This window comes from Pseudomonas sp. P105 (genome assembly GCF_032614175.1).
GTDB classification, from domain to species: domain Bacteria; phylum Pseudomonadota; class Gammaproteobacteria; order Pseudomonadales; family Pseudomonadaceae; genus Aquipseudomonas; species Aquipseudomonas rhizophila.
In genome coordinates, this window is sequence record NZ_CP126693.1 from 1,055,325 (window position 1) to 1,168,204 (window position 112,880).

General features: G+C 59.2%; 110 protein-coding genes, 1 tRNA gene and 1 pseudogene (2 of these 112 cut by a window edge). 68 read left to right on the forward strand and 44 right to left on the reverse strand.

The features are described from left to right. Positions 1–366: the start of a 2-hydroxyacid dehydrogenase gene (locus tag QOM08_RS04625; protein WP_316912621.1), read on the reverse strand. The gene continues 600 nt to the left of window position 1, outside the view; the window shows 366 of its 966 coding nt (coding positions 1–366); its start codon is at positions 364–366; the stop codon falls past the left edge of the window. Between the two features lie 140 nt (positions 367–506). Between QOM08_RS04625 and QOM08_RS04630 the strand changes: the two genes are divergently transcribed. From QOM08_RS04630 to QOM08_RS04655, 6 genes are all read left to right on the forward strand, one after another. Further along, complete coding sequence (locus tag QOM08_RS04630; protein WP_076386279.1) at positions 507–1,136, forward strand: LysE family translocator; 630 nt, start codon at positions 507–509, stop codon at positions 1,134–1,136. 153 nt (positions 1,137–1,289) lie between these two features. Continuing rightward, entirely contained in the window at positions 1,290–2,972 is a 1,683-nt protein-coding gene (locus tag QOM08_RS04635) for a fatty acid--CoA ligase (RefSeq protein ID WP_139051132.1), read from the forward strand. A 335-nt stretch (positions 2,973–3,307) separates the two neighbouring features. Then, positions 3,308–5,173 (forward strand): DUF1302 domain-containing protein, encoded by a 1,866-nt coding sequence (locus QOM08_RS04640; RefSeq protein ID WP_316912622.1) that lies wholly within the window; start codon positions 3,308–3,310, stop codon positions 5,171–5,173. Between the two features lie 25 nt (positions 5,174–5,198). Beyond that, a complete protein-coding gene (locus QOM08_RS04645) occupies positions 5,199–6,563 on the forward strand; it encodes a DUF1329 domain-containing protein (RefSeq protein WP_188252264.1) in 1,365 nt (454 codons plus the stop codon). Positions 6,564–6,889: 326 nt separating this feature from the next. Next, entirely contained in the window at positions 6,890–9,619 is a 2,730-nt protein-coding gene (locus QOM08_RS04650) for a LuxR C-terminal-related transcriptional regulator (RefSeq protein ID WP_316912623.1), read from the forward strand. A 47-nt stretch (positions 9,620–9,666) separates the two neighbouring features. Then, positions 9,667–10,167, forward strand: coding sequence for a methylated-DNA--[protein]-cysteine S-methyltransferase (locus tag QOM08_RS04655; protein WP_316912624.1), 501 nt, complete (start codon positions 9,667–9,669; stop codon positions 10,165–10,167). Between the two features lie 147 nt (positions 10,168–10,314). Here the strand turns inward: QOM08_RS04655 and QOM08_RS04660 are convergent, their stop codons facing one another. The 5 genes from QOM08_RS04660 to QOM08_RS04680 all read right to left on the reverse strand — a co-directional run bounded on the left by QOM08_RS04660 (position 10,315) and on the right by QOM08_RS04680 (position 16,448). After that, on the reverse strand, positions 10,315–12,222 hold the full coding sequence (locus QOM08_RS04660) for an alkaline phosphatase D family protein (RefSeq protein ID WP_316912625.1): 1,908 nt from the start codon (positions 12,220–12,222) through the stop codon (positions 10,315–10,317). A 147-nt stretch (positions 12,223–12,369) separates the two neighbouring features. Next, positions 12,370–13,365: a TRAP transporter substrate-binding protein gene (locus QOM08_RS04665; RefSeq protein WP_160893504.1), complete on the reverse strand. Its 996-nt coding sequence runs from the start codon at positions 13,363–13,365 to the stop codon at positions 12,370–12,372. A gap of 108 nt (positions 13,366–13,473) precedes the next feature. Further along, entirely contained in the window at positions 13,474–14,757 is a 1,284-nt protein-coding gene (gene dctM, locus QOM08_RS04670; RefSeq protein WP_288915407.1) for a C4-dicarboxylate TRAP transporter large permease protein DctM, read from the reverse strand. Next, positions 14,754–15,386, reverse strand: a complete 633-nt coding sequence (locus QOM08_RS04675) for a TRAP transporter small permease (RefSeq protein WP_288915409.1) — start codon at positions 15,384–15,386, stop codon at positions 14,754–14,756. The genes dctM and QOM08_RS04675 overlap by 4 nt, the downstream gene beginning before the upstream one ends. Before the next feature lie 66 nt (positions 15,387–15,452). After that, positions 15,453–16,448, reverse strand: coding sequence for a TRAP transporter substrate-binding protein (locus QOM08_RS04680; RefSeq protein ID WP_288915410.1), 996 nt, complete (start codon positions 16,446–16,448; stop codon positions 15,453–15,455). A gap of 446 nt (positions 16,449–16,894) precedes the next feature. Here QOM08_RS04680 and QOM08_RS04685 point away from each other — a divergent pair, with 446 nt between their 5' ends. Next, on the forward strand, positions 16,895–17,266 hold the full coding sequence (locus QOM08_RS04685; protein ID WP_047229441.1) for a PH domain-containing protein: 372 nt from the start codon (positions 16,895–16,897) through the stop codon (positions 17,264–17,266). A gap of 132 nt (positions 17,267–17,398) precedes the next feature. Here the strand turns inward: QOM08_RS04685 and QOM08_RS04690 are convergent, their stop codons facing one another. Beyond that, positions 17,399–17,710: a hypothetical protein gene (locus tag QOM08_RS04690; RefSeq protein WP_316912626.1), complete on the reverse strand. Its 312-nt coding sequence runs from the start codon at positions 17,708–17,710 to the stop codon at positions 17,399–17,401. 1,445 nt (positions 17,711–19,155) lie between these two features. Here QOM08_RS04690 and QOM08_RS04695 point away from each other — a divergent pair. The 7 genes from QOM08_RS04695 (at position 19,156) to QOM08_RS04725 (ending at position 26,475) form a co-directional block, all read left to right on the forward strand. Continuing rightward, on the forward strand, positions 19,156–20,310 hold the full coding sequence (locus QOM08_RS04695) for a mandelate racemase family protein (RefSeq protein ID WP_047230519.1): 1,155 nt from the start codon (positions 19,156–19,158) through the stop codon (positions 20,308–20,310). A gap of 71 nt (positions 20,311–20,381) precedes the next feature. Then, on the forward strand, positions 20,382–22,004 hold the full coding sequence (locus QOM08_RS04700) for an ABC transporter substrate-binding protein (protein WP_316912627.1): 1,623 nt from the start codon (positions 20,382–20,384) through the stop codon (positions 22,002–22,004). Positions 22,005–22,038: 34 nt separating this feature from the next. Continuing rightward, on the forward strand, positions 22,039–23,076 hold the full coding sequence (locus QOM08_RS04705; RefSeq protein WP_047230517.1) for an ABC transporter permease: 1,038 nt from the start codon (positions 22,039–22,041) through the stop codon (positions 23,074–23,076). Continuing rightward, positions 23,076–23,984 carry an ABC transporter permease gene (locus QOM08_RS04710; RefSeq protein WP_047230516.1) on the forward strand — a complete coding sequence of 303 codons (909 nt, stop codon included), beginning with the start codon at positions 23,076–23,078 and terminating at the stop codon, positions 23,982–23,984. The genes QOM08_RS04705 and QOM08_RS04710 overlap by 1 nt, the downstream gene beginning before the upstream one ends. Before the next feature lie 11 nt (positions 23,985–23,995). Then, positions 23,996–24,835 (forward strand): ABC transporter ATP-binding protein, encoded by an 840-nt coding sequence (locus QOM08_RS04715; RefSeq protein ID WP_076386261.1) that lies wholly within the window; start codon positions 23,996–23,998, stop codon positions 24,833–24,835. A gap of 10 nt (positions 24,836–24,845) precedes the next feature. Beyond that, on the forward strand, positions 24,846–25,613 hold the full coding sequence (locus QOM08_RS04720) for an ABC transporter ATP-binding protein (RefSeq protein ID WP_316912628.1): 768 nt from the start codon (positions 24,846–24,848) through the stop codon (positions 25,611–25,613). A gap of 139 nt (positions 25,614–25,752) precedes the next feature. Next, positions 25,753–26,475 carry an oligogalacturonate-specific porin KdgM family protein gene (locus tag QOM08_RS04725; protein WP_076386258.1) on the forward strand — a complete coding sequence of 241 codons (723 nt, stop codon included), beginning with the start codon at positions 25,753–25,755 and terminating at the stop codon, positions 26,473–26,475. Between the two features lie 153 nt (positions 26,476–26,628). Here QOM08_RS04725 and QOM08_RS04730 read toward each other — a convergent pair whose 3' ends face one another. Further along, positions 26,629–27,372 carry a FadR/GntR family transcriptional regulator gene (locus QOM08_RS04730; RefSeq protein ID WP_047230512.1) on the reverse strand — a complete coding sequence of 248 codons (744 nt, stop codon included), beginning with the start codon at positions 27,370–27,372 and terminating at the stop codon, positions 26,629–26,631. 97 nt (positions 27,373–27,469) lie between these two features. On the opposite strand from QOM08_RS04730, the gene QOM08_RS04735 reads away from it, so the two are divergent. Further along, the gene (locus QOM08_RS04735; RefSeq protein WP_047230511.1) at positions 27,470–28,183 is read left to right on the forward strand and encodes a FadR/GntR family transcriptional regulator; all 714 of its coding nucleotides are present in this window, start codon (positions 27,470–27,472) and stop codon (positions 28,181–28,183) included. A 778-nt stretch (positions 28,184–28,961) separates the two neighbouring features. On the opposite strand, the gene QOM08_RS04740 is transcribed toward QOM08_RS04735, so the two are convergent. The 5 genes from QOM08_RS04740 to QOM08_RS04760 form a co-directional block, all read right to left on the reverse strand. Continuing rightward, positions 28,962–29,378: a VOC family protein gene (locus QOM08_RS04740; RefSeq protein WP_047227439.1), complete on the reverse strand. Its 417-nt coding sequence runs from the start codon at positions 29,376–29,378 to the stop codon at positions 28,962–28,964. A gap of 125 nt (positions 29,379–29,503) precedes the next feature. After that, positions 29,504–30,235, reverse strand: a complete 732-nt coding sequence (locus QOM08_RS04745; RefSeq protein WP_188252259.1) for a transporter substrate-binding domain-containing protein — start codon at positions 30,233–30,235, stop codon at positions 29,504–29,506. A gap of 134 nt (positions 30,236–30,369) precedes the next feature. Beyond that, positions 30,370–31,131 carry a hypothetical protein gene (locus QOM08_RS04750; RefSeq protein ID WP_256454299.1) on the reverse strand — a complete coding sequence of 254 codons (762 nt, stop codon included), beginning with the start codon at positions 31,129–31,131 and terminating at the stop codon, positions 30,370–30,372. Continuing rightward, entirely contained in the window at positions 31,125–32,270 is a 1,146-nt protein-coding gene (locus tag QOM08_RS04755; RefSeq protein ID WP_316912629.1) for a hypothetical protein, read from the reverse strand. Before QOM08_RS04755 ends, QOM08_RS04750 begins: the two co-directional genes overlap by 7 nt. 157 nt (positions 32,271–32,427) lie before the next feature. Then, a complete protein-coding gene (locus tag QOM08_RS04760) occupies positions 32,428–32,949 on the reverse strand; it encodes a GNAT family N-acetyltransferase (protein ID WP_316912630.1) in 522 nt (173 codons plus the stop codon). An 80-nt stretch (positions 32,950–33,029) separates the two neighbouring features. Here QOM08_RS04760 and QOM08_RS04765 point away from each other — a divergent pair, with 80 nt between their 5' ends. From QOM08_RS04765 to QOM08_RS04775, 3 genes are all read left to right on the forward strand, one after another. Beyond that, a complete protein-coding gene (locus tag QOM08_RS04765) occupies positions 33,030–33,566 on the forward strand; it encodes a DUF4256 domain-containing protein (RefSeq protein WP_316912631.1) in 537 nt (178 codons plus the stop codon). A 319-nt stretch (positions 33,567–33,885) separates the two neighbouring features. After that, the gene (locus QOM08_RS04770) at positions 33,886–34,050 is read left to right on the forward strand and encodes a hypothetical protein (RefSeq protein WP_316912632.1); all 165 of its coding nucleotides are present in this window, start codon (positions 33,886–33,888) and stop codon (positions 34,048–34,050) included. A gap of 48 nt (positions 34,051–34,098) precedes the next feature. Beyond that, positions 34,099–34,485 (forward strand): hypothetical protein, encoded by a 387-nt coding sequence (locus tag QOM08_RS04775; RefSeq protein ID WP_316912633.1) that lies wholly within the window; start codon positions 34,099–34,101, stop codon positions 34,483–34,485. 60 nt (positions 34,486–34,545) lie between these two features. Here QOM08_RS04775 and QOM08_RS04780 read toward each other — a convergent pair whose 3' ends face one another. After that, positions 34,546–36,054 carry a hypothetical protein gene (locus QOM08_RS04780; RefSeq protein WP_316913215.1) on the reverse strand — a complete coding sequence of 503 codons (1,509 nt, stop codon included), beginning with the start codon at positions 36,052–36,054 and terminating at the stop codon, positions 34,546–34,548. A gap of 134 nt (positions 36,055–36,188) precedes the next feature. Further along, positions 36,189–36,587, reverse strand: a complete 399-nt coding sequence (locus QOM08_RS04785) for a DUF488 domain-containing protein (RefSeq protein ID WP_076386252.1) — start codon at positions 36,585–36,587, stop codon at positions 36,189–36,191. Between the two features lie 231 nt (positions 36,588–36,818). Between QOM08_RS04785 and QOM08_RS04790 the strand changes: the two genes are divergently transcribed. Then, the gene (locus tag QOM08_RS04790) at positions 36,819–37,526 is read left to right on the forward strand and encodes a class I SAM-dependent methyltransferase (protein ID WP_188252255.1); all 708 of its coding nucleotides are present in this window, start codon (positions 36,819–36,821) and stop codon (positions 37,524–37,526) included. 109 nt (positions 37,527–37,635) lie between these two features. Here QOM08_RS04790 and QOM08_RS04795 read toward each other — a convergent pair whose 3' ends face one another. From QOM08_RS04795 to argH, 8 genes are all read right to left on the reverse strand, one after another. Continuing rightward, positions 37,636–38,832 carry an MFS transporter gene (locus tag QOM08_RS04795; protein WP_188252254.1) on the reverse strand — a complete coding sequence of 399 codons (1,197 nt, stop codon included), beginning with the start codon at positions 38,830–38,832 and terminating at the stop codon, positions 37,636–37,638. Positions 38,833–38,979: 147 nt separating this feature from the next. Next, positions 38,980–40,329: an MmgE/PrpD family protein gene (locus tag QOM08_RS04800; protein WP_188252253.1), complete on the reverse strand. Its 1,350-nt coding sequence runs from the start codon at positions 40,327–40,329 to the stop codon at positions 38,980–38,982. Then, positions 40,326–41,213: a polysaccharide deacetylase family protein gene (locus QOM08_RS04805; protein WP_188252252.1), complete on the reverse strand. Its 888-nt coding sequence runs from the start codon at positions 41,211–41,213 to the stop codon at positions 40,326–40,328. Before QOM08_RS04805 ends, QOM08_RS04800 begins: the two co-directional genes overlap by 4 nt. Next, positions 41,206–42,054, reverse strand: a complete 849-nt coding sequence (locus QOM08_RS04810) for a polysaccharide deacetylase family protein (RefSeq protein ID WP_188252251.1) — start codon at positions 42,052–42,054, stop codon at positions 41,206–41,208. The genes QOM08_RS04805 and QOM08_RS04810 overlap by 8 nt, the downstream gene beginning before the upstream one ends. A gap of 148 nt (positions 42,055–42,202) precedes the next feature. Next, the gene (locus QOM08_RS04815) at positions 42,203–43,027 is read right to left on the reverse strand and encodes an ABC transporter substrate-binding protein (RefSeq protein WP_107321510.1); all 825 of its coding nucleotides are present in this window, start codon (positions 43,025–43,027) and stop codon (positions 42,203–42,205) included. Positions 43,028–43,066: 39 nt separating this feature from the next. Then, complete coding sequence (locus QOM08_RS04820; RefSeq protein WP_107321511.1) at positions 43,067–43,831, reverse strand: amino acid ABC transporter ATP-binding protein; 765 nt, start codon at positions 43,829–43,831, stop codon at positions 43,067–43,069. 10 nt (positions 43,832–43,841) lie between these two features. After that, the gene (locus QOM08_RS04825) at positions 43,842–44,720 is read right to left on the reverse strand and encodes an amino acid ABC transporter permease (protein WP_107321512.1); all 879 of its coding nucleotides are present in this window, start codon (positions 44,718–44,720) and stop codon (positions 43,842–43,844) included. A 90-nt stretch (positions 44,721–44,810) separates the two neighbouring features. Further along, positions 44,811–46,238 carry an argininosuccinate lyase gene (gene argH / locus QOM08_RS04830; protein WP_188252250.1) on the reverse strand — a complete coding sequence of 476 codons (1,428 nt, stop codon included), beginning with the start codon at positions 46,236–46,238 and terminating at the stop codon, positions 44,811–44,813. Between the two features lie 296 nt (positions 46,239–46,534). Here argH and QOM08_RS04835 point away from each other — a divergent pair, with 296 nt between their 5' ends. From QOM08_RS04835 to QOM08_RS04860, 7 genes and pseudogenes are all read left to right on the forward strand, one after another. Further along, positions 46,535–47,500, forward strand: coding sequence for a LysR family transcriptional regulator (locus tag QOM08_RS04835; RefSeq protein ID WP_188252249.1), 966 nt, complete (start codon positions 46,535–46,537; stop codon positions 47,498–47,500). Between the two features lie 34 nt (positions 47,501–47,534). Beyond that, positions 47,535–47,729 (forward strand): annotated as a pseudogene (locus QOM08_RS29030) (hypothetical protein); the annotation flags it as partial. Between the two features lie 143 nt (positions 47,730–47,872). After that, a complete protein-coding gene (locus tag QOM08_RS04840) occupies positions 47,873–48,544 on the forward strand; it encodes a hypothetical protein (RefSeq protein ID WP_223194574.1) in 672 nt (223 codons plus the stop codon). A 14-nt stretch (positions 48,545–48,558) separates the two neighbouring features. After that, positions 48,559–49,245, forward strand: coding sequence for a tetratricopeptide repeat protein (locus QOM08_RS04845; RefSeq protein WP_188252247.1), 687 nt, complete (start codon positions 48,559–48,561; stop codon positions 49,243–49,245). Between the two features lie 224 nt (positions 49,246–49,469). Next, entirely contained in the window at positions 49,470–50,165 is a 696-nt protein-coding gene (locus QOM08_RS04850; RefSeq protein ID WP_107321517.1) for a hypothetical protein, read from the forward strand. Positions 50,166–50,335: 170 nt separating this feature from the next. Next, complete coding sequence (locus QOM08_RS04855; protein ID WP_188252246.1) at positions 50,336–50,818, forward strand: hypothetical protein; 483 nt, start codon at positions 50,336–50,338, stop codon at positions 50,816–50,818. 4 nt (positions 50,819–50,822) lie between these two features. Further along, a complete protein-coding gene (locus QOM08_RS04860) occupies positions 50,823–51,056 on the forward strand; it encodes a hypothetical protein (protein WP_188252245.1) in 234 nt (77 codons plus the stop codon). A 37-nt stretch (positions 51,057–51,093) separates the two neighbouring features. On the opposite strand, the gene QOM08_RS04865 is transcribed toward QOM08_RS04860, so the two are convergent. Next, positions 51,094–51,348 carry a colicin E3-like toxin immunity protein gene (locus QOM08_RS04865; protein ID WP_188252244.1) on the reverse strand — a complete coding sequence of 85 codons (255 nt, stop codon included), beginning with the start codon at positions 51,346–51,348 and terminating at the stop codon, positions 51,094–51,096. A 7-nt stretch (positions 51,349–51,355) separates the two neighbouring features. After that, entirely contained in the window at positions 51,356–52,585 is a 1,230-nt protein-coding gene (locus QOM08_RS04870; protein ID WP_188252243.1) for a colicin E3/pyocin S6 family cytotoxin, read from the reverse strand. 496 nt (positions 52,586–53,081) lie between these two features. Here QOM08_RS04870 and QOM08_RS04875 point away from each other — a divergent pair, with 496 nt between their 5' ends. Then, the gene (locus tag QOM08_RS04875; RefSeq protein ID WP_188251299.1) at positions 53,082–53,441 is read left to right on the forward strand and encodes a DUF6124 family protein; all 360 of its coding nucleotides are present in this window, start codon (positions 53,082–53,084) and stop codon (positions 53,439–53,441) included. A 177-nt stretch (positions 53,442–53,618) separates the two neighbouring features. On the opposite strand, the gene QOM08_RS04880 is transcribed toward QOM08_RS04875, so the two are convergent. From QOM08_RS04880 to QOM08_RS04895, 4 genes are all read right to left on the reverse strand, one after another. After that, positions 53,619–54,803: a hypothetical protein gene (locus QOM08_RS04880; RefSeq protein ID WP_316912634.1), complete on the reverse strand. Its 1,185-nt coding sequence runs from the start codon at positions 54,801–54,803 to the stop codon at positions 53,619–53,621. Positions 54,804–55,401: 598 nt separating this feature from the next. Then, positions 55,402–55,863, reverse strand: coding sequence for a Mov34/MPN/PAD-1 family protein (locus tag QOM08_RS04885; protein ID WP_316912635.1), 462 nt, complete (start codon positions 55,861–55,863; stop codon positions 55,402–55,404). After that, positions 55,845–57,515: a ThiF family adenylyltransferase gene (locus QOM08_RS04890; RefSeq protein ID WP_316912636.1), complete on the reverse strand. Its 1,671-nt coding sequence runs from the start codon at positions 57,513–57,515 to the stop codon at positions 55,845–55,847. The genes QOM08_RS04885 and QOM08_RS04890 overlap by 19 nt, the downstream gene beginning before the upstream one ends. A 2-nt stretch (positions 57,516–57,517) precedes the next feature. Next, the gene (locus tag QOM08_RS04895) at positions 57,518–58,690 is read right to left on the reverse strand and encodes a CBASS cGAMP synthase (protein WP_316912637.1); all 1,173 of its coding nucleotides are present in this window, start codon (positions 58,688–58,690) and stop codon (positions 57,518–57,520) included. 81 nt (positions 58,691–58,771) lie between these two features. Between QOM08_RS04895 and QOM08_RS04900 the strand changes: the two genes are divergently transcribed. The 4 genes from QOM08_RS04900 to QOM08_RS04915 are packed head-to-tail and all read left to right on the forward strand — an operon-like array spanning position 58,772 to position 61,325. Further along, positions 58,772–59,476, forward strand: coding sequence for a hypothetical protein (locus tag QOM08_RS04900; RefSeq protein WP_316912638.1), 705 nt, complete (start codon positions 58,772–58,774; stop codon positions 59,474–59,476). A gap of 29 nt (positions 59,477–59,505) precedes the next feature. Beyond that, positions 59,506–60,156, forward strand: a complete 651-nt coding sequence (locus QOM08_RS04905) for a hypothetical protein (RefSeq protein ID WP_316912639.1) — start codon at positions 59,506–59,508, stop codon at positions 60,154–60,156. 57 nt (positions 60,157–60,213) lie between these two features. Then, positions 60,214–60,663: a hypothetical protein gene (locus QOM08_RS04910; RefSeq protein WP_316912640.1), complete on the forward strand. Its 450-nt coding sequence runs from the start codon at positions 60,214–60,216 to the stop codon at positions 60,661–60,663. Further along, positions 60,651–61,325: a hypothetical protein gene (locus tag QOM08_RS04915; protein ID WP_316912641.1), complete on the forward strand. Its 675-nt coding sequence runs from the start codon at positions 60,651–60,653 to the stop codon at positions 61,323–61,325. Before QOM08_RS04910 ends, QOM08_RS04915 begins: the two co-directional genes overlap by 13 nt. 144 nt (positions 61,326–61,469) lie before the next feature. Here the strand turns inward: QOM08_RS04915 and QOM08_RS04920 are convergent, their stop codons facing one another. The 3 genes from QOM08_RS04920 to QOM08_RS04930 form a co-directional block, all read right to left on the reverse strand. Further along, a complete protein-coding gene (locus tag QOM08_RS04920; RefSeq protein WP_316912642.1) occupies positions 61,470–61,796 on the reverse strand; it encodes a histone-like nucleoid-structuring protein, MvaT/MvaU family in 327 nt (108 codons plus the stop codon). A 310-nt stretch (positions 61,797–62,106) separates the two neighbouring features. Next, a complete protein-coding gene (locus tag QOM08_RS04925; protein ID WP_173407362.1) occupies positions 62,107–62,436 on the reverse strand; it encodes a hypothetical protein in 330 nt (109 codons plus the stop codon). 391 nt (positions 62,437–62,827) lie between these two features. Further along, positions 62,828–62,912: transfer RNA gene (locus QOM08_RS04930), tRNA-Leu, on the reverse strand. 108 nt (positions 62,913–63,020) lie between these two features. On the opposite strand from QOM08_RS04930, the gene queA reads away from it, so the two are divergent. The 6 genes from queA (at position 63,021) to QOM08_RS04960 (ending at position 69,100) form a co-directional block, all read left to right on the forward strand. After that, positions 63,021–64,070 carry a tRNA preQ1(34) S-adenosylmethionine ribosyltransferase-isomerase QueA gene (queA, locus tag QOM08_RS04935; RefSeq protein WP_025211994.1) on the forward strand — a complete coding sequence of 350 codons (1,050 nt, stop codon included), beginning with the start codon at positions 63,021–63,023 and terminating at the stop codon, positions 64,068–64,070. A gap of 14 nt (positions 64,071–64,084) precedes the next feature. Beyond that, positions 64,085–65,200, forward strand: coding sequence for a tRNA guanosine(34) transglycosylase Tgt (gene tgt, locus QOM08_RS04940; protein WP_160891620.1), 1,116 nt, complete (start codon positions 64,085–64,087; stop codon positions 65,198–65,200). Positions 65,201–65,243: 43 nt separating this feature from the next. Continuing rightward, positions 65,244–65,579: a preprotein translocase subunit YajC gene (gene yajC / locus QOM08_RS04945; protein WP_007956696.1), complete on the forward strand. Its 336-nt coding sequence runs from the start codon at positions 65,244–65,246 to the stop codon at positions 65,577–65,579. 63 nt (positions 65,580–65,642) lie between these two features. Next, on the forward strand, positions 65,643–67,511 hold the full coding sequence (gene secD, locus QOM08_RS04950; protein WP_188251295.1) for a protein translocase subunit SecD: 1,869 nt from the start codon (positions 65,643–65,645) through the stop codon (positions 67,509–67,511). A gap of 9 nt (positions 67,512–67,520) precedes the next feature. Continuing rightward, positions 67,521–68,435 (forward strand): protein translocase subunit SecF, encoded by a 915-nt coding sequence (gene secF, locus QOM08_RS04955; protein WP_188251294.1) that lies wholly within the window; start codon positions 67,521–67,523, stop codon positions 68,433–68,435. A 116-nt stretch (positions 68,436–68,551) separates the two neighbouring features. After that, complete coding sequence (locus QOM08_RS04960; RefSeq protein WP_047227466.1) at positions 68,552–69,100, forward strand: glycine zipper 2TM domain-containing protein; 549 nt, start codon at positions 68,552–68,554, stop codon at positions 69,098–69,100. Positions 69,101–69,519: 419 nt separating this feature from the next. On the opposite strand, the gene suhB is transcribed toward QOM08_RS04960, so the two are convergent. Next, entirely contained in the window at positions 69,520–70,338 is an 819-nt protein-coding gene (suhB, locus tag QOM08_RS04965) for an inositol-phosphate phosphatase (protein ID WP_003185165.1), read from the reverse strand. Between the two features lie 144 nt (positions 70,339–70,482). On the opposite strand from suhB, the gene trmJ reads away from it, so the two are divergent. The 22 genes from trmJ to QOM08_RS05075 all read left to right on the forward strand — a co-directional run bounded on the left by trmJ (position 70,483) and on the right by QOM08_RS05075 (position 89,921). After that, on the forward strand, positions 70,483–71,253 hold the full coding sequence (gene trmJ / locus QOM08_RS04970) for a tRNA (cytosine(32)/uridine(32)-2'-O)-methyltransferase TrmJ (RefSeq protein WP_047227467.1): 771 nt from the start codon (positions 70,483–70,485) through the stop codon (positions 71,251–71,253). A gap of 2 nt (positions 71,254–71,255) precedes the next feature. After that, complete coding sequence (gene cysE, locus QOM08_RS04975; protein ID WP_047227468.1) at positions 71,256–72,032, forward strand: serine O-acetyltransferase; 777 nt, start codon at positions 71,256–71,258, stop codon at positions 72,030–72,032. A gap of 267 nt (positions 72,033–72,299) precedes the next feature. Further along, on the forward strand, positions 72,300–72,791 hold the full coding sequence (gene iscR / locus QOM08_RS04980; protein WP_047227469.1) for a Fe-S cluster assembly transcriptional regulator IscR: 492 nt from the start codon (positions 72,300–72,302) through the stop codon (positions 72,789–72,791). 50 nt (positions 72,792–72,841) lie between these two features. Then, positions 72,842–74,056, forward strand: coding sequence for an IscS subfamily cysteine desulfurase (locus QOM08_RS04985; protein ID WP_305467486.1), 1,215 nt, complete (start codon positions 72,842–72,844; stop codon positions 74,054–74,056). A gap of 43 nt (positions 74,057–74,099) precedes the next feature. Next, the gene (iscU, locus tag QOM08_RS04990) at positions 74,100–74,486 is read left to right on the forward strand and encodes a Fe-S cluster assembly scaffold IscU (RefSeq protein WP_003185157.1); all 387 of its coding nucleotides are present in this window, start codon (positions 74,100–74,102) and stop codon (positions 74,484–74,486) included. Positions 74,487–74,510: 24 nt separating this feature from the next. After that, positions 74,511–74,834: an iron-sulfur cluster assembly protein IscA gene (gene iscA, locus QOM08_RS04995; protein WP_047227471.1), complete on the forward strand. Its 324-nt coding sequence runs from the start codon at positions 74,511–74,513 to the stop codon at positions 74,832–74,834. 8 nt (positions 74,835–74,842) lie between these two features. After that, positions 74,843–75,364, forward strand: a complete 522-nt coding sequence (hscB, locus tag QOM08_RS05000; protein WP_047227472.1) for a co-chaperone HscB — start codon at positions 74,843–74,845, stop codon at positions 75,362–75,364. Between the two features lie 50 nt (positions 75,365–75,414). Next, entirely contained in the window at positions 75,415–77,277 is a 1,863-nt protein-coding gene (hscA, locus tag QOM08_RS05005; RefSeq protein ID WP_047227473.1) for a Fe-S protein assembly chaperone HscA, read from the forward strand. Between the two features lie 3 nt (positions 77,278–77,280). Further along, positions 77,281–77,622 (forward strand): ISC system 2Fe-2S type ferredoxin, encoded by a 342-nt coding sequence (gene fdx / locus QOM08_RS05010; protein ID WP_076386240.1) that lies wholly within the window; start codon positions 77,281–77,283, stop codon positions 77,620–77,622. 14 nt (positions 77,623–77,636) lie between these two features. Further along, positions 77,637–77,837, forward strand: coding sequence for a Fe-S cluster assembly protein IscX (gene iscX / locus QOM08_RS05015; RefSeq protein WP_139051095.1), 201 nt, complete (start codon positions 77,637–77,639; stop codon positions 77,835–77,837). A 91-nt stretch (positions 77,838–77,928) separates the two neighbouring features. Beyond that, positions 77,929–78,354, forward strand: a complete 426-nt coding sequence (ndk, locus tag QOM08_RS05020) for a nucleoside-diphosphate kinase (protein ID WP_042727994.1) — start codon at positions 77,929–77,931, stop codon at positions 78,352–78,354. Positions 78,355–78,382: 28 nt separating this feature from the next. Next, positions 78,383–79,531 (forward strand): 23S rRNA (adenine(2503)-C(2))-methyltransferase RlmN, encoded by a 1,149-nt coding sequence (gene rlmN / locus QOM08_RS05025; RefSeq protein ID WP_047227475.1) that lies wholly within the window; start codon positions 78,383–78,385, stop codon positions 79,529–79,531. A 12-nt stretch (positions 79,532–79,543) separates the two neighbouring features. Then, the gene (pilW, locus tag QOM08_RS05030; RefSeq protein ID WP_047227476.1) at positions 79,544–80,302 is read left to right on the forward strand and encodes a type IV pilus biogenesis/stability protein PilW; all 759 of its coding nucleotides are present in this window, start codon (positions 79,544–79,546) and stop codon (positions 80,300–80,302) included. Continuing rightward, the gene (locus QOM08_RS05035; RefSeq protein ID WP_316912643.1) at positions 80,302–81,345 is read left to right on the forward strand and encodes a RodZ family helix-turn-helix domain-containing protein; all 1,044 of its coding nucleotides are present in this window, start codon (positions 80,302–80,304) and stop codon (positions 81,343–81,345) included. Before pilW ends, QOM08_RS05035 begins: the two co-directional genes overlap by 1 nt. A gap of 3 nt (positions 81,346–81,348) precedes the next feature. After that, positions 81,349–82,458 carry a flavodoxin-dependent (E)-4-hydroxy-3-methylbut-2-enyl-diphosphate synthase gene (gene ispG / locus QOM08_RS05040; protein ID WP_003185136.1) on the forward strand — a complete coding sequence of 370 codons (1,110 nt, stop codon included), beginning with the start codon at positions 81,349–81,351 and terminating at the stop codon, positions 82,456–82,458. A 24-nt stretch (positions 82,459–82,482) separates the two neighbouring features. Next, on the forward strand, positions 82,483–83,772 hold the full coding sequence (hisS, locus tag QOM08_RS05045; RefSeq protein WP_047227478.1) for a histidine--tRNA ligase: 1,290 nt from the start codon (positions 82,483–82,485) through the stop codon (positions 83,770–83,772). A gap of 40 nt (positions 83,773–83,812) precedes the next feature. Next, a complete protein-coding gene (locus tag QOM08_RS05050) occupies positions 83,813–84,454 on the forward strand; it encodes a YfgM family protein (protein ID WP_076386234.1) in 642 nt (213 codons plus the stop codon). After that, complete coding sequence (gene bamB / locus QOM08_RS05055; protein ID WP_047227480.1) at positions 84,447–85,598, forward strand: outer membrane protein assembly factor BamB; 1,152 nt, start codon at positions 84,447–84,449, stop codon at positions 85,596–85,598. The genes QOM08_RS05050 and bamB overlap by 8 nt, the downstream gene beginning before the upstream one ends. A 199-nt stretch (positions 85,599–85,797) precedes the next feature. After that, positions 85,798–87,270, forward strand: coding sequence for a ribosome biogenesis GTPase Der (gene der, locus QOM08_RS05060; RefSeq protein ID WP_047227481.1), 1,473 nt, complete (start codon positions 85,798–85,800; stop codon positions 87,268–87,270). Positions 87,271–87,507: 237 nt separating this feature from the next. Beyond that, positions 87,508–88,656 carry a pyridoxal phosphate-dependent aminotransferase gene (locus QOM08_RS05065; RefSeq protein WP_316912644.1) on the forward strand — a complete coding sequence of 383 codons (1,149 nt, stop codon included), beginning with the start codon at positions 87,508–87,510 and terminating at the stop codon, positions 88,654–88,656. Beyond that, the gene (locus tag QOM08_RS05070) at positions 88,644–89,438 is read left to right on the forward strand and encodes an amidohydrolase (protein ID WP_316912645.1); all 795 of its coding nucleotides are present in this window, start codon (positions 88,644–88,646) and stop codon (positions 89,436–89,438) included. The genes QOM08_RS05065 and QOM08_RS05070 overlap by 13 nt, the downstream gene beginning before the upstream one ends. A 63-nt stretch (positions 89,439–89,501) precedes the next feature. Continuing rightward, positions 89,502–89,921 carry a hypothetical protein gene (locus tag QOM08_RS05075; RefSeq protein WP_316912646.1) on the forward strand — a complete coding sequence of 140 codons (420 nt, stop codon included), beginning with the start codon at positions 89,502–89,504 and terminating at the stop codon, positions 89,919–89,921. 206 nt (positions 89,922–90,127) lie between these two features. Here the strand turns inward: QOM08_RS05075 and leuA are convergent, their stop codons facing one another. From leuA to xseA, 3 genes are all read right to left on the reverse strand, one after another. Further along, positions 90,128–91,807, reverse strand: a complete 1,680-nt coding sequence (gene leuA / locus QOM08_RS05080) for a 2-isopropylmalate synthase (protein WP_047227484.1) — start codon at positions 91,805–91,807, stop codon at positions 90,128–90,130. 468 nt (positions 91,808–92,275) lie between these two features. Beyond that, positions 92,276–93,097: a peptidoglycan DD-metalloendopeptidase family protein gene (locus QOM08_RS05085; RefSeq protein ID WP_316912647.1), complete on the reverse strand. Its 822-nt coding sequence runs from the start codon at positions 93,095–93,097 to the stop codon at positions 92,276–92,278. A gap of 3 nt (positions 93,098–93,100) precedes the next feature. Further along, positions 93,101–94,480, reverse strand: coding sequence for an exodeoxyribonuclease VII large subunit (gene xseA, locus QOM08_RS05090; protein ID WP_139051124.1), 1,380 nt, complete (start codon positions 94,478–94,480; stop codon positions 93,101–93,103). Between the two features lie 230 nt (positions 94,481–94,710). On the opposite strand from xseA, the gene QOM08_RS05095 reads away from it, so the two are divergent. From QOM08_RS05095 to tadA, 8 genes are all read left to right on the forward strand, one after another. Further along, a complete protein-coding gene (locus tag QOM08_RS05095; RefSeq protein WP_139051092.1) occupies positions 94,711–95,478 on the forward strand; it encodes a sulfite exporter TauE/SafE family protein in 768 nt (255 codons plus the stop codon). A 70-nt stretch (positions 95,479–95,548) separates the two neighbouring features. Then, the gene (locus tag QOM08_RS05100) at positions 95,549–96,097 is read left to right on the forward strand and encodes a sugar ABC transporter ATPase (RefSeq protein WP_139051091.1); all 549 of its coding nucleotides are present in this window, start codon (positions 95,549–95,551) and stop codon (positions 96,095–96,097) included. Between the two features lie 243 nt (positions 96,098–96,340). Then, on the forward strand, positions 96,341–97,810 hold the full coding sequence (guaB, locus tag QOM08_RS05105) for an IMP dehydrogenase (RefSeq protein WP_047227487.1): 1,470 nt from the start codon (positions 96,341–96,343) through the stop codon (positions 97,808–97,810). Between the two features lie 79 nt (positions 97,811–97,889). Continuing rightward, a complete protein-coding gene (gene guaA / locus QOM08_RS05110) occupies positions 97,890–99,467 on the forward strand; it encodes a glutamine-hydrolyzing GMP synthase (protein ID WP_316912648.1) in 1,578 nt (525 codons plus the stop codon). Between the two features lie 291 nt (positions 99,468–99,758). After that, positions 99,759–100,034 (forward strand): hypothetical protein, encoded by a 276-nt coding sequence (locus tag QOM08_RS05115; protein ID WP_316912649.1) that lies wholly within the window; start codon positions 99,759–99,761, stop codon positions 100,032–100,034. Between the two features lie 3 nt (positions 100,035–100,037). Next, the gene (locus tag QOM08_RS05120; protein ID WP_316912650.1) at positions 100,038–100,562 is read left to right on the forward strand and encodes a DNA-binding protein; all 525 of its coding nucleotides are present in this window, start codon (positions 100,038–100,040) and stop codon (positions 100,560–100,562) included. A 168-nt stretch (positions 100,563–100,730) separates the two neighbouring features. Beyond that, the gene (locus QOM08_RS05125; RefSeq protein WP_316912651.1) at positions 100,731–102,107 is read left to right on the forward strand and encodes a multicopper oxidase family protein; all 1,377 of its coding nucleotides are present in this window, start codon (positions 100,731–100,733) and stop codon (positions 102,105–102,107) included. Then, positions 102,107–102,604: a tRNA adenosine(34) deaminase TadA gene (gene tadA / locus QOM08_RS05130; protein ID WP_316912652.1), complete on the forward strand. Its 498-nt coding sequence runs from the start codon at positions 102,107–102,109 to the stop codon at positions 102,602–102,604. Before QOM08_RS05125 ends, tadA begins: the two co-directional genes overlap by 1 nt. A 260-nt stretch (positions 102,605–102,864) precedes the next feature. Here tadA and cmoB read toward each other — a convergent pair whose 3' ends face one another. The 8 genes from cmoB to QOM08_RS05170 form a co-directional block, all read right to left on the reverse strand. Beyond that, positions 102,865–103,821, reverse strand: a complete 957-nt coding sequence (cmoB, locus tag QOM08_RS05135; protein ID WP_316912653.1) for a tRNA 5-methoxyuridine(34)/uridine 5-oxyacetic acid(34) synthase CmoB — start codon at positions 103,819–103,821, stop codon at positions 102,865–102,867. After that, complete coding sequence (cmoA, locus tag QOM08_RS05140; protein ID WP_316912654.1) at positions 103,818–104,561, reverse strand: carboxy-S-adenosyl-L-methionine synthase CmoA; 744 nt, start codon at positions 104,559–104,561, stop codon at positions 103,818–103,820. The genes cmoB and cmoA overlap by 4 nt, the downstream gene beginning before the upstream one ends. 95 nt (positions 104,562–104,656) lie before the next feature. After that, complete coding sequence (locus tag QOM08_RS05145) at positions 104,657–105,292, reverse strand: lysoplasmalogenase (protein WP_316912655.1); 636 nt, start codon at positions 105,290–105,292, stop codon at positions 104,657–104,659. Between the two features lie 2 nt (positions 105,293–105,294). Next, a complete protein-coding gene (locus QOM08_RS05150; RefSeq protein ID WP_107321546.1) occupies positions 105,295–105,687 on the reverse strand; it encodes a protease inhibitor I42 family protein in 393 nt (130 codons plus the stop codon). 208 nt (positions 105,688–105,895) lie between these two features. Then, complete coding sequence (gene lon, locus QOM08_RS05155; protein WP_047227497.1) at positions 105,896–108,310, reverse strand: endopeptidase La; 2,415 nt, start codon at positions 108,308–108,310, stop codon at positions 105,896–105,898. A 150-nt stretch (positions 108,311–108,460) separates the two neighbouring features. Further along, a complete protein-coding gene (locus tag QOM08_RS05160; protein WP_316912656.1) occupies positions 108,461–109,774 on the reverse strand; it encodes an MFS transporter in 1,314 nt (437 codons plus the stop codon). Between the two features lie 172 nt (positions 109,775–109,946). Continuing rightward, positions 109,947–111,188, reverse strand: coding sequence for an HlyC/CorC family transporter (locus tag QOM08_RS05165; protein WP_316912657.1), 1,242 nt, complete (start codon positions 111,186–111,188; stop codon positions 109,947–109,949). Between the two features lie 12 nt (positions 111,189–111,200). Beyond that, positions 111,201–112,013 (reverse strand): inner membrane protein YpjD, encoded by an 813-nt coding sequence (locus QOM08_RS05170; protein ID WP_214915688.1) that lies wholly within the window; start codon positions 112,011–112,013, stop codon positions 111,201–111,203. Positions 112,014–112,220: 207 nt separating this feature from the next. Here QOM08_RS05170 and ffh point away from each other — a divergent pair, with 207 nt between their 5' ends. Then, positions 112,221–112,880 carry the start of a signal recognition particle protein gene (ffh, locus tag QOM08_RS05175; protein ID WP_047227501.1) on the forward strand. Its footprint extends 717 nt past the window's final position, so only the first 660 of its 1,377 coding nucleotides appear in the window; its start codon is at positions 112,221–112,223; its stop codon lies beyond the right edge, outside the window.

A 112,880-nucleotide genomic window follows, 5' to 3' on the forward strand; every position in this document is an offset into this window, starting at 1 on the left:
CAGGCGCGTCGCCAGATTCAAGAGCAGCATGATCGTGTGCTGGGCCACCGACGGCGTGCCGTAGCCCTGACAGTTGCACACTGTTATGCCGTGTTGGCGAGCGGCGTCCAGGTCGACGTTATTGGTGCCGGTGGCGCTGATCAGGATCAGCTTCAGCTCGGGGTTGGCGGCCATGGCGTTCGCATCGATCACGACCTTGTTGGTGATCGCCACCGTGGCGCCCTTGAGCCGCTCGCTCACTTCATCCCGGCTCGTGCGGGCGAACAGTTGCAGTTCACTGAAGCAGTTGCGCAGTGGTCCCAGGTCCAGATCGCCGAGGTCCAGGGAAGGGTGGTCGAGGAAAACTGCGCGGCCGTTGTTCGTCATCAGCTGTACCTTTTATCGCAGGAATCGAAGGCGTAATGTGGCGAGCCTATCAGATGTGTGTGGGAGCAAGCTTTGCTCCCACACAGCCCCTCACTCACAGTTGATGTTTGTCTTGAGATTGAGCTAGCCAAGGAGTCCCCATGTACCTCACCGAATTCCTCACCGTCGCCCTGATCCACCTGTTGGCCGTGGCCAGCCCCGGGCCGGATTTTGCCGTGGTGGTGCGCGAGAGCGTGACCCATGGTCGCCGCGCCGGAACCTGGACAGCGCTGGGCGTGGGCACGGCGATTTTCCTGCATGTGGGGTATTCGCTGCTGGGCATTGGCCTGATCGTGTCGCAATCGATCGTACTGTTCAACGCGCTGAAATGGGCCGCCGCCGCCTACCTGCTGTACATCGGCTTCAAGGCGTTGCGGGCGCAACCGGTCAAGCCGACGGCGGACAACCTGCACAAAGAGGCCGGCCAACGTACCGCCCGTGGCGCGTTCACCTCGGGCTTCGTCACCAACGGCCTGAATCCCAAGGCGACGCTGTTTTTCCTGTCGCTGTTCACCGTGGTCATCAACCCTCATACCCCCCTGGCAATCCAGGCCGGTTACGGCGTGTACCTGGCGGCGGCGACGGCAGTGTGGTTCTGTCTGGTGGCCATGCTGTTCAGCCAACAGCGAGTGCGCGCCGGGTTTGCCCGCATGGGCCACTGGTTCGACCGGACCATGGGCGCGGTACTCGTTGCCATTGGCGTCAAATTGGCGTTTACCGAGATGCGTTGATCGCCCCGACTCCTGACTGCAGGTGACGGTATATGGCTCAAGGCTAGTATTTGCGGGCGGATCAAATCATTCCTTTGGCTGATTTGATCCGCGTACCGGCGCTCTACAGTGCTTACTTCCAGCCAAGACCGTGCAGTCAGAAAAGGGACTCTTATGTTGCAGACTCGCGTTATTCCTCCAGCCGAAGGCGCTTATCAATACCCGCTGCTGATCAAGCGGCTGCTGATGTCCGGTGCGCGTTACGAGAAAACCCGCGAGATCATTTACCGCGACCAGTTTCGCTACAGCTATCCGACCCTGATCGAACGCGTCGCGCGGCTGGCCAATGTGCTGACCGAGGCCGGGGTCAAGGCCGGGGATACCGTGGCGGTGATGGACTGGGACAGCCATCGTTATCTGGAGTGCATGTTTGCGATCCCGATGATCGGCGCGGTGATCCACACCATCAACGTGCGCCTGTCACCGGAACAGATCCTCTACACCATGAATCACGCTGAAGACCGCTTCGTGCTGGTCAACAGCGAGTTCGTCGGTTTGTACCAGGCGATTGCCGGACACCTGACAACCGTAGAAAAAACCCTCCTGCTGACCGACCTGCCTGAAAAAACCGCCGACCTGCCGAACCTGGTGGGCGAATACGAACAACTGCTCGCCGCTGCCAGCCCCGCCTACGATTTCCAGGACTTCGACGAAAACTCGGTCGCCACCACGTTCTATACCACCGGCACCACCGGCAACCCCAAGGGCGTGTATTTCACCCATCGGCAACTGGTGCTGCACACCATGGGCGTGTCGACCATCATGGGCGCCATTGACAGTGTGCGGTTGCTGGGTACCAACGACGTGTACATGCCGATTACGCCGATGTTCCATGTCCATGCCTGGGGCCTGCCGTACGTGGCGACCATGCTCGGGCTCAAGCAGGTCTACCCCGGTCGTTATGACCCCGAATTCCTGGTCCAGTTGTGGCGCAAGGAGAAAGTCACCTTTTCCCACTGCGTGCCGACCATCCTGCAAATGGTCCTCAATGCCAAGGGCGCCCAGGACACCGATTTCGCTGGCTGGAAAATCGTCATCGGCGGCAGCGCGCTGAACCGCAGCCTGTATGAAGCGGCCAAGGCCAGGGGCATCCAGCTCACCGCCGCCTATGGCATGTCGGAAACCGGCCCGCTGGTGTCCTGCGCCCACCTCAACGACGAATTGATGGCCGGCAGCGAAGACGAACGCATCACCTACCGGATCAAGGCCGGCGTACCAGGGCCATTGGTGGAAGCGGCGATTGTCGACGCCGAGGGGCATTTCCTGCCCGCTGACGGCGAGACCCAGGGCGAGCTGGTGCTGCGCGCACCGTGGCTCACCGAGGGTTATTTCAACGAGCCGCAGAAGGGCGCCGAGCTCTGGGCCGGCGGCTGGCTGCACACCGGCGATGTCGCCACGCTGGACAGCATGGGCGTGATCGATATTCGCGACCGCATCAAGGACGTGATCAAGACTGGCGGTGAATGGATCTCGTCCCTGGACCTGGAAGACCTCATCAGCCGTCACGTCGCGGTACGCGAAGTAGCAGTGGTGGGTATTCCCGATCCGCAGTGGGGCGAGCGCCCATTTGCCTTGCTGGTCATCCGCGAAGGGCATCAGATCGGGGCTCGCGAGCTCAAGGAACATCTCAAGCCGTTCGTCGAATTGGGGCACCTGAGCAAGTGGGCGATCCCGAGCCAGATCGCCCTTGTTACGGAAATTCCCAAGACCAGCGTCGGCAAGCTCGACAAGAAGCGTATCCGCATCGACGTCACCGAATGGCAGAGCAATAACAGCACCTTCCTGTCGACGCTTTAAACGTTTTTGCCGTGTCCAAAAGGGCACGGCAGCCCCACCAAGCAAGCGCTTGCCTTGTCAAACCGAAAATTTCAGCCATCCTTGCCGTGCCGACATCTGTCGGCCTGGCGAAAGGACTGTTCCAGAGTGGTCGCGGGCTGCAAATCACACTTTAGAGGGATCAAGCCGTACTACCTGCTGGCTATAGTCCGTTTAAGGATTTTCAAGAACGGGGCGCACGCACTAAACGGGCGATGCGACTTTGAACGGGGTGGAACGTTGCCATTTCCAGCCGTTGAAAGTGTTCTTGGAAAATACTGACTGCCATAAAAATAAAAGCACATGGAGTAGCGTCGATGACCTCAGCAAACACGTTCTGGCGCCGGGCAAAACTGCCTCTGGCGGTCAGTCTCGCCTCTTCGCTCGCCGGGCCAGCATTCGGCGTCAGTTTCAACATCGGTGAAATCGAGGGCCAGTTCGACTCGTCCCTGTCGGTCGGCGCAAGCTGGTCCACGGCCAAGGCCAACAGGGACCTGATCGGCGTCAACAACGGCGGCAAGGGCCTGTCCCAGACCTCCGACGACGGTCACCTGAACTTCAAGCGTGGGGAAACCTTTTCGAAGATCTTCAAGGGTATCCACGACCTGGAACTCAAGTACGGCGATACCGGCGTGTTTGTGCGCGGCAAGTACTGGTACGACTTCGAACTCAAGGACGAACATCGCCTGTACAAGGACATCAGCGACAGCAACCGCAAGGAAGGCGCCAAGTCGTCCGGCGGGCAGATCCTCGATGCCTTCATCTACCACAACTACGCCATTGGCGATCAGCCTGGCTCGGTCCGCCTGGGTAAACAGGTGGTCAGCTGGGGTGAAAGCACCTTCATCCAGGGCGGGATCAACTCGATCAACCCGGTCGACGTGTCGGCGTTCCGTCGTCCTGGTGCCGAGATCAAGGAAGGCCTGATTCCGGTCAACATGTTCTATGTGTCCCAGAGCCTGACCGACAACCTGTCGGCCGAGGCGTTCTACCAGTTGGAGTGGGACCAGACCGTGGTGGACAACTGCGGTACGTTCTTCTCGCAGCCGGACGTGGTTGCCGATGGTTGCACCGACAACCTGCGAGTGCTGAACAAACGCTCTACGCTCCCGGCCGCCGCCCTGGGCCCAGCGGAGGCGCTTGGCGTCAACGTCAACGAAGAAGGCGTGCTGGTGCGTCGCGGTCCGGATCGTGATGCTCGCGACAGTGGCCAGTGGGGCGTATCGTTCAAGTACATGTTCGAGCCGCTGGACACCGAGTTTGGTGCCTACTTCATGAACTACCACAGCCGTGCGCCGATTTTCAGTGCCACCGGTGCTCCACAGTCCGTTTTTGACCTGGCAGCAGGACTGCCGCCTGCGTTCGCCGCGCTGTCGCCTCTGCTGGTGGCGGGTAACTCGAACTATTTCATCGAGTACCCTGAAGATATCCGTCTCTACGGTTTGAGTTTCTCCACCACCTTGCCTACCGGTACGGCGTGGAGCGGTGAACTGAGCTATCGTCCGAACGCCCCGGTGCAACTGAGCACCACGGACATTCTTTTCGCCGGTGTGACGCCACTTCCCGGTCTTGGCAATGCTTCGATCCTCCCTGGCTCGCCGGGTCAGGACCTGCATGGCTATAATCGTAAGGAAATCACTCAGTTCCAGACCACATTCACCCACTTCCTGGATCAGGTCATGGGCGCCAGCCGTCTGACCCTGGTGGGCGAAGTCGGCGTGACCTACGTGGGCGGCCTGGAAAGCAAATCCGACGCTCGTTATGGCCGTGACCCGGTGTTTGGCCCGGGAGAACTGCCCAACGGTTTCTGTAACGTGCTCAATGGCTCGACTGCGGCCGGTGGTGGCCAGACCAGTGCCGATGTGAACAGCAACTGCAACAACGACGGCTTCACCACCTCCACTTCCTGGGGCTACCGTGCCCGCGCCATCTGGGAGTATCCGGATGTGTTCGCCGGCGTGAACCTCAAGCCCAACGTGGCCTGGTCCCATGACGTCAAAGGCTACTCGCCAGGCCCGGGCGCCAACTTTGAAGAAGGCCGCAAAGCCGTCAGCCTCGGACTGGATGCCGAGTACCAGAACACCTACAACGCGAGCCTGGCCTACACCAACTTCTTTGGTGGCGACTTCAGCACCGTGGACGATCGCGATTTCCTGGCGCTCAGCGTCGGCGTGACCTTCTAAGCACAGTATTTCAGGACGACACACTATGAAAATAACAAAGAGTCTGTTGCAGGTCGGTGTTTTGGGGCTATCCCTGCTGGCCGCCAGCGTCATGGCGGCGGTGCCTGCCGCCGAAGCCGACAAACTGGGCAAAAGCCTGACGCCGATGGGCGCCGAAATGGCCGGCAATGCCGACGGTTCGATCCCGGCCTGGAAACCCATGGCCAAGAACGCCGGCAGCGTAGACAGCAAGGGTTTCCTTTCCGACCCGTACGCCAGTGAAAAGCCGCTGTTCACCATCACCGCGCAGAACGTCGACCAGTACAAGGACAAGCTCGCGCCGGGCCAGTACGCAATGTTCAAGCGTTACCCGGAATCTTTCAAGATGCCGGTCTACCCATCCCATCGCGGCGCCACCGTGCCGGATGATGTGTTTGCCTCCATCAAGAAAAACGCGGTGAATACCAAGCTGGTGTCCGGCGGTAACGGTCTGGAGAACTTCGAGACGGCTGTGCCGTTCCCGATTCCCCAGAGCGGTGTGGAAGTGATCTGGAACCACATCACCCGCTATCGCGGCGGCAGCGTGACCCGCCTGGTGACCCAGGCCACGCCGCAGCCCAACGGCTCCTACAGCCTGGTGTACTTCAGGGACCAGTTCGTGTTCCGCGACAAGATGAAGGATTTCGATCCGGCCAACCCTGGCAACATCCTGTTCTACTTCAAGCAGCAAGTCACCGCGCCGGCGCGTCTGGCCGGTGGTGTACTGCTGGTGCACGAAACCCTCGACCAGGTGAAGGAACCGCGCTCTGCGTGGGTCTACAACGCCGGCCAGCGCCGTGTGCGCCGTGCGCCACAGGTCTCCTATGACGGCCCGGGCACCGCTGCCGACGGCCTGCGTACCTCCGACAACCTGGACATGTACAACGGTGCGCCGGATCGCTACGACTGGAAGCTGGTGGGCAAGAAAGAACTGTACATTGCCTCCAACAGCTACAAGATCGATTCGCCTCAGCTCAAGTACGCCGACATCATCAAGGCCGGCCATATCAACCAGGACCTGGCTCGCTACGAGCTGCGTCGGGTCTGGCATGTGACCGCGACCCTGAAAGAAGGCCAACGCCACATCTACGCCAAGCGTGACTTCTACATCGACGAAGACACCTGGCAAGCCGCGGTGATCGACCATTACGACGGTCGTGGCCAACTGTGGCGCGTTGCCGAGGCCCATGCCGAGAACTACTACGACAAGCAAGTGCCGTGGTACGCCCTGGAAACCCTCTACGACCTGCAGTCCGGCCGCTATCTGGCGCTGGGCATGAAGAACGAAGAGAAATCGGCCTACGACTTCGGCTTCACCGCCAGCACCGCCGAGTTCACTCCCAACGCATTGCGCCAGGAGGGTATCCGCTAAACAGCTTCACCCGAGGCCGCATCCTCGAAAAAACGCCCCGACTGGTTCGGGGCGTTTTTTTGCCCAGCACAAAACCCCTGTGGCGAGGGGATTTATCCCCGCTGGGCTGCGAAGCCGCCCCAAAAAGCTCTAGCATTCCCTCGCTCCTGCGTGGGAATGATCAAAACTCCCTCGCCACAAGAGCGGTGGCTGCCTGAGTTTTTCGAATCGGTCGGCTTGTAGCCTTTTTGTAGCCATTTGTAGCAACTCCCTTCAATACCTCCTCGTTTACCGCTAGTCTGCGGACATCTGCAACGCCGCCACCCGCATTTCAACAAGAGCCGGCCATGACTGATCTGTCTTCACTCCCGGGTTCTGCCCGCACCGCCGTCGCGGTCCAGGACGGGCGCTTCTACCGCCCGCCCTTGCCTGACGGCCATGTCGTGCGGCCGCGGTTGTGCGAGCGCTTGAGTGCGGGGCTTGGAGGTCGGTTGCTGTTGGTGAGCGCCCCGGCGGGGTTCGGCAAAAGCTCACTGGCGGTGGAGTTCTGCCAGAGCTTGCCGGCCCACTGGCAAAGCCTCTGGCTGGGGCTCAGTGCCCGGGACAACGACCCGGGACGCTTTCTGGAGCGGCTGCTCGAAGGGCTCCAGGCGTTCTTCCCGCAGTTGGGAGGTCGGGCGTTGGGGCTGCTGAAAATGCGCCAGCGCCACCAACCTTTCGCCTTCGAAGAATGGCTCGACGGCCTGCTGGATGAACTGTCCGCGCATCTGTCGCCGGATACACCCTTGCTGCTGGTGCTCGACGACTACCACCTGGCCCAAAGCCCGGTGCTGGACCGTTGCCTGCAATTTTTCCTTAATCACCTGCCCGAAGGTTTGCTGGTGCTGGTCACCAGTCGGCAGCGCCCGGACTGGCATCTGGCGCGCCTGCGTCTGTCACGCCAATTGCTCGAACTGAACGAACAGGACTTGCGCCTGACCCATGAAGAAGCCCTGACCCTGCTGCAGCACCACAGCAGTTCGTTGCGCGGGGAAGCCCTGGAGAGCCTGATCCAGCGCAGCGAAGGCTGGGTGGCCGGGCTGCGTTTCTGGTTGCTGGCCGCTTCCGAGGCCGGGACTGAGGGCCGCATGCCCCAGGCTCTGCATGGCGGCGAAGGGCTGATTCGCGATTACCTGCTTGAGGAAGTCATCGACTGTCTGCCCGCCGAAGTGCAGGCGTTTCTCTACGACACCGCGTCCCAGGAACGTTTCTGCAGCGAACTGTGTGATGCCGTGCGCGAAGCCCATGACAGCGCCGAAATCCTGGAGTATCTGGCGGCGCACCAGGTGTTCCTGGTGCCGCTGGACGAGCATGGCCACTGGTACCGTTACCACCATCTGTTTTCCGATTTGCTGCGCAGCCGTCCCAGTGCGCCGGCCATGGTGCCGGCTGCGACCCTGCACCTGCGGGCCTGCCGCTGGTTCAATGCCCAGGGCTTGATCGACGAGGCCGTGGAGCAGGCGCTGCGGGCCGGGCACCTGGATGTGGCGGCGAACCTGGTGCAGAACCTCTCGGAGGAGCAATTGCTGGCCGAGCAGAACGTCGGCATGTTGCTGCGCTGGAAAATGGACTTGCCCGACAGCCTGCTCATCAGCACACCGCGCTTGATCGTGCTGTACAGCTGGGCGCTGGGGCTGGCCTGCCAGTTGGACGCCGCTGAAGAACTGGCCGCCCACCTGAGCCGGTTCCTGCCGGCGCCTTCGGCCACTGCGCAAAAATCCATGCTTGCCCAATGGCTGGCCCTGAGCGGGATCATTGCCCGTGGCCGTGGGGATCGCGAGGCCACTGTGCGTTACTGCACCGAAGCCCTGGAGAGCCTGCCGCAAAAGCGCTATGGCCAACGTCTGATGTGCCTGTCCACGCTGTCGAACCTGGCGATTGCCGACGGTGACCTGTGGCGCGCCCGGGCCTTGAACCGTGACTCCCTGGAGCTGGCGCAGCGCGTCGGTAACCCGTTGTTCGAGGCCCTGGCCCATTACGACCGCGCCCGGGTGTTGCAAGCGCGAGGGGAGATCCTGCGGGCGCTCGATGAAGTGCGCCAGGGCCTGCAACGCCTGCACGCACTCTCGCCGCAACGGCTGTATGCCGTGCGGGCGCGATTGATTCTGTACGAGGGGTTCCTGCTGACCTTGCGCATGCAGCCCCAGGCCGGCTTGGCGCGGTTGCAGGCCGGTCTTACCGAAGCGCGGGCGTGCCGCGACATCAGCGTGTTGATCGGCCACTGCGTGATCGCGCGGGTTGAAGGCCACGCTCGTGAATTCGCCCGGGCCTTTGCCGAACTGGCCGAAGCCGAGCGCCTGATGCATATCTGGGACGTTCCGCCGATTTATTACCTGGCGATGATCACCCTGGTCAAATGCGAACTCTGGCTGGCCCAGGGGCGTACGGACCTGGCCGAAGCCTGGCTGGCGCGGCTGGGGCAGACCTACACCGGTGAGCGGGCCGCCGCGCCGCCGGAATTCCACCCGCAACTGCCGCTGCACGTCGAACTGCAACAGGCGGTGCTGGAGTCCATCCGCGGCCAGCCCATGTTGGCCGAAGGACGGCTCAATGCCTTGCTTGAACACGGCCAGCAAACCGGCCGGCAGATGCTCAGTGTGATGGCGCTCAACCAGAAGGTCGCCTTGCTGCTGAGCGTCGGCCGCGAACCCGAAGCCCGCAGTACCCTGGCCCAAGCCCTCGAAGCCGCCGCTGGCGGTGTGCTGCAGCCGTTCGAATGGTTGCTGGGCGAACATCGGGAGTGGCTGCGCGAGCAATTGTTGCGCGCCCCCCCCAGCCCCTTGCGCCAGAACCTGCTTGAGCGCTTGCCGTCGACGGTGGCTGCTGATTCACCGGCCCCCGTCGAAACCCTCAGCAGCCGCGAGCGGGCGGTGCTGCAATTGATTGCCCAAGGCTGTTCGAACCAGGAAATCAGCGAGCAGTTGTTCATCTCACTGCACACGGTCAAGACCCACGCCAGCCACATCAACAGCAAACTCGGCGTGGAGCGCCGCACCCAGGCCGTGGCGCGGGCGAAGGTGCTGGGGTTGTTGGGCTAGGACTGGTTACTTGTGCCAAGCGGTTGGCCAGCGATAAGGAATGCTTGATGTTACCCCTGTACAAAACCATCCCATCCCCCGTGGGCCAACTGATCCTCGTCGCCCGGGATACAAAACTGGCGGCCATCCTCTGGGAAAACGAGCGTCTCAACCGCGTGCGCCTGGGGCCTTTGGAAGAGGACAGCCAGCATCCGGTCCTCAAGGAAACCGAGCGCCAGCTCATGGAGTATTTCGCCGGCCAGCGCCGCCGTTTCGACCTGGCGCTGGACTTTGCCGGCACCGACTTCCAAGTCCGGGTCTGGCAGGCGCTGCTGACCATTCCGTTCGGTGAAACCCGCAGCTACCGCGACATCGCCATCCAGATCGGCCAGCCCACGGCGGTGCGGGCGGTAGGCGCCGCCAACGGCCGCAACCCCATCTCCATCATCGCCCCCTGCCACCGCGTCATCGGCACCTCCGGCAGCCTTACCGGCTTTGCGGGCGGCCTTGCGGCCAAACAGTTCCTGCTGAGCCTGGAAGGTCAGCAGACGCTGCAGTTGGTGTTTTGAACTACTTCATTTGGCCGCAAACCCATAACACTGCAAATCCCTTGTGGGAGCGAGCCTGCTCGCGATAGCGGAAGGTCAGCTTGCAAGGATGTTGGATGGGCCTGCGCTATCGCGAGCAGGCTCGCTCCCACACAGGACTCACTCGGTTCAGGCCGAAGGCTCTTGCGGCGCCAGCATGCGCGTCGGCGGTTGGCCGTTGGCGTTGTGCTGGAATATCTGCGTCGGCTGCCCCTGTTCATTGAAGAACACCTGCCCGATCCCCGCCGAGTTCCACAACCGCTCTCCCGCCTCGGCGTGTTCGGGGGTGTGAGGAATGATGCGCATGCTGCGGCGCTTGGTGAACCAGTTCAGGGGCGAGCGGGGAGAGTAGAGCCAACGGTTCAGACGATCGAACCATTCCAGCAGCGCCGGCGGGAACTCATTCTTGATGCCGCTGCTGGTGATCTGCCAGATGCGCGGGCCGCCCTTACGGTGTGGGATCAGCACCTCATAGACGAAGGAATAATGCACATCCCCGGACAGCACCACGTAATTACCGGGCGTGCGCGAGTGCCGGAAAATGTTCAGGATCACTTGCGCCGCGCCGCGATGGGCCATCCAGTTTTCCGCGTCCACCAGCAGCGGATAACCGCACCAACTGAACACCCGTTGCACGGTTTCGATCAGCTTCACACCGAAGATCGGCGCCGGTGAAACGATGATCGCCGAGGGATGATCCAGCAGTTCCTGCTGAAGTTCGCTCAGGGCTTCCCAATCGAGCAGTCCTGAAGGCTGCTTGAGGTTGCGCTCGCTGCGCCAGCGGCGGGTGCGGGTGTCGAGCACCACCAGGGCCGGGGTGGTCGGCAACACGTAGTGCCATTGCTGGAAACCCAGCAGCGTGTCGATCAGTTTGTCCTGTGGGCCACTGTCCAGGTAGCGGTCCCGGGCGGTGTCGCTCAGGGCCAGGGTTTGCTGGATCACGTCATCAAACGCGTCGGGGTTGTTGCCCCAGCCCTGGCAGAGCATGTAGGCGATCAGTGCGTTGCCGATGATGCGCTTGGAGAACGGGTGGCCGTAGGCCGTTTCTTCCCACTGCGCGGATAGATTCCAGTCATCGGTGATGTCGTGATCGTCGAAAATCATCAGGCACGACAGGTGTGCAAACACCCGCGCCGCGCCCCCAAGACCGGTCTTGAAACCCTCGATGCGCTGCTGTTCCAGCGCATAGCGCTGGCGCCGCTCGGCGGTCAGTTCCGGCGGTTGCGGGTCGATCAGGGTCCACGGCACGGGTGACCACACCAGCAAATACATCGCCATCACTTCAGCGAAGGTCACCAGATGATTGTCGGCGCTGCTGCTGGTGAATATCGGCTTGCGGGCCCCGCCGAAAAAACGCTCGCGCAGGGTTTCATTGCTTTCCAGCGCCGGTAATAAATCGGCGCGGTGGTAGTAGCTGGCCGGGTGTTCATAGAGCTTGGCGCTGTCTTCAACCACCGCGCCGTCCAGGCATTCCTCGAACAGCCCCAGCCGCTCGATCAACGCATGAATCGCCCGCAGCATGGGCCCGGCGACGTCATCGGCATAGACCTGATCGCCGCTCATCATCAACAACGCCGGACGCTGCTGTGGGGCTTGTGCCAACAGCCGGTCGACGCAGAGCAAGCCGTCGTGGGTCGGATAGTGGGGTTTGCGGCAGGAACCATGGACCAGTTGATCGATACGCGAATGCAGGACGAAGTTCGGGCACTGCGCCTGGCCATACAACAGATGGGGCGCCCATTCGGCAATGGGCGCGCCGTCCACCAGCAGGTCGTAGTCAATCGCCACGTCCTGGGGCAGGGCGGTGTCGAGTCGTACATCGATCAGGTGCACAAAAGCCTGCTGCCCCACCGGCACTACGGTGCAGCGCGGGGCATCCAGGGTGAGATCGCCCACACCGTCCACACGCAGCGTCAACGTGAGGGGGCGTGTACCCACCAGCCACATCACCAGCCGTGTGGGCTCCAGTCGCCGCAGCAGCGGGCCGACCAGGACAGGGGGCAGGGCAGGGGAGATGTCAGATGAGGACGGCAACATTCGCAGGTAAAGCTCTGGCTCCGATGGAGGCGGGGATCATAACGCAATGCGCTGGAGAACTGGGACTCGGTGAAAAGGCGACGTGCTCCAGCTCTTGTGGCGAGGGAGCAAGCTCCCTCGCCACAAGGTTCACCGGGCTTTGCTGCATCACTGCGCCTGGTTGGAAGCTTCAGCGGCTTTAATCAAATCCGGCCCAATCTCTTTTTCAAACTTGGCCCACACCGGTTTCATCTTCTCGCGCCAGGCGTTGCGCTGCTGGGGGGTGAGGCTGATGATCTCGGTGGTCCCGGCGTCGAGGATGAACTGCTTGTCCTGCTGGTTCAGTCGGTCCGCCTCACTGTTTGCATAGGCGGTGGCCTCGACCACGATCTTGTCCAGTTCGGTGCGGATATCCGGCGGCAGGCCGTTCCAGAAGTCGGACGAGGCGATCAGCATGTAGTCGAGAATGCCGTGGTTGGATTCGGTGATGTACTTCTGCACTTGATGCTGTTTCTGGTTGTAGAAGTTTGAGTAGGTGTTTTCCGTACCGTTGACCAAACCGGTGCGCAGGCCCTGGTATACCACAGAGAAAATCATCGGTTGGGGGATGGCGCTCACGGCTTTGAATTGTTCTTCCAGCACGGCCGAACTCTGCACCCGGAACTTCAAGCCACGGGCATCCTCGGGTACACGCAGTGGTTTGTTGGCCGACAACTGCTTCATGCCGTTGTGCCAATAGGCCAGGCCAGTGACGTTCTTGCTTTCCATGGACTTGAGCAGTTTCTGGCCTTCCGGGCTCTGCTGGAAGCGGTCCACCGCGGCAATGTCGTTGAACAGAAACGGCAAGTCGAACAACTGCACGGATCGGGTGTACTGATCGAACTTGGCCAGCGAGCGCGCAATGATCTGCACGTCACCCAGCAGCAGCGCTTCCATCTCCTTGTCATCGCCAAACAACGTGGAGTTGGGATACACCTCGACCTTCACCCGGCCTGGCAATCGTTCATCCGCCAGTTTCTTGAACATCAACGCGCCCTGGCCCTTGGGCGTTTGCTCGGCCACGACATGGGAAAACTTGATCACGATCGGTTCAGCCGCCATGGCTGAGCCTAGCAGGCTGAAACTCAAGGTACAGACGAGCGCTTTGCAAAGAGGTTTTAGCATGGTGAGGCTTCCCTTTTATTGGTCGACGGTGCGACACGCAGGCTTAGCCCGACAGCGCAGTGGCGAGGGAACAAATGCCCTCGCCGCTGCGCCTGTCTTGAGTCGGGGCTAGTTCATCCCCAACCAGTTCGGCAAGGCCAGCGAGATCCATGGCACATAGGTAATCAGCATCAGGAACGCCAGCAGGATCATCAGCCATGGCATGGCTGCGCGGATGGTGGCGGGCAGCGACATGCCAGTCACCGCCGAGGTGACGAACAGGTTCAGCCCCACCGGAGGCGTGATCAGGCCGATCTCCAGGTTCACCACCATGATGATGCCCAGGTGGATCGGGTCGATGCCCAGTTGCATGGCGATAGGGAACAGAATCGGCGCCAGGATCAGGATGATCGCCGAAGGCTCCATGAACGCACCGGCAATCAACAGCACGATGTTCACCACCAGCAGGAAGGTCACCGGCGTCAGCCCGGCCTCGATCACCCAAGCGGTGATTTGCTGCGGCAGTTGCTCGGTGGTCAGCACATGGGCGAAGAGCATGGCGTTGGCGATGATGAACATCAGCATGATGCTCAGCTTGGCCGATTCGAGCAGCACCTTGGGCGTCTCACGGAACGTGAGGTCCTTGTAGACGAACAGTGCGATGAATGCCGAATACACCGCTGCCACAGCCGCCGCTTCGGTGGGTGTGAACATCCCGGAATAGATCCCGCCGAGGATGATCACCATCAGCAGCAGTCCCCAGAGGGCCTTGCGCGCCGTGGACAGCCATTCGCGAAACGTCGCCCGAGGCAGGGCCGGCAGGTTTTTCTTCACAGCAACGACGTAGATCGCCACCATCAACGACAACCCCAGCAGCAGGCCCGGAATCACCCCGGCCATGAACAGCTTGCCCACCGAGGTTTCGGTCGCGGCGGCGTACACCACCATCACGATCGACGGCGGAATCAGGATGCCCAAGGTGCCGGCGTTGCAGACGATGCCTGCGCCGAACGACTGTGGATAACCCGAGCGCACCATACCGGCGATGGCGATGGAACCGACCGCCGCCACCGTCGCAGGGCTTGAGCCCGACAACGCGGCGAACAGCATGCACGCCAGCACCGCGGCAATCGCCAGCCCGCCACGGATATGCCCGACGCAGGCGTTGGCAAAGTCGATCAGGCGTCGCGCCACGCCACCGGTGGTCATGAACGCACCGGCCAGCAGGAAGAACGGAATCGCCAGCAGTGTGTAGTGCTCAGAGGTTTCGAACAGCTTGATCGCCAGGGAGCGCACGGAGTCCGGGCTGAAGAAAATGATGGTCAGCGAACCGGCCAGCCCCAACGAAATGGCGATGGGCACGCCGATAAACATCAGCACGAACAGCGCCACGAACAGGAAGGCAATGGTCATGGCTTGTCTTCCTCGTGTTCAGTCAATTTGATGGCTTCGGCCGCTTCATCGGCCAGGCCCAGGCCGGTCTGACGATTCATCAGGATGCGCACGAGAATTTCCGCGAAACGGATAAACACCAACGCAAAACCCACCGGCACGATCAGGCCGATGTGCCATTGCATGATGCCGAAGTGGCCCAGGTCCTCTGCGCCGATCTGCGCGATCATCAGGGTATTGATCCACTCGTAACTGGCGACGGCCAGCAGCCCGGCGTAAGTCAGGCAGCACAGGCAAGCGATCACGCCGATAAAGCGTTGTACCGGTTTGCTCGCCAGTTTCACCAGCGCATCCACACCGATATGCCCGGCCGTGCGCACGCCGTAGGACAACCCGAAAAAGATCAGCCAGCCAAACAGAGCCTTGGTCAGCGAGGTGCTCCAGGTCATGGCCTGGGCCATGCCCATGATGCCGTCACCAATGGCGAACGCCGGCTCGCTGGCGGCTGGCCAGTTGTCGCCGAGGCTATAAAAAACGGTGTAGAGGTTGTTGAGCACCACGTAGACGAAAGTAACCAGCGTCATGGCGGCCAGAAGAAAGGCAATGAAACCTTCCTCGAAGTGTTCCCAGATGCGCCGAAGGGCGTTCATGGATGACATCTCCTGCAGGGGGGACGACAGGCCGGCGCTGCCAGGGCGGCAGCACCGGCCAACCCATTACTGAGCCTTGTTGGAGGCTTCGGCGGCTTTGATCAGATCAGCACCGATGTCACCTTCAAACTTCTTCCACACCGGCTTCATCTTGTCGCGCCACTCGCCGCGCTCTTCAGGCGTGAGGGTGATGATTTCGGTGGTCTTGGCGTCCAGGATGCGCTGCTTGTCTTTCTGGTTCAGTTGCGCCGCCTCGTTGTTCACGTGGGCAGTGACTTCAACCAGAATCTTGTCCAGCTCGGTACGGATGTCAGGTTGCAGGCCGTTCCAGAACTTGGTGTTGGTGATCAGCATGTAGTCGAGTACACCGTGGTTGGACTCGGTGATGTACTTCTGTACTTCATGCATTTTCTGGCTGTAGATGTTCGAGTACGGGTTTTCCGCACCGTTGACCACGCCAGTCTGCAGGCCTTGGTAGACCTCGGCGAAACTCATTTTGCGCGGGTTGGCGTTCACCGCCTTGAACTGCTCTTCCAGCACGGCCGAGGCCTGCACGCGGAACTTCAGGCCACGGGCATCCTTGGGTTCACGCAGTGGCTTGTTCGCCGACAACTGCTTCATGCCGTTGTGCCAATAGGCCAGGCCGGTGATGTTCTTGCTTTCCATGGACTTGAGCAGCTTCTGGCCTTCAGGGCTCAACTGGAAGCGGTCCACGGCGGAGATGTCATCGAACAGAAACGGCAGGTCGAACAACTGCACGGACTTGGTGTAGTGCTCGAACTTGGCCAGCGACGGCGCAATCATCTGCACGTCGCCCAGCAGCAGGGCTTCCATTTCCTTGCCATCGCCGAACAGCGAGGAGTTGGGGTACACCTCGACCTTCACTTTGCCTGGCAGACGCTCTTCCACGAGCTTCTTGAACATCAGTGCGCCCTGGCCCTTGGGCGTTTGTTCGGCTACTACGTGGGAGAACTTGATGACGACAGGATCCGCCGCCATGGCCGTGCTCAACGCACTGAGTGCCAGCGTACAGGCGAGCGCTTTCCAGATAGGTTTGAACATTGTGGGGTTTCCTCTTTGTTTTTGTATTTATCGTGCGGGCTCATTCAAAACACAGCGCACGGCGGACAGTTGCAAGTCTAGGCAGAAAAACAGTTTGCCGGGGGATTGTGACGGTCAGTGCGGGAAAAATCGCGAGTATTGGCTAACGCCTCAAAAGGGTGCGTTAGAGCCTTCCGGGGCTGGGGCGACAACCATCGGGACCGAAACAGGGCGAAAGGTTTCAGCCTGCAACCGTAACGGGGGTCAGGAAACCATAAAAGCGAAATAATGGCTACTGGCCTGTTCGCTGGCCACGCATCGGTGTCGGAGGATTTAGCCCGGTGAGACGGCGAAATGCTCGGTCATGGCCTTGTGATGTTACTCCTGGCTGCGCGAGAATCCCCGCGCCCGTCTCGATATGGGCCCAGGAAGCCTGGAACGCTTTTCAACCCCACAAGGATTTACGGATGATCGATTTCAACAACAAAGGCTTCTTCAAGCTCAAGCAGAACGATGAGTATGCCGAACGCGTAACAGCCCTGCTGCTGGATGGCGAACAGGTCATCGACGCCTATAAGTCCATGCGCGACGGCGTAGTCTTCACCAACAAACGCATCATCGCGGTGAACGTGCAAGGCATCACCGGCAGCAAAAAAGACTTCACTTCTCTGCCTTATAAAAACATCGTGGCCTACTCGGTAGAAACCTCCGGCACCTTCGACCTGGATTCGGAACTGGAGATTTACTTTTCATCCCTGGGCAAGGTGAAGTTCGAATTCACCGGCAAGACAGGCATCGTCGAAATATCGAAGCTGATCTCCAGGCATCTTTTGGCCTGATGTCAGTGGACCCTGAGTGAATACGAAAAACTCGATGGGTGAAGTGACGCCTGTTACGTTGAGCATTCAAGCGCAGGGTGACAGCCACATGCCACTTCAATGAGGGGCATGTGGCGAGTTCTTTGGGACCGTTCATTTGCAGTACATGTCAGTCACTATTTTGCTGCTGGAGTTGTCGGTAACCACAGTGAGACGATCATTTCTCAAGTCCTTGGTCATGACGACTCCGGTGACCCTGACCGCTTCCAGGTTCAGTTGCGATACGTACTCTTCTTCGGACAGAGCCGTTTCACCCATCCCCCCTGGTTTCAACTCCTTGGCTTGCGCGACCTTGTCCGCGCTGCAAGGCTCGCGTCCTGCCGCGAAAGCTTGAAAAGTCATGCCGCTCAATAATAGGGAAAGAGCCAGCAGGGTCGGTTTAGTGGGACAGTATCTTGTGTTCATCATGAACTCCTTGCGGGTCATCGAAGATTGGCTTCGCGTACTTGCGAGGCTGGATCAGGTTAGAAGTGAGCCGCAGTGAGGACCACTGTCATATCTGACAGTAGCCAAGACCTGATGGAAGTAAGTGAATACGGATTTTGTATTGGAACGCTATAAGCGAAAGCCCGCCACACATCCCCTGTGGGAGCGAGCCTGCTCGCGATGACGGCGGCACATTCAACATCACCGTTTCAGGCAGACCGCTATCGCGAGCAGGCTCGCTCCCACAGTTTTTTGGTGGTGTTCACGAATTTTGTGCCGCCACAGATCCCCTGTGGGAGCGAGCTTGCTCGCGATGACGGCGGCCCATCAAACATCACCGGTTCAGACAGACCGCTATCGCGAGCAGGCTCGCTCCCACAGTTTTGATTGGTGGTGTTCACGGATTTTGTGCCCGCTACAGATCCCCTGTGGGAGCGAGCCTGCTCGCGAAGACGGCGGCACATTCAACATCACCGCTTCAGACAGACCGCTATCGCGAGCAAGCTCGCTCCCACAGTTTTGATCGCGGTGTTCACAGATTCTATGCCCGCCACAGATCCCCTGTGGGAGCGAGCCTGCTCGCGATGACGGCGGCCCATCCAACATCACCGGTTCAGACAGACCCCTATCGCGAGCAAGCTCGCTCCCACAGTTTTGATCGCGGTGTTCACAGATTCTATGCCCGCCACAGATCCCCTGTGGGAGCGAGCCTGCTCGCGATGACGGCGGCCCATCCAACATCACCGGTTCAGACAGACCCCTATCGCGAGCAAGCTCGCTCACACAGTTTTGATTGGTGGTGTTCACGAATTTTGTGCCCGCCCCACATCCCCTGTGGGAGCGAGCCTGCTCGCGATGACGGCGGCACATTCAACATCACCGGTTCAGGCAGACCGCCATCGCGAGCAAGCTCGCTCCCACAGTTTTGATTGACGGTGTTCACGAATTTTGTGCCCGCCACAGATCCCCTGTGGGAGCGAGCTTGCTCGCGATGACGGCGGCCAATCCAACATCACCGGTTCAGACAGACCGCTATCGCGAGCAAGCTCGCTCCCACAGTTTTGATTGACGGTGTTCACGAATTTTGTGCCCGCCACAGATCCCCTGTGGGAGCGAGCTTGCTCGCGATGACGGCGGCCCATCCAACATCACCGGTTCAGACAGACCGCTATCGCGAGCAAGCTCGCTCCCACAGTTTTGATCGCCGGTGTTCCGGTCTTTCCAAGTCCTACCTGGTAACGCTGTGGTATGACGACTTCTGTTGTTTATGATGTGAGAAATAACCTCTTCGCTATGGAAATCCCATCATATGTTGGTTTTTGTGTGATTTACCGGTTGACAGTCTGACGGAAACGTCCGAATAATCAGCTGCGTTGTATGACGACATACAAATAAAAATCACAATACATGGTGTTCTTCCCCCTATGAGAATCACAGGCGTTCACGTCGAAGTCTTTTCCACCCCTTCGCGCCGCGCTCAAGACAGCGCCGGCCACGCTCATCCGGGCGAGGAGGTTCTGATCAAGATGGCCTTGCTGCGAATTGGCTGCGATGACGGCAGCGAGGGCTATGCCTTCGGTCCGCCTGAGTTGGTTCGTCCGCACATCATCGAGTCCTTTGTGCGCAAGGTGCTGATCGGCCGGGACCCAATGGACCGCGAAAGCATCTGGCAAGACTTGGCGCACTGGCAGCGCGGCAGCGCCGGGCAGTTCACCGACCGCGCGTTGGCGCTGGTGGAACAAGCGCTGTGGGACCTGGCCGGGCGCAAGCTCAAGTTGCCGGTACACAAGCTGATTGGCGGTTATCGCGACAAAGTGCCGGCGTACGGTTCGACGATGTGTGGCGATGATCTGCCGGGGGGCTTGTCCACGCCGGACGAGTACGGCCAGTTCGCCGAAAAGCTGGTCCAGCGCGGCTACAAGGCCATCAAGTTGCACACCTGGATGCCGCCGATTTCCTTCGCCCCGAATCCGCAGATGGACATTCAAGCCTGCGCCGCCGTGCGTGAGGCAGTCGGTCCGGACATCGCGCTGATGCTCGACGGCTACCACTGGTACAGCCGCATGGACGCGCTGACCATTGGCAGGGCGCTCGAGCAACTCAATTTCGCCTGGTTCGAAGAACCGATGATGGAAGATTCCGCTGAGTCCTATGCCTGGCTGGCGGCCAATCTGGACATCCCGGTACTGGGCCCGGAAAGCATCGCCGGCAAGTTCCACAGCCGCGCCAGTTGGGTCACCCATAAGTCCTGTGACATCCTGCGCGCGGGCGTGGCCGGGGTCGGGGGGATCGGGCCGTGCCTGAAGGTGGCGCACCTGGCCGAGTCGTTCGGCATGGACTGTGAAGTCCACGGCAATGGCGCGGCGAACCTGGCTGTAGTCGGTGCAATCAGCAATTGCCGCTGGTACGAGCGCGGCCTGCTGCATCCCTTCCTCGACTACGAAGAAGTCCCTGCGCACCTCAATAGCATTGTCGACCCGATGGACGCCGACGGTTTTGTGCACCTGTCTGATCGGCCTGGGTTGGGCGAGGACATCAACTTCGCGTATATCGAGGCCAATACCTTGTCTCGACATTGATCGCGCACCACGTCCGCGGCCGATAGCTGCCCGGACGACAAGTCTTTATAAATATAAGAAAGGACTGAACCATGAAACTCTGGCCCAAGCGCCTGACCAGGCTGCTGTGTGTCACCGTGGCCCTGTGCACAGTGCAGGTGCCCGTCAGCCTGGCTCAAGGCGAAACGCCCGCCGACCAATTGGTGGTGGGCATGAGCATGATCAACCTGCTGTCCCTGGACCCCGCCGCGGCAACCGGCCTGGAGGTCGCCGAGGTTAACGCCAACGTTTATGACATGCTCCTGGAGCAGGACGCGGCGCAACCGGACACGCTGATCCCGGCCCTGGCGAAAACCTGGGAGGTCAGCCCCGACCGCATGCGCCTGACCTTTCAGTTGCGCGATGACGTGCGTTTTCACTCCGGCGCACCGCTCACCGCGCAAGACGTCGCCTGGTCGCTACAACGGGTGGTCACCCTCAACCGCGCCCTGGCTTCGACCTGGAAAGCCTACGGTTTCACCGCCGACAACGTCAGCAAACTGATGCGCGCCGAAGGGCCGCATACCTTTGTCATGGACCTGCCGCGCAGCACCGACCCGATGCTGGTGCTTAACACTCTGGCGACCTCTCCCAGCGCCTTCATCATTGATCGCTCGGTCGCTTTGCAACATCAGGTCGGTGATGATCAGGGCGCCGCGTGGCTGGCGACCCACACAGCCGGCTCCGGTGCCTTCAAGCTCGACATCTGGCGCGCCAACGACGTGATTCTGATGAGTCGTCATGACGACTATTGGCGCGGCTCCGCGAAGTTGCGCCGGGTGATCATGCGCAACATGACCGAGTCCCAGGCCTTGCGCCTGATGGTCGAGCGCGGTGACCTGGACGTCGCCCGAGGCATGGCGGCCACCGACATCAAGGCGCTGGGCAAGGTCGATGAGGTACGCATCCAGAGCATCGCCCGTGGCACGCTGTATTACGTGGCGATGAGCATGCAACAGCCGCTGTTCCAGGACATCCGCGTGCGCCAGGCCATCCGCCTGCTGATCGACTACCAGGGCATCAACGATGTGGTGATGCCGCACTACGGGGTGATCAATCAGCGGCCGATGCAACTGGGGCTGCCGGCACGCCTGGAAGATCCTGGCTATCGCCTGGATGTGGCCGAGGCGAAGCGTCTGCTGGCGGCGGCGGGGCACGCCGAAGGCTTCAAGGTGAGCATCCGCTCGCTGACCGATCCGCCGTTCATCAACATCGCCACCAGCCTGCAAGCGACGCTGGCCCAGGCAGGTATCCAGGCCACGATCATCACCGGCACGGGAAATCAGATTTACGGTGCAATGCGCGACCGCCAGTTCGACATCCTCGTCGGTCGTGGTGGTGGCGGGGCGGAGCGTCATCCCCACTCAAGCCTGCGGGCCCTGGTCTACAACCCGGACAACCGCACCGAAGCCAAGCTGAGCAACTTCCAGGGCTGGCGCACCTCGTTCTTCAACCCGCAGCTCAATCAGTTGATCGAGCAGGCCGAGCGCGAGCAAGACCCCGCGCGCCAGCGGGAAATGTACGCGCAGATCCAGACCCTCTACGACCAGCAGGCCGGAGCAATCATGCCGGTTTCACAGATGGTCGACGAAGTGGTGATCCACGCCGACGTGCGCAACTACATCGGCCATACCGCCGCCACCACACGTCTTCGGGACGTTTACAAGCAGCGCTGAAATCGACGGCCGCAGGGCCAAGGCAGGAATGAACATGTCGACTGCATCCTTTTCAATCTGGACATCCCGGGTCGCTTCGGCGTCCCGGCGCAGCGGGTCGGTGGCGGTGACGCTGCTGGGGCTGCTGCTACTGACCTTTTTCATCGGACGGGTCATGCCCCTGGACCCGGTGCTGGCCATCGTCGGCCCGGACGCTGACGCCTCGGCCTACGCCCAGGTGTATCAAGAGCTAGGCCTGGACAAACCGTTGTGGACGCAGTTCGCGATCTACCTCGGCGACCTGCTGCACGGTGACTTCGGCATGGCCTTGCTGACCGGCAACCCAGTCATCACCGACATCGCCCGGGTCTTCCCGGCCACCTTGGAACTGGCCACCCTGGCCATTCTGTTCGGCGTGTTGGCGGGCTTGCCGCTGGGCGTCTACGCGGCGACACATCAGGGGCGTGCCGGGGACCATATCGCGCGGCTGATCACGCTGTTCGGCTACTCCACGCCGATTTTCTGGATCGGCATGATGGCCTTCCTGGTGTTCTACGCCTGGCTGGGTTGGGCCGGTGGCGTCGGGCGCATCGGCCTGGCTTATGACGGGCTGATCCCCAAACACACCGGGCTGCTGTTGATCGACACCGCCTGGTCCGGCGATTGGGAGGCCTTTCGCAGCGCGTTGCGCCACATCCTGCTGCCGGCGGTGATCCTCAGTTTCAACTCGGTGGCTTACATCAGCCGCATGACCCGCAGCTTCATGCTCGAGCAGCTGTCCCAGGAGTACATCATCACCGCCCGGGTCAAGGGTTTGTCCCAGCGGCGAATCGTCTGGGGCCATGCCTTCGGCAACATCCGCGTGCAGCTGTTGACCATCGTTGCGCTGGCCTACGGCGGGCTGTTGGAAGGCGCGGTGCTGATCGAAACCGTATTTGCCTGGCCGGGCTTCGGTCAGTACCTGACCAGCAGCCTTTTGCTTGGCGACATGAACGCGGTGATGGCCTGTGTCCTGCTGATCGGCCTCATCTTCGTGACGCTGAACCTGATCAGCGACGCGCTGTACAAGATCTTCGACCCGAGGACTCGCTAATGAACCTGCCTCTTGCTTCCAGCGCAGCCGGCAGTGCCGCGCTGCCATCTTCAAGTACGGCAGCGATGGCCGTCAGTGCCTTGCGCCTGCTGCGTTTCCTGCTGCGCAACCCGATGACCTTTGCCGGCCTGATCGTCGTCTCGACCCTGATGCTGGTCGCGGTTTTCGCGCCATGGATTGCCGGTCACGATCCGCTGTTGCAGAACCTTGCCGGAGCGTTGCAAGCACCCAGCAGCGTCCACTGGTTCGGCACTGACGAATACGGTCGCGATGTCTTCGCCCGCTTGGTTTACGGCTCGCGCATCACCCTGTACATCGTTTTGCTGGTGACCGTGATTGTCGGGCCAATCGGCTTGCTGGTGGGCACGGTGTCCGGTTACTTCGGCGGTTGGGTCGACAGCCTGTTCATGCGCATCACCGACATCTTCATCTCGTTTCCCAGCCTGGTCCTGGCGCTGGCGTTCATCGCTGCCCTCGGCCCGGGCCTTGAGCATGCGGTGATCGCCATCGCACTGACCGCCTGGCCGCCGATTGCCCGACTCGCTCGCGCTGAAACCCTGCCGCTGCGCAACGCTGACTTCGTCGTGGCGGTGCAGCTTCAAGGCGCGTCGAGTACCCGGGTCATCCTGCGCCACATCATTCCGATGTGCCTGTCCTCGGTGATCATCCGCCTGACCATGAACATGGCGAGCATCATTCTCACCGCCGCCGCCCTGGGCTTTCTCGGCCTCGGCGCCCAGGCACCGTTGCCGGAATGGGGCGCTATGATCTCGACCGGACGGCGCTACATGCTCGAAAGCTGGTGGCTGGTGGCGGCGCCCGGTGCGGCGATCATGCTGGTCAGCCTGGCCTTCAACCTGTTGGGCGACGGTTTGCGCGACGTCCTTGACCCACGTAGCCAATCCTGAGGAGCAGCCCCATGACTGAGATAAAACTTGCCGTACAGGACTTGTGTGTGGAGTTTCGCAACGCTGGCAAAATCTCCCGGGCGGTGCGTGACGTGTCGTTCACTTTGGGCCGGGAAAAACTCGCCATCGTTGGTGAGTCCGGTTCGGGCAAGTCCACCGTTGGCCGCAGTCTCTTGCGCTTGCATCCGCCGACGGCGCGAGTCACCGCCAAGACGTTGCGTTTTGCCGATATCGACTTGCTGGCCGCCAGCGAAAAGCAGATCCAGGCGATTCGCGGTGCGCGCATGTCGATGATCATGCAAGACCCCAAGTACTCGCTGAACCCGGTGGTGCGGGTCGGCGAACAAATCGCCGAGGCCTATCTGGCCCATCACAAAGTGCCCCATCGCGAGGCCCGCGAACGCGCCCTGGACATGCTCGCCAAGGTACACATTCGCGACCCGCAGCGGGTCTACGACCTGTACCCCCATGAAGTCTCGGGCGGCATGGGCCAGCGGATCATGATCGCCATGATGGTGATCACCGACCCCCAGGTGATCATCGCCGACGAACCCACTTCTGCCCTGGATGTGTCGGTGCGCCGGCAGGTGCTCAACGTGCTGGAGGAGTTGGTCAGCGAGCGCGACCTCGGGCTGATTTTCATCAGCCACGATTTGAATCTCGTGCGGAATTTCTGTGACCGCGTGCTGGTGATGTACGCCGGCCGCGTGGTCGAGTCGATTGCCGCCGCCGACCTGGATCAAGCCAGCCATCCCTATACCCGTGGCCTGCTGGCCGCACTGCCGAGCCTGGATCATCGGCGCGCCACGCTGCCGGTGTTGCAGCGTGACCCGCAGTGGTTGAATGCTTGAGGAGCCTGTCATGAGCATGATTGAAATCGCCGGCCTGAACCTTTGTTTTGGCACCGGCGCGGCACTGAACGCGGTATTGCACGACGTCGATTTGAGTGTTGCCGAAGGCGAGGCATTCGGCCTGGTAGGGGAGTCCGGTTCGGGCAAGACCACCGTGCTGCGCTGTCTGGCCGGGCAGTATCAGCATTGGACCGGGCAACTGCAGGTCGCCGGCCAGGCCGTGACCCGCAACCTGCCGCTGAACCACTATCGCACGGTGCAGATGGTGTTCCAGGATCCCTATGCTTCGTTGCATCCGCGCTACACCATTGATGCCGCGTTGCAGGAACCGTTGCGCATCCACGGTATCGACGGGCGTGCGCAGAAGGTCAGCGAGATCCTGCGCAAGGTCGGCTTGAACGACAGCTTCCGTTTTCGTTACCCGCATCAATTATCCGGTGGCCAGCGCCAGCGCGTGGCGATCGCCCGTGCGTTGATCCTGCGTCCCCGGGTGCTGTTGCTGGACGAACCGACCTCGGCGCTGGATGTCTCGGTGCAGGCGGAAATCCTCAACCTGCTGGCCGACTTGCGCCGCCAGGAAGGCCTGACCTACCTGATGGTGACCCACGATCTGGCGGTGGTTGCGCACTTGTGCGATCGGGTCGCGGTGATGCAGCAGGGCAGGGTGGTGGAGACGCTCGACAGTCAGCTTCTGGCGAGTGACGGTGCCACGCACGCGTACACCCGTTTGCTGGTGCAGGCCAGTCGCGACATACAAGGCATCCCTGTCGCCGTTTGAATTAAACCCTGATTCATCAGTTGCACTTGTTTTAACCCGTAAAAGACGTTGAACCCCAGGTTTCAATGCCGCGCACGCGCTCGCCTGTGATTTAGCGTTTAACCCAACTAACCCGTTCAACCAACAAGAATAAAAAAACATGAAAAAGACATTGGTAATACTTTCTCTCGCTTCCTTGTTTACTTCGGTTATTGCCCAGGCCGATACCGGTTATATCAATGTACGCCACCAATATGCGGAAAAAAGTCGCATGCATGCCGACCGTGCCAAGTTTGGTATTCGGCTGGACAGTGGCCTGGGTCTGGAGGGTGAACTCAAATACAAGACCGCCGGTGACCGGCAAGACGTCGCCTTCGACAATACCGTCGGCAGCGGTCATGAATTTACCGTCAACTACCAGCACAAGATCAATGATCGCTGGATGCTGACGCCCTCGTTGGCCCTGGACAGCGACGAAGAATCCACCACCTACAAGCTGGGCCTGCGCCTGGGTTACCGCGTGACCAAAGAGTTGAGCATCGCCGGTCGCTACCGTTTGGATTCAGCCAAACTGGACCGCGACAAGATCGACCGTGACGTGCCGCATAATGGGCAGGACGATCAGACGGTCAATCGTTACGATGTATATATCAACTATGGCCCCCAAGGACCGTGGGCCTATGAATATCAGTTGACTTACTTCGATGCCGACTACATTCGCTATAACGGCGGCACCGACGACTATGAACAGAACGCCGTGGTCAAATACCAGTGGGATAAACGCTGGGCACCGTTCTTTGAAGTGGGTGATATTAAAGTCAACTCGGTCGACAGCGATCGCCAGTTGCGGCTGCGGGTCGGTGTTAAATACAGCTTCTTCTAAATTGTAGGAGCACGGGTCGACGCTAAGTCTGTGAACACCGGGATCAAAACTGTGGGAGCGAGCTTGCTCGCGATGGCGTCGGATCGGCAGACATCGATGTTGAATGTACCGCCGTCATCGCGAGCAAGCTCGCTCCCACAGGGGGGTGCGGGGTCATTCGTTGTAAAAAGCCTGCCGCTGCTGCGTTTCACACAGGCGCATGCGGCTATTGCTCAAATGCAGGTACATGGCCGCCCGCGCCGCGTCGACATTGCCACTGGCGATGGCGTCGAAGATCTGTTGATGTTCGGCGTTGATCCCCTGCAGGTAGGCGCTGCGATCACTCTGCCCGGAATAGGCGGAGTTCATCCGGGTACGTGGGATCAGCTTGGTACCCAGGTGCTTCATGATGTCGATCAGGTAGTAATTGCCAGCGGCCTTGGCGATTTTCAGATGGAACTGGAAATCGGCATTGATGGTGGTGCCGGACTTTTCCGGGCCTTGCAGCAACGCTTCCAGCGCCTGGGCCAGTTCGGCCAGGGCTTGGGGCGTGGCGCGCTCGGCAGCCATGCCGGCGGCCTGGACTTCCAGGCTCAGGCGAAACTCCAGCAGGTTGAGCACATCCGACAACGTGGCAATCGTCGCCGGCCCGAGGGTAAAGCCCTCCGGCGCCGGCATGTCCAGGACAAAGGTGCCGACCCCATGCCGCGTCTCCACCAGCCCCGCCGCCTGCAAGCGCGACAGCGCTTCACGCACCACCGAACGACTGACGCCCTCGGCTTCCATGATATGCACTTCGGTGGGGAGCTTTTCGCCGCGCTTGAGAATGCCTTCACGCATGCGCTGGGCAAAGCGGTCCACCAGTGTTTCGGCGAGGCGGCGCGGTTTATTCAATGGAGATAACGCTTGATCCGTCATCGGCTTGCTCTAGTGTGATCAGCCGGCATTATAGTGCGTTTCGACGTTAGGTCGCGGCTATAATGCCGCGATCGTCTGGCTTTAATGGATAGGTGCAATGGACCGTGTCACACCCGATCGACGCCTGAGCATGACCCAGCAACTGGTGGTCGATCTGACGCAGCAGATACTGGCCGGCGAACTGCCCGCAGGCAGCAAACTGCCGACCGAGCAGGTCATCATCAAGGACCGTGGCGTCAGTCGTACGGTGGTTCGCGAAGCCATGTCGCGGTTGCAGGCCGAAGGCCTGGTGGAAACGCGTCACGGCATCGGCACCTTCGTGGTCGACACTGCTCGCCCGGGGGATTTCCAGGGCAGCAAGCACGTCAAGGGTGGCGCGTACGACGCGCTGGCGGTGATCGAATTGCGCCAGAGCCTGGAAGTCGAAGCCGCTGGCATCGCCGCCCAACGCGCTACGCCGCAGCAGTTACTGGCGATGCGTGAAGCGCTGGATGTGGCGAACGCTTCTGAAGCCGCGGATGCCGAAAGCGCCCAGGTGGATTTCGAATTTCATTTACAGATCGCCCAGTGCACCGGCAACAGCTTCTTTATCGATGCCATGGCCCATGTGGGCAATACGTTGATCGCGGTGGTTCAACAGGCCGGGCCAGCTGTCACGGCTGAGAATCGCGCCTTGGTGATTCGTGAGCGCGAGCAGATCTACGCAGCGTTGGCGCGCCATGATGCCGAAGCGGCCCGGGCTTCGATGCGGTTGCATTTGATCAACATGCTGCAGCGGGTGCGGGGAGCGGTTGAGTCGACGACGCAATAACCTCCACAAAACCTGTGTCCACCACACCCCCCTGTGGGAGCGGGCTTGCTCGCGAAGACGGCGACCCATCCAACATCACCGTTTCAGACAGACCGCCATCGCGAGCAGGCTCGCTCCCACAGTTTTGATTGACGGTGTTCACGAATTTTGTGCCCGCCACAGATCCCCTGTGGGAGCGAGCCTGCTCGCGATGACGGCGGCACATTCAGCATCACCGGTTCAGACAGACCGCTATCGCGAGCAAGCTCGCTCCCACAGTTTTTTGGTGGTGTTCACGGATTTTGTGTCCGCCATACATCCCCTGTGGGAGCGAGCTTGCTCGCGATGACGGCGGCCCATTCAACATCACCGGTTCAGACAGACCGCTATCGCGAGCAAGCTCGCTCCCACAGTTTTGATTGGTGGTGTTCACGAATTTTGTGCCCGCCACAGAACCCCTGTGGGAGCGAGCCTGCTCGCGATGACGGCGGCCCATCCAACATCACCGTTTCAGGCAGACCGCTATCGCGAGCAAGCTCGCTCCCACAGTTTTGATTGACGGTGTTCACGAATTTTGTGTCCGCAACACATCCCTGTGGGAGCGAGCTTGCTCGCGATGACGGCGGCCCTTTCAGCATCACCGGTTCAGACAGACCGCTATCGCGAGCAAGCTCGCTCCCACAGTTTTGATTGGTGGTGTTCACGAATTTTGTGCCCGCCACAGAACCCCTGTGGGAGCGAGCTTGCTCGCGATGACGGCGGCCCATCCAACATCACCGGCCCAGACAGACCATGAAACTCAGGGCTCCAGCGCTGGGCCCTTCAACTCAATCTGATTACCATCCGGATCGAAGCAGTAGATCGACCAACCCTTACCCTCCGCGCCATAGCGCATCTGCGCTTTCTCAACGCTCAGGCCGGCTGAGGCCAAATGAGCGATGAGGGCTTGTTCATCAAACGGTTCGATGCGCAGGCAGAGGTGGTCGACGTTGTGCCCTTGCTTGCCAGCCGCCGGCCCACCCGCGCGACCCAACGGCCCGTCGACAGCAACCAGATCAATCATCGAAACACCGGTGCTGAGGTGAATCATTCCAAGATCGTCCCGGCGCTTCTTCAGCTCGCAACCAAGCACCGACGTATAGAAAGCGAGGCTGCGCTCGATGTCTTTTACGCGCAGGACGATGTGGTCGATGTGTTGGATCGTGAAGTTCCTCATACGGGCCTCCTGTGTTCAGTAGTGGCAGGGCCAAGGGGTTACTTCACCATAGCGGACAACGCTGGGATGTCGCCCCACGAATGGACCCCGCCTGCCGCGAATCAGCGGGCTGCGCGACGTTTTTCTCAGGCTAAAGGCGCAACAGTCACGTCCGCTTGGCCGCTGTCGATCAACGCCGCACGCACGAAACCGTCCGCTTTCTTTCGCTCAATGAAATCCCTGACGTAGGCCGCGCCGGCTTCATGGGCCCTTGGAACCGCCATGGCTTGCCTGATGGAAGTGAAAGCCCCGGCGAGCACACGGTATGCCGGGTTGTTAGCCGCCACTTTCTCCAGCGGCTGCCTCACACCGGCTGCCGCATCCAGGGATTTTTCGATGTACAGGTCTACCGCAGCCGCGGAGGTCGCAGCGCGTTCGAGTTGTGCATGTTCCAACGTGCGAGAAAGAAAAAGGTCGTACGCAGCGCCTTGGCCAACGGCGAGTTTTAGTCCCGGCTGGTCGAGATCCTGGACGTCCTGATAGCCCGAATCAGCTGCCACCAGATAAGTCCCTTCGATAATGACGTAAGGTTCGCTGAACGCAATCTGCTCTTCGCGCACAGGCTCAATGGCCAGGAACGCGACGTCCCACACATCCTGATCCAGCGCTGCAAACACTTTGCCGGCGGCGTCAAAAGTGACCATATCGAGCTGTGCGCCCAACTCCTGGGCCAATGCCTTGGCCAACGCTACCGACACCCCTTGAGGGGAGCCGTCCGGACCTTGTTGAGCCAACACGGGATTGCCGAAATTGATCGCGGCACGCAGCACGCCTTTTGGGGCCAGATCTTCAAGCACTGCACGGTCGAGAGACGTCATCCTTTTTGCTCCGGGTAGGGGGATTATTGGTTTTTATCAACTGGGCAAGGTGTGGAAACGACCAAGCTGTTACCGTCAATAATCAGGAATTTCACACGCTATCAACCTAACTGATAGCGTGCATAAAACCTGATTCAAGCCAGGCCAAAAGCCTCTTGAATGGTCTTGATCAAACGCTCGGCATCGACCTTTTTGTAAACACTTGGGTTAGTGGCCAGCTCAGCCGGCACCTGGCTGAGAAATGACCTCAAATCGTCAGCCATTCGATCAGGAAGCTGGGCCATTCCCTCAGTGAGACCGACCGCTAGAAAGATCACATCCCTGAAGTGTTTGTTGATGTCCCGACGATCCACGTGCACGCCGCTCTCCAGCAACGCCTTCTTGTTAAGCCAGGCATGGGCTTTGAGGGGAACGAGCCGATCAGCACCGATGTGGCTGATCTCCTGAGTATGATCGACGCCTTCCAAGAGAAAGGCGTAGTACTCATCATCAAGAATGATCGCAGACAGGCTGGCGGCTTGCTCCTCCACGGGGACCTTGGTCATTCTGGCCGCTTCTTCGTGCTCCAGGCCATCCGGGACACGGGAAAACAGCTCGACCTGAACGGGAAAGGATTTGTCCTCCGGATTCTGGAAGCGATAAAAAACCGGGGAGTCCCCATCGCTGTCACCATTCTGGCGAATGGCATAGCCACCGTCCTTGATGAACTTCCAGAACTGCCCGACGAACGCACGATCAAGCGCCTCGACGACCAGGACGATATCCAGATCCTTGGTCAGTCGAAATTCCTCACCCAGTTCCTCCATGGCAATCGAAGCAGCCACCCCGCCAATCAGAACGTAGCTGCCCTGGAAATCCCTGAAATACTCTCGAAACCGGTCGACACCCACTACCATTTCACGTTCTCCATCATTTCATCCAGACACATTTGCACGCGTTCATCATGGTCATCCTTGAGGCTCAGATAGAGAGAAAAGGGGTCCACCGTTCCAGTGGCGATGTTGCTGCGCGGCGGCTCATAACTCCAAAACTGAATGCAACACGCGGCATGGTTTTGCGGCACTTCAAGGTAGGGCGCCGTGGTCTCGAGTTTCGACTTGGCCGTTTTCGAAGTTGAGCCCCAAGCGCCGAATTCCTCCCCGTAGGCCGCATTCTTTTCAGTTTGAGCATGCTCCCGAATATGCTCGAACTGCGCTGCCGTCATCGCATAGCAAGGGACTTTTGGGCCGGCGAGAAGACTCATTTCAGCCAGGGCCGTTTCTCCGGCCAGCAACATTGGGGTGTCGTCAAAAACCTGGGGAATTGCATTGAGCCAAAGTGCTTTTTTGACCGGCGTACGCATGGACTCCTTGGCCATCTCCCAAGTCTCCCTGGGGGACAAGTGAAACAGGATCGCGGCCTCACCCATTTCCTTTCCAGGCTTAACAATGTCCAAGTCGGTCAGTTCCTTGATCGCTCTGCTGACGGTCATTTTCGCGTAGGTAAAGGACTTCTCGAAGGTAGCGCGAGTGGTCAGGAGCTGGTGGTGCCATCCCTTGATCAGAAATTGAATCAGCATGGCTTGGGTGGCGGGGCTCAGGACCTGAGGTTTTTCCAGGCGCTGGCGGTAATACTCACGCAAATCCATACCAAAGGCCGGAAGAAAAAGCTGATTGCCCGGCACGATGAACTGGACGCCTTTCTCCACCAGTCGCTTGCGGTCATAGCTCGGAAGCGTGTCGGTGACGAAAATCATCAGGTCGCCGGTATCGGGCAACTTGTTGGATGCCTGCAAGTTGTGAATGGCCTTGATATGCTTGGCGACATCCGCAACGCTGGCTTCGCGCTGTGGACGTTCCTTGAGAATGAGGCAGCCGGCCCCGAAGATCTCTGTGACAAAAAATTCGTAGCGGTCACGCAATGCATACGGAAGGATCTTGACGTGCTCCCACGGTTTCAAGCGAAGCTTCAGGCCTAGCACGTTCTCTACGTAGACTTTGAGCTCGATCAGATCACGCCTTTCGGAGAGCTCATGGTCTTGGCGGATAGCAGTCATGGTCATTCTTCCGTATCACGATTCCAGCACGGTATCAGAGGTTGTGATAGCGTGCAAAATTCTTGATATTTTATGGTGGATATTGACGCGTAGGGTGATGGAGAGGACGTTCCAATCCATTCTGCCGAACCCCAACCTTGTGGCGAGGGAGTTGCTCTCACCAGGCGGCAATGGCCTTTTCCATCAACCGCAAACGCAGCTCCGGCTTGTCTTGCCTGGCCCCGATATCAATCCAACCATGGTGCCTGTAAAACCGTGCCGCCCTGTGGTTCGTGTCGCTCACAGACAATCTCATCCGCTCGCACCCCAACCCTGCAAGAAAGTCGGTCGCGTAGGCCAGCAGCAACTTCCCTGCACCACGTGATCGCCACTCAGGGGTTAGGTAGAAAAAATGGATGTAGCCCACTGCGGGCTCAGCCTTCAGCCGCGACATTTCTATCTGGCCCACGATCTGCGATTCATCCCAGGCATGGACAATGCTGCCAGGAAGCTCGGCTGCTTTTTCTTGGAGAGATTGAAGGTAACGCTGTGTGCCATCCGGGTCGTGCAGTTTTTGTGTGGAACCAAACGCGCAGAGCAGCATGTCTTCAAAGAAACGTACGCAAACGCCGCTGTCCTGGTCGAGGTTGACTGGACGCAAGTGCAGGAGAAAAACGGGTTGAGCGTCGCTGCGCATCATGGTTCGTGACCTCATGCTTCAATGGGTTGCTACGCTGGTACTGCCAGAATTTGGAACCGACCAGCAACGGACCCAAAACCATGAAAAAACAAGACCTTCTCCAGACCCTGAAAACCCGCTTCGACCAGAACCCACATCGCCACCCGGACATCCTCTGGGCCGACGTCCAGGCCAAGCTGGAAAGCAACCCTAACGCCCTGAAGTCGCTCCAGGCAATGGAGGCCACCGGCGGCGAACCCGACGTGATCGGCCACGACCAGCAAGCCGGCCTCGTCACCTTTTGCGATTGCGCCAAAGAAAGCCCAACCGGTCGCCGAAGCCTCTGCTACGACCGCGCCGCCCTGGACGCACGCAAGGAGAACAAGCCCCAAGGCAGTGCCATCGAAATGGCCGAAGAAATGGGCATCGCCCTGCTGACGGAAGACCAGTACCGAACCCTGCAGCAGCTCGGCGAGTTTGATGCCAAAACGTCCAGTTGGCTGGCAACACCCGCTGAGCTTCGCGCCCTCGGCGGTGCGCTATTCGGTGACTATCGTTATGAACGGGTGTTCGTTTATCACAATGGTGTGCAGTCGTATTACGCGGCGCGAGGGTTTCGCGGCGTGCTGTGCATTTAAGCAAACCTGTGGCGAGGGAGCTTGCTCCCGTTGGGCTGCGCAGCAGCCCCAAAGCCATTCAACACGATGTACCAGGAAAAACGGCATCTGCAGGTTTACGACTGCTGCGCAGCCGAGCGGGAGCAAGCTCCCTCGCCACAGGTTTTCACCAGATGGTTTACGCCATAGGCGTCCCTGTGTTTTTATACGGGCAGGCACAAGTAGCCTCCCTGCTGCGATGGGAAATACGAAAAATCTAAGTGAACTTACCCACTTATTTAGCCACTGCAAGCAGCATGCTAGTCGAAGTACGTCTTCGATTTGGCTAAAGGAGTGAGCTATGTCCCGTTCAAGTGCTGCTGAGTGTATCGACGACCTCAAAGAGTTGGCCCGCGTGTCTGTCATTGGCGAATACACGTATTGCCAGCGATTGACCCACATCAGCAAAGAGTTCGGTTTCAATAATTTCCATCACTTGCGTAAGGTCGTTGAGCGTCTCCCCTAAGACCTGATCGGCAATATCTCCACCACGCTGATGCGCCGGTATTGCGAGGTGGCTCAGCCCAAGCCAAACGTCGCTTACTATGAATTCCTCTCGGTCAACAACGACACCCGGCTAAGGTTCTATAGTCAATGGGCTGGCTGGGACAAATTTGGACAGGAAGTCAGGGTGCCCAGGTCGTTGCATGGCGAGTCGGCTCCCCGTCTGCGCAAGTCGCTTGATAAAACCGTCTTTATCGTAGAAACGGACCGTCAGTTAATCGCATGGCGCCATCGCTGGCACGGGCTGTGTTACATCTCCGCTGAGCTCTGCAAAGAGCACATGAAAGAAGCGTTTGAGCGAAAAAAGGCTGTTGTGAAAGGCCCCCGCAATGAGGAGTTTCCCCTGCTGGAGGACTTTAGCGATAACTATGCAACGTGGTATCCAGTTATAGAATAACCTCAACTGGAAGGGGCTCTCAGGAGCCCTTTCTTGTTCCCCGCACGCAGCAAAGCCGCCTCACTCAAAGACCAAAACCTCACACCCCTTAGCCTCAACCATCTGCGCAAACCCCGGTAACCGCGCCACAAACTCCGCCTCAAACGCCAGATACCGATCCTGCGCCGCCAGGTAACGAATCTCCGGCTTGACCCGCGCAATATCCTTGGACGACAGCTTCACCACCTCATCGCTGCGCTGATTCCAAAACCACGCCAAGGTCTGCGTGCCAAACGTATTCGTCCGGTAATTCCACACCCACCAATCCCCATGCCCCCGGGCAACATGCAGTTGCCCATGAAACGTGCGCAACGTGATGACCTGCTTGGGCTGCGTAACCAGCAGGCGCGTGTCCTGGCGCAGCTCACTGCCAAAGCCGTCCAACAGCGCCTTCGTCGTAGCGCCGGTCACGAAGTTGAAGCGCCACGCCAGCAGCACCGTCTCCTGATAGCCCGAGTGCTCAAGATTCTGCCGCTCGCCTTCGCTGAACAGCAGGACCTCGTCACCGCCCAGGTACGCGGTCGCCGCCCGCAATTTATAGGCGTCAGCCGGCATCGGCTTGGCGGCAATGGCCTGGTGCGGCGGGTCTTGATTCCAGACCCAACACCGCGGGCCGTTGTGCTGCATGAACAGCAAACGGCGCGGGCCGATGGGCAGGATCGTCAGTTCATCCGCGTACTCGAAAATGACCTCGCTGGAGTCAGCCGTGATCCGCCAGATTCGCGTCAAATGCTCGGGTTCGTAAATACGCTGACGTTCGAATATCTCCGAGTCGACCACGACACAGGGATCTTCAAACTCCGACCATTGCATCCCGACAGGTCCGAAACTTTGGATGTCATCGCCCTGGCGAATCTCGTATTGGTAGCGGTCATCTGAACTGTAAGCGCCGCTTTTCACCCGGCGCTTCCACAGGCTGCGTTGGGCATTGGCATCGATGAGCTGCAAGTCTGCGCCGTCCACCCCATCGGTGCGGTGTTCGAGCATGTCCTGCTCAGCGGGCGGCCATGGGTTGTAATCGATCAGAAAACACAGCCACTGGTCTTCGTCCTGCTCGGTGATGGCGGCCCAGCCGTTGCGGTAGTTGTAGTCATGCACATAAGTGGGGCCGGGATAGTCGTGGACGTCCTGTAGCCAGTTCAACTTGCTGCGCTTGGGCTTGCTGGATTTACGGTCGGGGGCGGCAGGCTTTTGCAGCTCGATCAGCCTCGGCGTGAATCTCGGTTCTGCGCTTTGGCCTTGCCAGTGTTGTGCAAAAGCCTCGCGTTGATCGGCTGGGACAATCACCGGTCGGTAATCATCACCGCCGGCGTCCAGGTTCCACAGGTCAAAGCCGTGACGCGCCAGCACAGGTACCAACGCCTCGAAACAGACCTCGGCCATTTCGTTGGAAAGCTCATCCAACAGCGTCTCGAATTCCGGCCCGGAAAACACACCGATGTCGGGATAGTAATGCTGCAGCAGCCCAAGCAACTCAGCGCCGGGTGTTTTCCAATCGATATGAACCAAGGGATCAAAACGGGATTGCATCACGCCAGCCTTCCTTGTGAACTCGCCTGCGCGCCATCTTAGCCGTACCCCGCCTGAAAAAATAACTACCACCGTGGCGAGGGAGCTTGCTCCCGCTGGGCTGCGCAGCGGCCCCAAAACCATCCTGCCGCCCATCAGAACTCCCCACCCAAATAACAAACCGGCGAACTCCCCTCCGCCCGCTTCTCCACCTCATCCTCCAACCATTCAGCCAACACCACGGCATTGTTCTCGACCGTGGACTTGGCGGCATACACCAGAGTGAGATTGCCGCCCCGCGCAACATCCACCAACCGCCACCAACCCTCCGGCCGCGCAGCCAACTCCTTGCGATAGGCCAACTTGAACTGCTCGAACGAAACCGCCCCCGCTTTGAACGCCTTGCGCAACTCATGAGAAGGCGCCACCTCTGGCAACCACTGCGCGATGGGGAGTTCGTCCTTGCGACAATTACGCGGCCATAGACGGTCCACCAGCACCCGTACGCCGTCCTCGGTGCTGGCTGCTTCGTAGGCTCGTTTGCAGTGGATCATGGGGCCTGCCTGTGGGAGAGGGGACAGCGTCAGAATAGGCCGAGGTCAGTGATCGGGTTGAGTCCCCCCGCGCAACCTGCTGAGATAATCCTAATATCAATGCTCGACTGGGGTCCTGGGAAGTGCTGATCCACAGCATGGCGGCCGCAAAGGTGTGGGGCTTGACAGGTCTGGGATACTGAAAGCAGTACCGCGGTTACGCGATGCGTCTATCACGACACAAGGTGCCCTATGCGCAGTGAAGACCTCAAGATATTGTTCGACCAGCAAGCTGTCAGCTACGACAAGCAATGGGAAAGGATGGCGCCGATTCGCGCCGCCCTCTATTTGCTGCTCGAATCTCAGTTCGCCGGCCTGCCGGAAAATGCCCGGATACTCTGCGTCGGCGTTGGCACGGGGGCGGAACTTGCCCATCTGGCGGAGCGCTTCCCCGGCTGGCATTTCACTGCTGTCGACCCTTCGGGCGCTATGCTTGATGTCTGTCGTCAGAGGGCCGTTCAGCATGGCTTTCTCGCGCGCTGCTATTTTCACGAAGGCTACCTGGATACGCTCGTCGCCGAGGCCAGCTACGACGCGGCTACCTGCTTGCTGGTCTCCCAATTCTTGTTGGAAGAAGATGCCCGCACCAGGTTCTTTCGCGAAATAGCCCAGCGCCTTAAACCCCACGGAATATTGGCGAACGCCGACCTTGCCTCTGATACCGAATCGCCTGCCTATGAGGTGCTGTTACGAAGTTGGATGACATTGATGTCCTCCCATGGTCTTCAGCCAGAAGTGCTGGAGCGAGCGCGTATTGCTTACGCCAGAGATGTTGCGATCCTGCCTGCGCAACAGGTCGCGAGCCTTATCAAGGCCGCCGGGTTTGACACCCCTGTACAGTTCTTTCAGGCGGGATTGATGCACGGATGGGTCTGTACGCGGCGAGCACATCTGGAGTGAGTTAGAGACATTTTCATAAGCGTGCGTAGATGACGGGTAGGGCCTTGAAGACTGAGCGGGTGGAGCGAGGCGCGGTGTGCCGTTCGTTACGGATGCTGACTCATTCATATTAATGCTGCTTGTTTGCATAATTTTGCTGTAGCGCGACTCGCCGCCCACTCATGAAGCACAGTGTGCCGCCCAGCGCCGTCAACAAGCTCAAGGCATAGAACATCGTCGGCGCTGGGGTGTGCATGAGCAGGAAGCCGCAGATCACCGGGCTCAACGCGCCGCCCAGGGCCGCGAGGTTCTGCGCGCCGTAGTAGCTGCCGCGCAGTTCTTCCGGTGCCAGGGTGTCAACGAAGAGGAATTCGGCAGGGTAAATGATCATCTCACCGAGGGTGAAAATGAACATCGCCACGCACCAGGACACCAGGCTGTCGGCCAGGCTGAAGCCGATCAGACCGAGGATGAATAGGCTGGTGCCACCGGCGATCCAGTAACGCAGCTGTTCGCGCTTGAGAAAGCGGCCGATCTGGTATTGCAGCAGGATCACGGCAATCGCATTGCAGGCGAGCAGGGCCGCCATGGTTTGCAGCGCGCGCTGGGAGTCCTCGACCACCAGCAGGTATTGCGACAGGTACAGGGTAAAACGCCCGTGGACCACGGTACTGAGCAGGCAGCCGCAGGTGAACATGATCAGCGTGCGGTCGTTTTTCAGGGTCACCAGGGTCTTGAGAAAACTCTGTGGCTGACCGATCGCGGGGGCCGGGGCCGAGTCGCTGGGAATGCCGCTCATCAGGAAGATGCTGCCGAAAGCGATGGCGCCGGCAATCAAGAACGGTGCAATCGGGTACACCCCGGCAATCACCACGCCGAGCATCGGGCCGGTGGCGTAGCCGATATTGGTAAGGGTGTAGCGTAAGGAAAACGCCTTGGCCCGCTGTCCCACGGGCAGGTTTTCGCTGAGGATCGCCTTGGAACCGATCAGGAACAGGGCCGACGCGGTTTCGGTGATCACCAGGGTCAGGGTAGTCAGGTAGAGGTTCTGGGCGAAGGTCAGCAGTACGAATCCGATGGCGCTGGAGAGCATGGTCAGGATCAGTAGCCGGCGTTTCTCCAGGCGATCGATGATGTAGCCACCGTAGAGCGCGAGCAGGGTGGCAATGAACACCGCGATGCCCAGCAACAAACCGACGTCCTGTTGGTTGAGACCGAGTTTGTTGCTCAGGAACAGGGTGAGCAACGGGCTGGTAATGGCTCGGCTGACGACGATAGTCAGTGAAACGATCATCAGGCGGCGGATGACGAGCGAGTAAGTGGCCACGGTGGGGCAGATGTCCTTATTCCAGTTTTTAGCGTTTGTTTGCGCCGAGGCACTGCCATCGCGAGCAGGCTCGCTTCCACAGGGGAAGGTAATTCAATTGTGGGAGCGAGCCTGCTCGCGATAACGCCCGATCAGGCAATAAAAGTTTCAACCCAACCACCGCTCGAGCAGTCCAACCGACTCCAGCGTTTCTAGCCGCGCTAGTTGCCCCAGCAACGCCTCGGCTTGTACCCGCGGCATCACTCGCTCCGCCAGGCTGAAAAATTTCTGCTCCAGCGCCGCATCGCTCATCGGATTGGCTGGCGCACCCAAGGGCGGATCGACGCACAGCCGCGCCTGCCGACCGTCCACGGTCCGCACGCAGACCACGGGTTCGCCATCCTCTGACCGTCGCGGGTCAACTTCAAGGCGAATGCGCGACAGCCAGCGGTCAATCCGCGGGTCGCGGCGCGTGGTCTCGTCATAGGCTTCAAGTCCGCAATGCCCGTGTACCAGCCGCGCCGCCAGGGCGTAAGGCAGGCTCATCTGCGCTGCCGGCAGCGTGCTGACATCCTGGCCACCGCACATGTCCTGTAGAAACCCGCACAACGACACCTGAATGTCTTCGACCTGATCGGCGCCGACTTGCAACTGATCCAGCAGCAACCCCAGCGCATCGATGGCCGAATGGGTGCCACGGCACGAGGCATAGGGCTTGATCGAGCAGCGGGCGAGTTTCCACACCGAGCCCAGATCCGCGTCCAGCGCTTGCGGTTCTGCCGTCGGCCCGGCCAGGGTCTTGAGAAAACCGCCCCAGACGTCATCGAACAGCCTGGCCGGCCCGGTGATGCCCTGCTGGGCAAACCGCGCGGCCAGCAATCCTCCTTCAGCCGCACGGCCGCTGTGCAGCTTCTTGCTTTGCGAGCCGTCATGGATGAACGCCCACAAGCCCCCGCTGAAACTGCCCGCAATGCCAAGCGCAGCGAGCGTTTGCCCGGCGTCCAGTCTCAGGACGCGCGCACCGGCGGCTGCTGCGCCGAACACCCCGCAGGTGGCAGTGGAATGCCACCCCGCGCCGTTGTGCGCCGAATAGCCGCCGCAGGCTTCGAGCACCCGGCGACCGACTTCATAGCCAAGCACCACGGCCGTGATCAGCTCACGACCGTTGACCGTTCCGGGCGCCATCGACACCGCGGCCATCACCGCCGGCAGGACCACCGCTCCGGAGTGGTCGCAGCCACCGGTGTCGTCCAGTTCCAGCGCATGGGCGGCGACGCCGTTGAGCATTGCCGTCTGGGCGGCGCCGAGTCGCAGGTTGGTGCCCCAGACCAGGCTGTTGCCGGTTTCGCCCTCGAAGACCTGACGTGCCTGCCGTGCGACGTCGCTGTCCGCGCCGGCCAATGCCGCTCCGAACGTATCGAGGATGTGCCGTTTGGCCTGCGCCACCAGCGCCGCAGGCAAGTCTTCGAAGCGAGTGTCGACGCAGAACTGCGCCAGTCGCTGCAGGCGCTCGGTCATAGCAGGTAGTCCCGATAGTGCCGCTCGTACACCGAGGCGGGGTGATCGCCGGCCGTTGGCAGCGCCGAGTCCGCCCACCATTGGGCGACTTCGCAACCTCGGGCGATCCATACATCATCGTGCTGCTGGATGCTCCGCAGCAGCTCGCGCAACACGCCGATTCGCCCCGGCGTGCCGATGATCTCGGGATGCAGGCGCAGCACGTAACACAGGCCGAAGCGGTGAAAGCCGGCGAAGTCCATTTGCAGATTGCCCAGAGTGTGACTGTAGGAAGCGATCCGCGATTGCGCAGGTGGTACCGCCGGGCTCAGGTTGAAGGCGAAGTAGGGCTCGTCCTCCAGTTCATAGTGCAACGGCAGTTCGATAATCCCGGGTGCCGTAGGGTGAGCGAAAGGCAAATCATCGCCACGCCATGACGACGACCAGCTTATGCCGTGTTCGCCCAAGGCCTCGATGAACCCCGGTGCGCCATTGCCGGCGGGGATGCGAAAACCGCTGGGGCGCTGGCCGGTCAGCGCCTGCAATGCTGCACACCCTCGGGCGATTTCGTCACGCTGCTGCGCCAGGTCGAGAGTGTCGTAGTTGCAGTGGCGATAACCGGTGCAGGCAATCTCATGCCCGCCTGCTTGAATCGCCTGGATGTGTTGCGGGTTTTCTTCGGCAACGATGCCGGGAATGAACCAACTGCTGCACACCTTCAGTTCGTCGAACAGCCCCAACAGGCGCTCGACACCCCGTTGTGTGCCGTAACGCCACACGGACAGGGTCTTGTCGCGCCCGGCGACTTCCGGGGCCTGGGTGAGAATGCCGTGGATGTCGTTGTAATCGACCGTCAACACGACAGCGCAGCGGTAGCCCAGGGGCCAGAAAACCGAATCAGCCATGGTGATGCTCCTTGAGCCACCACTGCGCGACATCGCGGCAGGTGGCAAACCACACGTCGTTGCGCTGGCGCATGTGTTCGAAGAGTTTTTCCAGCAGCAGGATGCGTCCCGGCTTGCCGGTGATCTTGGGATGGAACAGGGTGGTCAGGCACAAGCCTTCATTCATGGCGCCGTCGTATTCGCGACACCAGTTGTCCAGGGTCAGCTCATAGCTGGCGGTGCGATCCAGCCCTGACGGAAAATCCGGCGCGCGGGTATAAGCCAGTGAGGCGTAGTCATCCATCTCCCAGCGGCCGGGGATCTCCACCAGGGGCGTGTCAAAACCCGGCACCTTCACCAGGTACGGGCGGTCATCGCCACGCATGCTGCTGGAATAGGTCACGCCGGCCTCGACCAGCATCGCCGGGGTCTCGGCGCGCCAGTCGCCGGAGGGGGTGCGAAAGCCTTCGGCGCGGATGTTCAAGTGGTTCCAGAACACCTCGCGGCAGCGCTTCATCACGTCCTTCTGCTGTTCCAGCGTCAGGGCGTAAAAGGATTCGTGCTTGTAGCCGTGGTACGCCACCTCATGCCCGCGCTCGACAATCGCCTGGCACTGCTTCGGCCAGTTCTCAACGACCCAGGCCGGGACGAAGAAGGTGGTCGGGATGCCGAAGGCGTCGAGCAGATCGAGCAGTCGCGGCAGCGCCCGGTAAGGACCATAACCGCCAAATCCGAAATACTCAGGCTTGTGCCAGATCGAGCCGTTGAGCATGGCATCGCCGGTGGGGCCGTCGAGGTCGAAGGCCAGGGCGAGGCAGGCTTTGTGCGGCGCCGGCCAGGTGGGTTGGGGTGAGGAGGACATCGTGGTGCTCCAGCTATTTCATAGGTAAAGCCCAATCCGTGTGGGAGCGAGCCTGCTCGCGATGGCGTATCAGCGCACCCGTGTCGACTGACACACCATCGCGAGCAGGCTCGCTCCCACAACAAACGGACAGGCTTGTTCCTTGCGGTTACTTCCCGGCGTTAATGGTCGCCGTCTTGATCGCGCCCAGCTCCAGCTCCCACTTCTTCAGGATCGCCTGGTAGCTGCCGTCGTCGATCATGCTCTGCAGTGCGACTTTCACCGCTTCGCTCAGCTCAGGTTTTTTCTTGCTGACGCCCAGGCCGGTGAACTGCGACGAGATCGGCAGGCCCACGGTCTTGTACATGTCCTTTTCCTGGGTCTTGAGGTACGGCAGGGTTTCGCTGCCTTGCATCGCCGCGTCGATACGGCTCTGGCGCAGTTGCGCACGGGCGTCGGCGGAGCCTTCGGTGCCCACCACGTTGATCGCCGGTTTACCCGCCGCTTCGCAGTTGGCCTTGCTCCACTCGGCGATTTCCGTAGGGAAGGTGGTGCGGCGGCTGGTGCCGACTTTCTTGCCGCACAGGTCGATAATCTCGTTGATGTCTTTGTTCTTTTGCAGGGTGTAGAACTGCGGACCGCTGGTGAAGTAGTCAACGAAGGTCACGCTGGCCTGACGTTCGGCGGTGTCGGTCATGCCCGACAGCACCATGTCGACGCGGTCGGTGGTGAGCGCGTTGATCATTTGTTCGAAGCCAGTTTCCTGCCATTTGATCTTGATGCCCAAGCGTTCGGCCAAGGCGTTGCCCAGGTCATAGTCCAGGCCGGTCAACTGGTTGGTGGCCGGGTCCTTGAAATCCATCGGCGGATAGTTCGGCATGATCGCGACGACGATCTCGCCCTTGTCCTTGATGCTGGCCGGCAGTTCGGCGGCGAAGCTGAAGCTGGAGGCCATCAAGCCTGCGAGTACTGCTGGGATTACGAAGTTCTTCATGGTCGTTCTCTTTTGAGTGTTGTGAGCGCCAAAGGGCGCTTAGGTTCGAACGGCAGAAATGAAGCTTTGGGTGCGAGGGTTTTGCGGACTTATTAGTATTTCTTCGGGGCTTCCAGCCTCCACGATCTGCCCGCCGTCCATGAACACCATGCGATTGGAAACCTCGCGAGCGAAGCCCAGTTCATGGGTGACGACGATCATGGTCATGCCGGTCTGCGCGAGGTCGCGCATCACCGACAGCACCTCACCGACCAGTTCCGGGTCGAGTGCCGAAGTGGGTTCATCGAACAGCATCAGCTTGGGGCGCATGGCCAATGCACGCGCAATGGCTACGCGTTGCTGCTGGCCACCCGAAAGTTCGATCGGGTAGCTGTTGCGCTTGTCGGTCAGGCCGACGCGGGCGAGCAATTCCAGGGCTTCTTCATTTGCCTCTTTGGGCGAACGCTTGAGCACCTGGCAGGGCCCTTCGATGATGTTTTGCAGCACAGTCATGTGCGGAAACAGGTTGAAACGCTGGAACACCATGCCGGTGGACAGACGTTGACGGGCGATCTGGGACTCGTTGAGTTCGTGCAGTTTGTTGCCGACGATGCGGTAACCCACCAGTTCGCCATCGACCCACAAGCCACCCTTGTCGATCTTTTCCAGTTGGTTGACGCAACGCAGCAAGGTGCTTTTACCGGAACCGGACGGGCCGATGATGCACAGCACTTCACCTTGCTCGACTTCGATATTGATGTCTTTGAGCGCGTGAAACTGGTCGTAATACTTGTTCAGACTCACGGCCTTGACGATGCTTCTCATGTAGGGCTCCTCAAGAACGCTTGCCGGCGCCGCGAGCGAAACGACGCTCCAGACGGCTTTGACCAAAGGACAGGACGGTGACGGTGGCCAGGTACCAGATACCCGCGACGATCAGCAGCTCCATCACCCGGGCGTTGGCGTAGTAGATGTTCTGGGCGTTGTAGAGCAGTTCCGAGTACTGGATGACGCTCGCCAGCGAGGTCATTTTCACCATGCCGATAAACTCGTTGCCGACCGGCGGAATGATGATCCGCATCGCCTGCGGCAGGATGATCCGGCGCAGGGCTTGCAGGCGTGGCATGCCAATCGACTTGGCGGCTTCGTACTGCCCGGTGTCCACCGACAACAGGCCGGCGCGCACCACTTCGGCGGTGTAGGCGCCCTGGTTGATGCTCAAGCCCAGGAGGGCGGCCGCGAATGGCGTCATCAGGCTCACGGTGTCCATTTCGAACAGGCCGGGAATACCGATGGTGGGGAAGATCAGCGCCAGGTTGAACCACAACAGCAGTTGCAGGATCAGCGGCGTGCCGCGAAACAGCCAGGTGTAGGTCACCGCCACGTAACGCAGGATCGGGTTGGCCGACATGCGCATGATCGCCGTGATCACCCCGAACACAATACCCAGCCCCATCGCCAGCACGGCCATGACGATGGTATTGAGCAAGCCCCACATGATCGCTTGGGAGGTGAGGAACTGGCCGATGTACGACCATTCGATCTTGCCTTCGGCAAAGGCGCGTACCAGGCCGATGATCGCTATGAGGATCACGGTGGCGAAAAAAATCCGCCCGTAGTAACGACGTGGCACGTGGTCGTACTGGGTTATATCAAACTGGTTTTCCGCCAGTTTGCGCTCCGCCTGAAGTCGTTCTGCCTGAGTCTGACTCATGTTGTTTCTCCGAACACGGGTATTGCAGGTCAAACACATTTCCTTGCAGGTGCCGGCTTGCCAGCTCCTACCAGGGTTTTGCGTTGTCTATCAGAGGCGGAAGCCCTGATAGTTCTTGGTCCATTCGTGTTGCGCGGCGAGGGCGGTCTTCAACCGGCCGATCTGCTCGCGCACCTGCTGCGGCGCGGTACCACCCCAACCGCTACGGGCAGCGATGGCGGCTTCTAGCGTCAGGCTGTCGCGTACTTCCGGGGTCAGGCGCGGATCGATTTCGGCCAACAGCGCCGGCGAGGCTTCCCACAACTCGATGTCGTGTTTCTCACAGGCCTGAACCAACGCGCCGGTGATTTCATGGGCTTCCTTGAACGGCACCCCGCGCACCGCCAGCCAGTCGGCCACTTCGGTCGCGAGGGTGAACCCGAGCGGTGCCTGGCGGCGCAACTCTTCAACGTTGACCTTCATGGTCGCGACCATCCCGGCCATGGCGGGCAGGACCAGCAGCAAGGTGTCGACGCTGTCGAGCACGCCGTTCTTGTCTTCGCTCAAGTCGCGGTTGTATGACAGTGGCAGCGATTTCAGGGTAGAGAGCAGACCGGTGAGGTTGCCGATCAGGCGACCTGCCTTGCCCCGGGCCAGTTCGGCAATGTCCGGGTTTTTCTTCTGCGGCATGATTGAGCTACCGGTGGCGTAGGCATCGTCCAGGGCAACCCAGCGAAATTGCCGCGATGACCACAGACAAAATTCTTCGGCAAGGCGGGAAATGTTGATCCCGAGCATGCTGGCAATAAACAGGAATTCGGCGACGTGATCGCGGCTGGCCACCGCATCGATGGAGTTTTCGCAGACGCCGCTGTAACCCATTTCCCTAGCCGACTGCTGCGGCAGGCGCGCGATGGCGGAACCGGCCATGGCGGCGGCGCCGAGTGGCGACAGCGCGGTGCGGATGTCCCAGTCCACCAGTCGTTGCACGTCACGCAGCATCGATTGGGCGTGAGCGAGCAAGTGATGGGCAAAGACGATCGGTTGCGCCTGTTGCAGGTGAGTGAAGCCTGGGCAGATGCTTTCGATGTGTTGTTCGGCCTGATCGACCAGCGCTTGTTGCAAGGCAAGTACTTCGACGGCCAGGGTGCGCACGTGGTCGCGCAGGAACAGACGCAGGTCGTTGGCGGTCTGGTCGTTGCGCGAACGGCCGGCGCGCAGCTTGCCGCCCAATGGGCCGAGGCGCTCGGTCAGCAGGCGTTCGATGAACGTGTGGACGTCTTCGTCATCCAGCGTTGGCGCGATGCTGCCGGCTTTGAAATCAGCGCCGATACCTTCCAGCGCGTCGAGCATGGTGTGGGTTTCCTGCTCGCTCAACAGTCCGGCGCGTTGCAGCTCACGGGCATGGGCCTTGGAGCCGGCGAGGTCGTACGGGGTCAGGCGAAAGTAACGCTCAGGGCAACGGGACAGGGCCGCCAGGGCTTCGGAGGGACCGCTTTTGAAACGGGCCCCCCAGAGACGTTCGGTGGGGTGAGACATTGTTATTTTCCTCGTCGGTAAAGCGAACTGATATGGATGCGAAGAGCCGAGAAGACCCGCCGGAAATAATTCGGGCGTGGTTCGGCCTAAGCAGTTTTCAAGAGGGCAGTTGCAGCGTTGCGAGAGCTGATCGAAGTGTCAGCTTTTAGCAGTTCGAAGTCAGTGAGTTGGCACTGAAGTACGGGGATTATTAGCGGTTGCCAAGCCTGGTTTTCTGTGTTCATTATTATTGGCCAGCTTTATTTTTGTTGTTGGACACAGGTTGTTGAATAGCGCGCCAGAGGTAAATAAGCATTATGGAAACCCCACTTTCCAATTCCGGAAACCCGGCGCCAAAAACGCTGCATCGGGCGCCGCTGGCCCTCAGCGGGCTGGATTTCAAACTGCTCAAAGTGTTCAAGGCTGTGGTCGAGGCTGGCGGTTTCAGTGCGGCGCAGAACGAGCTGAATGTGGGGTTGGCGGCCATCAGCAAACAAATTTCCGACCTTGAAATTCGTATTGGTATGCGCTTGTGCACCCGAGGTCGAGAGGGTTTTCATCTGACCGAAGAAGGCCGATTGGTGTATCAGGCATCGATTGATTTATTTGCCTCGGTCGATAACTTTCGTGATCGGCTTAGTTCCGCGCAGAACGAACTTGTTGGTGACCTGGGAGTGGGCGTCATTGACAATACTATTTCCGACATTAATTCACCGTTAGTTGCAGCGCTTGAACGAATAAATAAAGAGTCACCGAAAGTAAGGTTTCAACTTCAGACCTCACAACTGGATGAGGTTGAAAGAGGGGTCGTAGAGGGGCGCCTGGTGGCCGGTATCGTACCGGTTTATCAGAAGCGCGAAGAGTTCGACTATTACGCGTTGTATGAAGAACGCTCAGAGGTTTACTGCGCGATCGGCCACCCGTTGTTTGCGGTGTCGGACGCAGAAATCGGCAGCAACGTACTCAAGGAGTACGAGTGCATCAACCATCGCTACGCGATCCATCGCGACAAATTGAATTTTGCCCGGTACGACAGTTTTTCCGCCTCGGCGACCCAGGTGGAAGCCGTGGCGCTGCTGATCAAGACCGGGCGTTTCGTGGGTTTTCTCCCGCAGCATTACGCCGCGTCGATGGTGTCTGAAGGGCAATTGCGAGCCTTGCGGCCGGACCTCATTCACATCAGCACACCGTTTAATCTGATCCTGCGTCACAACATCGTGCGCAGTCCGCTGGTGAAGGCATTTGCCCAGGCATTGGGCGTCGATTTGAAGGCGTCGACTTGATAACAATCATTAAGTAATAGATAGCTCCCGCCCCGACGACGCGGCAACCAAACTGATCTGGCTTGGGTTGCGTAATATCACAGCAAAGTGGGGCCCAGCGGCACATGACATCCCGCCGTACGGCCACGCAAGAGCACCCGAACTTGTGGCGAGGGGATTTATCCCCGCTGGGCTGCGCAGCAGCCCCAAAACCACCCAACCCGATACACCCGGCCCCGGAATTATTTAGTGGCTTGAAATTAAACCCGCTCCCTTCGCTATGCAGCCTTATCTGCAGGATTCGGCACTTAGGCCTTCTCCCGCAGACCCGTCTTGCTAAAGTTCGCGATTCATAGGCCGACAGACTTCGTTTCCACCTCACGGATGAATCTAATGTTCCGCTCTGTTTTTTCTGGCGTTGCTTTGCTCGCTGTCGCCGCTGCCTGCAATGCCCAGGCTCAGACCGTCACCACGCCCGAACAACTGCTGACCGAATTTTCCCGTTGCGATGCGCATTTCTTCGAGAGTCTGCGCGATGCCCGCCTGCCGGCAGGTACCGTACGCCTGAGTGATTACGGCTCGGTCAAGGCACCGACCATCATGAGCCCGCTACAGGAAGGCGGCACTTACCAACACTTCGAAACGCCCCTGATCGTCAACGGCGTGCAGATGGTCGGCTATTACAACCAGGCCGAAACCATCAAGAATGTCGGCAATTTTCTGTTCTGGGGTTTCGTAGCCGATGGTTCGCCGCAAGAGGTGGCCGCAAAACTCAAACCGTTGATCGTCGATAACGCGCGTTTTGTCGGTCAGGGCAAAGCCATTACCCGCGCCGAAATTCGCCGCGTTGGTGACCCGATCGGCCAATGGCGCACCGAAGGATTGACCGGCCCCGGCGTCGTCACTCCGTTTGGTTTCGTAGACCGCGTGTTGATGGTCGACACGGGCGACACAACACCGCCGCTGGCAGGGCACACCACCGTGTTCTGCTCGCTACAAGGCACCGTGACCGCGCCGCTCTTGCAGGTCTATCGCCCTGACCTCAACGCTCGTCTGTTCGACTAACAAGGATACTTTTCATGAATGCTCGCTGGCCCGCACTGATCGCCTGCTCCTTCATCCTCACAGGATGTGCCGGAATGCAGAACCCGCAAAAAGCCAACCTCGCGCACTGCACAAATCAGATTAAGGCGTCCAAAGCCGAAAATTACCCCCTGGCGCTACAGGAAGGTGATCTATGTCTGCAGAAAAATACCTTGCCCGCCTCGCTGGAAAGTTTGATTTACGCGGTGCAGGCCGACGCCCACAGCAACCTCAAGCATTTCCCCGAAGCGGTGGCTGCCAAGGAAAAATCCATCCAATTGGAGGCCAAGCCTGATGCGCGCGCCAATCTGGATTTGAGCAGCATGTATCGCGACGCTGGCAACCCGAAAAAAGCGCTTGAACTTGTGCAGTACAACCTCGACAACGGACTGGGAGAAGCCGGAAAGGGCTCCGGCTTCCACATGCCGACCTACTATCATCAGGGCCTCGCGCTGACAGACCTGGGTCAGTACCGAGAGGCCGCTGAAGCATTCAGCACCGGCCTTGAGCGCCAGGCGGACTATGCCTGGGCCTATTACGAGCGTGGGATCGCGTACGACCATTTGGGAGATAAGGACGGCGCCAAGGCCGACTTCATGAAGTTCTCGCAGATCGTCAACAAGAAGTACGTACGTGAGGAGCACAAGGCCAAGCTCGCCGAGTACAAGATTTCCATGCCGTGAGGTGGTTTCCCAAAATAAACAGCATCGCCACCGAGCTACACACGTATCGCTCCGGTTTTTTGTCATGACTGGCGGTGTACTGCTGACATTGGTGTTCCTGTGTATCTCCTTCAGGACGTTCGGTCGCATTTAACGCATGAAAGAAGAAGACCGCTTCTATTGAAACGGTTGTCAGTCATGGCGCCCAGAGCCCACATTCATCCAGGTAATCGGTTTCCCCACCCATGAAAAAGTTGATTCTCGCGTTGCTTTCGGTCGTCCTGCTTTCCGGGTGTGTAACCAAGTCTTTGAGTGTCGAAGACCGCCACCAGATCAAAACGATCAAGATCCTTCCCGTGTACTTTGCGGTAGAAAACTTCAAATACACGAGCATGACTCAGGCTTGGGGAGCAGGACTGGGGGCCGGAGCAGGTGCAGCGACTGGCATGTTGGCCGGAGCATCGAGCGCTGGCACAAGCGCGTTGACGGGCGCCGGCTCGGTCGTGGGTACCAAGGCGGCCGATGGCGCGACGGCGGATATTTCCCAAGCGATTCTGAACAACATGCAAGCCCACGGTATCGATGTGGGCAAACTGGTGCGTGAAAGCTTCGAGAGGCGCATCAAGCAAGAAGGGCTGTTCACCATCGTGGCGCAAGGCGAGAGAGCGGACGCCGACGTTGAAATCATGGTCATGCAGTGGGGGCTTAGCCTGAAAAACTACAGCTCTGTGCTTTACCCAGTCATTGGTGTCAACGGCTCCATGAAACGCAGCGGCACCTCGGTTTGGCGCAACTTCAATACCATTTCGGCATTCAATGAAAGCAACACCCTCGCTTACACCCCTGAGCAGTACGCCACCGATCCCGAAGCAGCGCGTGCGGCGTTTTCCCGGGTGTCTGATTTGGCTGTAGGCAAGCTGATTGAAGACCTGAAGCAATAACCGCATAGGCAAACCGAAGTGCTGCAGGGGCAGGCGCGCATCAAGGCGGTGGGGAGGAACAAGATTGTCTTGAGCAAATTGACCAGCGGCGCTTAGTCGGTACCATTTGCGAAACGCCCGTCAGCTAAGACAAGCTCCCCGTCTTCCCAGACTCGATAAGGATGCGAGCATTGAAGTTTGAAAACGGTCAGTTTTCTGGCAGCCATGGAATTATCTTCAGCGTATCGCGCTTCACCTTGTCGGCCGATGAGCGGGGTAGTCTCAGAACGCTGCATTTTGGTGAAGCGAAAGCCGCCCACTATGAAGTGAGCAACCGGGTGGTGGAGCTCTACGACAAAATGCTCGCCAAGGATCTACCCTGCCAAATGATGGTCGGGATTTCCAACCCCTTGACCCGGCAGCAGGGTGATTTACTCAACACCCAACGAATGAGTATCGCCAACCTCACCAGCGGGGTTTTCGCCGCAGCGGCCGGCAAGTTCATGCCCGGTGCGGTCATCCCTGTGGGATGGGCTGTCCGCGAGTTCACGTTGGGCAAATTGCCGACTTATCACGCCGGTGATGTCATCGTAAGCTTGGATGCACAGGTCAGCGGTGGCATAGGTCCGCAACACTCCGCTTCCTCTATGATCATCAAGGCTCAAGGCGGCTAAGACTATGAATGAATTTGGCCTATACGCCTTGGCATATGCAGTGTTCCTGCTGTTGTTTTTCTATATGAAATCCTACGGCCTCAGGAAATGGCTAGGCATCGCCCTGGTTGCCCTGGGGTTTGCGAGCATTTTTACACTGCCGTCTTTCGTCTCCGGTTTTGATCTGGGGATCGCCTCAACCAGTGCTATTGGCATTGGCGCGGCACTGTTTTTCAGCCGGGCCCGGTATATGGCATGAATCTGTGTTCCTCTTTTATTGACCACTCGCTCCGTGGCTACCAGCTGTCTCGATAGTCGAAAGCAATCTGATAGTCGTAGCTGCTCCAATCAATTGAGTGTTGAAAGTGAGGCTGGAGGGTTTTGACCCATTCCTGGGGAACATCAAACCCTCCGTTATTGACATTGTTTTCGATTGGAATCCCTAGGGCTTCAATGACAGAGCCGTCTTCACCCAAGTCTTCGGAATACTCCTCCCCCTCGCAGGATTCGGTTTGCTTGCTATACCACTCAAGTCTTAGTTTGAGTCCCATTTGATCCTCACAAATATTTTTTGATATTACGGTTTTTTTTCGGGCCGTCTGTCTGCTCGCCCGTAATATGATCGAAGGCCCCTAGATGACTTCCATCGCTCGAACGATAGGCTTCCAATTCGCCATGTGAAGAATCCCATTCGTAAATGGTTCTGCCCTTCGCATCAAGCCAGCGATCCCTTAGGCCGCCACCTCCTTGTACAGGTGTTTTTTTCTTGCCTCTTTTCAATCCAGGGAAGCCAACAATTTCATGGGTTTTCGGAGCTGGGTGATAGTCGTGGCCGGTCTCGGCCATGCCCTTTCGAGGAACACTCAAAACCACATAAACCGGCCGAACCCCCGAATCAGCCGGAAATACCAGAATGAAATCCCTGTACTCCGGCGGATAAATCGGGTCGACGATGACGCTGTCGGCCATCGGCGTCGGCGGGTAGATCCAAATAGGTGGCGCCTGAGGCGCAGCTTCCAGGGCGGGAATGCCGAGGGTGTCGGACGGGTTGGTAGCCGGCGTCCAGATCAATTCGATGCCATCCCCCAGGTCGGCGATGAACTGATCGGCTCGCGGGGTGAACTGAACAACGTCGACCATTTCCCAATCGCGGTTCTGGCCGGTGTAAAAGCCGTAGCCCTTGAGGCTGCCATCGGCCTGCTGCTCGATGCTCAAGCGCACGCGGCTGCGGGCCTGTTTGAGGTTGCGTAACTGGTCTTCGCTGTAGAGCGCGCTGTCACCCAGATTGGACGGCCAGAGCAGGGCGACGATGCCGGTCAGCAGCGCTGCGCCGACGGTGCCGCCGGCAGTTGCAGCCGTGGACGTTGCCGAACCGCCCAGCGCGAGCCTGCCCAAGGTAACGGGAACCGTGCCTGCGCCGATCTGCTTGAGGGGGATCGTGCCGGACGGGGCGGCGCTCCGGCCGCCGAGCCACATGAGATCGCCGTACTGCTTGACCAGATCTGCCGGCACGTAGCCGTTGGGGTTGTTGTAATCGATGATGCCGTTGGGGAGCTTGCAGCTCTTGGCAAACACGCATCCGGCCACGGAGGACAAAGGCTTGTTATCCACCGTGGCCCAGCGCGCGTGTTCATAGGCAGCTTGCCGGGCAAGCATGGCTTCGTAAGCCTGCTGCCGGGTTTCGCGCTCGGCCAGTTCGCTGGCGGTCATGTCCCGATAGGTGACGTGATGCCCATCGCCGCTGGGCGGGTTTCGGACCTGGGGGATGTCGTTTTTGCGTGCCGCCACGTAGTGAGTCTCGTCCGGAAAAAATGCAGGACAGACGCTAACGCGGGAAGAGAGGGCCGCGATGTAGGAGGTTTCTTGAAGTGGTTGTTCTGGTTTCCTCAATACAGGTAGGGCTGGCTATTTGAGGTTCGGAACAATCTGCAGCGTCAGATCAGGCTGTCAGACATTGGGCACCCGCAACTCGCCAGCCGACCTCGCCTTGCGCCTTTGCCTACAACTACGCCAGAATCCGCCGGCTTGTTCACCTTGGGTTGCGTCGGTAGTTTGAGTCCTGTCACTGCTCATCAGTGATCGGGTTTAGTCGCCCGTCTCAACCTAAGACGTATCAGGTCCCTATCGGTCAGGTTTACTGTTCCTGTTTGATGGTGGCTGTACGCAGGGCGCCTTCGGGCGCGCCGGGATTCTTAGGTTCACCGGTCGACTAACCTGCGTACAGCTGCCGCCCTCTGGTTTAGTCGCGAGATGGTTTCAGCATCACTTACAGGAATCTAAGTAGATGGCGAAAATTACACCAAATCCCCCAGCGACAGACGAACCCACATCCCGTGCCCAGTCTGCCCGTAACAAGAAAATCGAAGACGCTGCTACGCGAGCGTTGGATTTTTACCTGAAACCCAAGCCTAAAAGCGAAACGTCTGACAAGTCCGACTCCATTTTACGGATTGATCCGGGGGTGGATTCTGAGTGTTTGCTTGCGAATCTCAGTGAGAATCTGGCTTCGGCGAATGCCATGATCAGTGATTTGGCGTTTGATCTGGATGGTTCGCGACGGCGTGTTGCGATGGGGATTTTGCAGGTGATTGAGGTGAGTGAGCTGTTGGCGAATCGGGCTTTGGATATTGTTGAGGTGAGGTAGGGCAGCAGCGTGCGTGCCGCCTGGATTGAAAAAGGTCTTGCCTAGCAAGACCTTTTTTGTGCCCGAGGGAGACTCGTGCACCCCATATAAGTCATGGTCTATAGCTTGATTTTATATCAAGGGATACACGGAGGGATACAGGGGCACGATTGCTGTAGTCCGGTTTGATGTTGGCGCTTAATAAGCGCCGTACCGCTTACCAGCAGATAGTAACCCTTTGATGTCGAATAGTGGGTGCCCATAGAGAAAGCTTGGTGTGACTTCATCATCGTCTTCATCGGGATTGGAATGTTGATGGATGGGGAAAAAAGGTACATCGCGATGATCTCTAGCGGAGTCGGCTCGATATCGTTCTGTTGGGATACCGGGTTCGTATAGCATGTAGGCGAAGTCGGTCATGGAGTTGACCCGGAGCAACCAATGCCAGCCAGAGGGTAGACTCAACCTGAGATGCCAGCCTCGCTTACGCTTCTGCGCTGAACCAACCGTACCACCTAGCTCCTTTGCCGCTAGGGTATGGATAGTGGGTATAAGGTCATCTGGAATGGAGTCAAGTTTGTTTAGCGCTGGCAAATCCCAGGAAAGACTAAATAGAGACGCTAAGAAGCTGAAGGTGGATGGGTGCTCTTTGGCTGAGGCCAAGTGTTCGGAACACACCGACATCTGAATCATCACAGCGGCGGTAGGGCTTCCGATCGTGGTTGCTGCATAGCATTCCGCGTTTTTCCCACAGACGACGCATCCATTTCCTTTCGCAAATACGAAGGTTTTTTCTACGCTGGTGTTTGCTAGCCGACCTTCAACGAACTGAATCGGCATACTCAAAATTTTGCGGGTGTGATCTTGCCAAGCCTCGAATACGTGCTTCCCGGTAGGTGTATCAAGCAGCTTGTAAAGCTCCTCTTCCGACTGAAGTTTTATCCACGGTTTGTTAGTGAACGCTAGTTCATCATGTGTCTCACCCGTTGTTAGGCGATAAGTTCGTAAGCATCCGCAATCTTGATTTGCGTCGAAAACAAGAACGCCAGCTTGCTGACTATTGATCCAGTAGCGGCGTGGGGCGAGAGCCACAAGCCTTTTCCAGAAAGCCTCCTTGTGGACGCTCAGCTCTAGAACAAACGAAATGCGGCTCGGAACCGCCTTCAGAAAATCAAAAGCTTTTGAACAAACCCAGGTGTCGATCAGTTCTGCCGTAACCTCATCTGCAGGAATCGCATCCATTCCTCCGTCGATTTTTATGAGTTGGCGTGGCTTAGAGGTATAAAACATATATTCCTGCGTAGGTTCATGGGTAACAAGAAAGTCTTTGTCCTCGAGACCCGGGCGTTCGTCAAGCTTTCCGACCAAGCTGAGTCGGTGCATGGGGGCGAAGTCTCACAAGCACCTGGGCATCCCGCTAGACAGACCACGAAAGTCGCCGGGGACCCTGTAGTCGATCATGATGCACGGGGTCGGAAACCCGCGGGGCCTTGGTAGTGGGTGGTGCTCCAGCTTACTGAAATTTCAATGTTGAAATTGAAAGGATCTAGAAGAAAAAGGGGCATCATTACCGTGTCGGTAAAAGTGGCCTCCGGCCAGCCGTTTCGTAGGGCAAATGCACTGGTGACCGATCAGTTCATCTGTTCGCTACGCAGGGAGTGCTCAGGCTAACCCGTGCCTGCTGTGTCTTCTAAAGGTTCCCGGACAGCTTTGGCGCTGTGTTTCTTAGATATCGCTGATGGAATTGATGTCTCCGGGGAGCGGGGGAGTATTCTTATGTGGTGTTACCCCAGTTACAGGTGTAACGGTATTGCTAAAACTATTGATTTTAAAGAGAATTTTTCTGATAACATCATCTATATTTTTAATAACGAAAAAGTGTTACCACGTCTCTGGGTGTAACGCAGTTGAGAGCAAGAGCTGCCGGTTTTCAGATGTAATGCGATAAAATTATCGACATGGTGGAGAACCGCAAATGGATTTATGCAATTTCTTTGAGTCGGTAAAACTGAGATCTAGACACAATAGTGTAGTAATTTTTAACTCGACCTATAATTACAGCTAAAAGCGGGATGCCGTGCTCGCTGCTCATAGCCTTCCAAGTAGATAAGTCGGTAGGTGATGGGGTAGGGAAATCCTCGGGGTGGGTGTGCCACTCTCCTAAATAATTATCTTCCCCGTTGCTCTGGTTCCAATATTGGCCAAGGATAGTGGCATGGCCAAACTCCTTGCGATCAAAGCGGCAGCGAGACCTCTTGTCTTTGAGTTGGGGGGTGGTTATTGCGACTACCTCCATATTGGAACTGCGACGCTTGCCGATTATTATTCCTCCTGACTCCATGTCTCTTGGGTTTAATTGTTTTTGTTTCTCTAGTTCATTGATTAATGTCGTCGGTAAAATAACTAAAGTGCCGCCCTCTGTCATCATGGTTTTGTATTGCATATTGGGCACAGTGCTCTTTTTTTTGGTGAAATAGGTTTAACTACTTTTCCGGCGTCGTAATCTATAAGAATACTTCTGAGTGTGGGGTTGGGTTTTCCTCCCGCCCAAGCTACTGCCAATTCAGCAGCAAGCCCAGCTGCATGAATGGCAGCAGGGACAGAAAAAGGAACTAGCCACTCGCCGCAAGAACCAAGATGTTTGTAGTTAAGCTCATAACCGACTCGCATCAACGAGAATGATGATCCTGGAGTTGCATGATCTAGGCAGTGGAGACATGCATTAGTGTCGCCGTCCATAAGGTATGCCTGAGCTCCACATCCTGCTCCGGATACCCATGAATAAATTATCGGCGGTAAACCTGTAGATATTTTTATTTCACTCAAGAACTGTGATAATCCCTGATTTCCGGTAGCGTCGATAATGAGATCATAATGTTTTATTGAGGAAGTCTCCCTCAGGCGGGTTGTAGATGATGATAAATTTATTTCTGGATACTTTCCGGCTAGTTCACGTTCCAAGGCGTTGGCCTTGAACTCTCCAACTTGTCCGAATCCGAGGTAGTGCCGACCGAGATTTCCAACTGATAAACGGTCATGATCTATCAGTACAAGTCTACCTCCGAGAAAGCCTGCGCCTTGTTTTGCCAGTAAGTCACTTAAAAAACCTCCAACTGCGCCACAACCGATCAAAGCAATATTTTTTCCGGAAAGATTGGTTCTATCGCCGATTAAGTTTCTATTTATCCAAGACTCAGGGTCGGAAGGGATTGGTGTAAGTCGTGTAACCTGAACGTTAACTGCATGGGCTTTTATCACTGCGCGCATGAATCTATCAGGGCTTGAAGATTTTAGTAGTTTTCGAACTAGCTTGAGATCGAGGAATATCGCACAGGATGTGTTGATGGCGCGAACAAGAATAAACACATTATTAGACTTGGCTCGAAAGGCGTCCTTGATGGATTCCAGGACGCCGTTGCGCGCATCATTATCTATAGAGGCTAACCATAGAGATAAGAACTTAAGATTTCGAGGTGGCCAATTTAACGGAAGCGCTCCAAGAGGAGACTTTATGTCGACAATGCGCAGTAGGACATTGGAGAATAGGTCTTTAGCCCCCCAAGGTTTATAGCGCTCTGCGAAGCTAGAGTTATCTTCCCCTAATATCCATATGATCTCTTCCCGATTATCCGTCTTTGGAAGCTCGACAATACAAGCATTCTTGTGTAGGCCAGGTTTTATACTGAAAGGTATGTCTAGAAGTACGTCGAGCCCATCCCAGTAAACCGGGAATTCGTCGCGAGTATCCTCAAGAGTTTTGTTGTCGATAATTTTAATGATTAGCTTTTCTGCCAGAGCTAAGCATCCCAAGACGCCAGCTCCTAGTCGGTCGCGCGGTAAATAAGCTTGGTCTCGTCCGATGTAGCATAGAAACCCATCACTACTTATATGTGCGCAAGCCTTGGGGAAATTTTCAGGGCGCCCCAATAACTGAATCCATGGAAGGGAGACTAAAGTTTTGTCTTGGATATAAAGTCTAACTCTGACTGATGTTTTTCCAGCAGAAAGAGTGCCCGAATAGATGGGGAGTGGAGTGCTTCTTTCAAGTTTGAAGCCCCGCCCCCGGAGTGCTTGATGAACGTCACTGAGGTCCATCTTTACGCTGATGTCCTGTTGCCCACAGGAAGAATCACAGGTGTTCTGTCGGGCGAATCTGATTTGACCGTTTCTACGACAACTCGAGTAGCGTCATTTGGAAATCTTGTGCCAAACTCCGAAATCAGCAGGTCGCATGACTCTTGTGGGGAACTAGAACCCTGAATAGCTTGCTGGATTTTCAATGCAAGGTTTTTGAAGCGCTGGATGACTTCTTCTCGAATGCCATCTTCATCTAGGCGCTTGGCGAGATCCTCTTGTTCCTCATCGGACTTATCCAGTGTTGTCGGATTTATCAGCTTGCCAGATAAAATATCAGGAAGTTTGCTCACTACTCCAAGCAGAGCTAAGTCATCGCGAGCATATATTTGTGTGTCATAAGCCTCTGCTGCAGCGACCATGAGCAAAATGGACTTAGGGTCCCCTTTGGTCCAAGTCTGGTGATCACGCCAACCTTTCAGGTAGCGCATAATATGCCTAAGTTGTTCCGACTTCAGTGCGATTTCACCGTTCACCCAATCCTTAACAGGGCGGGGATCATTATCTCTCCACCCTCGATTTTTTGTTGCCATGAGAACGCCATGGGTAGGCATTAGGTCCCAGTTGTCATCCTCAGGCGCTTGATCCGCAGCGTAAGCCTCCATGCCGGCCTTCAGAATATATTCTCGAGCCTCGCGAAGCTTCTCGAACTCCTCATCAGGGATACTATATACAGGAACGTCAATGTGCTTATCAGGCGCGATCTCAATACGAGTACAGTTAGGGTTGTCGTCATATAGAGTCCAACCATCCGTATCATCAGCGAGTTCCCTTAGAACTTTTTCAACACTATTAAATAATGCAGTGCTAACCACTGACGGAGGTTCTTGTTCCAGGTAGCTGAATGGGAGATAGGTGCCGTCGTCCAAATCCGCTTGCTGAGGAGCTCGGCATGGAGAATTTAGCGTTTTATATGCCCAAGAGCCCTGAGTGAAAAAGCGGGGCGCACGGACCCTCTCGTCCGTCTGCAGCTCCTTCTGAAGAACACCGGGGAGTCGTGTCCTCAACCTATCGCGGATGCGCGTGCGTGCGCTCTGCATCTGGGTCCGTTCATCCTCTTCAAGCGTCAACTCGGTGAGGTAGGTATCGTCGTAAACGGTGCTACGAAAAAGGCTATGAAGGTTGAACGTGGGCATAGGAGCGAACCCTTGAGGGGAGGTTGGATCCACTATATGCTGTGATGGCACTTTCTGTCCAACACAACATAAGGGGGTTGGATGTACTCAGTTTTCGGGTTGCAACGCTTTTTCTACACGTTGCTTGGCATCACCATAGCGATTTTCTTTCTCGCGGTTTGGATGGCCGAGACGAGCGCGGGAATAGCGACGGTCTCTTTGTTTTGGAAGATAGGTACTGGAGTTTTTACCACTGTATTCCTGCTCGGTAGTATTCCATTTGTTTTTAAAAAAGCATGGAGACTGTATGAGCGAGCTTCCCCTGGCGCATTTCCAGACTTGTCGGGTCGATGGGTTGGAACACTCGAATCAAACATCAATATTCAATTGGCAGTTGAGAGCGCTGCAAAATCAGCAGGTGGAATTTTTGATGCAACAGATCCCTGGTGTATCGAAACTGAGGGGCTAGAGTTGTTGCAGGTCGAAGTATTAATCAAATCGACGCTGAGTTCGATTGATCTATCCATGGTAGTAAAAGGTGAGCAGGTAACGCGTTCTCATAGTGTCATGTGCAAACCTGTATGTAGTAATGGTGGCGAGCCACATAAGTTGTATTATGTTTATAGATCAAACAGGAAGAAACCCGCCGCTGACGATGAGTCGCACCATACTGGCGCTGCTGAGCTTGACGTTCGTTGTGACGGAAGTGTGTTGGTAATGGAAGGGGTATATTGGACTGTGAGGAATTGGCGAAATGGACGCAATACAGCAGGTAGGCTGACCTTAAGAAAGCTCTCTAGCGAATGATTGACTTTACCTAGAAAGGAATCCGTAAAATGTTAAATCATGAATATGCTTTGCTGGGTGGAGTGAATCGAGCGTTTATTGGTCGTTATATTGGAGCTGCCGCTAGCATTATTTCAGGAGTTATCGTTTTTTTGCTGCTTTCTTTAGTGGATTTGGCTTCGACTTTTGGTATGGCTGTTAATTTGCCACCTACTGCTCTGTCATTGGTCGGTGCAGGTGTGGTTTTCTCAGTGTTATACATGTTGTTCGATAAGTTTGTATGGCGTTGGAGCCTTGCAACCAAGTGGCTCAAGGTCGCTGATCTCTCCGGTGAATGGACTTGCAATGGAAAAACTCTAAGTGAAAGTGGGGAAGTTCGATATGAGTGGAGCGCAGATGTCACGATTTGCCAGACGTGGGATAAAATTCGCGTCAGGCTAAAAACTTCTCAGTCTGGGTCGAATAGTATCGCTGCTGCTTTGTTGTATGATGAGGCAGAAGGGTATCGCCTCCTTTATAACTATAGAAATGACCCAAGGGCAGATCAGCCGGAGCTACGTAGTCATGTAGGATGCGCCAATGTATTGTTTGATAAAAATTTATTAGTCGGTAGTGGTGAATACTTCAATGGGCATGGTCGGCCTACTTTTGGTAGAATGGAATTTACTAGAAAGACTCTTGCGGCAGTTGAGAAGGTATAACTCTGATTGGTGAATTGCGGATCATGACACATGTTTTTTTTAGGCTCAGGATAATCCATGTTGTGGGTTAATAATTTGTTGTCTACACTCGTTGATAGGCGAGTTAGCGACTTTTCGGGCTTGGGTATTGTCTTCTATACGAGTCCGATGGTTCTTCCTTCCTATTCGATGGGAGATGTATTGCCAGTGGGGGTGGAGCTGCCAATTTCAGGTATTGAAAAAATTGTAGAGTGCTTGGTGGGGGTCTCAAGTTATCAGAGCGAATGGCACGATGGGTTTCATCTTATTGATTTTGAATGTCGATCATTATCCCATATGTGTCAGTTTTTAAGTCCTTCACCTGAGCTTATTTTGTCTCCAGCCAAAGGTTCGATGCCTGTAGGCTCTAGATATTTTACTGCACAGGCTGTATCTAGATTGTCTTGCGTGTTTTGCTGTGCTGTCATTAACTCTAAAGGTGCAGTAAACATATTTACAGGCGGAGAGGTTAGGGCTTGGAAAATCTGACGTTAACATCCAAAGAGCTCGGCCTTCTCGTTAAGATATTATTTTGGTCTACAGTGGCTATATTTTCTTCTTGGCTAGCGATTCGGTTCGCTTTTTTTGAAGATTTATTAAGTTGGCAACGATTGTTTTCAATGGTCTCAAGTTCGTTTGCTTTGACCAGTGGGATGTTCTTCATTTTCTGCAAGTGGGGTTGGAAGTTTTCAATTTTGCCAGAAGTGATAGGTCGTCCTGTTCTCGAGGGTGTTTGGATTGGCGAGCTTGTCTCAAATTATCAAGTTGTTCCTGGGGAATCAATGCCTCCGGTTAAAATGGTGTTTGTAATAAAGCAAACCTATCTAACGCTTTCTCTTCAGAGTTTTTCTGCGTTCCAAAGTGGAAGTTCGGAAGTTGAGGCAATACTCAGTAATCCTCGGACTGGTTCAGTTCGGCTGACATATATATTCGAACTCCGTAGTCCGTATAAGGGTGAGGTTAGGCTGGTCAAAGGTGTAGGTGATCTGAATGTCATTTCTAACGAGCTTTTGAAAGGTGGTTACTGGACTAATAGTCCAAGTAATGGAGAGTTAAAAATGAAGAAGGTGTCATCCACTTCAAAGGCTTTTACATCTTTTTCTGATGTTCGGAGGGAGTGGAGCAATGATCACGATTGGAGTGCAAGTTGAGATTAGTGGATGGCTTGGCTTTAATCGCAGATATTATGGGTTTCAAAGCTAACTTATTATAATTCCAACGTTCCAGTCCAGCTCAGTCTGGTGATAGCCTTAGCTGTCAGAGGAACGTCGAAGGTTCAGTTGTCTCTTTGTTATCTATTTACTAAGCCAGCCTTCGACGACATCAGAGCCGTGCTTGATTTTCCACTCTTTCAACGTTTTGTGATTACCGCCTTTGGTCTCTACGACTTCGCCTGTGTGCGGGTTTTTGTAAATCTTCAGCTGGCGAGGCTTACGAGTGCCGGGGGGTTCAGTCGACATTTGAGGGCGCTTGCTGCTCTGTGGGTCCAGCAAGTTGATGATGTGCTTCAAGCTGAAGCCATATTGGTCCAGCAGCCCGCGCAGCTTGGTCTCGAACTCGATTTCTTTCTTCAGGCCGGCATCGCCCTTCAGGGCTTCCAGAGCCTGGAGCTGCTCGGCCATGAGAAAAGGGGACGGATTTATTTACTTTAAGATCCTTCTCCGGCAAGGCCTGCTCCGTTCGCGTCATCAGCGCCTTACGTTTCGCAGCGTGATCCTTCGCGGCGATCACGCTGGCAATCCCGAAGAGCGTTTCCAGGTTGCTCACCATCCGCCGTTTCGCTTCATGGGTTTCGGTCAGCCAACTGCCTATCGCTGCGATGATGTCGTCCATGGATTTACCTGCGTAGGAGTGTGTTCTGCCTGTTTAGTCTGCAACGCAGAGCGTTGCGGGATGCGTTACCACGCGGAGCGTGGGAACGAGCGCTGCGGTTTATAGGATATCTTTCACATAACCGTTAAGCGCGATGAGCGGAGCGTAAAGGTCGTCCATTTTCTGCGCCGCGCTGAAATCCGCAGCCAGACGATGCAGCTCTCGACCCAGGACAGTATCCATTCCGCCAATCGCCCCCAACGCTAAATCAAGGCATCGACCGATTTCGCCTTGAATCCCAGCCACATCGCCCCGCCGTATCAACAACTCAAAAACCTCACGGTCGCAACTGCCCATCAACGGATCATCCCGCAGAATCGGGCTGTGGCCTTCCGTCTCATAAGCCAGCTTGAGCGAGTAAAGAGCGACCGTTTCCAGCAGCAATTCCATGGGGTGAAATCCTTAGTGACTGGGTGGGTAGGGTGAGGTGGAGCTGGGTTGATGGTTTATGCCTTTGCAGTGGCAACTCTGAGCATCGGTGGGGGCAGTGACATTTTTGTGAGCGCTTCGCGCTCAAGCGGGAGCAAGCTCCCTCGCCACGGGTTCTTCCTTGCCCCCCGGTTCTTCCTTACCACTGGCTCTTCCTCACCATGAGGTTGGGGGTTCTGGGGCCGCTTCCCCGCCCAGCGGGGATAAATCCCCTCGCCACAAAGGGGAGCGGTGACTTATCCCCCCACCACAAAAGCGGGTGGGGGATTGGTTGGGATCTGCGTTAGCCGCGGAAAACCACTTTCCTACAGGCGAAAAAAAAGACCTTGAATTTCAAGGTCTTTCTTTAAGATGGTGCCCCGAGGGAGACTCGAACTCCCACTCCTTTCGAAAACGGATTTTGAATCCGCCGCGTCTACCAATTCCGCCATCAGGGCTCAATGGCGGCGAAGTATAGAGAGGTGCCTACCGTTGGTCAATCACGTTTCATGGTGAATTTTTGATAATTCCGCTAGACTTTCCGGCCCTGCTAGACGAACCCCATCATGCGTGTTGCTGACTTTACCTTCGAACTCCCTGATTCGCTGATCGCTCGCCACCCTCTGGCCGAGCGTCGCGCCAGTCGACTGTTGACCCTGGACGGGGTCAGCGGTGCCATGGCTCACCGTCAATTCACTGATTTGCTTGAGCATTTGCGCCCGGGCGATTTGATGGTGTTCAACAATACCCGGGTGATTCCGGCGCGGTTGTTTGGCCAGAAGGCCTCCGGCGGCAAGCTGGAGATTCTGGTGGAGCGGGTGCTGGACAGTCATCGGGTGCTGGCCCATGTGCGGTCGAGCAAGTCGCCCAAGCCCGGTTCGTCGATTTTGATCGACGGCGGCGGTGAGGCGGTGATGGTGGCGCGGCATGATGCGTTGTTCGAGCTGGAATTTGCCGAAGAGGTGTTGCCGCTGCTCGACCGTGTCGGGCACATGCCGTTGCCTCCTTATATAGACCGCCCGGACGAAGGTTCGGACCGCGAGCGTTATCAGACCGTGTACGCCGAGCGCTTGGGGGCGGTGGCGGCGCCGACGGCGGGGCTGCATTTTGATCAGCCGCTGCTGGAGGCGATTGCCGCCAAGGGCGTGGAGACGGCGTTCGTGACGTTGCACGTCGGCGCCGGCACGTTCCAGCCGGTGCGGGTGGAGCGTATCGAAGATCACCACATGCATAACGAATGGCTCGAAGTGAGCCAGGAAGTGGTCGATGCCGTAGCGGCCTGTCGCGCGCGCGGTGGGCGGGTGGTGGCGGTGGGGACCACCAGCGTGCGGTCTCTGGAAAGCGCTGCGCGCGATGGCGTGCTCAAGCCGTTCAGTGGCGACACTGACATCTTTATCTACCCGGGCCGGCCGTTTCATGTGGTTGATGCCCTGGTCACCAATTTTCATTTGCCCGAATCCACGCTGTTGATGCTGGTTTCGGCGTTCGCCGGTTATCCCGAGGCCATGGCCGCCTACAAGGCCGCTGTCGAGCATGGATACCGCTTTTTCAGCTACGGTGATGCGATGTTCATCACCCGTAACCCCGCGCCACGCGGACCCGAGGAAACAGTATGAGTCGCACCTGTCGCATGTCCTTCGAGTTGCTTGCTACCGATGGCAAGGCTCGTCGCGGTCGTCTGACCTTCCCCCGCGGTACGGTGGAAACCCCCGCGTTCATGCCGGTGGGCACGTACGGCACGGTCAAGGGCATGTTGCCTCGGGATATTGTGGCCACGGGCGCGGAGATCATCCTCGGCAACACTTTCCACCTGTGGCTGCGCCCGGGCATGGAGGTGATCAAGGCTCACGGTGACTTGCACGATTTCATGCAATGGAAAGGTCCGATTCTGACCGACTCCGGCGGTTTCCAGGTGTTCAGCCTGGGGGCGATGCGCAAGATCAAGGAGGAGGGTGTGACCTTCGCTTCTCCGGTGGATGGCGCCAAGGTGTTCATGGGGCCGGAAGAGTCGATGCAGGTCCAGCGCGACCTGGGCTCGGACATCGTGATGATCTTTGACGAATGCACGCCGTACCCGGCCGATGAAGACGTGGCGCGGGTGTCCATGGAGCTGTCGTTGCGCTGGGCCCAGCGCTCCAAGAACGCCCATGGCGAGAACACGGCGGCGCTGTTCGGCATCGTCCAGGGCGGCATGCACCAGGATTTGCGCATGCGCTCGCTCGAAGGCCTCGACAAGATCGGCTTCGACGGCCTGGCCATCGGCGGTCTGTCGGTGGGCGAACCCAAGCATGAAATGATCAAGGTGCTCGATTACCTGCCGGGCCAGATGCCGGCTGACAAACCTCGTTACCTTATGGGCGTTGGCAAACCGGAAGATCTGGTTGAGGGTGTGCGCCGCGGTGTGGACATGTTCGATTGCGTGATGCCAACCCGTAATGCCCGCAATGGGCATCTGTTCATTGATACAGGCGTGCTGAAGATCCGTAACGCGTTCCATCGCCATGATGAATCGCCGCTGGATCCGACCTGCGATTGCTACACCTGCCAGAACTTCTCCCGTGCTTATCTGCACCATTTGGACAAGTGCGGCGAAATGCTGGGTAGCATGTTGAATACCATCCACAATTTGCGCCATTACCAGGTGCTTATGGCTGGTTTGCGCGAGGCTATTCAACAGGGTACATTGGCCGCCTTTGTCGATGCCTTCTATGCCAAGCGCGGGTTGCCTGTTCCGCCCTTGGACTGAGTTTTCCGATCCTAAGATTCAATACTTGCAACTGGAGTGCTAAATGAGCTTTTTTATCTCTAATGCCATGGCTGATGCCGCTGCCCCTGCAGCAGCGCCAATGGGTGGCGGTTTCGAGTGGATTTTCCTGGTTGGCTTTCTGGTCATCTTCTACCTGATGATCTGGCGTCCACAGGCCAAGCGTGCCAAAGAGCAGAAGAACCTGCTCAGCAGCCTGCAAAAGGGCGACGAAGTGGTCACCACCGGCGGCATCGCTGGCAAGATCACCAAAGTGGCCGATGACTTCGTGGTACTGGAAGTGTCCGACACCGTTGAAATGAAATTCCAGAAGGGCGCCATCGCGGCCACGCTGCCAAAAGGCACGCTGAAAGCGATCTAAGTAACAACTTCTATTCAATCGACGGGGCGCGCAAGGCGCCCCGCGTCATAAGCGGGCGGCGTGATGCTGAACAAATACCCTCTGTGGAAATATTTACTGATCCTGGCGGTGCTGGCGGTCGGTCTGATTTATTCCGCTCCCAATCTTTATCCTGATGACCCGGCCATTCAGGTCAGTGGCGCAAGCACTGCCTTGCAGGTCACTCAGGCTGATCTGGACCGTGCGAGCGCTGCGCTCAAGGCCTCCGGTATCGACGTGAAGGCCGCGACCGTTGCCGAAGGTGGCAAGGGCGGTTTGTTGCGTCTGCTCAAGGCTGAAGACCAACTGCCGGCCAAGGACGTGGTGCGCAAGGCCCTCGGTGACGACTATGTCGTGGCCCTGAACCTGGCCCAGACCACCCCGCAATGGCTGCGCAACCTCGGCGCGCATCCGATGAAGCTGGGTCTGGACTTGTCCGGTGGTGTGCACTTCCTGCTGGAAGTGGACATGGACAAGGCGCTGGATGCACGCTTGAAAGTCTACGAAGGCGACGTCAAGAGCCTGTTGCGTAAAGAGCGTCTGCGCTATCGCAGCCTGCCGCAGCTCGACGGTGCCATTCAGCTGGGTTTCACTGACGAAGATGTACGCGAGAAGGCCCGTGCGCTGATCCGCAAGAACTTCAACGATTTCGACATTGTGCCAGCCGACCTCAATGGTCAGCCGGTGCTGCGTCTGGCGATGACCCCGGCCAAGCTGGCGGAAATCCGCGAATACTCCATCAAGCAGAACTTGACCACGGTGCGTAACCGGGTCAACGAGCTGGGTGTGGCCGAGCCGATCGTGCAGCGCCAGGGCGCCAACCGCATCGTGGTTGAGCTGCCGGGCGTGCAGGACACTGCCGAAGCCAAGCGTATCCTCGGCAAGACCGCCAACCTGGAATTCCGTCTCGCGGCCGAACCGGGTGCTTCCCGAGCCACTACCGAGAGCTTCGAGTTCCGTGAAGGCGGTCGTCCGGCGGCGCAGATCGAGCGCGGCCTGATCATCACCGGTGACCAGGTGACCGACGCCCAGGCGGGCTTCGACGAGCAGGGTCGCCCACAGGTAAACATTCGCCTCGACGGCCACGGCGGCGAACTGATGAGCCGCGCCACGCGCAGTAACGTCGGTCGCAGCATGGCGGTGATCTTCATCGAGCAGAAGCCGACCACCACTTACACCAAGCAAGTGGTCAACGGTGTCGAGAAAGACGTACCGATCCAGACGTTCAAGGAAGAGAAAAAGATCATCAGCCTGGCGACCATCCAGTCGCCGCTGGGCAGCCAGTTCCGCATCACCGGCCTCAATGGCCAGGGTGAATCCTCGGAACTGGCCCTGCTGCTGCGTGCCGGTGGTCTGGCTGCGCCGATGTACTTCGCTGAAGAGCGCACCATTGGCCCGAGCCTGGGTGCCGACAACATTGCCAAGGGTGTCGATGCATCGCTGTGGGGCATGCTGTTTGTCTCGCTGTTCATCATCGCCATCTACCGCTTCTTCGGCCTGATCGCCACGGTTGCGCTGGCGGTGAACATGGTGCTGCTGCTGGCGCTGATGTCGCTGCTGGGGGCTACGCTGACCCTGCCGGGTATTGCCGGTATCGTGTTGACCATGGGTATGGCGGTGGACGCCAACGTGCTGATCTTCTCGCGGATTCGTGAAGAGATTGCTGCGGGTATGTCGGTCCAGCGGGCAATCAACGAAGGCTTCGGCCGGGCATTTACTGCGATTATCGACGCCAACCTGACCACCTTGCTGGTGGGCGGGATTCTCTTCGCCATGGGCACCGGTCCGGTGAAGGGCTTCGCAGTGACCATGTCCCTCGGGATCTTTACCTCGATGTTCACAGCCATTCTGGTGACCCGTGCAATGGTCAACCTGATTTATGGTGGCCGTGACTTCAAGAAGTTGTGGATTTAAGGGGCTGCCATGTTACGTACAATCAACTTCATGGGCGTTCGCAACGTTGCGTTCGGCGTCACTGTATTGCTGACCTTGCTGGCGTTGTTCAGCTGGTTCAGCAAGGGCCTGAACTACGGCCTGGATTTCACCGGCGGTACGCTGATCGAGCTGACCTACGAGCGTCCGGCCGATGTCACCAAGGTGCGCGAGCAACTGATGACCTCGGGTTACACCGACGCTGTGGTGCAGAGCTTTGGCGCGACCACAGACCTGCTGGTGCGGATGCCGGGTGAAGACCCGCAACTGGGTCAGCAAGTGGCCGAGGCCTTGCAGAAGGCTGGTGGCGACAACCCGGCGCAGGTCAAGCGTGTCGAGTATGTCGGCCCGCAGGTGGGTGAAGAGCTGCGCGACCAGGGCGGCCTCGGCATGCTGATGGCGCTGGGCGGGATCCTGCTGTACCTGGCTTTCCGCTTTCAGTGGAAGTTCGCGGTCGGCGCGATTGTCTCGCTGATCCACGACGTGATCGTGACTGTGGGCATCCTGTCGTTCTTCCAGATCACCTTCGATTTGACGGTGTTGGCGGCGGTGCTGGCGATCATCGGTTACTCGCTCAACGACACCATTGTGGTGTTCGACCGGGTGCGTGAAAACTTCCGTGTGCTGCGCAAGGCGACGCTGATCGAGAACATCAACATCTCGACCACCCAGACCCTGCTGCGGACCATGGCGACGTCGATCTCCACGTTGCTGGCGATCGGCGCGCTGCTGATTTTCGGTGGCGACAACCTGTTCGGCTTCTCCATTGCGCTGTTCATTGGTGTATTGGCGGGTACTTACTCGTCGATCTACATCGCCAACGTGGTGCTGATCTGGCTGAACCTGAGCACCGAGGATCTGATTCCTCCGGTGGCCACAGATACGGAAGTGGACGACCGACCGTAAGGTTTGGTCTCCGTCCGTCACGGCCTGAAAGGCGCGAGTTGAACTCGCGCCTTTTTTTGTGCTCCAAGGCTGGGAGAAGCGCGGATAAATCCGCATGTGATGGTCAGGAGGTTCAAGTGAACAAATCGATGCTGGTTGGTGCGGTATTGGGTGCTGTCGGTGTGACTGCCGGTGGTGCGGTAGCCACCTACAGCTTGGTCAAAAGCGGCCCTGAGTATGCGCAAGTATTGGCCGTGGACCCGGTTAAAACACAAATCAAGACCCCCCGTGAAGTGTGCAAGGACGTCACCGTGACCCGGCAGAAGCCGGTCCAGGATCAACACCAGATCGCCGGTACCGTATTGGGCGCCGTGGCCGGTGGCCTGTTGGGTAACCAGATCGGCGGCGGCACCGGCAAGAAAATCGCCACCGTGGCGGGTGCGGCCGGCGGCGGTTATGCCGGTAACAAGATTCAGGAAGGCATGCAGGAGCGCGACACCTACACCACCACCCAAACTCGCTGCAACACGGTCAACGACATCAGCGACAAGGTTGTAGGTTATGACGTTCGCTACATGCTTGATGGCAAGGAAGGCAAAGTCCGCATGGACCGCGACCCGGGCAACCAGATCCCGGTGAACAAGGAAGGCCAACTGATCCTGGGTCAGAACGAACCGGCTCAGTGATCCAGCGGTTATGAAGAAGCACCCTTCGGGGTGCTTTTTTTACGCCCGCATTCTATGGCCCACCACCCATCCCCTGTGGGAGCGAGCCTGCTCGCGATAGCGGTGGTTCAGCATGCATCTATGTTGAATGTGCCTCAGTCATCGCGAGCAAGCTCGCTCCCACACTGGATCTCCAGTGGACACAAATCTTGTATCCGACCCAGGCTCCTGTGGGAGCGAGCTTGCTCGCGATAGCGGTGGGTCAGCTTGCATCCATGTCGGATGTGCCTCAGTTATCGCGAGCAAGCTTTGCTCCCACAGGTTTTGCTCCAGCAGGCTTAGCTCTCATAGGCTTTGCTCTGGTTGGTAATGGGGGGTATGTCGGAAACCCAGGCATAAAAAAAGCACCCCGAAAGGTGCTTTTTCTGTAGCCGAGCTGCTTAGCGCTTCAGCGAAGCCGGCAGGTGCGGCTGGATAGCGGTGAGTACGGCCTTGAAGCATTTGGTGTTGCCGGCAACGATGTGGCCTTTTTCAAGGAAGTCGTGGCCGCCGGTGAAGTCGCTCACCAAACCACCGGCTTCCTGGATCAGCAGGGCGCCTGCTGCCATGTCCCATTCGGACAGGCCCGACTCCCAGAATGCATCGAAACGGCCGGCGGCGACATATGCCAGGTCCAGGCTCGCGGCGCCCGCGCGGCGGATGCCGGCGGTCTGGCCGACCAGGGCGCGGAACATGCCCAGGTAGTTGTCCAGGTTGTCCATCTGGTCATCGCGGAACGGGAAGCCAGTGCCCAGCAGGGCGCCGTCCAGGCTGGTGCGGCCGCTGACGCGCAGGCGACGACCGTTCAGCTGGGCGCCACGGCCACGGCTGGCGGTGAATTCTTCCTGGCGAACCGGGTCCAGCACGACGGCGTGTTCCAGGCGACCACGGTATTTGCAGGCGATGCTGACAGCGAAATGAGGGATGCCGCGCAGGAAGTTGGTGGTGCCGTCCAGCGGATCGATGATCCACAGGTACTCTTCACCTTCGATGCCGGTGCCGGCGTGCATGCCGGTCTCTTCACCCAGGATCGAGTGGTTCGGGTAAGCCTTGCGCAGTGCGTCGACGATTTTCTGTTCGGCGGCGCGATCAACCTCGGACACGTAGTCCTTCGCGTCTTTTTCATCGACCTTGATGGTATCCAGGCGCTCGATGGAGCGGAAGATCAGTTCACTGGCGCTGCGGGCGGCGCGCAGCGCGATATTCAGCATGGGCTGCATGGATGTGTCACCTAAGGTTGTTAAAGAAAGCCGCGCATTCTATCAGAAAGTTTTCCCAGGAGAAGGTTGGTGTTCGCTTTCATAGCTTAACGGTAGGTGCTTAGGTAAGATTTGCTCCCTTTATCGTGTTCGAGAGCGCCTCCCTTGTTGCAGAACATTCGTGTCGTCCTGGTCAATACCAGCCATCCGGGAAATATCGGCGGGGCTGCGCGGGCCATGAAGAACATGGGCCTGTCGCGGCTGGTGCTGGTCGAGCCACGCTCGTTTCCCCATCACGAAGCCGACGCCCGGGCTTCCGGCGCCGGTGACATCCTGGCAGCCGCCCAAGTGGTCGCCACCCTGGAAGACGCCCTGGTGGGCTGCAACCTGGTGCTCGGCACCAGCGCCCGCGACCGCCGTATCCCCTGGCCGCTGCTCGACCCCCGCGAATGCGGAACGAAAGTGGTCGAGGAAGCCGGGCAGGGTGCTGAGATCGCCCTCGTGTTTGGCCGTGAAGATTCCGGCCTGACCAACGAAGAGCTGCAGCGATGTCACTTTCACGTGCATATCCCTTCCGACCCGCAGTTCAGTTCCCTGAACCTCGGGGCGGCGGTGCAGGTGTTGAGTTATGAAGTGCGCATGGCCTGGCTGGCAGCCGAAGGCAAGCCCAGCAAGGTGGAAAAATTCGAGGCCACGTCGCCGCGCAGTGAGACACTGGCGACCATGGACGAGCTGGAGCGGCTCTATGAACACCTGGAGCAGACCCTGGTGGACATCGAGTTTCTCGACCCGGACAAGCCCCGGCACTTGATGGCGCGCCTGCGTCGGTTGTACGGACGAAGCTCGGTCAGCCGGGCGGAGATGAATATATTGCGCGGCATCCTCACGGAAACCCAGAAAGCGGCCCGTGGCGAGCTGATTAAGCGGAAGGAATAAAGATGTTCGATCGTTTGCGTGAAGATATCCAAAGCGTTTTCCATCGTGACCCGGCGGCGCGCAATGCCTTTGAAGTGCTGACCTGCTACCCGGGCATGCACGCCATCTGGATCCATCGCCTGTCGAGTGCCTTGTGGGGCATGGGCTGGAAGTGGTTGGCTCGAGTTGTCTCCAACTTCGGACGCTGGTTGACCGGGATCGAGATCCACCCGGGCGCCAAGGTCGGTCGCCGGTTCTTCATCGACCACGGCATGGGCATTGTCATTGGTGAAACCGCCGAGATCGGCGATGACGTGACGCTCTACCAGGGCGTGACCCTCGGCGGCACCAGCTGGAACAAAGGCAAGCGCCACCCGACGCTGGAAGACGGCGTGGTGGTTGGCGCCGGTGCCAAGGTGCTCGGGCCGTTCACGGTGGGGGCGGGGGCGAAAGTCGGCTCCAATGCGGTGGTGACCAAGGCTGTGCCGGCCGGTGCAACCGTGGTGGGCATTCCGGGGCGGATCATCGTCAAGACCGATGACGAGCAGGACGCCCGCCGCAAGGCCATGGCCGAGAAGATCGGCTTCGATGCCTACGGTGTCGGCGAAGACATGCCCGACCCGGTCGCCCGTGCGATCAACCAGTTGCTCGATCACCTGCAGGCCGTCGATGGGCGCCTGGAGGGCATGTGCGGCGCCCTGAAGGACCTGGGCAGTAATTACTGCGCCAAGGACCTGCCTGAACTGCGCGAGGAGGATTTTGCGTGTGTGAAGGATAAGGATCAGAGTCAGGCGGGCTGAAATCCTGTAGGCCCCTTCGCGAGCAGGCTCGCTCCCACATTGGATCTGTGGTGTACACAAATCGTGCAGCCACCCAAGACCCCCTGTGGGAGCGAGCCTACTCGCGATGAGCGATAACGCGGTATCGCTGGTCGCCACTGGCCAGCCTTTGCTATGATGCGCGCGCTCTTTTGCGGGTAAACCTGAGTAAAGCACTAGGTCTTATACTTGACTTAAATACTCGGGAATTGCATACTCGCCCCATTCCGAACTCCGTGGTAATTGTCCATGCGACTGACTACAAAAGGCCGATACGCCGTGACCGCGATGCTGGATTTGGCATTGCATGCGCAGCACGGGCCGGTGTCCCTGGCCGATATCTCCGAGCGCCAGGGCATTTCCCTGTCTTACCTTGAACAGCTGTTCGCCAAGCTGCGCCGCAGTAACCTGGTTTCCAGTGTGCGCGGCCCCGGCGGCGGTTATCAGCTGTCACGCGACATGCAGGGCATCCAGGTTGCCCAGGTGATCGACGCGGTGAACGAATCGGTCGATGCGACCAAATGCCAGGGCCTTGGCGACTGCCATGGCGGCGATACTTGCCTGACCCACCACTTGTGGTGTGACTTGAGCCTGCAGATCCACGAATTTCTTAGCGGTATCAGCTTGGCTGACCTTGTAACTCGTCGCGAGGTGCAGGAAGTAGCCCAGCGTCAGGACCAGCGTCGTTGCAATGGCAAGACGCCGCACCTGGACAAGATTGAAGCGTCCGCCGTCGAATGACCGCCGCAGAGCAAGCGGAACGCCAGCCAGCCTGATTTAGGAGAAAGTCCATGAAATTGCCGATTTACCTTGATTACTCTGCGACCACCCCGGTTGATCCGCGTGTCGCGCAAAAGATGAGTGAATGCCTGCTGGTCGACGGAAACTTCGGTAACCCGGCGTCCCGCTCCCACGTGTTCGGCTGGAAAGCCGAAGAGTCGGTCGAAAACGCCCGCCGCCAGGTCGCTGACCTGGTCAATGCCGACCCGCGTGAAATCGTCTGGACCTCTGGTGCTACTGAGTCCGACAACCTGGCAATCAAGGGTGTCGCGCACTTCTATCACACCAAGGGCAAGCACCTGATCACCTCCAAGATCGAGCACAAGGCTGTCCTGGACACCATGCGCCAACTGGAGCGTGAAGGCTTCGAAGTCACCTACATCGAGCCAGGTGAAGACGGCATCATCACCCCGGCCATGGTGGAAGCCGCACTGCGCGACGACACCATCCTGGTTTCGATCATGCATGTGAACAACGAAATCGGCACCGTCAACGACATCGAGGCCATCGGCGAGCTGACCCGCTCCAAGGGCGTCCTGTTCCACGTCGACGGCGCGCAGTCCACCGGCAAGGTCGACATTGACCTGTCGAAGCTCAAAGTCGACCTGATGTCGTTCTCTGCCCACAAGACCTACGGCCCTAAAGGCATCGGCGCGCTGTACGTGAGCCGCAAGCCGCGTGTTCGCCTTGAAGCGACCATGCACGGCGGCGGTCACGAGCGTGGCATGCGTTCCGGCACCCTGGCGACCCACCAGATCGTCGGCATGGGCGAAGCCTTCCGTGTGGCCAAGGAAGACATGGCCGCCGAGAACGTACGCATCAAGGCCCTGAGCGACCGCTTCTTCAAGCAGGTCGAGCACCTCGAGGAGCTTTACGTCAACGGCAGCATGATTGCCCGTGTACCGCACAACCTGAACCTGAGCTTCAACTACGTTGAAGGCGAGTCGCTGATCATGGCGCTCAAGGATCTGGCCGTGTCGTCCGGTTCGGCATGCACCTCGGCGTCCCTTGAGCCTTCGTACGTACTGCGCGCCCTGGGCCGCAACGACGAACTGGCTCACAGCTCGATCCGCTTCACCTTCGGCCGCTTCACCACCGAAGAAGAAATCGATTACGCCGCGCAGAAAGTCTGCGAGGCCGTTACCAAGCTGCGCGCTCTGTCGCCGCTGTGGGACATGTATAAAGACGGCGTCGACATCTCGAAAATCGAGTGGGCGGCGCACTGAAGAAGTCGCCACCAGAGCGGCTCACTGATGAGGATTGAAGCAAATGGCATATAGCGAAAAGGTCATCGACCACTACGAAAACCCGCGCAACGTCGGCAAGATGGACGCGCAGGATCCTGATGTTGGCACCGGCATGGTCGGCGCCCCAGCGTGCGGCGACGTCATGCGTCTGCAGATCAAGGTCAACGAGCAAGGCATCATCGAAGACGCCAAGTTCAAGACCTACGGCTGCGGTTCGGCCATTGCGTCCAGCTCCCTGGCCACCGAGTGGATGAAGGGCAAGACCCTTGATGAGGCTGAAACCATCAAGAACACTCAGCTGGCCGAAGAACTGGCCCTGCCGCCAGTGAAGATCCACTGCTCGGTACTCGCCGAGGACGCCATCAAGGCTGCCGTTCGCGATTACAAGCAGAAGAAAGGCTTGATCTGATCCGCGCACAGGTAAGGAGTTTTCATGGCTATCCAGATGACAGAAGCGGCAGCTAAGCATGTGCAGCGCTCTCTTGAGGGGCGCGGCAAGGGCGAGGGTATCCGCCTGGGTGTTCGCACCACGGGCTGCTCTGGTCTTGCCTACGTGCTCGAATTCGTCGACGAAGTGGGCGAAGACGATCAGGTGTTCGAGAGTCATGGTCAGAAAGTGATCATCGACCCGAAAAGCCTGACGTACCTGGACGGCACTGAGCTGGATTTCGTCAAGGAAGGGTTGAACGAAGGCTTCAAGTTCAACAACCCCAACGTGCGCGGTGAATGTGGCTGCGGCGAAAGCTTCAACATCTGAGGCGGCTTGTGGGTACTCCTTGTCATTTTGCTTTGTTCCAGTTGCAGCCGGGCTTTTCCCTGGATCTCGAGCAGTTGTCCGCTCGTTATCTGGAGCTGGCCCGCGGTGTCCATCCCGACCGCTTCGCTGATGCCTCGGAGGCAGAGCAGCGGCGCGCGCTGGAACAGTCGGCGAACCTCAACGACGCTTATCAGACGCTCAAGAACCCGGCCAAGCGCGCGCGTTATCTGCTGGCCATCAGCGGTCATGAGTTGCCTCTGGAAGTCACCGTGCATGATCCCGAGTTTCTGTTGCAGCAGATGCAGTGGCGCGAAGAACTCGAAGATCTGCAGGACAGCGCCGATCTGGCCGGTGTCGCGGTGTTCAAGCGCCGCTTGAAGGACGCCCAGCACACCTTGAATGAAAGCTTCGCAGCCTGTTGGGACGATGCCGCGCAACGCGAACAGGCCGAACGCCTGATGCGGCGCATGCAGTTCCTCGACAAGCTCACCTACGAAGTGCGCCAGCTCGAAGAGCGCCTCGACGATTAACCCAGTGCCGCTCCGGTCGCACGCCTGATTACAGATAAGTCCTGATTACGATGGCCCTACTGCAGATCGCCGAACCCGGCCAAAGTCCACAACCGCACCAGCGTCGCCTGGCTGTGGGAATTGACTTGGGTACTACCAATTCCCTGGTCGCTGCGTTGCGCAGCGGTCTTTCCGAACCGCTGGCCGATGAGCAGGGGCAGGTGATCCTGCCGTCCGCCGTGCGCTATCACGCCGATCATGTGGAAGTGGGCGAGTCAGCCAAGCTGGCCGCCGCGACCGATCCGTTCAATACCATTGTGTCGGTCAAGCGCCTGATGGGGCGTGGTCTGTCCGACGTCAAGCAATTGGGTGATCAGCTGCCGTACCGTTTCGTCGACGGCGAATCCCACATGCCGTTCATTGAAACGGTGCAGGGCCCGAAAAGCCCGGTGGAAGTTTCCGCTGACATTCTCAAGGTGCTGCGCCAGCGCGCCGAAGCGGCATTGGGCGGCGAATTGGTCGGTGCGGTCATCACTGTCCCGGCCTATTTCGACGACGCCCAGCGTCAAGCCACCAAGGATGCGGCCAAGCTGGCCGGTCTGAACGTGCTGCGCCTGCTCAACGAGCCGACCGCCGCTGCGGTGGCCTACGGTCTGGACCAGCACGCCGAAGGCCTGGTCGCGATCTACGACTTGGGCGGCGGCACCTTTGATATCTCCATTCTGCGCCTGACCGGCGGTGTATTCGAAGTCCTGGCCACCGGCGGCGACAGCGCCCTGGGCGGCGATGACTTCGATCACGCCATCGCCGGCTGGATCATCGAGCAAGCGGGCCTGTCCGCCGACCTTGATCCGGGCGCGCAACGTCACCTGCTGCAAACGGCCTGCGCCGCCAAGGAAGCCCTGACCGACGCTGCAAGTGTCGAAGTGGCGTACGGCGACTGGAAGGCTGCACTGAGCCGTGAAGCCTTTGATGCGCTGATCGAGCCCATGGTCGCCCGCAGCCTCAAGGCTTGCCGCCGCGCCGTGCGTGATTCCGGCGTGGAGCTCGAAGACGTCAAGGCTGTGGTCATGGTCGGTGGTTCGACCCGTGTGCCTCGGGTTCGCGAAGCTGTTGCCGAGGCCTTTGGCCGCCAGCCGCTGACAGAAATCGACCCGGACCAGGTGGTTGCCATCGGCGCCGCGATCCAGGCCGATACACTGGCCGGCAACAAGCGCGACGGCGGCGAGCTGCTGTTGCTCGACGTGATTCCATTGTCCCTGGGGCTGGAAACCATGGGCGGCCTGATGGAGAAGGTGATTCCACGCAACACCACCATCCCCGTTGCCCGTGCCCAGGACTTCACCACTTATAAAGATGGCCAGTCGGCCATGATGATTCATGTGCTGCAAGGCGAGCGTGAACTGATCAGCGACTGCCGTTCCCTGGCTCGCTTCGAATTGCGCGGCATCCCGGCGATGGTGGCCGGTGCGGCGAAGATTCGCGTGACCTTCCAGGTCGACGCCGACGGTTTGCTCAATGTTTCCGCCCGCGAGCTGGGTTCGGGCGTCGAGGCGAGCATCCAGGTCAAGCCGTCCTACGGTCTGACCGACGGCGAAATCGCCAAAATGCTCAAGGATTCGTTCCAGCATGCCAGCGACGACAAGGTCGCCCGGGTATTGCGCGAGCAGCAGGTCGACGGCCAGCGTCTGGTCGAAGCCGTGCAGGCCGCTCTTGAGGCCGATGGTGACCGTCTGCTGGACGCCGAGGAACGCATGGTGATCGAGCTGCAAATGCAGGAGTTGTCTGAATTGATCAAAGGCACCGATGGTTATGCCATCGAGCAGCAGACCAAGCGTCTGTCGCAAGTCACCGATGCCTTTGCTGCCCGCCGCCTGGACTCGACGGTCAAAGCCGCCCTGGCGGGGCGCAACCTGAATGAAATTGAGGAATAACTGATGCCGCAGGTGATTTTTCTGCCCCACGAGAAGTTCTGTCCCGAGGGCATGGTCGTGGAGTGTGAGCCCGGAATTTCCATTCTCGAGCTGGCCCATGAGCACCATATCGAGATGGAAAGTGCCTGTGGCGGCGTCTGTGCGTGCACGACTTGCCATTGCATTATTCGCGAGGGCTTCGATTCGCTCGAAGAGGCAGACGAGCTGGAAGAGGACTTCCTCGATCGGGCCTGGGGCCTGGAAGCGCAATCGCGCCTGGGCTGTCAGGCGATTGTCGGTACGGAAGACCTGACTGTCGAAATCCCAAGATACTCGCTTAACCACGCTGCCGAAGCGCCGCACTGATTCAAGGAGCTGTCATGGGCCTTAAATGGGTTGATGTACAAGAGATCGCTATCCTGTTGGCTGATGGTTATCCGGATACGGATCCCTATTCGGTAAACTTTGTGGCATTGCGTGACATGGTCATGGCTTTGCCGGGGTTTGACGACGATCGGGATCGCGGCGGTGAAAAGGTCCTTGAAGCGATCCAGACTGCCTGGAAAGAAGAGCAGGACTGAAGCTTCCCTTACGCAGTTAGGCAATACCCAAGAACCCGCGTATAATTCGCGGGTTTAATTTTTCGCAAATTACCGTTTCTGGAGTTACACCATGGCTGTTCAACGTACTTTCTCCATCATCAAGCCTGACGCCGTTGCTAAAAACGTGATCGGCAAGATCGTTACCCGCTTCGAAGACGCTGGCCTGCGCGTTGTAGCTTCGAAAATGAAGCAACTGTCCAAGGCCGAAGCCGAAGGCTTCTACGCTGAGCACAGCGAGCGCGGCTTCTTCGGTGAGCTGGTTGCCTTCATGACTTCCGGTCCGGTTGTCGTTCAGGTGCTGGAAGGCGAAAACGCCATTGCTCGCAACCGTGAGCTGATGGGCGCCACCAACCCTAAAGAAGCTGCTGCCGGCACCATCCGTGCTGACTTCGCTGAGTCGATCGACGCCAACGCCGTTCACGGTTCGGACTCCGAAGCCGCTGCTGCTCGCGAAATCGCTTACTTTTTCTCCGCTACTGAAGTAACCACTCGCTAAGCCCAGGCTTTTGAGTGAAGGTGAATCCATGACTACATCGAACGGCAAAACCAACCTGTTGGGCCTGACCCAGCCGGAAATGGAGAAATTCTTCGACTCGATCGGGGAGAAGCGTTTCCGTGCCGGCCAGGTGATGAAATGGATTCACCACTTTGGCGTCGACGACTTCGACGCCATGACGAATGTCAGCAAGGCCCTGCGCGAAAAGCTCAAGGCCGTTGCTGAAATTCGCGGTCCGGAAGTGGTCAGCGAGGACATCTCCAGCGACGGCACCCGTAAGTGGGTGGTGCGCGTGGCGTCCGGCAGCTGCGTCGAGACCGTCTACATTCCCCAGGGCAAACGCGGCACCTTGTGCGTTTCGTCCCAGGCAGGCTGTGCCCTGGATTGCAGTTTCTGCTCCACCGGCAAGCAAGGCTTCAATAGCAACCTCACCGCCGCCGAAGTGATCGGCCAGGTGTGGATTGCCAACAAATCCTTTGGCAGCGTCCCGGCGACCGTCGACCGTGCCATCACCAACGTGGTGATGATGGGTATGGGTGAGCCGCTGTTGAACTTCGACAACGTCATCGCTGCCATGCACCTGATGATGGATGACCTGGGTTATGGCATCTCCAAGCGCCGAGTGACCCTGTCCACCTCCGGCGTGGTGCCGATGATCGATGAGCTGGCCAAGCACATCGACGTCTCCCTGGCGTTGTCGCTGCACGCACCCAATGACGCATTGCGTAACCAATTGGTGCCGATCAACAAGAAATATCCGCTTAAGATGCTGCTGGAATCGTGTCAGCGCTACATGTCGTCCCTGGGCGAAAAACGCGTGCTGACCATTGAGTACACGCTGCTCAAGGACGTGAACGACAAGGTTGAACACGCGGTCGAGATGATCGAGCTGCTCAAGAACATCCCTTGCAAGATCAACCTGATCCCGTTCAACCCGTTCCCGCATTCCGGTTACGAGCGTCCGAGCAACAACGCGATTCGTCGCTTCCAGGACCAGCTTCATCACGCGGGCTTCAACGTCACCGTGCGTACCACCCGCGGCGAAGACATCGATGCCGCGTGTGGCCAATTGGTAGGACAGGTGCTGGATCGCACCCGTCGCAGTGAACGCTACATTGCCGTGCGTGAGTTGAACGCCGCCGACGATGTTGCGCAAAACGCTGCGAACAGTCACTAAGAGAGGAACTCTATGTCCCTGCGCTTCGCGCTGCTGTTGCTGTTGGCCGGTCTTTGCACCGGTTGTGTTCTGTCGGGTGACTACAACCCCATGAAAACCAGCAAGGGGCGCGACGAGGCGCGTGAAGCCTATGTGCAATTGGGCATAGGCTATCTGCAACAGGGCATGACCGAGCGGGCCAAGGTGCCGCTCAAGAAAGCCCTGGAGCTGGACGATTCAGATGCTGATGCCAACGCGGCCCTGGCGTTGGTATTCCAGGCCGAGATGGAACCTGAACTGGCCGACGCGCATTTTCGCAAGGCGCTCTCCGCTGTGCCGCAGGATGCGCGGATCCTGAACAACTACGGCAGCTTCCTTTTCGAGCAGAAGCGTTACAAAGAGGCCTACGAGCGCTTCGAGCAGGCGACCGCCGATACCCTTTACCCCGAGCGTTCGCGGGTGTTTGAAAACCTGGGCATGACGGCCTCGAAACTCGGCCAGCGTGATCTGGCTCGCCAGCAGCTTGAAAAAGCGCTGCGGCTCAACCGCCAGCAGCCACGGGCATTGCTGGAAATGGCTGAGTTGTCTTACGAAGACAGGCATTATGTGCCCGCGCGCGATTATTACGAACGTTTTAGCCTGCTGAGCGAGCAAAATGCACGTAGTCTATTGCTCGGTGTTCGGCTGGCCCACGTGTTCGAAGATCGTGACAAGGCCGCCAGTTTTGGCCTGCAACTAAAAAGACTCTATCCCGGTACGCCGGAATATCAGCAATACCTGTCGGAGCAATGATGAAAGCGGCGCATCCTGAAGTTGTAGCAGCGACTCGCGTAAATCCCGGTGAGACCCTGCGCCAAGCTCGCGAAAGCAATGGTTGGTCGCTGGCAGAGGTGGCCCTCAAGCTCAATCTCACCGTGGCTTCCCTGGGCAACCTGGAAGCCGGCGCGTTCGATAAATTGCCTGGGCATACTTTTGCTCGGGGCTACATCCGTGCCTACGCCAAATTGCTCGGCATGGACCAGACCGAACTGGTCCAGCAATTCGATCAATACACCGGTTCCGACGCCCAGGGCAGCAGTGTGCACAGCCTGGGCCGCATCGAAGAGCCGGTTCGCGTTTCCCACACCATTTTGCGAATCGTCAGTTTGTTGCTGTTGATCGCGGTGATTGGTGGCGGTTTCCTCTGGTGGCAGGACCAGGCCGCCTTGCGCGCCAAGGATCCCATCGCCATGAACCCTGAGCACGTCGAGGTCGAAGGCGCCGACGGCACCACCCGCATACATCCGCTGGACGAGCCGGAAGATCAGGCTGTGGTGGAAGGCCAGAGCGCAGGGGAGACCAACCTGGTTTTGCCTCAGGGGCAGGATGGCGCAGATCCGGCCGTCGCTGCTGAACCGAGTGTGCCGGCCGCTCCGGCAGACGCGCCTGCTGCACCCGCCACGCCAGCCCCGACCGCCAATGTGCCGGCTACTCAAGCGCCAGCTGTACCGAGCACACCCGCCCCTGTCGTCGAGACTCCGGCTGCGCCAGCCGCAGCGCCAGCAACTCCGACAGCCTCCACCACTGCGGTAGCGCCCGTCGCTCCCGCAGCCGGTCAAGGCCAGGTACAGATTCAATTTACCGCCGACTGCTGGACGCAGATCACCGATGGCACCGGCAAGGTGCTGTTCAGTGGCCTCAAGCGCAAGGGCGATAGCACTTCCGTCAACGGCACGCCGCCGTTTGCCGTGCGCCTGGGTTATGCCCGTGGCGCGCAGGTCAGCTACAACGGCCAACCGGTCGACGTGGCTCCGTTCACCAGTGGCGAGACCGCTCGCCTGAAGTTGGGTCAATAAGTCATGCACGGCGAATCTCCAATCAAACGTCGCGAATCGCGAAAGATCTGGGTCGGCAACGTTCCTGTTGGCGGCGATGCGCCCATCGCTGTGCAAAGCATGACCAACAGCGACACCAACGACGTGGCCGCCACCGTTGCGCAGATCAACCGACTGGAAGCCGCCGGTGTCGACATCGTGCGGGTTTCCGTGCCGGACATGGACGCCGCCGAGGCGTTCGGCAAAATCAAGCAGTTGGTCAAAGTGCCGTTGGTGGCCGACATTCACTTCGACTACCGCATCGCCCTGCGCGTGGCCGAGCTGGGTGTGGACTGCCTGCGCATCAACCCGGGCAACATCGGTCGCGAAGACCGCGTGCGTGCGGTGGTGGATGCCGCCCGCGACCGTGGTATTCCGATCCGCATCGGCGTCAACGCCGGTTCCCTGGAAAAAGACCTGCAAAAGAAATACGGCGAACCGACCCCGGCTGCGCTGGTGGAGTCGGCCCTGCGCCATGTCGAGCACCTGGAACGCCTGAACTTCCAGGACTTCAAGGTCAGCGTGAAGGCTTCCGACGTGTTCATGGCCGTCGAAGCCTATCGCTTGCTGGCCAAGGAAATCGTCCAGCCGCTGCACCTGGGCATCACCGAGGCCGGTGGGTTGCGTTCGGGCACGGTGAAATCCGCCGTCGGCCTCGGTATGCTGCTCGCCGAAGGAATTGGCGATACCATCCGCATCTCGTTGGCGGCCGATCCGGTGGAGGAAGTGAAAGTCGGCTACGACATTCTCAAGTCCCTGCACCTGCGTTCCCGTGGCATCAACTTCATTGCCTGCCCAAGCTGCTCGCGGCAGAACTTCGATGTGGTCAAGACCATGAACGAGCTGGAAGGGCGCCTGGAAGACCTGCTGGTGCCGCTGGATGTCGCGGTGATTGGTTGCGTGGTCAACGGGCCAGGTGAAGCCAAGGAGGCCCATATCGGCCTCACCGGCGGTACACCGAACCTGATTTACATCGACGGCAAGCCGTCGCAGAAACTGACGAATGACAATCTGGTGGATGAACTAGAACGGCTGATCCGCCAGAAAGCGGCCGAAAAGGTCGAAGCCGACGCTGCTGTAATCGCGCGTGGTTGAGTCGAACGAATTTAAGGATTACCTGTGAGCAAGTCCCTGCAAGCCATTCGTGGCATGAACGACATCCTGCCCGAGCAGACGCCCCTGTGGCGCTATTTCGAGGGCACCGTGGCGCGTTTGCTGGATAACTACGGTTACCGGCAGATCCGCATGCCGATCGTCGAGTTCACCGAACTATTCAAGCGTTCCATCGGCGAAGTGACCGACATCGTCGAAAAAGAGATGTACACCTTTGAAGACCGCAACGGCGATTCGCTGACCCTGCGCCCCGAAGGTACGGCGGCGTGCGTGCGTGCAGTGCTCGAGCACGGCATTACCGGTGGTGGCCAGGTGCAGAAACTCTGGTACATCGGCCCGATGTTTCGCCACGAGCGTCCGCAGAAAGGTCGTTATCGCCAGTTCCACCAGATAGGCCTGGAGGTATTCAACCTCGACGGTCCGGACATCGACGCCGAGCTGATCGTATTGACCTGGCGCCTGTGGGGCGAGCTGGGCATTCGTGATGCGGTCAAGCTCGAACTCAACAGCCTGGGCACCAGCGAGTCCCGTGGGCGCTACCGCGAAGCGCTGGTGGAGTTCCTGTCCGCTCACCTGGACAAGCTGGACGAAGACAGTCAGCGCCGCCTCAAGACCAATCCGCTGCGGGTGTTGGATACCAAGAACGCCGACACGCAAGCGATCCTGGTCGATGCGCCGAAAATGGCTGACTACCTCGACGACGAATCCCGTGCGCACTTCGAGGGGCTGAAGGCGCGTCTGGATGCCGTCGGTATTCCCTATGTCATCAACCCGAAGCTGGTCCGCGGGCTGGATTACTACAGCAAGACCGTCTTTGAATGGGTCACCGACAAGTTGGGCGCCCAGGGAACTGTGTGTGCCGGCGGCCGTTACGACGGGCTGGTGGAACAGATGGGCGGAAAGCCGACCTCGGGCGTGGGTTTTGCCATGGGCATCGAACGTCTGGTGTTGATGCTTGAGACGCTGGACAAGATCCCGCAGGAAATCGCCCGTCAGGTCGACGTTTACCTGTGCGCCTTCGGCGAAGCAGCCGAACTGGCGGCCCTGGCGCTGAGCGAGCGGGTCCGCGACCAGTTGCCCAACCTGCGCCTGCAGATCAACGCCGGCGGCGGCAGCTTCAAGAGCCAGTTCAAGAAGGCCGACAAGAGTGGTGCGCTGTATGCACTGATTCTCGGTGACGACGAATTGGCCCAGCAAGTGGTAGGTTTCAAACCCCTGCGTGGCCAGGGCGAACAACAAAGCATTGCCTGGGATGCGCTTGCCGCACACCTGGCCACCTGCGTCGTGCAGGGTTGAAGCTGTCAAACAGCCGATTTAGCGATTAAGGAGTATTGGGGTGTCGAGTACCGAAGATGAACAGCTGGCGGATTTGAAGGACTGGTGGACGCGCAACGGCAAGCCGCTGGTCACTGGCGGCCTGTTGGCGCTGGTCATCGTGTTCGGCTGGCAGGCCTGGCAGAAATACCAGAGCAACCAGGCGCAAGGCGCTTCGATGCTCTATCAGCAGTTGCTGGAAACCACCCTGACCCCGGACGGCAAGCCTGACGCTGCCCGCGTGGCGGAGTTGGCCGGCAAGCTCGACAACGAATTCGGCGGCACGGCCTACGCGCAATATGGCCGTCTGTTCGTGGCCAAGGTCGCGGTAGACACCGGCAAGCTGGACGACGCCGCCACCGAGCTGAAGGCCATTGTCGACAAGCCGGTCAACCCGACCCTGGGCGAAGTGGCGCGTCAGCGCCTGGCGCAGGTGCTGGCGGCGCAGAACAAGGCCGAAGAAGCGTTGAAGCTGCTCGACGGTGATGCCGACAAGGCGTTCCTGGCGACCCGCGAAGAACTCAAGGGCGACCTGCTGGTACAGCTTGGTCGTGCTGATGAGGCCCATGCGGCCTACCAAAAAGCCAAGGCTGCGCTGTCGGATGAAGCCGCGGTCGGTGGCCTGCAAATCAAGCTGGACGACCTGGCCAAAGGGGATGCGTGACGTGATCCGTTGGAAACATGCAGCATTGCTGGCTCTGGCCATTCTGGCCGCGGGTTGCAGCAGCAACAGCAAGAAAGAACTGCCACCGGCCGAACTGACCGACTTCAAAGAAGAAGTCGTGCTGCAGAAGCAATGGAGTCGCTCCATCGGTGACGGCCAGGGTGAAACCTACAACATGCTGGTGCCAGCCATCGATGGCGACACTATCTATGCCTCCGACGTCACTGGCGTGGTGATGGCGATGGATCGCACCAATGGCGACGTCAAGTGGGAGCAGGATCTTGAACTGCCCGTTTCCGGCGCCGTTGGCGTGGGTTACGGGCTGGTCATGATCGGCACGCTCAAGGGCGAAATCGTGGCCCTGGACGCCAGCAGCGGTGAAGAGAAATGGCGCGCTCGCGTGACCAGTGAAGTCCTCGCACCGCCGGCCACCAACGGTGACGTGGTCGTGGTACAGACCCAGGATGACAGCCTGATCGGTCTGGATGCCGCCACTGGCGAGCAGCGCTGGTTGTACGACAGCACCCCGGCGGTACTGACCCTGCGCGGCACCAGTGCGCCGATCGTCACCAACCGCCTCGCGGTGGCCGGGTTGTCGACCGGTAAAGTGGTGGCCCTGGATATTTCCAACGGCGTGCCGGTCTGGGAACAGCGCGTGGCCATCCCGCAGGGCCGTTCGGAACTGGAGCGCGTGGTCGACATCGACGGCGGCCTGCTGTTGTCTGGCAGTACGCTGTACGTTGCCAGCTACCAGGGACGCGTTGCGGCGCTGGACCTGGAAAGCGGTCGCCCGCTGTGGCAGCGCGATGCGTCCAGCTACGCCGGCGTCGCCGAGGGTTTGGGCAGCGTCTACGTGAGCCTGTCCTCGGGCACGGTTGAAGGCGTCGACGAGCGTTCCACCACCGCATTGTGGAGCAACGACTCCCTGGCCCGTCGTCAACTGTCGGCCCCGGAAGTGTTCTCCAGCTACGTTGCAGTCGGTGACCTGGAAGGTTACCTGCACCTGCTCAGCCAGGTGGACGGTCGCTTCGTCGGCCGTGAGCGCATCGACAGCGACGGCCTGCGTGCCCGTCCGCTGGTGGTGGGCAACATGATTTATGTGTATGGCAACAGCGGCAAACTGGAAGCCCTGACCATCAAGTAAGACTATGCTTGGGTTAATCCCAAGCGGCTTCATTTTTGTGGGCGCGAGCCTGCTCGCGAATGCGGTGGTCCAGTGGCATGGATGTCGACTGATCCAACGCTTTCGCGAGCAGGCTCGCTCCCACAGGATGGCCCCCGAGCACCAGCCGCTGCCTCGCAGCGGCTTTTGTATTTTCTGAAATAACGAAGTGGAGAGCCGCATGGTTCCCGTAATCGCCCTGGTGGGCCGACCGAACGTCGGCAAGTCCACCTTGTTCAACCGCCTGACCAGGACTCGCGACGCCATTGTCGGCGACTTGTCCGGTCTGACCCGTGATCGCCAATACGGTGAGGCCAAGTGGCAAGGGCGTACCTATATTCTGGTCGACACCGGTGGCATCTCCGGTGATGAACACGGCATGGACGAAAAAATGGCCGAGCAGTCGCTGCTCGCCATCGAAGAAGCGGATGTGGTGCTGTTCCTGGTAGACGCCAAGGCCGGTTTTACCGCCGCCGACCAGATGATCGCCGAGCATCTGCGCAAACGTAACAAGCGTTCCTACGTGGTGGCCAACAAGGTCGACAACATCGACCCGGACATGGCTCGCGCTGAATTCGCGCCGTTGGGCATGGGCCAGGCGATCCCGATCGCCGGCGCCCACGGTCGTGGCATCACCCAGATGCTGGAAATCGCCCTGGCTGATTTCCCCAAAGACGACGAAGACGAACCGGAAGACGGTGAAGAAGAAATCGTTGCCGAAGGCGAGGAAGCCAAGCGCATTCCTGGCCCTAGCGAAAAAGACGGGATCAAGATCGCCATCATCGGCCGCCCGAACGTCGGCAAGTCGACGTTGGTCAACCGCATGCTCGGCGAAGACCGGGTCATCGTGTACGACCAGCCCGGCACCACCCGCGACAGTATCTACATCCCGTTCGAGCGTAACGAAGAGAAGTACACGCTGATCGACACTGCCGGTGTGCGCAAGCGCGGCAAGATCCACGAAGAAGTCGAAAAATTCTCCGTGGTCAAAACCCTGCAGGCGATCAAAGACGCCAACGTGGTGATCTTCGTGATGGACGCCCGCGAAGGCGTGGTCGATCACGACTTGAACCTGCTGGGCTTCGCCCTGGAAGCCGGCCGTGCGTTGGTCATCGCGATCAACAAGTGGGACGGCATGACGCCTAGCGAACGGGATTTCGTCAAGATCGAACTGCAGCGTCGCCTGTTCTTCGTTGACTTCGCCGACATCCACTTCATTTCGGCCTTGCACGGTACGGGCGTGGGCAACCTCTACGCGTCGGTGCAGAACTCGTTCAAGTCGGCGGTCACCCGCTGGCCGACCAATCGTCTGACCCAGATCCTGGAAGACGCCGTCGGCGAGCACGCGCCACCGATGGTCAACAACCGCCGGATCAAGCTGCGTTACGCTCACCTGGGTGGTGCCAACCCGCCAATCATCGTGATTCACGGTAACCAGATCGAGAAGGTGCCCAAGTCGTACGTCCGGTATCTGGAAAACACTTATCGCCGCGTCCTGAAGCTGGTCGGCACGCCGATCCGCATCGAGTTCAAGGGCGGCGAGAACCCGTACGAAGGCAACAAGAACACGCTCACCGACCGTCAGGTCAACAAGAAGCGCCGCTTGATGTCGCACCATAAGAAGGCTGACAAGAAGCGTCGTGATAAACGCTGATCGATAGTCACCGCAGTTCCACTGTGGGAGCGAGCTTGCTCGCGATAGCGGCAGTACATCAACAGGGATGCATGCTGATCCACCGCCATCGCGAGCAAGCTCGCTCCCACAGGGTATGAGTTGTGTCAGCGTAAGAAGGGTGCCCTTGGTGGCACCCTTTTTCATGCCCGGCGATTGGGCTATCCTCGACCTCTCCCGCGCCGCACCAGAGCCGGGTGTAGACGCAGGGAACCCCCAATGATCACCAGCAAGTTGCCGAATGTCGGCATCACTATCTTCACCCAGATGTCCCAGCTCGCCGCGCAGACCGGCGCGCTCAATCTGTCCCAGGGGTTTCCCGATTTCGATGGTCCGCAGGCCCTGCGCGATGCAGTCGGCCGGCATGTCGCCCAAGGGCATAACCAATACTCGCCCATGACCGGTTTGCCGGCGCTGCGCCAGCAGATCGCGGCGAAGATCGCCCGCAGCTATGGCGTCACCGTCGATGCCGACCAGGAAGTGACCGTGACCCCCGGTGCGACCCAGGCGATTTTCTGCGCCATCGCGGCAGTGGTTCACAGCGGCGACGAAGTGATCGTGTTCGACCCTTGCTACGACAGCTATGAGCCCGCCGTCGAGTTGGCCGGTGGCCGTTGTGTGCATGTGCAATTGGGCCTGGATGATTTCGCCATCGATTTCCAGAAGCTCGCTGAAGCCCTGAGCCCGTGTACGCGCATGATCATTCTCAACACACCGCACAATCCCAGTGGCGCGCTGATCAGCCGCGCCGAACTCGACCAGTTGGCGGCGCTGATTCGTGACCGCGATATTTACCTGATCAGTGACGAAGTCTACGAACACCTGGTGTTCGACGGCGTCGCCCACGCCAGTGTCCTGGCCCATGAAGAACTGTACCGGCGGGCCTTTGTGGTCAGTTCGTTTGGCAAGACCTACCACGTCACCGGCTGGAAAACCGGCTATGTGGTGGCGCCACCCGCCCTGACGGCGGAACTGCGCAAGGTGCATCAGTACGTCAGCTTCTGCGGCGTGACGCCGTTGCAGTACGCCCTGGCTGACTACATGGCCGATCACCCGGAGCACGTCGAAGAACTGCCGGACTTCTACCAGGCCAAGCGTGACCTGTTCTGCGATTTGCTGGCCCCCTCGCGCTTCAGTTTCAAGCGAGTACCCGGCACCTATTTCCAACTGGTGGATTACTCGCAGATCCGCCCGGACCTCAATGACGTCGACATGGCAGTCTGGATGACCCGTGAGCACGGCGTGGCGACGATCCCTGTCTCGGTGTTCTACCAGAACCCACCCGAAGGCCAGCGCCTGGTGCGCCTGTGCTTTGCCAAACGCGAGGAGACGCTGCGCGAAGCGGCGGAAAAACTATGCGTGATCTGAGTACCTTGCCCAATCTCAATGTTGCGCTGATCCAGACCACCCTGGCCTGGCACGATCGCCAGGCCAACCTGGAACATTTCGAGGGCTTGCTTGCGCAGGCGCGCGGGGCGGACCTGATTATCCTGCCGGAAATGTTCACCACGGGTTTTTCCATGGAGTCCGAGACCCTGGCTGAGCCGGAAAACGGTCCTTCGCACAAGTGGCTCCAGGCTCAGGCTGCGAAGCTCGGAGCGGTGATCACCGGCAGTGTGATTATCCAGGCCGCCGACGGCAGCCATCGCAATCGTCTGCTCTGGGCACGACCGGACGGCGAAGTGCTGCATTACGACAAGCGTCATCTGTTCCGCATGGCCGGTGAGCACAATCACTACACGCCGGGCGAGCGCCAGGTGCTGTTCGAACTCAACGGCTGGCGGATCCGCCCGCTGATTTGCTATGACCTGCGTTTCCCGGTGTGGAGCCGCGACGCCGAGGACACCGACCTGTTGCTGTACACCGCCAACTGGCCCGGCGCGCGGCGCCAGCACTGGAACCGCCTGCTGCCGGCCCGAGCAATCGAGAACCTGTGCTACGTGGCCGCGGTAAACCGCATCGGCCACGACGGCAAGGGCTTTGCCTATACCGGTGACAGTCAGGTGCTGGACTTCCAGGGTGAAACCCTGCTCAGCACCGGTGAGGCCGACGGGGTATTCACTGTGTGTCTGAGTGCGGCGGAGCTGGCGGCATATCGCACTCGCTTTCCGGCGAACCTGGATGCCGATCGCTTCGAATTCACAAATTGAAACGATTCAGCCTCAAGGAACGGTGTTGCGTGCCGATAACCGGTCAGCCAAGGAGAAGTCCCTATGACCAGCATCAGCGCAACCACCGTAAATCCTTATCCGTTGTCAGCCCCTAAAGTCTCCATTCGTGGGGCTGAAGAAGAGAAAGCGGTCAGTCCAGTGGCATCGACTGACAGCAGCGAAGACAAAGACAAGAAACTGAAAGTCGACACCAGCGGCGCGAATATCGCAGGTGCGGGCGGCAGCAGCGGCAGCGGCGATGTCATCGAGCAGCTGAAAAAACAGATAGAGCAAACTGAAAAGCTGCTGGCCGAGCAGCAAGCCCAGTTGGCTCGCGTGCAGAAAAGCCAGGCCAACCAGGAGCAGAAAGCCCAGGAAGCCATGGCGATCCAGACTCAGATCATGGCGACCCAGGCCACATTGCAGACCTTGCAGGCCGCTTTGCTGCAGGCGATGACTATTTCGATTGATACCCATGCCTGATATTTGGGTTGTCTGACAGGCCGCCATCGCGAGCAAGCTCGCTCCCACAGGGGAGCTGAGGCGGGCACAGGATTTCGGCCCCACTGAAGATCCCGTGTGGGAGCGAGCCTGCTCGCGATGAGGCCGGAACAGTCACCCAAGTCATCAGCCAAACAAAAAGGCCCCAGGGTTCACACCCCGGGGCCTTTTGCATTTCAGCTAAACCATCAGGCCGCTTTGGCTTCCGGCTGGCTCAGGGAGCGGTTCAGCGCGCTGAACAGGGCCTTGAAGCTGGCGGTGGTGATGTTCTCATCGATGCCCACGCCGTGGACCGCACGCTCACCGTTGACCCGCAGCTCGATGTACGCCGCAGCCTTGGCGTTGGTGCCGGCGCCGATGGCGTGTTCGTTGTAGTCCATGATCTCCACCGGAATCGGCAGCCCGGCCACCAGCGCTTCCAGCGCGCCGTTGCCCTTGCCGCGCCAGTGCAGGTTGGTTTCGCCCTGGCCCTTGCTGGCCACTTCGACTTCCACGGCGCTGTTGCCGTTTTCTTCCTGCAGACGATGGCTGACCAGCGCGTACGGGGTGTTGGCTTGCAGGTATTCGCTGTGGAGCAGGGCATGGATCTGCTGGGCGGTCATTTCCAGGCCCAGGCGATCGGTTTCGCGCTGAACCACCTGACTGAACTCGATCTGCATGCGACGCGGCAGGCTGATGCCGTATTCCTGTTCCAGCAGGTAGGCGATACCGCCCTTGCCCGACTGGCTGTTGACCCGGATCACCGCCTCGTAGCTGCGGCCGATGTCGGCCGGGTCGATCGGCAGGTACGGCACTTCCCACAGGGTGTCCGGTTTCTGCTGGGCAAAACCTTTGCGAATGGCATCCTGGTGCGAGCCGGAGAACGCGGTGTGAACGAGGTCGCCCACGTACGGATGACGCGGGTGCACCGGGATCTGGTTGCACTCTTCGACCACTTTGCGCACGCCGTCGATGTCGGAGAAATCCAGCTCAGGGTTGATGCCCTGGGTGTAGAGGTTCAGCGCGACGGTCACCAGGTCGACGTTACCGGTGCGTTCGCCGTTGCCGAACAGGCAGCCTTCGACACGGTCGGCGCCGGCCATCAGGCCCAGTTCGGTGGCGGCTACGCCGGTGCCACGGTCGTTATGGGTGTGCAGGCTGATGAGCACGCTGTCGCGACGGGTGATGTTGCGACCGAACCACTCGATCTGGTCGGCGTAGACGTTCGGAGTCGCGACTTCCACGGTGGCCGGCAGGTTGAGGATGACCTTGCGCTCAGGCGTCGGGTTCCAGACCTCGATCACTGCGTCGCAGACTTCCTTGGCGAATTCCAGCTCGGTGGCGCTGAAGGTTTCTGGCGAGTATTCGAACTGCCACTGGGTTTCTGGCTGTTGCGCGGCGTATTTGACGAACAGCTTGGCCGCATTCACCGCGATTTCCTTCACGCCTTCCTTGTCCTGGTTGAACACGATGCGGCGGAACGAAGGGCTGGTGGCGTTGTACAGGTGGACGATGGCTTTTTTCGCGCCGCGCAGGGATTCGAACGTGCGGGCGATCAGGTCTTCACGGGCCTGGGTCAGCACCTGGATGGTGGTGTCGTCCGGGATGTGGCCTTCTTCGATGAGGGTACGCACGAAGTCGAAGTCGGTCTGCGAAGCCGCCGGGAACGACGCTTCGATTTCCTTCACGCCCACGGCGACCAGGGTTTTCCAGAAACGCAGCTTCTTGGCGGCGTCCATCGGCTCGATCAGCGACTGATTGCCGTCACGCAGGTCGGAGCTGCACCAGATCGGCGCGGCGGTGATGGTCTTCGACGGCCAGGTGCGATCCGGCAGGTTGATGGTCGGGAAGGCGCGGTACTTGGAAGACGGGTCTTTGAGCATGCTCATCGCAGAATCCTTTTATTGTCGTGGCCGGGAAAAGGCGGCCTGCCGGTGGTTCGAACGGGGTGGCTTTACAGCCGGAACGAGGTGCCGCGATTCAGCCCGGCAGTCGTGCGCTGACGAGGCACAGACTGCGGTGCTGGCGAAGCTGAATGAGGGTGTGAGAGGTTTTCATGCCTTCAACCCTAACCGCGCGGAGGGCGGATCGCAAGCAGTCGGGAAAAATTGAGATAAGTTCTGTTTTTAGGCGGATTTGCGCGATTTAATCGCGCAGGTTCGCAGTGTTGATCTTTGAAATTGCGTGGATGTTTTGAGCTTGGCAATTCGCTGGATGGTGGTGATGCGGCTGCCGTCATCGCGAGCAGGCTCGCTCCCACAGGGATTTTCTGTTGGTCACAAATGTTGTGTTTACAAGAGATCCAAATGTGGGAACGAGCCTGCTCGCGATCAGGCCGGCAGCTTCACCGCAAAAACTCAGGGCTGGAATGCCCCGATAAAAATCGCCGGATCCACCCGCGCATCGTTCAGGCTGATATTCCAGTGCATGTGCGGGCCAGTTGCCCGGCCCGTGGAGCCGACTTTGCCGACGACTGTGCCGCGCTTGAGTTGCTGGCCGACCTTCACGTCGACCTTCGACATGTGGCAGAACATGCTGATGAAACCCTGGCCGTGATCGACAAACACGGTGTTGCCATTGAAGAAGTAATTGCCGGTGAGGATCACCTTGCCAGCGGCCGGAGTCTTGATGGGTGTGCCGGCGGGCACGGCGAAGTCCAGGCCGGCGTGGGGGTTGCGTTCTTCGCCGTTGAAGAAGCGCCGCACGCCGAACTTGCTCGACATCGGCCCATTGACCGGCTTGTCCAGCAGCAGGTTGCTGGGGATGTTCGGGCTGAAGCTGCGGTACGCCTTCAGTTGCACGGCCAGTTCGGCGTTGATGCGTTTGAGGTCCGCCGGGTTCGGATTGACCTGACGCTTGTTCTTCAGGGTGATGTGTTGCTCGGGGTACTTTTTATAGCCGACCACGAACGGCTGGGTGCTGCCGCCACTGCTGATCTGCTGGGTACCGGGCTTGACCGTCAGCGGGATGCCGACAATCGCCAGCCAGTTGTCCTTTTCCTTGACCACCAGCACCGGTTTGCCCTGGTAACTGGCTTTTGGCGCCTGGGCCGCGCTGCCCAGGTCCACCACGGCCACGCCGCCGGGCACCGGTTTGTTCAGCAGGCGGGTGATGTAACTGTCGGCGTTGGCGTTGAAGGTCAGGCACAGCAAGAGCAATGGGGCGAGATATCGCGGCATGAATCAATCCAATAGAGAAAGGGTGACCGGCGTCAGGTGATTGTCTTCGACCCGCACCAGCAGTTCGCCTTCACCGAGCCGCGCGGTCAGGCGCTGGCCGGTTTGGGTCTGCGCGGCGTTGCGGATCGCCTGGCCGCGTTCGTCCAGCAAAATACTGTAGCCGCGGCCGAGGGTCGCCAGGGGGCTGACGATGTGCAGCGTCTGCATCTGGTTTTGCAGTTGCAGGCGTCGCGCCTTCAGGCCCTCGCGCATGGCCCGGGGCAGGCGCGCGGCGAGGCTGTCCAGGCGTTGGCGCAGCAGTGCCAGGTGCCGCCCCGGATGTTGCCCGGCCAGGCGAGTTTCCAGGCGGATCAGGCGTTCGCGGCGGGTATTGAGGCTGCGCTCGAAGGCCCGGCGCATGCGCATGTCCAGGTCGTCGAGGCGCTGGGCTTGCTGGCGCAGGCGCTCACCGGGGTGGCGCAGGCGTCGGGTCAGGCCTTCAAGGCGCAGTTGATCGCGCATCAGGCGGTCGCGCATGCGCATCACCAGCCGCCGGTGCAGGCTTTCGACCCGGCGCACCAGGTCGCCGGCATCGGGGGCCAGCAGTTCGGCTGCGGCGGACGGGGTCGGGGCGCGCACGTCAGCGACGAAATCGCTGATGGACACGTCGGTTTCATGGCCGACGGCGCTGACGATCGGCGTGACGCAGGCGTCCACCGCCCGGGCCACGGCTTCTTCGTTGAAGCACCACAAGTCTTCCAGTGAGCCGCCGCCTCGGGCCAGGATCAGCGCATCGAACCCCCGGGCATCCGCCAGTTTCAGCGCGCGGACGATTTGCGCCGTGGCTTCGCGGCCCTGTACGGCGGTGGGGATCAGCGTCAGGGAAATCTGCGGCGCACGGCGGCGGAAGACGCTGATGATGTCGCGGATCACCGCGCCGGTGGGCGAACTGATGATGCCGATGCGTTGCGGATGGGCCGGCAGCGGCACCTTGCGCTCGGCGCTGAACAGGCCTTCGGCGCTGAGCTTTTCCTTGAGCGCATCGAAGGCCAGGCGCAGGGCGCCATCGCCGGCCGGTTCCACGGTGTCGAGAATCAGCTGATAGTCGCCGCGCCCCTCGAACAGTGAGACCTTGCCGCGTACTTTCACCGCCAGTCCGTCTTTGAGGGCTTGACGCACTCGCGCGGCATTTTGCCGGAAGAGTGCGCAACGCACCTGGGCGCCGCTGTCCTTGAGGGTGAAATACACATGGCCGGAGGCAGGGCGGGCAAGGTTGGAAATTTCGCCCTCGACCCAGATGTTGCTGAACACGTCTTCAAGCAGCACCCGCGCACGGCCGTTGAGCTGGCTGACAGTCAGGACCTCGCGGTCCAGGCCCAGTCGGGCAAAGGGATCTTTAATCATGGGCAGCATGATAAGGGCATTCGCCGATGAATCTCCATGTGTGCAGACAAATCAGACCGAGTCGTCTGCATCGCGAGCAAGCTCGCTCCCACAGTTGATCTTCAGTGCGGCATAGATCCAGTGTGGGAGCGAGCTTGCTCGCGATAGCGGTAGCCCAATCACCACAAATGTTGGATATGCCCCGACACATCTGGCTAAAGTCCCCCCTCTCCTCATCAAGGAAGTGCCGGATGAATCTTCTGTCGTGGTTAGGCCAGTGGGCATTTGCCCCTATGGAGTGGCTGCTGATCGGCCTGGCCATCGCCCTGGCTTACATCGTGTTCGGCATCGCCGGCTTCGGCACGGCGCTGGTGGCCGCGCCCATCCTGCTGCTGTTCATGCCGCTGTCGAAGATCGTCCCGCTGTTGGTCTTGCTCGATTTTGTCGCAGCCTTTGGCAACCTGTTGCCATCGCGTCGGGACGTGTCCCGACCGGAGCTGCTGCGGTTGCTGCCGTGCATGGCAGTGGGCTGCACCCTGGGGGTGATTTTCCTGCTCAACCTCAAGTCCGACCTGTTGTTGCTGTTGATGGGGCTGTTCATCTGCAGCTATGCCATCTACAGCCTGTTGATAAAGACCCGGCCCACGCAGTTGTCATCGCTGTGGGCGTTTCCGATGGGCACGGTGGGCGGGATGTTCGGGGCATTGTTCGGCAGTGGCGGCTTTTTATATGCAATCTACCTGAACAGCCGCCTACCTAAAGATCCGGCCCGAGCCACGCAAAGTGCCTTGATCAGTTGCAGCACCGTGGTGCGCTTGAGCTTGTTTATCGTCGCCGGTGTGTATGCCGAGCTACCCTTGCTGGTACTGGCGCTGTGTTTGTTGCCGGCCATGGCGCTGGGGTTGTGGGTAGGGCGTCGCTTGACCATGAGGTTGTCGCGCGAGGCATTCGTGCGATTGGTGACCTGGCTGGTGCTCGCCAGCGGCATTGCCTTGATCGGGCGTTACCTGAGTGCTTGACCTGGCCCCGCCAGGGATTAAGCTGCCGGCCTTTGATCAGACCCTGCCAGGGAAACAGCCAGGCCTCGCCATGAATTCGCAAAGCATCATCGTCCCGAAAATTTCTACCCTGCCGGTCCACGAGCCTCGGGCCCGGGCGGTTGTGCGCTGGCTGGTGCGCAAGAATATCGTCGAAGAACAACTGACTACCTGCGGGCGTACCGGCAATCGCATGGCCCACGCCATCGCCCCCGGCGCCCGCGAGGTGGTCATGCACCCTGAGGCCTTGCCGTTTGGCGAACCGGTCAATGGCCTGGAAATCATCACCAAGCGCTGCATCTATACCCCGGCCAAAGGCTTTCTCGAGGAAGCGGGCTGCGCCGAATGCCGCAAGGAAATCGGCGAGGCGCTGTTCGAAAGCCTGGAAGACTGGATGCCGGCCCGCACCGACAACTTCACCTGCCCAGAGTGTGGGCATGAAGATGACATCAATGGCTTTCTGTTCCTGCAGCCGTGTGGCTTCTCGAATTTGGGTTTCATTTTCAATAACTGGCTGGAAGCGGGTTTCAAGCAGGCGTTTCTGGATGAATTCGCCGATTGGCTGGATCAGCCGGTGAGTTGGGTGAAGGTGGAGCTATAGAGGCGACGCGGTAACCGGTGTGGGAGCGAGCTTGCTCGCGAAAGCGGTGGGTCAGCTACATATAAGTGAATGACACCCCGCCATCGCGAGCAAGCTCGCTCCCACAGGGGAATGTGTTGGCTGTGGGGCAGGGTTTTAGCCCTTCAATCACCCCGGCAATAATAGACAGAGTTTTACATTGAGCCAGAGGGGGTGCATGTATATAATGGCGCGCTTCCATTTTCCCGCTCGGGAGCCCCCGCGATGCTGCGTATCAGCCAAGAAGCTCTGACCTTCGACGACATTCTCCTAGTGCCCGGTTATTCCGAGGTACTGCCTAACGAAGTCAGTCTCAAAACCCGTCTTACCCGTGGCATCGAACTGAATATCCCGTTGGTTTCCGCCGCCATGGACACCGTGACCGAAGCCCGTCTGGCCATTGCCATGGCCCAGGAAGGCGGTATCGGTATCATCCACAAGAACATGACCATCGAACAGCAGGCCGCCGAAGTGCGCAAGGTCAAGCGGTTCGAGGCTGGTGTGGTCAAGGACCCGATCACCATCGAGGCTGACGCCACGGTTCGTGATCTGTTCGAACTGACCCGCATGCACAACATCTCCGGCGTTCCGGTGCTGCACGATGGCGACCTGGTCGGCATCGTCACCTCCCGCGACGTGCGTTTCGAGAACCGCCTGGACGCCACCGTCCGTCAGGTGATGACGCCTAAAGAGCGTCTGGTCACGGTCAAGGAAGGCATCGGCAAGGACGAAGTTCGCGAGTTGCTGCACAAGCACCGCATCGAGCGCGTGCTGATCGTCGACGATAAGTTCGCCCTCAAGGGCATGATGACCGTCAATGACATCGAAAAAGCCAAGGCTTATCCGCTGGCCAGCAAGGACGACCAGGGTCGTCTGCGCGTAGGCGCTGCAGTCGGCACCGGCAAGGACACTGGCGACCGCGTCGCGGCCCTGGTCAATGCCGGCGTCGACGTGGTGGTGGTCGACACCGCCCACGGTCACTCCAAAGGCGTGATCGACCGCGTTCGCTGGGTCAAGCAGAACTTCCCTGAAGTGCAGGTGATCGGCGGCAACATCGCCACCGGCGCTGCCGCCAAGGCCCTGGCCGAAGCTGGCGCCGATGCGGTCAAGGTCGGTATCGGCCCAGGCTCGATCTGCACCACCCGCATCGTTGCTGGTGTCGGCGTGCCGCAAATCAGCGCCATCGCCAACGTCGCCGCAGCCCTTGAAGGCACTGGCGTACCGTTGATCGCCGACGGCGGCATCCGCTTCTCCGGTGACCTGTCCAAGGCCATCGTCGCCGGGGCCTCCTGCGTGATGATGGGTTCGATGTTCGCCGGTACTGAAGAAGCGCCGGGCGAGATCGAGCTGTTCCAGGGCCGTAGCTACAAGGCTTACCGCGGCATGGGCTCGCTGGGTGCCATGTCCCAGGCCCAGGGCTCCTCCGACCGTTACTTCCAGGACTCCTCTGCGGGTGCCGAGAAGCTGGTGCCCGAAGGCATCGAAGGTCGTGTGCCGTACAAAGGCACCCTGAGCGCCATCATCCATCAACTGATGGGCGGCCTGCGTTCTTCCATGGGCTACACCGGCAGCGCCAACATCGAAGAGATGCGCACCAAGCCGGAGTTCGTGCGCATCACCGGCGCCGGCATGGCCGAGTCCCATGTCCACGACGTACAGATCACCAAGGAAGCGCCGAACTACCGCGTAGGTTAAGGCCTTCAGCAAAACGTTAATCACCGGGGCTGTTCATTCAGCCCCGAGTTGTTTCTGATTCACTACATGAGAATGAGTCATGGCCCTCGACATTCACGCTCACCGCATCCTGATCCTCGACTTCGGTTCCCAGTACACCCAACTGATCGCCCGCCGCGTGCGTGAAGTCGGCGTGTACTGCGAATTGCATCCGTTCGACATGGATGACGAAGCGATTCGCGAATTCGCGCCTAAAGGCGTCATCCTCGCCGGCGGCCCCGAGTCTGTGCATGAAGCCGACAGCCCGCGTTGCCCGCAAGCGGTGTTCGACCTGGGCGTGCCGGTCTTCGGCATCTGCTACGGCATGCAGACCATGGCTGAACAGCTGGGCGGCAAGGTAGAAGGCTCCGACCTGCGTGAGTTCGGTTATGCCCGCGTCGACGTGGTCGGCAAGAGCCGCCTGTTGGACGGCATCGAAGACCACATCGACGCCGACGGCCTGTTTGGCCTCGACGTGTGGATGAGCCACGGTGACAAGGTCACCAAGATGCCGGAAGACTTCCATATCCTGGCCAGCACTCCGAGCTGCCCGATTGCCGGCATGTTCAACGATGATCGCCGTTACTACGGCGTGCAGTTCCACCCGGAAGTGACCCATACCAAGCAAGGCGGTCGCATCTTGTCGCGCTTCATCCTCGATATCTGCGAGTGCGAAGCCCTGTGGACACCATCGAAAATCGCTGAAGACGCCATCGCCCAGGTTCGCGCCCAGGTTGGCACCGACAACGTACTGCTCGGCTTGTCCGGCGGCGTGGACTCCTCGGTGGTTGCCGCGTTGCTGCACAAGGCCATCGGCGACCAGTTGACCTGCGTCTTCGTCGACAACGGCCTGCTGCGCCTGCACGAAGGCGAGCAAGTGATGGCCATGTTCGCCGAGAACATGGGCGTCAAGGTGATCCGCGCCAACGCCGAAGAGCAGTTCCTGAACAACCTGGCCGGCGAGTCCGACCCGGAGAAGAAGCGCAAGATCATCGGTCGCACCTTCATCGACGTATTCGATGCCGAATCCTGCAAGCTGGACAACATCAAGTACCTGGCCCAAGGCACCATCTACCCCGACGTGATCGAGTCGGCCGGCGCCAAGAGCGGCAAGGCCCACGTGATCAAGTCCCACCACAACGTCGGTGGCCTGCCGGAAGAAATGAACCTCAAGCTGGTCGAGCCGCTGCGCGAGTTGTTCAAGGACGAGGTGCGTCGCCTCGGCCTGGAACTGGGCCTGCCGTACGATATGGTCTACCGCCACCCATTCCCAGGCCCGGGCCTGGGCGTGCGGATCCTTGGTGAAGTGAAGAAGGAATACGCGGACCTGCTGCGTCGCGCCGACCACATCTTCATCGAAGAACTGCGTAAGGCCGACTGGTACCACAAGGTCAGCCAGGCGTTCGTGGTGTTCCAACCGGTGAAATCGGTGGGCGTGGTCGGCGATGGCCGTCGCTACGCCTGGGTCGTGGCCCTGCGCGCCGTGGAAACCATCGACTTCATGACCGCTCGCTGGGCGCACCTGCCGTACGAGCTGCTGGAAACCGTTTCCGGGCGGATCATCAACGAAATCGAAGGCATCTCCCGCGTGACGTATGACGTGTCGAGCAAGCCGCCGGCGACGATTGAGTGGGAGTGATCCTGACCAGGCCTTGATGACCTGAGCTGTATGGAAGAAAAGCCCTGTGGATAACTTTCCCAGGGCTTTTTTCATTTTCGCTGGCTTTACGCTTTCTTATCTGCGGGTCTCCTGAGGAAAGCTTCTGTCAGGCGGTTTTCCCGTCACGTTTCGCTACGATTACCGTCTCAGCGGGGGCCGAGAGGCGCTTATCATCGGGCGGTATGGCCTGCGGGTATCGCAGCTATTGAAGAGCGGGCCAAGGTTGTCGATTGACAACCTCGAGGGCCATGCGAATACTGGAGATCACGGATGAGTCGTCCCTCGCACCCGAAGAAAGAGGTCGAAGAAGTGCTTAGGCATGCCGAAGCGCAGGGCTGGCGTGTAGTAGTTGGCGGTAGTCACGCCTGGGGGCGGGCTTATTGTCCTTATAACGATGAGGACTGCCGCTGCGGTGAGTTCTGCATTACGTCGATATGGAGCACGCCAAAGAACCCTGGCAATCACGCGCGAGCATTGCGGCGCGTTGTGGACAATTGCGCTGCGCATCGTAATTGGCGCGAAGCTGATGACGGTGCTGAGGACTAGGAAATGGAATACACCTTTACCTTGAAATATCAGCTCGCTGGTGATGACTGTCCCGCGGATGAACTGGTCGAGCGGCTGGGTGAGGCTGGCTGCGACGACGCTCTGGTAGGCATTGGGCAACCGGGGCGGCTGGCGCTTGAGTTCACTCGGGAGGCTGCGGATGCGATCAAGGCCGTGCTTAGCGCCCTGGGCGATGTCCGCCGCGCGGTGCCGTCGGCCAAACTGATCGAGGTTGCTCCTGATTGGGTCGGGCTGACCGACGTAGCCGAAATCGTAGGCGTATCTCGACAGAACATGCGCAAGCTGATGTTGGCTCATCCTGGCAGCTTCCCGACGCCTGTGCACGAAGGGAGTTCGTCTATCTGGCACTTGGCAGACATCCTGACCTGGCTGCAGGCCAAGGGCAGCTATTCACTTCCCAAGCACGTGCTGGATCTGGCGCAGGTGGCTTTGCAGGTCAACGTTGCGAAAGAGGGGCGGCGGTTACCTGGCTTGGCTGTCAGAGAGTTGGAAGCTTTGGTTGGGTGACGGTCTGAACCGCTTGGGGCGCCATTAGGCGCCCTTGTCGCATCTGACGATCATGGCTCGACCGGGTGGCGCGACAATCCTTCACTTAATATTTCTCAATTGCAGGTGTATCGTATTCGCCTTTTGCGGGCCCCAGGGTCCGTCGCAGATTCAAGAGGTGGTAGCTCCATGTCCTATACCCGTCGCCAAATACTCGGTGGCCTGGCCGGTCTTGTTGTCGTTGGCGTAGGGGCGGAGGGCGCGTCACGGTATTGGTTGGGCAAGATGGCCGATGCCGAGGCCGGTCACGACTATGAGTTGATCGCCGCGCCCCTGGACGTGGAGCTGGTGGCCGGGCACAAGACCCAGGCCTGGGCTTTTGGTCCGTCGGCACCGGGTACTGAATTGCGGGTGCGTCAGGGCGAATGGTTGCGGGTGCGCTTCATTAATCACCTGCCGGTTGCGACCACCATTCACTGGCACGGTATCCGTCTGCCGCTGGAGATGGACGGTGTGCCGTATGTCTCGCAATTGCCGGTGCTGCCGGGTGAATACTTCGATTACAAATTCCGCGTGCCGGACGCCGGCAGCTATTGGTATCACCCCCACGTCAACAGCAGCGAAGAGCTCGGTCGCGGGCTTGTTGGACCTTTGATTGTCGAGGAGCGTGAGCCCACCGGCTTCAAATACGAACAAACCCTCAGCCTCAAGAACTGGCATGTGGATGAGCAAGGCGAGTTCGTCGCCTTCAGCATTCCCCGTGAAGCGGCCCGTGGCGGGACGGCCGGGCGTCTGTCGACCATCAACGGCGTGCCGCTGCCGGTGATTGATCTGCCGGCCGGACAGATCACCCGGGTGCGTTTGCTCAATCTCGACAACACTCTGACTTACCGCATCAACATCCCCGGCGTTGAAGCGCAGATCTATGCGTTGGACGGCAACCCTATCGAGCCGCGCCCGCTGGGCAAGGAATACTGGCTGGGTCCGGGCATGCGCATTTGCCTGGCGATCAAGGCGCCGGCGGCCGGGGAGGAGTTGTCATTGCGCAATGGTCCGGTGCGGCTGGGCACTTTGCGCTCCGTGCCCAACAACGAGGCGCCGGCCCAGTGGCCGCCTGCGTTGCCACCTAACCCGGTGGCCGAGCCAGACCTGGCCAATGCCGAGAAACTCAACTTCAATTTCGAGTGGGTCGGTTCGGTGTCGGTCAATGTCGACAACGGCAAACCACCGAGTTTGTGGCAGATCAACGGCAAGGCCTGGGACATCACCGACAAGACCTGCGCCGATCGGCCAATCGCCACGCTGAAAAAAGGCCAGAGTTACATTTTTGAATTGAAGAACATGACTCAGTACCAGCATCCGATCCATTTGCACGGCATGAGCTTCAAAGTGATTGCGTCCAACCGGCACAAGGTCATCCCATATTTCACCGACACTTACCTGCTGGGCAAGAACGAGCGGGCGCAGGTCGCGCTGGTGGCGGATAACCCAGGCGTGTGGATGTTCCATTGCCATGTGATCGACCACATGGAAACCGGCCTGATGGCCGCCATCGAGGTGGCGTGATGCGCCAGATTCGCCCCGCCAAAATCATCGACCGCAGCCGTGACCAGGATTTCATGCGCGAAGCCCTGAACCTCGCCGCACAAGGCGCGGCTTTGGGTGAAGTGCCGGTGGGCGCGGTGCTGGTGCAGGACGGTGAGATCATCGGCCGCGGCTTCAACTGCCCGATCAGCGGCCACGACCCCAGCGCCCATGCGGAAATGGTCGCCATCCGCGCCGCCGCCCAGGCCGTGAACAACTATCGCCTGCCCGGCAGCACCCTCTACGTGACGCTGGAGCCGTGCAGCATGTGCGCCGGCCTCATCGTTCACTCGCGCATCGCCCGGGTCGTCTACGGCGCCCTGGAGCCCAAGGCCGGCATTGTGCAGAGCCAGGGGCAGTTTTTCAGCCAGGGGTTTCTGAATCACCGGGTGATGTTCGAGGGCGGGGTGTTGGCTGACGAGTGCAGTGCGGTGTTGAGCGAGTTCTTCAAGGCCCGCAGAGCCAGACCCCAAGACTGACGCTGTACCCTGTGGGAGCGGGCTTGCTCGCGAAAGCGGCGTGTCAGTCACATAGATGTTGAATGGTTCGCCGCCATCGCGAGCAAGCTCAGCTCCCACATGGGGTCCCGGGTGTCCACAGACCCTGCGTTCACCACAATCCCTGTGGGAGCTGAGCTTGCTCGCGATAGCGGTGGGTCAGCTTGCATTCATGTTGAATGTGCTGCCGCCTTCGCGAGCAAGCCCGCTCCCACAGAGGGGGTTTGTGGTACCTGGGCGATTTATTTCCGCGCCACAATCACCGCCCGCATTGGCGCCGGCAGTCCTTCGATAGTTTTGCTGTGGTCGGCGGGATCGAGAAAGTCGCTAAGCGACTGATACTTCATCCACTCGGTGCTGCGCTGTTCTTCCACGGTGGTCAAACTCACGTCCACGCAGCGCACATCGCTGAAGCCGGCGCGGCGCAGCCAGCGTTCCAGGGCCGGTACCGAGGGCAGGAACCACACGTTGCGCATCTGTGCGTAACGGTCCTCGGGGACCAGCACCTGATGTTCATCGCCCTCGATCACCAGGGTTTCCAGGACCAGTTCGCCGCCCTTGACCAGGCAATCCTTGAGCGCCAGCAAATGCTCGATTGGCGAGCGACGGTGGTAGAACACACCCATGGAAAACACTGTGTCGAAGCCTTCCAGCTCCGGCGGCAGGGCCTCAAACGGGAACGGCAGATGCCAGGCGTTGGGCTGCGAAAGGTAACGCTGCACCGCCTGGAACTGGCAGAAGAACAGCCAGTTGGGGTCGACACCGATCACCGTATCTGCGCCGGCGCCGAGCATCCGCCACATGTAGTAACCGTTGCCACAGCCCACATCGAGAATGCGCTTGCCCGTCAGGTCCAGGTGCGGGGCCACCCGCGACCACTTCCAGTCCGAACGCCATTCGGTGTCAACGTGCACGCCAAACAGGTCGAAAGGCCCTTTGCGCCACGGCGACAGGCCCATCAGCGCCGTACGCATTTGTGCTCGGGTTTCGTCGGAGCAATCGGTATCGAGGGTCAGGCCGTTCAGCAGGTCGACTTCAGTCGGTTGCAGCACCGGCAAGGCATCGAGGGCGCTCTGCCAACGCTCCAGGTCGCCATGACCCTTTTCCATTTTGCTTTCCAGTTGCGTTTGCAGCGTCGCGGCCCAATCGGCCAGAGGTGTGCCGGCCAGATGGCGGGCCAGGGGAGACAGATCAATCATGGCAGGGCAATCAACGAGGCAAAATTAAGACACTGGAACCACGGCACGACTTTCGAGAAGCCGGCCGCCAGCAGGCGTTCGCGGTGTTCTTCGAGACTGTCGGGCTTCATGACGTTTTCGATGGCGCTGCGCTTCTGGGCGATTTCCAGCTCGCTGTAGCCGTTGGCGCGCTTGAACGCCACATGCAGGTCGTTGAGCAGCGCGTGCTCTTGTTCATCGTTAAAGCGCAGCTTCTCCGAGAGGATCAACGCACCGCCGGGCAGCAGGGACTGGTGGATGCGGCTCAACAAGGCGGTACGCTGATCCGGCGCGATGAATTGCAGGGTGAAGTTCAGCGCTACCACCGAGGCCGGCTGGAACGTCAGGGCGAGGATGTCGCCTTCGATCACTTCAACCGGCAGCAACTCCTGGAACATCGAGTCCTGGCCGTTAAGGTACTCGCGGCAGCGCTCGACCATGGCCGCCGAGTTATCCACCGCAATCACCCGGCAACCGTCGGTGCGCACATGGCGGCGCAGGGCCTGGGTCACCGCGCCCAGGGACGAGCCCAGGTCGTAGAGGACGCTGCCCGGCTGGGCAAATTGCGCGGCGAGCACGCCCAGGTTCTCGACGATGGTCGGGTAACCCGGCACCGAACGCTTGATCATGTCCGGAAACACCCGCACCACGTCCTCGTTAAAGGCGAAGTCAGGCACCTGGGCCAGGGGCTGGGCGAATAGACGATCGGGTTCTTTGCTCACGGCAGTTCCAGCGGCATGGGTGGTGAAAAGGCCGGCATTTTAACCAAAAAACCTGTGGGAGCGAGCCTTTGTGAGCGCCGGGCTTGCTCTCTGGTTCAGTGGTTTTTTTGAGTGAAGGCCGACGCCGCAATGCCCCACTGGCCCAGCCAATAACTGATGATGATCAGGTAAGGCGCGGCATGAAAGGGCGCCACGAACCGGTTTATGCCAATGACGCTGTCGGAAAACACAAACGCCAGAGCCCCGGCAGCGGCCAGCCAGGCCGAGCGCTCGGGGACTTCAGTGCCCAATCGCGCCAGCGCACGCCAGAGCATGGCGCTGATGGCCAGGCCGTAGACAATCACCGGGACGAGCAAAGGCCCCAGACCGCTCGATATCAGAATCCCCAGCAGCGTTGCGCCAAGCCCGAATGCCAAAGCCAGCGATAGCAACGCCGGACGGCGACAGTCGCTGAGGTAGGCTTTCAGATAGGCCAGGTGCGCCAGCAGAAACGCGCCAAGGCCGAACACGAACAGATCCCCGGGCCAAGCCAGCAGCACATCGCCCACCAGCGAGAAAATCAGGCCCAGGCTGATCCAGCGTCGATATTCGCTGGGTGGCGCATCGTGCAGCCAGCCGAGCAGGGCCAGCACCGGCATCGGCTTGACCAGCAGGCACAGCAGGGTGGCATGCACAGTGAGCCCGTACACATAGGTGGCCGCGCCCATCAATGCAAGGATCAGCCAACCCATGGTCAATTCACCGAAATGGCGCAGTCGAAGGTTTCCACCGGCGGCACTTCAGGTGCCCAGGGCTGTTGATAAGTCAGGCGCAAGCGACCGGTTCCGGCAGCAAAGGCCTGGAAACGCCAGGTTGATACCCCGGCCGCGCCGACGATGCCGGCGTCTTCCGGGTTGCGGTAAACCTCAGGCCCCAAGGCCTTCAGCACGCCGCCAGCCGAATCCTGGACCGCCCAGCGATAACCGGTGCTGGGGTTGCTGGGCAAATTCAGGATCAGGTTCTGGCCGTTAGTGAGCTGCACCGGGCACTGGCTCAGTTTTTCCACGGTCACGTTGTGTTTCGGTTGCGTGGCGCAGGCACTCAGCAGGGCGAGGCTGAAAGGGACGAGCAGGCGGGTGAGGGACATAAGGGCTCCGGCATTCACGACGAACGGCGAGCATAACCGAAGATGCTACTGGGTGTGTCAGCGGGGCATGTGTTGGATCTCATGGCCTTATCGCGAGCAGGCTCGCTCCCACAAGGGTTGGTGTGGATCACACATGTTGTGAACAACACAAAGCCACTGTGGGAGCGAGCCTGCTCGCGATGAGGCCCGCACAAGCGCTACAGGACTATCAGAACAACACCTTGGCCACATCGGCAAACCGCTTGGCGAAGTGCACGGTGACGCCTTCCTTGAGGTAGTCCGGCAGTTCTTCGAAGTTGCCCCGGTTGGCTTCCGGCAGGATCAGCTCATTGATTTTCTGCCGGCGCGCCGCGATCACTTTCTCGCGCACCCCACCAATCGGCAGCACGTGCCCGGTGAGGGTCAGTTCGCCGGTCATGGCCACGCCTTTTTTCGGCGCCTGGTTGCGAGCCAGGGACAGCAAGGCGCTGGCCATGGTCACCCCGGCACTCGGACCGTCCTTGGGGGTGGCGCCTTCCGGTACGTGCAAGTGAACGAAGGCTTCGTCGAAGAACTTCGGATCGCCGCCAAATTGCTTCAAGTGCGAGCTGACGTAGCTGTGGGCGATTTCCGCTGACTCTTTCATCACCTCCCCCAGTTGCCCGGTGAGCTTGAAGCCGCGATTGAGCGTATGGATGCGCGTCGCTTCGATCGGCAGCGTCGCGCCGCCCATGCTGGTCCAGGCCAGGCCGGTAATCACACCGATGCCGGACAGCACTTGCTCGTTGCGGAACACCGGCTTGCCCAGCGATGCCTCAAGGTCCTTGGGCCCGAGCTTGATCACGGCTTTCGGGTCATCGATCAGTTTCATCACCGCCTTGCGCACCAGCTTGCCCAGCTGTTTCTCCAGCTGCCGCACCCCGGCTTCACGGGCATAACCGTCGATCAGGGCCTTGAGGGCGCTGTCGGTGATATTCAGGCTGCCTTTGGACACGCCGGCCTTGGCCAGTTGTTTGGGCCACAAATGGCGCTTGGCGATGGCGACCTTCTCTTCGGTGATATAGCCGGACAGGCGAATCACTTCCATCCGGTCCAGCAGCGGGCCAGGGATCGAGTCCAGGGTGTTGGCGGTGCACACGAAGAGCACTTTCGACAGGTCCAGGCGCAGGTCCAGGTAGTGATCGAGGAATTCGACGTTCTGCTCCGGGTCGAGGGTTTCCAGCAAGGCCGAGGCCGGATCGCCCTGGTAGCTCTGACCCATCTTGTCGATCTCGTCGAGCATGATCACCGGGTTCATCACTTCGACATCTTTAAGCGCCTGCACCAGCTTGCCCGGTTGAGCACCGATGTAGGTGCGCCGATGGCCCTTGATTTCGGCTTCATCGCGCATGCCGCCGACGCTGAAACGGTAGAACGGCCGACCCAGGGTTTCGGCGATGGACTTGCCAACACTGGTCTTGCCCACCCCCGGCGGCCCCACCAGCAGCACGATGGAGCCGCTGATTTCGCCTTTATAGGCACCCACGGCGAGAAACTCGAGGATGCGGTCCTTGATGTCCCCCAGCCCGGCATGGTGCTGGTCGAGCACCTTGCGCGCGTGCTTGAGGTCGAGCTTGTCCTGGCCATACACGCCCCACGGCACCGACGTCGCCCAATCGAGGTAATTGCGGGTGACCGCGTATTCCGGCGAGCCGGTTTCCAGGATCGAGAGCTTGTTCATTTCCTCTTCGATGCGCTTTTGCGCCTGGGCCGGCAAGTCCTTGCCCTCCAGCCGTTGCTCGAATTGTTCGATATCGGCGCTGCGATCGTCCTTGGTCAGCCCCAGCTCCTGCTGGATGACCTTCAACTGCTCCTTGAGGAAGAATTCGCGCTGATGCTCGCCAATCTTGTTGTTGACCTCGGCAGAAATCTCCTTCTGCAGCCGCGCGACTTCAACTTCCTTGCGCAGCATCGGCAGCACTTTTTCCATGCGCTTGAGCATGGGGACGCAATCGAGCACTTCCTGCAACTCACTGCCGGTGGCCGAGGTGAGCGCGGCGGCAAAGTCAGTCAGGGGCGACGGGTCGTTGGGGCTGAAGCGGTTGAGATAGTTCTTCAGCTCTTCGCTGTACAGTGGATTGAGTGGAAGCAGTTCCTTGATCGCATTGATCAACGCCATGCCATAAGCCTTGACCTCGTCGGTCGGCTCGCTTGGCTGATGCGGGTATTCGACTTCCACCAGGTACGGTGGGCGATGGTGCTTGAGCCAGGTGCGGATGCGCACGCGGGTCAGGCCCTGGGCAACGAACTGCAGTTTGCCGCCTTCGCGACTGGCGTGGTGCACCTTGACCAGCGTGCCATACAGCGGCAGCGCTGAGGTGTCGAAGTGGCGCGGATCTTCCTGGGGCGTGTCCATGAAAAACAGCGCCAGGGAATGGTGTTCGGATTTGGCGACCAATTCCAGGGTTTCAGCCCAAGGTTCCTCATTGACAATGACTGGCAGCACTTGGGCCGGGAAGAACGGGCGATTGTGGATTGGAATGATGTAGACCTTGTCCGGCAGGTTTTGGCCGGGCAGGGCCAGGCCGGTGCCGGAGGAGGTGTGTTCGATGTGTTCGGAGTCGGCGTAATCGTTCGTGGCTTCAGTAGAGTGCTGGTCGCTCATGGGGCACCTGCGCAATGGAGTATGGGTCTTAGATGGGGCAGGTGAGGGGTGGTTTCAATGGTGGGCGATTGTTAGCTGTTATTTCATTGCAAGGCATTCAGCCTTGTGACAGGTTCGGTGCGGGCCTGTCGCCGGGCCCGCACCGAGGGTTCAGGCGACCCTGTTCAAATCGTTATGGCGCGTCTCTTTCAGGCACAGTACCGCGATCACGCTGAGCACCGCGGCCCCCGAGACATAACCACCGACGTAGCTCAAACCGCCCATTGCCACCAGTTTCTGGGCAAAGAACGGGGCGGCCGAAGCGCCGACGATGCCGCCCAGGTTGTAGGCGGCCGAGGCGCCGGTATAGCGCACATGGGTGGGAAACAGTTCTGGTAGCAAGGCGCCCATGGGGGCGAAGGTCACGCCCATCAGAAACAGCTCGATGCACAGGAACAGCGCCACGCCCAAGGTTGTGCCCTGGGTCAGCAGCGGTTCCATGAGGAAACCCGAGGCAATCGCCAGCACTCCCCCGATGAGCAGGATCGGTTTGCGCCCGTAGCGGTCGCTGGCCCAGGCCGACAGCGGCGTCGCGGCGGCCATGAACAGCACCGCAAAGCACAGCAGGCCGAGGAAGGTTTCGCGGCTGTAGCCGAGGGTGGACACACCGTAGCTCAGGGAAAACACGGTCGAGATGTAGAACAGCGCATAACACACCACCATCGCCGCGGCACCCAGCAACGTCGGCGCCCAGTACTGGCTGAACAGCTCGATCAGCGGAACTTTCACCCGTTCCTGGCGGGCCATGGCATCGGCGAAGACGGGTGTTTCATGAAGCTTGAGGCGCACATAGAGGCCGACGATCACCAGCACCGCACTGAGCAGGAACGGGATGCGCCAGCCCCAGGAACGGAACTGCTCGTCGTCCAGGGTCATGGCCAGGGTCAGGAACAATCCATTGGCCGCCAGAAAGCCGATCGAGGGCCCCAGTTGGGGAAACATACCGAACCAAGCGCGTTTGCCCTTGGGCGCGTTCTCGGTGGCGAGCAACGCTGCGCCACCCCATTCACCGCCCAGGCCCAACCCCTGGCCAAAACGCAGCACGCACAACAGGATCGGCGCCCAGGCGCCAATGCTGGCGTAACCGGGCAGTACGCCGATCAGCGTGGTACACACACCCATCAGCAGCAGGGACGCCACCAGCGTGGACTTGCGCCCGATCCGGTCGCCGAAGTGGCCGAACAGCGCCGAACCCAGCGGGCGAGCGAGGAATGCGATGCCGAACGTCAGGAAGGACGAGAGCATTTGTGCCGTGCCTGAGGTTTGCGGGAAGAACACCGGCCCGATCACCAGGGCCGCAGCCGTGGCGTAGACGTAGAAGTCATAGAACTCGATGGCCGTGCCGATGAAGCTTGCGGTCGCCACGCGGGTGGCGGAGTTCGTCGGCGGGGCAGACACAGCTTCGTTGCAAGTGGTCGTTGTCATGCGGTTATCCCTGACAGTCATGTGCTCCGTTGGAGCTAATTATTATGGTCGAACTCCCTCGGCTCGCTGGCGCGCGCTGGATAAGCGGGTTGAGTATAGGAAGGGGGCTAACGATTCAACAAGAGAGCCCGTACACAATAGTGGCGCTTGCGCACAACCCTGTGGCGAGGGCTTAGGACGCCAGCGGCACCGAACTGTTGTGCCACACCAGCACCTGGCTGACGCGGTTATCCACGGTTTCGATGATTTCCAGCCGATAGCGGCCGATCTTCAGGCAGACCGGGCTTTCGGGAATGGTCTCCAGTGCTTCGGTCACCAGGCCGTTGAGGGTCTTGGGGCCTTCGCAAGGCAGGTGCCAGCCCAGGGTCCTGTTCAGTTCGCGGATCGAGGCGGCGCCATCGATCATGAGGCGTCCATCAGGCTGGGGATGGACGTGGGGGTTGTCGAGGCTGTGCTCGCTTTCGAACTCCCCGACGATTTCTTCAAGGATGTCTTCCAGGGTGACAATGCCCAGCACTTCGCCATATTCGTCCACCACCATGCCCAGGCGCCGTTGCTGCTTGTGGAAGTTCAGCAATTGCAGCTGCAGTGGCGTGCTTTCGGGAACGAAGTAGGGTTCGTGGCAGGCAGCCAGCAGTGCTTCCTGGGTCAGGCTCGCATCCTTGAGCAGGTGGCGGATCTGGCGGGTGTTGAGCACCGCTTCGACCTGGTTGATGTCGCTGTGAAACACCGGCAGGCGAGTACGGCGGTTCAGGCGCAACTGTTCAATGATGTCGCCGATGGGGTCGTCGAGGTTAATGCCATCGACCTCACTGCGGGGCACGAGAATATCGTTGACGGTAATGTTGTCCAGGGCATGGATGCCGGAAACCGGATGCGGTCGACCGCTGTTGTGTTCGGGTTCGTGATCGTTGCGCGCGGGTGTGGGCATTTCATCGTCGTTTTGCTGTACCACGCTTGCCTGGCGGGCAAACGGACGCACCAGCAATTGACTGATGCCATTCAACAGCCAGGCAAATGGATAAAGAATCTTCAACGGCACGCCAAGCAAGGCGTTGCCCAACGCCAGCACCGCATCGGGGTGGCGGGTGGCCAGGGTGCGCGGCAGGTAATCGGCAAAGACCAGCAGAGCCGCGCTGGTACCGAGCCAGGCTACCAAGGGGCCGTGTTGCAGCCAGGTAAAAATTGCCAGCAGTGTTCCGATCACCACCGCGAGGGCGCGGCAGAGGGTATTGCACAGAATCAGACTGTCCCGGGGGAAACTCAGCTTGGCCAGCGGTTTGTCACCGGCGCGTGAAGCCTTGCGTTGGGCCAGCAAGTGCTGCTGGGCGGCTTCGATGGCCGTGAACAGGGCGGACCAGAGGATCAGCACGACCAGTACAGCGAACAGCGGGCCCACGGGCAACATATCCATCAGAGGCGTCCGTCAGACATGCAGAATGTATTCACGAACCAGCTTGCTGCCGAAGTACGCCAGCATCAGCAGGCAGAAACCGGCCAGGGTCCAGCGAATGGCTTTATGGCCGCGCCAGCCCAGACGATTTCGGCCCCACAGCAGTACGCTGAACACCACCCACGCCAGGCACGCCAGCAGGGTTTTGTGCACCAGGTGCTGGGCGAACAGGTTTTCGACGAACAGCCAGCCAGAGATCAGCGACAGCGACAGCAGCGTCCAGCCGGCCCAGAGGAAGCCGAACAACAGGCTTTCCATGGTCTGCAAGGGCGGGAAGTTGCGGATCAGCCCGGAAGGGTGCTTGTGCTTGAGCTGGTGATCCTGCACCAGCAGCAGCAAGGCCTGGAACACCGCGATGGTGAACAGGCCGTAAGCGAGGATCGAAAGCAGGATGTGGGCCAGGATGCCCGGTTCTTCATCGATGATCTGTACCGTGCCCGACGGCGCGAATTGCGCCAGCAGCACCGTGGCCAGGCCCAGCGGGAAAAGCAGCACCAGCAGGTTTTCCACCGGGATGCGTGAACAGGCCAGCAGCGTCAGGGCGATCACGGCCACGGCAATGAGGCTGGCGGCGTTGAAGAAGTCCAGGCCCAGGCCAATGGGCGTCATCAGGTGGGTATAAAGGCTGGCCGCGTGGCCGAGCACCGCCAGCACGCCAAGCATGACCAGCAGGCGTTTGTTCGCCTTGGCGCCGGTGGCCAGGCGGGAGCCTTGATAGAAGGTCGCAGCGGCGTAAAGACAAGCGGCGGCGAGGGAGGCAAGCAAACTGGGTGACAAGGGGAGCATAAATCCTGTTAGGCAGGCCCGAAAGGCGCTGAGTTTGGCATAGAATCCCCATCGCACGAAAGACCAGCGCAACTGACGGCGAGGTGTGCGCCGGGCGCAGTCTTCGCTATAATCCGCGACCTGCCCACGCCGCAGGCTCGCCGAGCACATTTTTTACGGTCTGGGCCGCCATTATCCCGGTCTTATCTGGGCCTGAAAGGATCGCGCATGTTTGAAAACCTAACCGACCGTCTCTCGCAGACGCTGCGCCATGTTACCGGCAAGGCGAAGCTGACCGAGGACAACATCAAAGACACCCTGCGCGAAGTGCGCATGGCGTTGCTCGAAGCCGACGTCGCCCTGCCGGTGGTCAAGGACTTCGTCAATTCGGTCAAGGAACGCGCCGTCGGCGCCGAGGTGTCGCGCAGCCTGACGCCGGGCCAGGCGTTCGTGAAGATCGTCCAGGCCGAACTCGAAAGCCTGATGGGCGCTGCCAACGAAGACCTGAACCTGAGCGCCGTGCCGCCAGCGGTGGTGCTGATGGCCGGCCTGCAGGGCGCGGGCAAGACCACCACGGCCGGCAAGCTGGCGCGCTTCCTTAAAGAGCGCAAGAAGAAGTCGGTGATGGTGGTGTCCGCGGACATCTATCGCCCGGCGGCGATCAAACAGCTCGAAACCCTGGCCAACGACATCGGCGTGACGTTCTTCCCGTCCGACCTGAGCCAGAAGCCGGTGGACATCGCCCAGGCGGCTATTAAAGAAGCAAAACTGAAATTCATCGACGTGGTCATCGTCGATACCGCCGGTCGCCTGCACATCGACGAAGAGATGATGGGCGAGATCAAGGCTTTGCATGCCGCGATCAACCCGGTGGAAACCCTGTTCGTG

What these genes read in the sequence shown, in the direction of transcription:
- bamB (WP_047227480.1), top strand. Translation starts at nt 84,447, where the DNA reads ATGCGTGACGTGATCCGTTGGAAACATGCAGCATTGCTGGCTCTGGCC.
- iscU (WP_003185157.1), top strand. Translation starts at nt 74,100, where the DNA reads ATGGCATATAGCGAAAAGGTCATCGACCACTACGAAAACCCGCGCAAC.
- tgt (WP_160891620.1), top strand. Translation starts at nt 64,085, where the DNA reads ATGTCCTTCGAGTTGCTTGCTACCGATGGCAAGGCTCGTCGCGGTCGT.
- QOM08_RS04895 (WP_316912637.1), bottom strand. Translation starts at nt 58,690, where the DNA reads ATGCCCACGTTCAACCTTCATAGCCTTTTTCGTAGCACCGTTTACGAC.
- QOM08_RS05085 (WP_316912647.1), bottom strand. Translation starts at nt 93,097, where the DNA reads ATGCCGCGATATCTCGCCCCATTGCTCTTGCTGTGCCTGACCTTCAAC.
- ndk (WP_042727994.1), top strand. Translation starts at nt 77,929, where the DNA reads ATGGCTGTTCAACGTACTTTCTCCATCATCAAGCCTGACGCCGTTGCT.
- QOM08_RS04885 (WP_316912635.1), bottom strand. Translation starts at nt 55,863, where the DNA reads ATGCAATACAAAACCATGATGACAGAGGGCGGCACTTTAGTTATTTTA.
- QOM08_RS04805 (WP_188252252.1), bottom strand. Translation starts at nt 41,213, where the DNA reads ATGGCTGATTCGGTTTTCTGGCCCCTGGGCTACCGCTGCGCTGTCGTG.
- QOM08_RS05035 (WP_316912643.1), top strand. Translation starts at nt 80,302, where the DNA reads ATGAAAGCGGCGCATCCTGAAGTTGTAGCAGCGACTCGCGTAAATCCC.
- dctM (WP_288915407.1), bottom strand. Translation starts at nt 14,757, where the DNA reads ATGACCATTGCCTTCCTGTTCGTGGCGCTGTTCGTGCTGATGTTTATC.
- QOM08_RS04910 (WP_316912640.1), top strand. Translation starts at nt 60,214, where the DNA reads ATGTTGTGGGTTAATAATTTGTTGTCTACACTCGTTGATAGGCGAGTT.
- QOM08_RS04785 (WP_076386252.1), bottom strand. Translation starts at nt 36,587, where the DNA reads ATGATCCACTGCAAACGAGCCTACGAAGCAGCCAGCACCGAGGACGGC.
- QOM08_RS04735 (WP_047230511.1), top strand. Translation starts at nt 27,470, where the DNA reads ATGGACCGTGTCACACCCGATCGACGCCTGAGCATGACCCAGCAACTG.
- QOM08_RS04890 (WP_316912636.1), bottom strand. Translation starts at nt 57,515, where the DNA reads ATGGACCTCAGTGACGTTCATCAAGCACTCCGGGGGCGGGGCTTCAAA.
- rlmN (WP_047227475.1), top strand. Translation starts at nt 78,383, where the DNA reads ATGACTACATCGAACGGCAAAACCAACCTGTTGGGCCTGACCCAGCCG.
- queA (WP_025211994.1), top strand. Translation starts at nt 63,021, where the DNA reads ATGCGTGTTGCTGACTTTACCTTCGAACTCCCTGATTCGCTGATCGCT.
- QOM08_RS04840 (WP_223194574.1), top strand. Translation starts at nt 47,873, where the DNA reads ATGTTCCGCTCTGTTTTTTCTGGCGTTGCTTTGCTCGCTGTCGCCGCT.
- QOM08_RS04860 (WP_188252245.1), top strand. Translation starts at nt 50,823, where the DNA reads ATGAATGAATTTGGCCTATACGCCTTGGCATATGCAGTGTTCCTGCTG.
- QOM08_RS04635 (WP_139051132.1), top strand. Translation starts at nt 1,290, where the DNA reads ATGTTGCAGACTCGCGTTATTCCTCCAGCCGAAGGCGCTTATCAATAC.
- QOM08_RS04865 (WP_188252244.1), bottom strand. Translation starts at nt 51,348, where the DNA reads ATGGGACTCAAACTAAGACTTGAGTGGTATAGCAAGCAAACCGAATCC.
- cysE (WP_047227468.1), top strand. Translation starts at nt 71,256, where the DNA reads ATGTTCGATCGTTTGCGTGAAGATATCCAAAGCGTTTTCCATCGTGAC.
- QOM08_RS04925 (WP_173407362.1), bottom strand. Translation starts at nt 62,436, where the DNA reads ATGGAATTGCTGCTGGAAACGGTCGCTCTTTACTCGCTCAAGCTGGCT.
- QOM08_RS04880 (WP_316912634.1), bottom strand. Translation starts at nt 54,803, where the DNA reads ATGCACCGACTCAGCTTGGTCGGAAAGCTTGACGAACGCCCGGGTCTC.
- QOM08_RS05145 (WP_316912655.1), bottom strand. Translation starts at nt 105,292, where the DNA reads ATGGGTTGGCTGATCCTTGCATTGATGGGCGCGGCCACCTATGTGTAC.
- QOM08_RS04825 (WP_107321512.1), bottom strand. Translation starts at nt 44,720, where the DNA reads ATGAGTCAGACTCAGGCAGAACGACTTCAGGCGGAGCGCAAACTGGCG.
- hscA (WP_047227473.1), top strand. Translation starts at nt 75,415, where the DNA reads ATGGCCCTACTGCAGATCGCCGAACCCGGCCAAAGTCCACAACCGCAC.
- argH (WP_188252250.1), bottom strand. Translation starts at nt 46,238, where the DNA reads ATGTCTCACCCCACCGAACGTCTCTGGGGGGCCCGTTTCAAAAGCGGT.
- secF (WP_188251294.1), top strand. Translation starts at nt 67,521, where the DNA reads ATGTTACGTACAATCAACTTCATGGGCGTTCGCAACGTTGCGTTCGGC.
- iscX (WP_139051095.1), top strand. Translation starts at nt 77,637, where the DNA reads ATGGGCCTTAAATGGGTTGATGTACAAGAGATCGCTATCCTGTTGGCT.
- fdx (WP_076386240.1), top strand. Translation starts at nt 77,281, where the DNA reads ATGCCGCAGGTGATTTTTCTGCCCCACGAGAAGTTCTGTCCCGAGGGC.
- QOM08_RS05160 (WP_316912656.1), bottom strand. Translation starts at nt 109,774, where the DNA reads ATGACAACGACCACTTGCAACGAAGCTGTGTCTGCCCCGCCGACGAAC.
- QOM08_RS04985 (WP_305467486.1), top strand. Translation starts at nt 72,842, where the DNA reads ATGAAATTGCCGATTTACCTTGATTACTCTGCGACCACCCCGGTTGAT.
- QOM08_RS04815 (WP_107321510.1), bottom strand. Translation starts at nt 43,027, where the DNA reads ATGAAGAACTTCGTAATCCCAGCAGTACTCGCAGGCTTGATGGCCTCC.
- QOM08_RS04790 (WP_188252255.1), top strand. Translation starts at nt 36,819, where the DNA reads ATGCGCAGTGAAGACCTCAAGATATTGTTCGACCAGCAAGCTGTCAGC.
- QOM08_RS04730 (WP_047230512.1), bottom strand. Translation starts at nt 27,372, where the DNA reads ATGACGGATCAAGCGTTATCTCCATTGAATAAACCGCGCCGCCTCGCC.
- QOM08_RS05095 (WP_139051092.1), top strand. Translation starts at nt 94,711, where the DNA reads ATGAATCTTCTGTCGTGGTTAGGCCAGTGGGCATTTGCCCCTATGGAG.
- QOM08_RS04835 (WP_188252249.1), top strand. Translation starts at nt 46,535, where the DNA reads ATGGAAACCCCACTTTCCAATTCCGGAAACCCGGCGCCAAAAACGCTG.
- guaB (WP_047227487.1), top strand. Translation starts at nt 96,341, where the DNA reads ATGCTGCGTATCAGCCAAGAAGCTCTGACCTTCGACGACATTCTCCTA.
- QOM08_RS04760 (WP_316912630.1), bottom strand. Translation starts at nt 32,949, where the DNA reads ATGATGCGCAGCGACGCTCAACCCGTTTTTCTCCTGCACTTGCGTCCA.
- QOM08_RS04780 (WP_316913215.1), bottom strand. Translation starts at nt 36,054, where the DNA reads ATGCAATCCCGTTTTGATCCCTTGGTTCATATCGATTGGAAAACACCC.
- QOM08_RS04685 (WP_047229441.1), top strand. Translation starts at nt 16,895, where the DNA reads ATGATCGATTTCAACAACAAAGGCTTCTTCAAGCTCAAGCAGAACGAT.
- QOM08_RS04770 (WP_316912632.1), top strand. Translation starts at nt 33,886, where the DNA reads ATGTCCCGTTCAAGTGCTGCTGAGTGTATCGACGACCTCAAAGAGTTG.
- QOM08_RS05150 (WP_107321546.1), bottom strand. Translation starts at nt 105,687, where the DNA reads ATGTCCCTCACCCGCCTGCTCGTCCCTTTCAGCCTCGCCCTGCTGAGT.
- QOM08_RS05115 (WP_316912649.1), top strand. Translation starts at nt 99,759, where the DNA reads ATGAGTCGTCCCTCGCACCCGAAGAAAGAGGTCGAAGAAGTGCTTAGG.
- QOM08_RS04710 (WP_047230516.1), top strand. Translation starts at nt 23,076, where the DNA reads ATGAACCTGCCTCTTGCTTCCAGCGCAGCCGGCAGTGCCGCGCTGCCA.
- QOM08_RS04725 (WP_076386258.1), top strand. Translation starts at nt 25,753, where the DNA reads ATGAAAAAGACATTGGTAATACTTTCTCTCGCTTCCTTGTTTACTTCG.
- QOM08_RS05125 (WP_316912651.1), top strand. Translation starts at nt 100,731, where the DNA reads ATGTCCTATACCCGTCGCCAAATACTCGGTGGCCTGGCCGGTCTTGTT.
- QOM08_RS04650 (WP_316912623.1), top strand. Translation starts at nt 6,890, where the DNA reads ATGACTGATCTGTCTTCACTCCCGGGTTCTGCCCGCACCGCCGTCGCG.
- QOM08_RS04695 (WP_047230519.1), top strand. Translation starts at nt 19,156, where the DNA reads ATGAGAATCACAGGCGTTCACGTCGAAGTCTTTTCCACCCCTTCGCGC.
- QOM08_RS04700 (WP_316912627.1), top strand. Translation starts at nt 20,382, where the DNA reads ATGAAACTCTGGCCCAAGCGCCTGACCAGGCTGCTGTGTGTCACCGTG.
- tadA (WP_316912652.1), top strand. Translation starts at nt 102,107, where the DNA reads ATGCGCCAGATTCGCCCCGCCAAAATCATCGACCGCAGCCGTGACCAG.
- QOM08_RS04675 (WP_288915409.1), bottom strand. Translation starts at nt 15,386, where the DNA reads ATGAACGCCCTTCGGCGCATCTGGGAACACTTCGAGGAAGGTTTCATT.
- lon (WP_047227497.1), bottom strand. Translation starts at nt 108,310, where the DNA reads ATGAGCGACCAGCACTCTACTGAAGCCACGAACGATTACGCCGACTCC.
- QOM08_RS04755 (WP_316912629.1), bottom strand. Translation starts at nt 32,270, where the DNA reads ATGACTGCTATCCGCCAAGACCATGAGCTCTCCGAAAGGCGTGATCTG.
- suhB (WP_003185165.1), bottom strand. Translation starts at nt 70,338, where the DNA reads ATGCAGCCCATGCTGAATATCGCGCTGCGCGCCGCCCGCAGCGCCAGT.
- QOM08_RS04665 (WP_160893504.1), bottom strand. Translation starts at nt 13,365, where the DNA reads ATGCTAAAACCTCTTTGCAAAGCGCTCGTCTGTACCTTGAGTTTCAGC.
- pilW (WP_047227476.1), top strand. Translation starts at nt 79,544, where the DNA reads ATGTCCCTGCGCTTCGCGCTGCTGTTGCTGTTGGCCGGTCTTTGCACC.
- QOM08_RS04810 (WP_188252251.1), bottom strand. Translation starts at nt 42,054, where the DNA reads ATGTCCTCCTCACCCCAACCCACCTGGCCGGCGCCGCACAAAGCCTGC.
- QOM08_RS04680 (WP_288915410.1), bottom strand. Translation starts at nt 16,448, where the DNA reads ATGTTCAAACCTATCTGGAAAGCGCTCGCCTGTACGCTGGCACTCAGT.
- QOM08_RS04900 (WP_316912638.1), top strand. Translation starts at nt 58,772, where the DNA reads ATGTACTCAGTTTTCGGGTTGCAACGCTTTTTCTACACGTTGCTTGGC.
- QOM08_RS04705 (WP_047230517.1), top strand. Translation starts at nt 22,039, where the DNA reads ATGTCGACTGCATCCTTTTCAATCTGGACATCCCGGGTCGCTTCGGCG.
- leuA (WP_047227484.1), bottom strand. Translation starts at nt 91,807, where the DNA reads ATGAGCATGCTCAAAGACCCGTCTTCCAAGTACCGCGCCTTCCCGACC.
- QOM08_RS04740 (WP_047227439.1), bottom strand. Translation starts at nt 29,378, where the DNA reads ATGAGGAACTTCACGATCCAACACATCGACCACATCGTCCTGCGCGTA.
- QOM08_RS04655 (WP_316912624.1), top strand. Translation starts at nt 9,667, where the DNA reads ATGTTACCCCTGTACAAAACCATCCCATCCCCCGTGGGCCAACTGATC.
- QOM08_RS04640 (WP_316912622.1), top strand. Translation starts at nt 3,308, where the DNA reads ATGACCTCAGCAAACACGTTCTGGCGCCGGGCAAAACTGCCTCTGGCG.
- QOM08_RS04630 (WP_076386279.1), top strand. Translation starts at nt 507, where the DNA reads ATGTACCTCACCGAATTCCTCACCGTCGCCCTGATCCACCTGTTGGCC.
- QOM08_RS04745 (WP_188252259.1), bottom strand. Translation starts at nt 30,235, where the DNA reads ATGACGTCTCTCGACCGTGCAGTGCTTGAAGATCTGGCCCCAAAAGGC.
- QOM08_RS04850 (WP_107321517.1), top strand. Translation starts at nt 49,470, where the DNA reads ATGAAAAAGTTGATTCTCGCGTTGCTTTCGGTCGTCCTGCTTTCCGGG.
- QOM08_RS04800 (WP_188252253.1), bottom strand. Translation starts at nt 40,329, where the DNA reads ATGACCGAGCGCCTGCAGCGACTGGCGCAGTTCTGCGTCGACACTCGC.
- iscA (WP_047227471.1), top strand. Translation starts at nt 74,511, where the DNA reads ATGGCTATCCAGATGACAGAAGCGGCAGCTAAGCATGTGCAGCGCTCT.
- QOM08_RS04920 (WP_316912642.1), bottom strand. Translation starts at nt 61,796, where the DNA reads ATGGCCGAGCAGCTCCAGGCTCTGGAAGCCCTGAAGGGCGATGCCGGC.
- xseA (WP_139051124.1), bottom strand. Translation starts at nt 94,480, where the DNA reads ATGATTAAAGATCCCTTTGCCCGACTGGGCCTGGACCGCGAGGTCCTG.
- QOM08_RS04750 (WP_256454299.1), bottom strand. Translation starts at nt 31,131, where the DNA reads ATGGTAGTGGGTGTCGACCGGTTTCGAGAGTATTTCAGGGATTTCCAG.
- QOM08_RS05075 (WP_316912646.1), top strand. Translation starts at nt 89,502, where the DNA reads ATGACCAGCATCAGCGCAACCACCGTAAATCCTTATCCGTTGTCAGCC.
- QOM08_RS04905 (WP_316912639.1), top strand. Translation starts at nt 59,506, where the DNA reads ATGTTAAATCATGAATATGCTTTGCTGGGTGGAGTGAATCGAGCGTTT.
- QOM08_RS04690 (WP_316912626.1), bottom strand. Translation starts at nt 17,710, where the DNA reads ATGAACACAAGATACTGTCCCACTAAACCGACCCTGCTGGCTCTTTCC.
- QOM08_RS04820 (WP_107321511.1), bottom strand. Translation starts at nt 43,831, where the DNA reads ATGAGAAGCATCGTCAAGGCCGTGAGTCTGAACAAGTATTACGACCAG.
- QOM08_RS04715 (WP_076386261.1), top strand. Translation starts at nt 23,996, where the DNA reads ATGACTGAGATAAAACTTGCCGTACAGGACTTGTGTGTGGAGTTTCGC.
- QOM08_RS05170 (WP_214915688.1), bottom strand. Translation starts at nt 112,013, where the DNA reads ATGCTCCCCTTGTCACCCAGTTTGCTTGCCTCCCTCGCCGCCGCTTGT.
- QOM08_RS05065 (WP_316912644.1), top strand. Translation starts at nt 87,508, where the DNA reads ATGATCACCAGCAAGTTGCCGAATGTCGGCATCACTATCTTCACCCAG.
- QOM08_RS05165 (WP_316912657.1), bottom strand. Translation starts at nt 111,188, where the DNA reads ATGGATATGTTGCCCGTGGGCCCGCTGTTCGCTGTACTGGTCGTGCTG.
- QOM08_RS05100 (WP_139051091.1), top strand. Translation starts at nt 95,549, where the DNA reads ATGAATTCGCAAAGCATCATCGTCCCGAAAATTTCTACCCTGCCGGTC.
- ispG (WP_003185136.1), top strand. Translation starts at nt 81,349, where the DNA reads ATGCACGGCGAATCTCCAATCAAACGTCGCGAATCGCGAAAGATCTGG.
- QOM08_RS04660 (WP_316912625.1), bottom strand. Translation starts at nt 12,222, where the DNA reads ATGTTGCCGTCCTCATCTGACATCTCCCCTGCCCTGCCCCCTGTCCTG.
- guaA (WP_316912648.1), top strand. Translation starts at nt 97,890, where the DNA reads ATGGCCCTCGACATTCACGCTCACCGCATCCTGATCCTCGACTTCGGT.
- QOM08_RS04875 (WP_188251299.1), top strand. Translation starts at nt 53,082, where the DNA reads ATGGCGAAAATTACACCAAATCCCCCAGCGACAGACGAACCCACATCC.
- der (WP_047227481.1), top strand. Translation starts at nt 85,798, where the DNA reads ATGGTTCCCGTAATCGCCCTGGTGGGCCGACCGAACGTCGGCAAGTCC.
- QOM08_RS04720 (WP_316912628.1), top strand. Translation starts at nt 24,846, where the DNA reads ATGAGCATGATTGAAATCGCCGGCCTGAACCTTTGTTTTGGCACCGGC.
- QOM08_RS04645 (WP_188252264.1), top strand. Translation starts at nt 5,199, where the DNA reads ATGAAAATAACAAAGAGTCTGTTGCAGGTCGGTGTTTTGGGGCTATCC.
- QOM08_RS05070 (WP_316912645.1), top strand. Translation starts at nt 88,644, where the DNA reads ATGCGTGATCTGAGTACCTTGCCCAATCTCAATGTTGCGCTGATCCAG.
- secD (WP_188251295.1), top strand. Translation starts at nt 65,643, where the DNA reads ATGCTGAACAAATACCCTCTGTGGAAATATTTACTGATCCTGGCGGTG.
- iscR (WP_047227469.1), top strand. Translation starts at nt 72,300, where the DNA reads ATGCGACTGACTACAAAAGGCCGATACGCCGTGACCGCGATGCTGGAT.
- yajC (WP_007956696.1), top strand. Translation starts at nt 65,244, where the DNA reads ATGAGCTTTTTTATCTCTAATGCCATGGCTGATGCCGCTGCCCCTGCA.
- QOM08_RS04765 (WP_316912631.1), top strand. Translation starts at nt 33,030, where the DNA reads ATGAAAAAACAAGACCTTCTCCAGACCCTGAAAACCCGCTTCGACCAG.
- cmoB (WP_316912653.1), bottom strand. Translation starts at nt 103,821, where the DNA reads ATGATTGATCTGTCTCCCCTGGCCCGCCATCTGGCCGGCACACCTCTG.
- QOM08_RS04845 (WP_188252247.1), top strand. Translation starts at nt 48,559, where the DNA reads ATGAATGCTCGCTGGCCCGCACTGATCGCCTGCTCCTTCATCCTCACA.
- QOM08_RS05120 (WP_316912650.1), top strand. Translation starts at nt 100,038, where the DNA reads ATGGAATACACCTTTACCTTGAAATATCAGCTCGCTGGTGATGACTGT.